The 86,309-nt window shown below is 72.0% G+C and carries 88 protein-coding genes and 1 pseudogene; 52 read left to right on the top strand and 37 right to left on the bottom strand.

The genetic code is table 11. The features are described from left to right. Positions 1–184 precede the first annotated feature (184 nt). Entirely contained in the window at positions 185–979 is a 795-nt protein-coding gene (locus ACIQIB_RS14170) for a DUF2785 domain-containing protein (RefSeq protein WP_400758069.1), read from the bottom strand. 279 nt (positions 980–1,258) lie between these two features. Between ACIQIB_RS14170 and ACIQIB_RS14165 the strand changes: the two genes are divergently transcribed. The 6 genes from ACIQIB_RS14165 to ACIQIB_RS14140 all read left to right on the top strand — a co-directional run bounded on the left by ACIQIB_RS14165 (position 1,259) and on the right by ACIQIB_RS14140 (position 7,954). Then, a complete protein-coding gene (locus ACIQIB_RS14165) occupies positions 1,259–2,701 on the top strand; it encodes a biotin/lipoyl-binding protein (RefSeq protein ID WP_363605174.1) in 1,443 nt (480 codons plus the stop codon). Beyond that, positions 2,701–3,504 (top strand): ABC transporter ATP-binding protein, encoded by an 804-nt coding sequence (locus tag ACIQIB_RS14160; protein ID WP_400758066.1) that lies wholly within the window; start codon positions 2,701–2,703, stop codon positions 3,502–3,504. Before ACIQIB_RS14165 ends, ACIQIB_RS14160 begins: the two co-directional genes overlap by 1 nt. Then, positions 3,501–4,712: an ABC transporter permease gene (locus ACIQIB_RS14155; RefSeq protein ID WP_363605177.1), complete on the top strand. Its 1,212-nt coding sequence runs from the start codon at positions 3,501–3,503 to the stop codon at positions 4,710–4,712. Before ACIQIB_RS14160 ends, ACIQIB_RS14155 begins: the two co-directional genes overlap by 4 nt. Positions 4,713–4,733: 21 nt before the next feature. Continuing rightward, positions 4,734–5,417: a hypothetical protein gene (locus tag ACIQIB_RS14150; RefSeq protein ID WP_400758064.1), complete on the top strand. Its 684-nt coding sequence runs from the start codon at positions 4,734–4,736 to the stop codon at positions 5,415–5,417. A gap of 260 nt (positions 5,418–5,677) precedes the next feature. Next, positions 5,678–6,454 carry a response regulator transcription factor gene (locus tag ACIQIB_RS14145; protein WP_400654285.1) on the top strand — a complete coding sequence of 259 codons (777 nt, stop codon included), beginning with the start codon at positions 5,678–5,680 and terminating at the stop codon, positions 6,452–6,454. Positions 6,455–6,463: 9 nt separating this feature from the next. Then, positions 6,464–7,954: a sensor histidine kinase gene (locus ACIQIB_RS14140; RefSeq protein WP_400758062.1), complete on the top strand. Its 1,491-nt coding sequence runs from the start codon at positions 6,464–6,466 to the stop codon at positions 7,952–7,954. A 60-nt stretch (positions 7,955–8,014) separates the two neighbouring features. On the opposite strand, the gene ACIQIB_RS14135 is transcribed toward ACIQIB_RS14140, so the two are convergent. Next, positions 8,015–8,677, bottom strand: coding sequence for a DNA-binding response regulator (locus ACIQIB_RS14135; RefSeq protein WP_400758060.1), 663 nt, complete (start codon positions 8,675–8,677; stop codon positions 8,015–8,017). A gap of 57 nt (positions 8,678–8,734) precedes the next feature. Here ACIQIB_RS14135 and ACIQIB_RS14130 point away from each other — a divergent pair, with 57 nt between their 5' ends. Both ACIQIB_RS14130 and ACIQIB_RS14125 read left to right on the top strand, forming a co-directional pair. Further along, positions 8,735–9,616, top strand: coding sequence for an oxidoreductase (locus tag ACIQIB_RS14130; RefSeq protein ID WP_363605181.1), 882 nt, complete (start codon positions 8,735–8,737; stop codon positions 9,614–9,616). A gap of 114 nt (positions 9,617–9,730) precedes the next feature. Further along, on the top strand, positions 9,731–11,095 hold the full coding sequence (locus ACIQIB_RS14125; protein ID WP_400758057.1) for an oxygenase MpaB family protein: 1,365 nt from the start codon (positions 9,731–9,733) through the stop codon (positions 11,093–11,095). On the opposite strand, the gene ACIQIB_RS14120 is transcribed toward ACIQIB_RS14125, so the two are convergent. Then, the gene (locus tag ACIQIB_RS14120; RefSeq protein WP_400758055.1) at positions 11,074–11,943 is read right to left on the bottom strand and encodes a nucleotidyltransferase domain-containing protein; all 870 of its coding nucleotides are present in this window, start codon (positions 11,941–11,943) and stop codon (positions 11,074–11,076) included. The two genes, ACIQIB_RS14125 and ACIQIB_RS14120, sit on opposite strands and share 22 nt — an antisense overlap. Before the next feature lie 70 nt (positions 11,944–12,013). Here ACIQIB_RS14120 and ACIQIB_RS14115 point away from each other — a divergent pair, with 70 nt between their 5' ends. After that, a complete protein-coding gene (locus ACIQIB_RS14115) occupies positions 12,014–12,667 on the top strand; it encodes an MOSC domain-containing protein (RefSeq protein WP_363605187.1) in 654 nt (217 codons plus the stop codon). Between the two features lie 85 nt (positions 12,668–12,752). Beyond that, the gene (locus ACIQIB_RS14110) at positions 12,753–13,133 is read left to right on the top strand and encodes a VOC family protein (RefSeq protein ID WP_400654182.1); all 381 of its coding nucleotides are present in this window, start codon (positions 12,753–12,755) and stop codon (positions 13,131–13,133) included. Between the two features lie 86 nt (positions 13,134–13,219). Here ACIQIB_RS14110 and ACIQIB_RS14105 read toward each other — a convergent pair whose 3' ends face one another. The 4 genes from ACIQIB_RS14105 to ACIQIB_RS14090 form a co-directional block, all read right to left on the bottom strand. Then, complete coding sequence (locus ACIQIB_RS14105) at positions 13,220–13,420, bottom strand: DUF397 domain-containing protein (protein WP_400758052.1); 201 nt, start codon at positions 13,418–13,420, stop codon at positions 13,220–13,222. 59 nt (positions 13,421–13,479) lie between these two features. After that, the gene (locus ACIQIB_RS14100; protein ID WP_363605193.1) at positions 13,480–13,701 is read right to left on the bottom strand and encodes a DUF397 domain-containing protein; all 222 of its coding nucleotides are present in this window, start codon (positions 13,699–13,701) and stop codon (positions 13,480–13,482) included. Between the two features lie 164 nt (positions 13,702–13,865). After that, entirely contained in the window at positions 13,866–14,066 is a 201-nt protein-coding gene (locus ACIQIB_RS14095) for a DUF397 domain-containing protein (RefSeq protein WP_363605195.1), read from the bottom strand. After that, a complete protein-coding gene (locus ACIQIB_RS14090) occupies positions 14,029–14,895 on the bottom strand; it encodes a helix-turn-helix transcriptional regulator (protein ID WP_363605197.1) in 867 nt (288 codons plus the stop codon). The genes ACIQIB_RS14095 and ACIQIB_RS14090 overlap by 38 nt, the downstream gene beginning before the upstream one ends. Positions 14,896–15,089: 194 nt before the next feature. On the opposite strand from ACIQIB_RS14090, the gene ACIQIB_RS14085 reads away from it, so the two are divergent. Genes ACIQIB_RS14085 through ACIQIB_RS14075 form a run of 3 tightly spaced genes read left to right on the top strand, consistent with a single transcriptional unit; the run spans position 15,090 to position 16,071 of the window. Beyond that, positions 15,090–15,305, top strand: coding sequence for a hypothetical protein (locus ACIQIB_RS14085; protein ID WP_363605199.1), 216 nt, complete (start codon positions 15,090–15,092; stop codon positions 15,303–15,305). After that, complete coding sequence (locus tag ACIQIB_RS14080) at positions 15,305–15,553, top strand: hypothetical protein (protein WP_363605201.1); 249 nt, start codon at positions 15,305–15,307, stop codon at positions 15,551–15,553. Before ACIQIB_RS14085 ends, ACIQIB_RS14080 begins: the two co-directional genes overlap by 1 nt. A gap of 38 nt (positions 15,554–15,591) precedes the next feature. Beyond that, on the top strand, positions 15,592–16,071 hold the full coding sequence (locus tag ACIQIB_RS14075; protein ID WP_363605203.1) for an NUDIX hydrolase: 480 nt from the start codon (positions 15,592–15,594) through the stop codon (positions 16,069–16,071). Positions 16,072–16,083: 12 nt separating this feature from the next. On the opposite strand, the gene ACIQIB_RS14070 is transcribed toward ACIQIB_RS14075, so the two are convergent. Continuing rightward, positions 16,084–16,317: a GntR family transcriptional regulator gene (locus ACIQIB_RS14070; protein WP_363605205.1), complete on the bottom strand. Its 234-nt coding sequence runs from the start codon at positions 16,315–16,317 to the stop codon at positions 16,084–16,086. Between the two features lie 163 nt (positions 16,318–16,480). On the opposite strand from ACIQIB_RS14070, the gene ACIQIB_RS14065 reads away from it, so the two are divergent. The 6 genes from ACIQIB_RS14065 to ACIQIB_RS14040 all read left to right on the top strand — a co-directional run bounded on the left by ACIQIB_RS14065 (position 16,481) and on the right by ACIQIB_RS14040 (position 20,659). Beyond that, on the top strand, positions 16,481–16,768 hold the full coding sequence (locus tag ACIQIB_RS14065) for a hypothetical protein (protein ID WP_363605207.1): 288 nt from the start codon (positions 16,481–16,483) through the stop codon (positions 16,766–16,768). Next, complete coding sequence (locus tag ACIQIB_RS14060) at positions 16,765–16,941, top strand: hypothetical protein (RefSeq protein WP_363605209.1); 177 nt, start codon at positions 16,765–16,767, stop codon at positions 16,939–16,941. Before ACIQIB_RS14065 ends, ACIQIB_RS14060 begins: the two co-directional genes overlap by 4 nt. Positions 16,942–17,221: 280 nt before the next feature. Continuing rightward, entirely contained in the window at positions 17,222–18,901 is a 1,680-nt protein-coding gene (locus ACIQIB_RS14055) for a recombinase family protein (RefSeq protein ID WP_400758047.1), read from the top strand. Positions 18,902–19,292: 391 nt separating this feature from the next. Continuing rightward, on the top strand, positions 19,293–19,529 hold the full coding sequence (locus ACIQIB_RS14050) for a hypothetical protein (protein ID WP_400758045.1): 237 nt from the start codon (positions 19,293–19,295) through the stop codon (positions 19,527–19,529). A 1-nt stretch (position 19,530) separates the two neighbouring features. After that, on the top strand, positions 19,531–20,031 hold the full coding sequence (locus ACIQIB_RS14045) for a hypothetical protein (protein WP_400758043.1): 501 nt from the start codon (positions 19,531–19,533) through the stop codon (positions 20,029–20,031). Positions 20,032–20,164: 133 nt separating this feature from the next. Beyond that, the gene (locus ACIQIB_RS14040; RefSeq protein WP_400758041.1) at positions 20,165–20,659 is read left to right on the top strand and encodes a phage terminase small subunit P27 family; all 495 of its coding nucleotides are present in this window, start codon (positions 20,165–20,167) and stop codon (positions 20,657–20,659) included. A gap of 143 nt (positions 20,660–20,802) precedes the next feature. On the opposite strand, the gene ACIQIB_RS14035 is transcribed toward ACIQIB_RS14040, so the two are convergent. The 3 genes from ACIQIB_RS14035 to ACIQIB_RS14025 form a co-directional block, all read right to left on the bottom strand. Next, entirely contained in the window at positions 20,803–22,047 is a 1,245-nt protein-coding gene (locus ACIQIB_RS14035; protein WP_400758039.1) for a tetratricopeptide repeat protein, read from the bottom strand. A 35-nt stretch (positions 22,048–22,082) separates the two neighbouring features. Beyond that, entirely contained in the window at positions 22,083–23,009 is a 927-nt protein-coding gene (locus tag ACIQIB_RS14030) for a hypothetical protein (RefSeq protein WP_400758037.1), read from the bottom strand. Between the two features lie 107 nt (positions 23,010–23,116). Continuing rightward, positions 23,117–23,272, bottom strand: coding sequence for a hypothetical protein (locus ACIQIB_RS14025; RefSeq protein WP_400758035.1), 156 nt, complete (start codon positions 23,270–23,272; stop codon positions 23,117–23,119). 238 nt (positions 23,273–23,510) lie between these two features. Here ACIQIB_RS14025 and ACIQIB_RS14020 point away from each other — a divergent pair, with 238 nt between their 5' ends. Next, a complete protein-coding gene (locus ACIQIB_RS14020; protein ID WP_400758033.1) occupies positions 23,511–24,866 on the top strand; it encodes a tetratricopeptide repeat protein in 1,356 nt (451 codons plus the stop codon). Between the two features lie 22 nt (positions 24,867–24,888). On the opposite strand, the gene ACIQIB_RS14015 is transcribed toward ACIQIB_RS14020, so the two are convergent. After that, positions 24,889–25,182, bottom strand: a complete 294-nt coding sequence (locus ACIQIB_RS14015) for a winged helix-turn-helix domain-containing protein (protein ID WP_400758031.1) — start codon at positions 25,180–25,182, stop codon at positions 24,889–24,891. A 355-nt stretch (positions 25,183–25,537) separates the two neighbouring features. Here ACIQIB_RS14015 and ACIQIB_RS14010 point away from each other — a divergent pair, with 355 nt between their 5' ends. Next, on the top strand, positions 25,538–25,720 hold the full coding sequence (locus tag ACIQIB_RS14010) for a hypothetical protein (RefSeq protein WP_400758029.1): 183 nt from the start codon (positions 25,538–25,540) through the stop codon (positions 25,718–25,720). Between the two features lie 303 nt (positions 25,721–26,023). Here the strand turns inward: ACIQIB_RS14010 and ACIQIB_RS14005 are convergent, their stop codons facing one another. Next, the gene (locus ACIQIB_RS14005) at positions 26,024–26,362 is read right to left on the bottom strand and encodes a VOC family protein (RefSeq protein ID WP_400758027.1); all 339 of its coding nucleotides are present in this window, start codon (positions 26,360–26,362) and stop codon (positions 26,024–26,026) included. A gap of 349 nt (positions 26,363–26,711) precedes the next feature. Here ACIQIB_RS14005 and ACIQIB_RS14000 point away from each other — a divergent pair, with 349 nt between their 5' ends. The 16 genes from ACIQIB_RS14000 (at position 26,712) to ACIQIB_RS13925 (ending at position 48,497) form a co-directional block, all read left to right on the top strand. Next, the gene (locus ACIQIB_RS14000; protein ID WP_400758025.1) at positions 26,712–28,256 is read left to right on the top strand and encodes a cytochrome ubiquinol oxidase subunit I; all 1,545 of its coding nucleotides are present in this window, start codon (positions 26,712–26,714) and stop codon (positions 28,254–28,256) included. A 9-nt stretch (positions 28,257–28,265) separates the two neighbouring features. Continuing rightward, the gene (gene cydB / locus ACIQIB_RS13995) at positions 28,266–29,291 is read left to right on the top strand and encodes a cytochrome d ubiquinol oxidase subunit II (protein WP_400758023.1); all 1,026 of its coding nucleotides are present in this window, start codon (positions 28,266–28,268) and stop codon (positions 29,289–29,291) included. A 4-nt stretch (positions 29,292–29,295) separates the two neighbouring features. Beyond that, entirely contained in the window at positions 29,296–32,841 is a 3,546-nt protein-coding gene (cydD, locus tag ACIQIB_RS13990; protein WP_400758021.1) for a thiol reductant ABC exporter subunit CydD, read from the top strand. A gap of 212 nt (positions 32,842–33,053) precedes the next feature. Beyond that, entirely contained in the window at positions 33,054–34,718 is a 1,665-nt protein-coding gene (locus ACIQIB_RS13985; protein ID WP_400758103.1) for a GAF domain-containing protein, read from the top strand. Between the two features lie 344 nt (positions 34,719–35,062). After that, complete coding sequence (locus ACIQIB_RS13980) at positions 35,063–35,383, top strand: hypothetical protein (protein WP_363605216.1); 321 nt, start codon at positions 35,063–35,065, stop codon at positions 35,381–35,383. Beyond that, positions 35,373–35,777: a hypothetical protein gene (locus tag ACIQIB_RS13975; protein WP_400758019.1), complete on the top strand. Its 405-nt coding sequence runs from the start codon at positions 35,373–35,375 to the stop codon at positions 35,775–35,777. Before ACIQIB_RS13980 ends, ACIQIB_RS13975 begins: the two co-directional genes overlap by 11 nt. Before the next feature lie 450 nt (positions 35,778–36,227). Continuing rightward, a complete protein-coding gene (locus ACIQIB_RS13970; RefSeq protein WP_363605218.1) occupies positions 36,228–37,283 on the top strand; it encodes a substrate-binding domain-containing protein in 1,056 nt (351 codons plus the stop codon). 96 nt (positions 37,284–37,379) lie between these two features. Then, positions 37,380–38,438 carry a substrate-binding domain-containing protein gene (locus ACIQIB_RS13965; protein ID WP_400758016.1) on the top strand — a complete coding sequence of 353 codons (1,059 nt, stop codon included), beginning with the start codon at positions 37,380–37,382 and terminating at the stop codon, positions 38,436–38,438. A gap of 25 nt (positions 38,439–38,463) precedes the next feature. After that, positions 38,464–38,616: a hypothetical protein gene (locus ACIQIB_RS13960; protein ID WP_363605221.1), complete on the top strand. Its 153-nt coding sequence runs from the start codon at positions 38,464–38,466 to the stop codon at positions 38,614–38,616. A gap of 166 nt (positions 38,617–38,782) precedes the next feature. Next, positions 38,783–39,376 (top strand): hypothetical protein, encoded by a 594-nt coding sequence (locus tag ACIQIB_RS13955; RefSeq protein WP_400758013.1) that lies wholly within the window; start codon positions 38,783–38,785, stop codon positions 39,374–39,376. Positions 39,377–39,616: 240 nt separating this feature from the next. After that, positions 39,617–42,244 (top strand): hypothetical protein, encoded by a 2,628-nt coding sequence (locus ACIQIB_RS13950; protein ID WP_400758011.1) that lies wholly within the window; start codon positions 39,617–39,619, stop codon positions 42,242–42,244. Between the two features lie 126 nt (positions 42,245–42,370). Beyond that, positions 42,371–43,402 carry a phosphate ABC transporter permease subunit PstC gene (gene pstC, locus ACIQIB_RS13945; protein ID WP_363605224.1) on the top strand — a complete coding sequence of 344 codons (1,032 nt, stop codon included), beginning with the start codon at positions 42,371–42,373 and terminating at the stop codon, positions 43,400–43,402. Positions 43,403–43,463: 61 nt separating this feature from the next. Then, a complete protein-coding gene (gene pstA, locus ACIQIB_RS13940) occupies positions 43,464–44,714 on the top strand; it encodes a phosphate ABC transporter permease PstA (protein WP_363605225.1) in 1,251 nt (416 codons plus the stop codon). A gap of 38 nt (positions 44,715–44,752) precedes the next feature. After that, complete coding sequence (locus tag ACIQIB_RS13935; protein WP_363605226.1) at positions 44,753–46,567, top strand: phosphate ABC transporter substrate-binding protein PstS; 1,815 nt, start codon at positions 44,753–44,755, stop codon at positions 46,565–46,567. Next, a complete protein-coding gene (locus ACIQIB_RS13930) occupies positions 46,564–47,496 on the top strand; it encodes a class E sortase (RefSeq protein ID WP_400758009.1) in 933 nt (310 codons plus the stop codon). The genes ACIQIB_RS13935 and ACIQIB_RS13930 overlap by 4 nt, the downstream gene beginning before the upstream one ends. A gap of 53 nt (positions 47,497–47,549) precedes the next feature. Next, complete coding sequence (locus tag ACIQIB_RS13925; RefSeq protein ID WP_363605228.1) at positions 47,550–48,497, top strand: phosphate ABC transporter ATP-binding protein; 948 nt, start codon at positions 47,550–47,552, stop codon at positions 48,495–48,497. A gap of 37 nt (positions 48,498–48,534) precedes the next feature. Here the strand turns inward: ACIQIB_RS13925 and ACIQIB_RS13920 are convergent, their stop codons facing one another. From ACIQIB_RS13920 to ACIQIB_RS13910, 3 genes are all read right to left on the bottom strand, one after another. Further along, positions 48,535–49,383 carry an HAD family hydrolase gene (locus tag ACIQIB_RS13920; protein ID WP_400654218.1) on the bottom strand — a complete coding sequence of 283 codons (849 nt, stop codon included), beginning with the start codon at positions 49,381–49,383 and terminating at the stop codon, positions 48,535–48,537. Positions 49,384–49,456: 73 nt separating this feature from the next. Next, a complete protein-coding gene (locus ACIQIB_RS13915; protein ID WP_363605229.1) occupies positions 49,457–50,443 on the bottom strand; it encodes a hypothetical protein in 987 nt (328 codons plus the stop codon). Positions 50,444–50,530: 87 nt separating this feature from the next. Continuing rightward, positions 50,531–50,977 carry a hypothetical protein gene (locus ACIQIB_RS13910; RefSeq protein WP_400758006.1) on the bottom strand — a complete coding sequence of 149 codons (447 nt, stop codon included), beginning with the start codon at positions 50,975–50,977 and terminating at the stop codon, positions 50,531–50,533. 167 nt (positions 50,978–51,144) lie between these two features. Between ACIQIB_RS13910 and ACIQIB_RS13905 the strand changes: the two genes are divergently transcribed. Further along, the gene (locus tag ACIQIB_RS13905) at positions 51,145–51,321 is read left to right on the top strand and encodes a hypothetical protein (RefSeq protein WP_363605231.1); all 177 of its coding nucleotides are present in this window, start codon (positions 51,145–51,147) and stop codon (positions 51,319–51,321) included. A 92-nt stretch (positions 51,322–51,413) separates the two neighbouring features. Here the strand turns inward: ACIQIB_RS13905 and ACIQIB_RS13900 are convergent, their stop codons facing one another. Genes ACIQIB_RS13900 through ACIQIB_RS13890 form a run of 3 tightly spaced genes read right to left on the bottom strand, consistent with a single transcriptional unit; the run spans position 51,414 to position 53,648 of the window. Further along, the gene (locus tag ACIQIB_RS13900) at positions 51,414–52,160 is read right to left on the bottom strand and encodes an NAD(P)-dependent oxidoreductase (RefSeq protein WP_400758004.1); all 747 of its coding nucleotides are present in this window, start codon (positions 52,158–52,160) and stop codon (positions 51,414–51,416) included. After that, positions 52,144–52,863 carry a hypothetical protein gene (locus ACIQIB_RS13895; RefSeq protein WP_363605233.1) on the bottom strand — a complete coding sequence of 240 codons (720 nt, stop codon included), beginning with the start codon at positions 52,861–52,863 and terminating at the stop codon, positions 52,144–52,146. The genes ACIQIB_RS13900 and ACIQIB_RS13895 overlap by 17 nt, the downstream gene beginning before the upstream one ends. Next, positions 52,860–53,648, bottom strand: a complete 789-nt coding sequence (locus ACIQIB_RS13890; RefSeq protein WP_400758002.1) for an SDR family NAD(P)-dependent oxidoreductase — start codon at positions 53,646–53,648, stop codon at positions 52,860–52,862. The genes ACIQIB_RS13895 and ACIQIB_RS13890 overlap by 4 nt, the downstream gene beginning before the upstream one ends. A gap of 69 nt (positions 53,649–53,717) precedes the next feature. On the opposite strand from ACIQIB_RS13890, the gene ACIQIB_RS13885 reads away from it, so the two are divergent. Together ACIQIB_RS13885 and ACIQIB_RS13880 are read left to right on the top strand one after the other, a co-directional pair. Further along, the gene (locus ACIQIB_RS13885; RefSeq protein ID WP_363605236.1) at positions 53,718–54,242 is read left to right on the top strand and encodes a MarR family winged helix-turn-helix transcriptional regulator; all 525 of its coding nucleotides are present in this window, start codon (positions 53,718–53,720) and stop codon (positions 54,240–54,242) included. Between the two features lie 288 nt (positions 54,243–54,530). Then, positions 54,531–55,655, top strand: coding sequence for a hypothetical protein (locus tag ACIQIB_RS13880; RefSeq protein ID WP_400758000.1), 1,125 nt, complete (start codon positions 54,531–54,533; stop codon positions 55,653–55,655). A 238-nt stretch (positions 55,656–55,893) separates the two neighbouring features. On the opposite strand, the gene ACIQIB_RS13875 is transcribed toward ACIQIB_RS13880, so the two are convergent. From ACIQIB_RS13875 to ACIQIB_RS13865, 3 genes are all read right to left on the bottom strand, one after another. Beyond that, the gene (locus ACIQIB_RS13875) at positions 55,894–56,085 is read right to left on the bottom strand and encodes a hypothetical protein (protein ID WP_400757998.1); all 192 of its coding nucleotides are present in this window, start codon (positions 56,083–56,085) and stop codon (positions 55,894–55,896) included. 127 nt (positions 56,086–56,212) lie between these two features. Continuing rightward, positions 56,213–57,463 carry a hypothetical protein gene (locus ACIQIB_RS13870; protein ID WP_400757996.1) on the bottom strand — a complete coding sequence of 417 codons (1,251 nt, stop codon included), beginning with the start codon at positions 57,461–57,463 and terminating at the stop codon, positions 56,213–56,215. Positions 57,464–57,516: 53 nt separating this feature from the next. After that, entirely contained in the window at positions 57,517–57,825 is a 309-nt protein-coding gene (locus ACIQIB_RS13865) for a hypothetical protein (RefSeq protein ID WP_400757994.1), read from the bottom strand. Positions 57,826–57,911: 86 nt separating this feature from the next. Here ACIQIB_RS13865 and ACIQIB_RS13860 point away from each other — a divergent pair. From ACIQIB_RS13860 to ACIQIB_RS13825, 8 genes and pseudogenes are all read left to right on the top strand, one after another. Then, positions 57,912–58,148, top strand: a pseudogene (locus ACIQIB_RS13860) (LLM class flavin-dependent oxidoreductase); the annotation flags it as partial. Between the two features lie 536 nt (positions 58,149–58,684). Beyond that, a complete protein-coding gene (locus tag ACIQIB_RS13855; RefSeq protein ID WP_363605244.1) occupies positions 58,685–59,221 on the top strand; it encodes a nucleotidyltransferase domain-containing protein in 537 nt (178 codons plus the stop codon). Continuing rightward, on the top strand, positions 59,218–59,685 hold the full coding sequence (locus tag ACIQIB_RS13850; RefSeq protein ID WP_363605245.1) for a hypothetical protein: 468 nt from the start codon (positions 59,218–59,220) through the stop codon (positions 59,683–59,685). The genes ACIQIB_RS13855 and ACIQIB_RS13850 overlap by 4 nt, the downstream gene beginning before the upstream one ends. Before the next feature lie 64 nt (positions 59,686–59,749). Then, a complete protein-coding gene (locus ACIQIB_RS13845; protein ID WP_400757992.1) occupies positions 59,750–60,637 on the top strand; it encodes an LLM class flavin-dependent oxidoreductase in 888 nt (295 codons plus the stop codon). A 290-nt stretch (positions 60,638–60,927) separates the two neighbouring features. Beyond that, complete coding sequence (locus ACIQIB_RS13840) at positions 60,928–61,893, top strand: hypothetical protein (RefSeq protein ID WP_400757990.1); 966 nt, start codon at positions 60,928–60,930, stop codon at positions 61,891–61,893. Between the two features lie 52 nt (positions 61,894–61,945). Further along, the gene (locus ACIQIB_RS13835) at positions 61,946–62,887 is read left to right on the top strand and encodes a hypothetical protein (protein WP_400757988.1); all 942 of its coding nucleotides are present in this window, start codon (positions 61,946–61,948) and stop codon (positions 62,885–62,887) included. Next, entirely contained in the window at positions 62,884–63,786 is a 903-nt protein-coding gene (locus ACIQIB_RS13830; RefSeq protein ID WP_400654237.1) for a hypothetical protein, read from the top strand. Before ACIQIB_RS13835 ends, ACIQIB_RS13830 begins: the two co-directional genes overlap by 4 nt. Beyond that, positions 63,783–64,919 carry a hypothetical protein gene (locus ACIQIB_RS13825; RefSeq protein ID WP_400757986.1) on the top strand — a complete coding sequence of 379 codons (1,137 nt, stop codon included), beginning with the start codon at positions 63,783–63,785 and terminating at the stop codon, positions 64,917–64,919. Before ACIQIB_RS13830 ends, ACIQIB_RS13825 begins: the two co-directional genes overlap by 4 nt. A 31-nt stretch (positions 64,920–64,950) precedes the next feature. Here the strand turns inward: ACIQIB_RS13825 and ACIQIB_RS13820 are convergent, their stop codons facing one another. The 5 genes from ACIQIB_RS13820 to ACIQIB_RS13800 are packed head-to-tail and all read right to left on the bottom strand — an operon-like array spanning position 64,951 to position 69,665. Continuing rightward, the gene (locus ACIQIB_RS13820; RefSeq protein WP_400757984.1) at positions 64,951–65,616 is read right to left on the bottom strand and encodes a hypothetical protein; all 666 of its coding nucleotides are present in this window, start codon (positions 65,614–65,616) and stop codon (positions 64,951–64,953) included. Beyond that, complete coding sequence (locus ACIQIB_RS13815; protein ID WP_400757983.1) at positions 65,613–66,182, bottom strand: hypothetical protein; 570 nt, start codon at positions 66,180–66,182, stop codon at positions 65,613–65,615. Before ACIQIB_RS13815 ends, ACIQIB_RS13820 begins: the two co-directional genes overlap by 4 nt. Continuing rightward, the gene (locus ACIQIB_RS13810) at positions 66,179–66,934 is read right to left on the bottom strand and encodes a hypothetical protein (RefSeq protein ID WP_400757981.1); all 756 of its coding nucleotides are present in this window, start codon (positions 66,932–66,934) and stop codon (positions 66,179–66,181) included. The genes ACIQIB_RS13815 and ACIQIB_RS13810 overlap by 4 nt, the downstream gene beginning before the upstream one ends. Then, a complete protein-coding gene (locus ACIQIB_RS13805) occupies positions 66,931–69,219 on the bottom strand; it encodes a hypothetical protein (protein WP_400757979.1) in 2,289 nt (762 codons plus the stop codon). The genes ACIQIB_RS13810 and ACIQIB_RS13805 overlap by 4 nt, the downstream gene beginning before the upstream one ends. 14 nt (positions 69,220–69,233) lie before the next feature. Further along, on the bottom strand, positions 69,234–69,665 hold the full coding sequence (locus ACIQIB_RS13800) for a type VII secretion target (RefSeq protein WP_363605256.1): 432 nt from the start codon (positions 69,663–69,665) through the stop codon (positions 69,234–69,236). 194 nt (positions 69,666–69,859) lie between these two features. Here ACIQIB_RS13800 and ACIQIB_RS13795 point away from each other — a divergent pair, with 194 nt between their 5' ends. The 4 genes from ACIQIB_RS13795 to ACIQIB_RS13780 all read left to right on the top strand — a co-directional run bounded on the left by ACIQIB_RS13795 (position 69,860) and on the right by ACIQIB_RS13780 (position 73,533). Next, positions 69,860–70,876 carry an ABC transporter ATP-binding protein gene (locus ACIQIB_RS13795; protein ID WP_363605257.1) on the top strand — a complete coding sequence of 339 codons (1,017 nt, stop codon included), beginning with the start codon at positions 69,860–69,862 and terminating at the stop codon, positions 70,874–70,876. After that, entirely contained in the window at positions 70,860–71,762 is a 903-nt protein-coding gene (locus ACIQIB_RS13790) for an ABC transporter permease (RefSeq protein ID WP_363605259.1), read from the top strand. Before ACIQIB_RS13795 ends, ACIQIB_RS13790 begins: the two co-directional genes overlap by 17 nt. Positions 71,763–71,771: 9 nt before the next feature. Next, positions 71,772–72,734 carry an ABC transporter ATP-binding protein gene (locus ACIQIB_RS13785; RefSeq protein ID WP_363605261.1) on the top strand — a complete coding sequence of 321 codons (963 nt, stop codon included), beginning with the start codon at positions 71,772–71,774 and terminating at the stop codon, positions 72,732–72,734. Positions 72,735–72,816: 82 nt separating this feature from the next. After that, positions 72,817–73,533: an ABC transporter permease gene (locus tag ACIQIB_RS13780; protein ID WP_363605262.1), complete on the top strand. Its 717-nt coding sequence runs from the start codon at positions 72,817–72,819 to the stop codon at positions 73,531–73,533. An 85-nt stretch (positions 73,534–73,618) separates the two neighbouring features. Here the strand turns inward: ACIQIB_RS13780 and ACIQIB_RS13775 are convergent, their stop codons facing one another. The 10 genes from ACIQIB_RS13775 to ACIQIB_RS13730 form a co-directional block, all read right to left on the bottom strand. Further along, a complete protein-coding gene (locus ACIQIB_RS13775) occupies positions 73,619–74,851 on the bottom strand; it encodes a CynX/NimT family MFS transporter (RefSeq protein WP_400757976.1) in 1,233 nt (410 codons plus the stop codon). An 83-nt stretch (positions 74,852–74,934) separates the two neighbouring features. After that, positions 74,935–75,666 (bottom strand): FadR/GntR family transcriptional regulator, encoded by a 732-nt coding sequence (locus tag ACIQIB_RS13770; protein ID WP_363605266.1) that lies wholly within the window; start codon positions 75,664–75,666, stop codon positions 74,935–74,937. Positions 75,667–75,867: 201 nt separating this feature from the next. Further along, the gene (locus tag ACIQIB_RS13765) at positions 75,868–77,643 is read right to left on the bottom strand and encodes an LCP family protein (protein ID WP_400757973.1); all 1,776 of its coding nucleotides are present in this window, start codon (positions 77,641–77,643) and stop codon (positions 75,868–75,870) included. Positions 77,644–77,868: 225 nt separating this feature from the next. Next, entirely contained in the window at positions 77,869–78,720 is an 852-nt protein-coding gene (locus ACIQIB_RS13760) for an HAD family hydrolase (protein ID WP_363605268.1), read from the bottom strand. A gap of 49 nt (positions 78,721–78,769) precedes the next feature. Continuing rightward, on the bottom strand, positions 78,770–80,044 hold the full coding sequence (gene serS, locus ACIQIB_RS13755) for a serine--tRNA ligase (RefSeq protein ID WP_363605270.1): 1,275 nt from the start codon (positions 80,042–80,044) through the stop codon (positions 78,770–78,772). Between the two features lie 516 nt (positions 80,045–80,560). After that, a complete protein-coding gene (gene pheA / locus ACIQIB_RS13750) occupies positions 80,561–81,496 on the bottom strand; it encodes a prephenate dehydratase (RefSeq protein ID WP_363605271.1) in 936 nt (311 codons plus the stop codon). 117 nt (positions 81,497–81,613) lie between these two features. Then, entirely contained in the window at positions 81,614–82,924 is a 1,311-nt protein-coding gene (gene efeB, locus ACIQIB_RS13745) for an iron uptake transporter deferrochelatase/peroxidase subunit (protein ID WP_363605272.1), read from the bottom strand. Positions 82,925–82,929: 5 nt separating this feature from the next. Then, positions 82,930–84,906: a FixH family protein gene (locus ACIQIB_RS13740; RefSeq protein WP_400757970.1), complete on the bottom strand. Its 1,977-nt coding sequence runs from the start codon at positions 84,904–84,906 to the stop codon at positions 82,930–82,932. Positions 84,907–84,920: 14 nt separating this feature from the next. Then, positions 84,921–85,460 (bottom strand): copper chaperone PCu(A)C, encoded by a 540-nt coding sequence (locus ACIQIB_RS13735; RefSeq protein ID WP_363605275.1) that lies wholly within the window; start codon positions 85,458–85,460, stop codon positions 84,921–84,923. Next, positions 85,457–86,137 (bottom strand): SCO family protein, encoded by a 681-nt coding sequence (locus tag ACIQIB_RS13730; protein WP_400757968.1) that lies wholly within the window; start codon positions 86,135–86,137, stop codon positions 85,457–85,459. The genes ACIQIB_RS13735 and ACIQIB_RS13730 overlap by 4 nt, the downstream gene beginning before the upstream one ends. Positions 86,138–86,309: the final 172 nt, after the last annotated feature.

Here is an 86,309-nt window from a genome sequence, read left to right as displayed (position 1 = left end):
GAGGGCGTCGGTATCTCGATCGGCGCGGTCGTGGGCAACTCGATCTCCCTCTGGGGGGCCGCGGCCTCCCGGGGGGGGCGGGGGGGCCCGCCGGGGGGGGGGGGGGGGGGGCGGCGGGCCCCCCCCCCCACTCCGTTTTCGTTGCCGGCCGCGGCCCGCGGCCGGACCCGCCCGAGCTCCGCGCCTATCGTTTGACGATCAGATCGAGGACGGCGGCGATGCGTTCCTTGACCGCCGCACGGTGGCGGAGCGCTTCCGGTGCCGACTCGGTGCCCGGCGCTCGCACGCCCCGGTCCGCGAGGACATAGAGCAGGCGCAGCGTGCGCAGGCAGTTGGTGAGGTGGGCGGGAACCGGGGTACTGAGGCGGTCGGCTCCGAAGCAGGCCCCGATCGGGTCCAGCCATGTGGTCGCGTCGCGCTCGCTCAGGTCGGGCCGGGTGAGAACACGGGCGACCGCCCTCGCCAGCCGGTCGTCCTCCAGCTGGTCGAGTACGTGGTCGGTGGGCGTCGTCAGCCGCGTGGCGGCGAGGTGCAGCATCCGCACCGGATCCACCTCGGGGTGGCGCCCGAACCGGTCCAGCAGGTCCGCGCCGTGCGCGACGGCATGAAGCCAGCCGAGCTTCTCGTCGTAGCCGCGCAGATCCGTCTCCGCCGGGTACCACCGCTCGAACGCGTCCACCCAGCCGGCCCTGAAGTCCCCCTTCTCCACGAGCATGTCGAGCACGAGGGGGGCGAACGTGCGGGCCTGGATCTCCCGGTCCTGGAGGCGGGCGGCCATCTCGTCGCCCAGCGCCAGCCGCCGGGGGGCGTCGATCACCCCGCGGGCTATCCAGGTCGCGAGGACGGAGTAGGGCGCTCCGTCCCGGATCGCCGGATCGGGATCCCCCAGGGCGGCGGAGAGTTCTCGCACCAGTTCTTCCAGGGGGCGGTCGGCGGGTACGGCACAGTCGTCGGATTCGATCATGGTCCAGTCGGTCACGGCAGGCAGGATAGGCCGGCGCTGCCGTACCGCGCCGTGAATTACGCGGGCCCCGGACCTCCGTACGGCGGGGGGGCCTCCGCCCGGGTGGCACCGGGCTCCCGGATGGCTGGGGGTGGCTGGGAGGCTGCTGGGGGTTCGGCCAACGAATGACCGGGCGACGGCCAAGCCGAGGGCTCGGGCCGGGCGACCCGTGCCGGAATGCCCGGATTCGGCCGGTCAGCCTTCTCCCAGGCGGCGTCCAGGGTGCCGCAAGAGCGCGCCGCGAAGCTGTGCGGCATGAAGGTGCTCCCGCGACGGCGTGGTGCCGTCCTCGTCAATTCCGCGCTCGGCGTGGCCCTGCTGGGCGGCGCCGCCCTGGTGTACACCACCCTGGACAGCGGTACCGGCGTGGCGGCCGGCAAGGCCCAGGTCCGGACGGCGACCGTGGCCAAGGGCACGGTCCTGGCCACCGTGTCCGGAACCGGCACCCTGGCCTCGCCCACCGACGCGGCCCAGGACTTCACCACCGGCGGGCGGCTCACCGCCGTCAAGGTGGCGGTGGGGGACACCGTGACCAAGGGGCAGGTGCTCGCCACCGTCGACACCACGGCGGCCCAGCAGCAGGTGGACGCGGCACAGGCGGCGCTCACCACGGCCAGCGCCAACCTCACCAAGGCGCAGGCCGGCGTCACCACCACGACCACCCAGCAGATCCCCGGCACCGCCAACTCGTCCGGCTCGGGCGGTTCCGGTGGCACCGGAGGATCCGGCGGCACGGGCGGCTCCGGCGGCGGTGGGGAACGCGGGGCGGGCGGGAGCAGTACGCCCGCCCCGCAGACCACCACGATCACCACCACCAAGGTCGACGACGCCGCCGTGGCCCAGGCCCAGCAGCAGGTCGCCACCGCGCAGACCAACCTCGCCAACGCCCAGGCGGCGCTGGCCGGGACGACGCTCACCGCCTCGGTGGACGGCACGGTCGCCTCCGTCTCCGGCAAGGTCGGCGACACCGTCGGCGGCGGTGCCCCGGGCGGCACCTCCGGCGGTACCGGCAGCGGCTCCACGACGGCGAAGTCCGGCAGCACAAGCACGGGTTCGGGCACCCCGAGCGGATTCATCGTGCTGACCAACCCGACCGGGATGCAGGTCACCGCCAACTTCTCCGAGCTGGACTCGCTCAAACTGAAGAAGGGCGAGGCGGCCACCGTCACCCTGAACGCGCAGTCCGACACCAAGCTCAACGCAACGGTGCTGTCGGTCAGTTCGCTGCCCAGCGGCGGTGGCGGCACCGGCGGTTCGACGGCCGTCCAGTACGCGGCGACGCTGCAGATCGGCGGGGACACCAGCAAGCTGCGCACCGGTCTCAGTGCGACCGTCTCGGTGATCACCGGTGAGGCGGACAGCGCGCTCTCGCTGCCGACCGCCGCGCTGGCCGGTACCGGCACCAGCCGGACGGCCACCGTCGTCCACCCGGACGGCTCCACCGAGCGGGTCAGTGTCGAGGTGGGCGTCGAGGGCGACACCACGGTGCAGGTGGTCTCCGGGCTCAAGGAGGGCGACAAGGTCGAACTCGCCTCCACCAGCGGGGGCAACGGCTTCCCGAACGGCTCCTTCCCGGGTCTGAACGGCGGCCAGGGCGGCCGCGGCGGGGCGGGCGGGACCGGCGGTGCGGCGGGCGTGGCCGGGGTCGGCGGCGCGGGCGGCAGTGGCGGCGGCGCGGGCCGGGGCGGTAGTCGCTGATGGAGCGTCAGGAATCCTCCGCGCCGCCCCCCGTGATCCAGATCCGCCGGGTCACCAAGGCGTACGGCCACGGCGACGCCACCGTGCACGCGCTGCGCGGCCCGGCCGACCCGGTCACCGGTGAACCGCTGGGCGTCAGCCTCTCCATCGACCAGGGCGACTTCGTCGCGGTGATGGGCAGTTCGGGCTCGGGCAAGTCCACCCTGATGAACATCCTCGGCTGCCTGGACGTCCCCACCGCCGGCCGCTATCTGCTGGACGGCATCGACGTCGGCCACCTGGACGAGGGGCAGCTCTCGCTGGTCCGCAACCGCAAGATCGGCTTCATCTTCCAGTCCTTCAACCTGGTGCCCCGCACCACCGCCCTCGCCCAGGTCGAACTGCCGCTCGCCTACGCGGGCGTACGGGCCGCGGAGCGTCGTCGCCGGGCGCTGGCCGCGCTCTCCCTGGTCGGCCTGGCCGAGCGGTCCGGCCACCGGCCCAACGAGCTCTCCGGCGGCCAGCAGCAGCGGGTCGCGGTGGCCCGCGCCCTGGTCACCGCGCCCGCGATGCTGCTCGCGGACGAGCCCACCGGCAACCTGGACAGCCGCTCCACCGAGGAGGTGCTGGGCATCATCGACGGCCTCAACGCCACCGGCCGTACGGTGGTGCTGATCACCCACGAGGACGAGGTCGCGCGCCACGCCAAGCGGGTGCTCCGGCTGGTGGACGGCACGATCGTCAGCGACGTCCGGCAGGCCCCGGTGGCCGGGCCGCCGCCCGCGCTGCGCGGCGCCGCCGGCCGCCAGGGGGTGCTCGCGTGATCCTCTGGCAGATGATCCGCTTCGCGGTCGGCGGTCTGGCCGCCAACAAGGTGCGTTCCGCCCTGACCATGCTCGGCGTGCTGATCGGCGTCGCCTCGGTGATCCTGCTGCTCGCGGTCGGCAACGGCTCGTCGGTGGCGGTGAAGGAGTCGATCACCTCGCTCGGCACCAACTCCCTGACGGTCAGCTCCGGTTCGTCCTTCGGTGGCTCGCGCGGCGCGACCGCCGCGAAGAAGCTCACGGTCGCCGACGCCCAGGCGCTGGCGAGCGGCGCGGACGCCGCCGCGATCAAGTCCGTCGCGCCGGTGGTGACCACCAGCGGTACCGCGCTGTACGGGGACATCTCGTACAGCCCCGGCTCGATCGTCGGCACCTACCCCGCGTACTTCGAGACCGCCAACCAGAAGATCGGGCACGGCGACTACTTCTCGAACGACGACGTGCTCAACTCGCGCAAGGTCGCGGTGCTCGGCGCCACCACCGCCAAGCAACTGTTCGACACCGCGGACCCGGTGGGCAGGCAGATCACCGTGGGCGGCACACCGCTCACCGTGGTCGGCGTGCTCCAGGCCAAGGGCGGCACCGGCTTCACCGACCCGGACGACGTGGTGATCGCGCCGCTGCCGACCGTGCAGAACGCGTTCACCGGCTTCGGCTCGGTCAACCAGATCCTGGTGCAGGCCACCTCGGCGGAGACCACCGCCGAGGCCCAGGCGGAGATCACCCGGGTGCTGCTCGGCACCCACGCGATCGCCGACCCCGCCAAGGCGGACTTCCGGATCAGCAACCAGGCCTCGCTGCTCACCGCCCGGGAGAGCACCACCAGGACCTTCACCGTGCTGCTCGGCGCGGTCGCGGCGATCTCGCTGCTGGTCGGCGGGATCGGCATCACCAACATCATGCTGGTCACCGTCACCGAGCGGACCAGGGAGATCGGCATCCGCAAGGCGCTCGGCGCTCCGCGCGGGGTGATCCTGGGGCAGTTCCTGACCGAGTCGACCCTGCTGTCGGTGCTCGGCGCGGGGCTCGGGGTGGCGGTCGGCATCGTGGGCTCGCGCTTCAGCATCGTCGGCATCAAGCCGGTGGTGATCCCCGAGTCGGTCCTCGGCGCCTTCGGCATCGCCGTCGCCATCGGGCTGTTCTTCGGCAGCTACCCCGCCAACCGGGCCGCCTCCCTGCGCCCCATCGACGCCCTCCGGCACGAGTAGGACGAGTAGGACGTGACACCCATGAGCAACGAGATCACCCCGGTCAATTCCGCCACCCCGGCCACCCCGGCCGAGCAGGTCGTCCTGCTCTCCACCCCGCCGGACGCCCGTGACATCACCGCCGAGCTGGCCGCGCCCCCGCGCCGCCGGCTGCCCTGGGTGACGCTGGCGCTGGCGGGCGGGGTGATCGCCACGGCCGCGTTCGCGGGCGGCGTCTGGTACCAGCAGAACCACGGTTCGTCCGGCGGGAAGACGGTCGCGGCGGGCGGGCAGCAGCCCCGGGCGGCGGCGTCCGGGGGCTACGGGCAGAACGGTTCGCGCCGCGGCGGCCAGAACGGCCAGGGCCAGGCCGGGCAGAACGGCCAGGGCCAGGGCGGTCAGGGCGGCGGTCAGGGCGGCTTCACCCGCGGCACGGTCAAGGCGGTGGACGGATCCACCGTCTACCTCACCGACGCCAACGGCAACACCGTCAAGGTGACCACCGGCGACACCACCAAGGTGCAGCTCAACAAGGAGGGCAAGGTCGCCGACCTGCAGCCCGGCCAGAGCGTGACGGTGGTCGGCACCCCGGACGCCGACGGCGGCTACCACGCCACCCAGCTCGTCGAGGGCGCGGCCGGCGCCGGGGCGGGCGGCTTCGGTGGCTTCGGCGGCTTCGGCGGTGGCAACCGCACTGCTCCCTCCTCGCCCGCCACCAACGGGTAGGGAGGAGGGGTCCGAAGGCTGACCCCGCAGCCTGCGGACGTCCGCGCGGTCCGGTCGAAATTCCTCCGGCGACCGGACCGCGCCTTCGCACGTCAGGGCCCGTGCGCACACCATCCAGCCGCACCCGGCGGGCTTGGCGGCCCAAATCCGCCCGATAAGGTGTTAATCCAACATTCATCGATGGCGCATAGCCTCCCCGGGCTAGCCTCAAGCTGAACGCCATCGTCCGACCGGGAGGCGGAACCCCCGTGCAAGGCACTGTGTCCACACCAGGCAGCTCGGCGGTGGCCGGCGGCCCTGGCGAGGCGTTCCTCCTCGTCGTCGACGACGAACCCAACATCCGCGAGCTGCTCTCCGCCTCCCTGCGCTTCTCCGGCTTCCGGGTCGCCTCCGCCGCCAGCGGCACCGAGGCGCTCGCCCTGATCGCCGCCGAACGCCCCGACCTCGTCGTCCTCGACGTGATGCTCCCCGACCTCGACGGCTTCACGGTGGTCGAGCGGCTGCGCGAGCAGACCAGCCGGGGCCAGCTCGCCGGCCCCGGCCACGGCCACCCCGGCGACCACCTGCCGGTGCTCTTCCTCACCGCCAAGGACGGCGTCGGCGACAAGGTCCAGGGTCTCGCCGTCGGCGCGGACGACTACGTCACCAAGCCGTTCAGCCTGGAGGAGCTGATCGCCCGGATCCGGGCGATCCTGCGCCGGGCCGGCGGCCCCGCCGAGGACGGCCGGCTGATCGTCGCCGACCTCACCCTCGACCCGGTCGCCCACGAGGTCACCCGCGGCGGCTCCCCGGTCTCGCTCTCGCCGACCGAGTTCAAGCTGCTGCACTACCTGATGGCCAACGTCGGCCGGGTGGTCTCCAAGGCGCAGATCCTCGACCACGTCTGGGCCTACGACTTCGGCGGCGACCTCTCCATCGTCGAGTCGTACATCTCCTACCTGCGCCGCAAGCTCGACTCCGGCCCGGCGCACGGCCCCAAGCTGATCCACACCGTGCGCGGCATCGGCTACGCGCTGCGCCGGCCCCCGCAGAACTGACCGCCGCCCGTGCTCACCCGGCTCTCGCTGCGCGCCCGGCTGCTCGTGCTCGCGCTCGCCCTGGTCACCACCGGGCTCGCGGTCAGCGACACCGTCGTGCTCGGCACCGTCCGGGTGCAGCTGGTGGAACGGCTGGACGAGCAGCTGCAGCGCTTCGGTGAACCGCTCTCGCACCGCTCGCCCAGCCGGCTCACCTGGCCCGACGCCAAGCAGTCGGCGGTCGGCGGCAAGCGGACCACCCAGTACCTGGCCGCGCTGCCCAGCCAGTACCTCGTCCAGTACCTCTCGGTGGACGGCAAGGTGCAGCAGGTCGTCCGCCAGCCCGTCTCCGACACCGACCCGGCGCCGCAACTGGGAGGCCTCGACCCCGCCGACACCGACCCGGACTCCCCCTTCGACCTGCCCGACCAGCGCGGCCACCGCACCTGGCGGGCCGTGGTCCTGCCGCTCCAGCGCCAGCCGGCCCCCGCCAGCGTCTTCGCCGCACCCGCGCCCACCCCCGCGTATCTGATGGTCGCCGTGTCCCGGGAGGACATCGACGCCACCGTCGCCAAGCTGCGCACGTCCTTCCTGGCGATCGGCGGCGCGGTGCTGATGCTGATCGCCGGGCTCGGCTTCTTCGCCGTCCGGGCCGGGCTGCGGCCGCTGGAGCGGATCGAGGAGGGCGCCGAGCGGATCGCCTCCGGCGGGCTCTCGCACCGGATGCCGGAGCTCTCCCCGGGCACCGAGGTCGGCCGGCTCTCCATCGCCCTCAACGGCATGCTCACCCAGATCGAGGCCGCGTTCGCCGCCCGCGCCGAATCCGAGGCCCGGATGCGGCGGTTCGTCGCCGACGCCTCGCACGAACTGCGCACCCCGCTGGCCGGCATCCGCGGCTTCGCCGAGCTGTACCGGATGGGCGCGCTGCCGACCGAGGCCGACGTCAAGCGGACGATGAGCCGGATCGAGAACGAGGCCGTCCGGATGGGCACCCTGGTCGAGGACCTGCTGGTGCTCGCCAGGCTGGACGAGGAGCGCCCGCTCGACCTCGCCCCGATGGACCTGCGCACCCTCGCGGCGGACGCCCTGCACGATCTCACCGCCCTGGACCCGACCCGCCCGGTGGCGCTCACCGGCCTGGCCGGTGTCGGCGCGCCGGGCCCCGCGCCCGTCCTCGGCGACGAGGCCAGGCTCCGGCAGGTGGTCACCAACCTGGTCGGCAACGCCGTGAAGCACACCCCGCCCGGTACCCCGGTGCGGATCGGCGTGGGCACCGACGCGGGCCTCTGTCTGCTGGAGGTCGCCGACTCCGGCCCGGGCCTCACCGAGGAGCAGGCCGTCCGGGTCTTCCACCGCTTCTACCGGGTCGACGCCTCCCGCAGCCGCCAGGACGGCGGCGGCGCCGGCCTCGGCCTGGCCATCGCCACCGCGCTCACCCACGCCCACGGCGGCACCCTCACCCTGCACACCACCCTCGGTGCCGGCGCCACCTTCCGGGTGGAACTGCCGCACCAGCGGTGACCTTTCGCCGTCCACGGCCTGCCGTTTCGTCAATTCGGCGGCCCCGGACGGCCGATGAGGTCAGTGACCGGCGTCCGGGCCGTACTCCCTGGCCCGAAGGCCGGCCTGGAAGCGGGAGGTGGCGCCGAGCGCCGTCATCAGCTCGGCCACCCGGCGGCGGTAGGTGCGCAGCGAGACGCCGAGCAGCCGGGCGCCGGTCTCGTTGGTGTGACCGGCGGCCAGGGTGCGCAGGATCTGCCGGGCCTGCCCGGTGAGGTGCGGCGGGCAGGCGCAGTCGGCGAGGTCGGTGGCGGTCTCCCAGCTGGCGCGGAACAGCGAGCGCACCCCGTCGACCACCTCCGGTGAGTGCACCACGGTGTACGCCCGCACGCCGCGCACCGGGGCGCCGGCCAGGATGGCGGTGCGCCGGTCGATGATGATCGCTTCGCGGGACAGCGGTCCGTCGCTGATCCGGACCTCGATGCCGGAGGCGGCGATCCGCCGCAGGCGCCGCAGCGACTCCGGGTCGGCCAGCGCGCGCCGGGTGTAGAGCTTGCGCATGGTGAGGCCGGGGACGACGTGCGGCCGCTTGCCCTCGGCGAAGGCGGCGTTGACCCCGGCCGACCACGTCACCAGGTCGGTGGCCGCGACCAGGAACTCCTCGCGCGAGCCGACGAAGAGGTGGCCGGCCCGCTGGACGAGTTCCCGCTCGCCGTGCAGGGTGATGATCCGGTCGGTGTTCATGGCAGCAACCTGCCAGATCGGACGGGGGAGTGGCGAGGGCGGCGGAGGGTGATGGGTATGACGACCACACCCCACGCCTCCACCGCCGGCTCCCTTCGACTCGGCGGCGACCTGCCGGTGTCCCGGATGGGCTTCGGCGCGATGAAGCTCCCCGCCCGGGACTGGGACGGCCCGGCCTGCGACCCGGAGCAGAGCCGTGCCGTCCTGCGCCGCGCGGTCGAACTCGGCGTCGACCACATCGACACGGCCTGGTTCTACTTCCACCGGGACGTCTCGGCGAACGCCCTGATCCGCGCCGCCCTGCACCCGTACCGGGACGAGCTGGTGATCGCCACCAAGGTCGGCCCGGGCCGTGAGCCGGACGGCGGCTGGATGGACCCGGCCGGTCCGGCGGAGCTGCGCGCGGCCGTCCACCGCAATCTGCGCGAGCTCGGGGTGGACCGGCTCGACCTGGTCTATCTGCGCCGGATGCCCAGCCAGACCGCGTCGATCGCGGATCGCTTCGCCGTGCTGGCCGAGCTGCGCGAGGAGGGGCTGATCCGCCATCTCGGCCTCAGCAACGTCCGCGCGGACCACCTCGCCGAGGCGCTGGAGATCGCTCCGGTGGTGGCCGTGCAGAACCGTTTCAGCGTGCTGGAGCACAGCGCGGAGGACGCGGCCCTGCTGGCCGCCTGCGCGGAACGGGGCATCGCCTTCGTGCCCTTCTTCCCGCTCGGCGGCTCCGGGGTGCCCGCCGATCCGGGGCTCCGGCGGGTCGCCGAGCGCCACGGGGCCACGCCCGCCCAGGTCATGCTGGCCTGGCTGCTCGCCGTCTCCCCGGCGATCCTGGCCATCCCCGGCACCTCCTCGCCCGCCCACCTGGAGGAGAACGTCGCGGCGGCGTCGCTGCGGTTCGGGGCGGACGACCTGGCGGAGCTGGGGGCGCTCGCCCGGCGGTGACCCGGAACGGGTGTTCGTCTGCAAATACCTTTAATCCCATGGGAGTTTCCTGCCGGGACCGAAGGGAAGACCGCCCGCGACGAGGAAGATCCGCAGCACCCCGGGGGTACCGAGATGGCCAGGCCCGATGCGTCCTTCCGGCGCGACCTCAGCGAGTGGCGGATCATCCTCGTCGCGTGGCGGCTGCTGGTCCTGCAGGCGTCCCACCCCGTGGTCGGCGCCGGCATGGCCGAGCACTCCACCTACCGCGCCCACCCCTGGCGGCGGATCGAGCACACCATGGGCAGCGGCCAACGGCTCTTCTACGCCGACGCGGAGAGCCTGCGCCGCGAGATCGAGCGCCTCGACCGCGCCCACCGGCGGATCCGCGGTACCGCCCCGGACGGCCGCCGGTACGACGCCGAGGACCAGGACACCCGGGCCTGGGTGCTCCTCACCCTCTTCGAAGCCGTCGTCACCATGCGCGAGTTGAGCGGCGACCCGTACCCGGCGGGCGAACTCCAGCGGGCGTACGAGGAGTTCGGGGAGGTCGTCAAGGCCTTCGGCCTCCCGGCCGACGCGCTGCCGGCCACCGCCGCCGAACTGCCCGGCTACGTCGACCGGATGGTGCGCGAGCAACTGGAGTTCGGCGAGTCGGTGCGCTACCTGCTGTACGACATCCTGCGCGAGGCGCCCCGTCCGCGCCGGCTGCGGTTCCTCGGGGCGGCCGGCTGGAAGGTGCTGCGGGCGGTGGTGGCCGCGGTGCTCACCAGCCTGACCGTCGCCGACCTGCCGCCCGCCTACCGCGAGCGCTTCGGTCTGGTCCGCACCCGCCGCGCGGCCGCCCTCTCCTGGCTGCTGCACCGGGGCGGCCGTGCGCTGATGACCCGGCTGCCCGACCGCCGCCGGTACCGTACCCAGGGGCCGCGGATCCCCGCCCAGCGCGGTCGTCCGCCCCGGCGGGACGCCCGCCGGCCCCGGCTGGACCAGTTCTTCCGCGAAGTCCTCGACCAGACCGGCGACGGCTTCGTCACCGCCCGCGACCTCCAGGCCATGGCGCACAACGTCTGCTGGCAGCTGGAGCTCACCGAGGCGGCGGAGGCCGCGGTGTACGCCGCCTTCGACGCCTGGTGGGAGCAGCTCCGCGCGGCCATGGACGCCAACGGCGACGGCCGGGTCAGCAAGGACGAGTTCGTCGCCGCCACCCTCGCCGGCTGCGACCGCGATCCCGGCTACCTCGAAGGCGGGCTGCTCCCCGCGCTGCGCGCCGTCTTCACCGCCGCCGACACCGACGGCAGCGGCTACCTGGACGCCGACGAGTACCGTGCCGTGTTCGGCGGCCACCGCGTCCACCCGGCGGAACTCTCGCACGGATTCCGCCAGTTGGACGTGGACGGGGACGGCCGCATCACCGAGGAGGAGTTCCTCCGCGGCTTCACCGAGTTCTTCACCGCCCGCGCCGCCTCCACCCCCGGCAGTCAGCTCCTCGGCCGGGCCTGAGGCGTCTCCTGGTCCTGAGGCGTCTCCCGGGCCTGAGCCGTCTCCCGGGCCCGCAGGGCGGCGACGGTGTCCGCGACCAGGGTGCGGGCCCCGGCGACGGTGGCGGTCAGCTCCTCGGGGCCGGCGCCCGGAGCCGCGAGCAGCTGGTGGGCACGGGGCCCGAAGCCGGGCGGGGCGCCGGGGAGGGCCGTGGCGACGGCCAGCGCGCCCTTCTCGTTCAGGCACCAGCGGCGGGCGTCGGCGTGCAGCGCCTGGACCAGGATGCCGACGGCCCGGGAGAGGCAGAGCGAGACGTACAGCGTGTCGGCCCGGGCGGCCCCCTTGGCCGCCGAGACGACCAGGAACTCCGCCTCCCAGACGGCCGCCGTCAGCGCCGCCCGCAGTGGCTTCGGGTACTCCGCCATGGTGGCCCTGGCTCTGGCCAACTCGCCGGTCGGATCGGCCAGTACCCGTCCGAGCGCCAGCTCGCCCGGGTAGCAGGGCGACCAGAAGCCGAGCGGGTGCCCCGCCTGTACGCCCACCTCGTAGCGGCCCTCGCGGCAGTCCGACCAGACCCGCTCGACCCGGTCCAGATCGCGCAGGATCCAGTCCACCGCCACGCCGTCCACCTCCAGCCAGGCGCCGCCGTTGACCCACGGCCCCCAGCCGCCCGGCCCGGCCACCTCGACGCCCGGGCCGGCCAGGGCCCGCAGAGCGCCGAGGTCGGGTTCGCCGCGGTAGTAGACGCCGAGGTCCCAGTCCGACTCCGGCCGGTGCTCCCCACGGGCCCGGCTGCCACCCAGCAGGACGCCGACCACACCCGGCACCCCGGCCAGCCGCCCGGCCATCGACTCGATGATCGTCCGCATGGGGTGAAAGTCTGGCACGGACCGGAAACCGCTCGCCGGACGTACGGGTCAGGCCGTACCGTCGAAGGCTATGAAGGTGCTATCGGTCAATGTGGGCAGGCCCCGGCAGAACCCGTGGAAGAGCGGCGTCGGCGCGACGGGGATCGACAAACGGCCGGTGGACGGCCCGGTGGCCGTCTCCGCCCCCGGCCCGAAGGGCACCGGCCGGGTGGGTCTGGCCGGTGACCAGGTCTTCGACGTCAAACACCACGGCGGCGACGACCAGGCCGTCTACGCCTACGCCCGCGAGGATCTCGACGGCTGGGAGGCCGAGTTGGGCCGCCCGCTGGGCAACGGCGTCTTCGGCGAGAACCTCACCACCGCCGGTCTGGACGTCAACGGCGCCCTGATCGGTGAGCGCTGGCGGATCGGACCCGACGTCGTCCTGGAGGTGTCCTGCCCGCGGGTGCCGTGCGGCACCTTCCAGGGCTGGCTGGAGCGCGACGGCTGGATCAAGCGCTTCACCCGGGCCGCGGTGCCCGGCGCCTACCTCCGCGTGGTCACGCCCGGTGACCTCCACGGCGGCGACCGGGTGGAGATCGTCCACCGCCCCGCACACGGGGTGACGATCGCTCTTGCCTTCCGCGCCTTCACCCTCGAACCCGGCCTGCTGCCGGACCTGTTGACCGCCGAAGCGCTTCCCGACGACCTCCGGGAGCTGGCCCGCCGACGGATCGAGGCCTAGGATCGGAGGTACGGCATCGCGTGTCGGTCACCGGCTGGGTGAGGCATGGAGGTAGCCCGTGAGTGCCTTGATGGAGGCATTCCGCATGGCAGTTCAGTTGAATCACACCATCGTTCACGCCCGGGACAAGCGGGAGTCCGCCGAGTTCCTGGCGAAGATCCTCGGCCTTGAGGTCGGCGCCGAGTGGGGGCCGTTCATCCCGGTGGCCACCGAGAACGGCGTCACCCTCGACTTCGCGACCGTCCCGGCCGAGTCGATCGTCGCGCAGCACTACGCGTTCCTCATCTCGGACGAGGAGTTCGACGCCGCCTTCGCCCGGATCAAGGCGGACGGCCTCACCTACTACGCCGACCCGCACCTGAAGCAGCCCGGCGAGATCAACCACCACCACGGCGGCCGGGGTCTGTACTTCCTCGACCCGGTCGGCCACGGCATGGAGATCATCACCCGCCCGTACGGCAACTGATCCCTGCTACTCCCCGTTACGGCGAGGGGAGTTCCCACGGCGCGGGGCGAGCGTCGCGCGCTCGCCCGGCGTTGCGGGAAGGGTGATCAGAGGGTGTCGAACTCGCCGGTGCGGACGGCGGTGACGAAGGTCTGCCAGTCTGCCGGCGAGAAGTGCAGCCGGGGTCCGTCGGGGTCCTTGCTGTCCCGGACCCGGCCCGGGTGGGTGTCGTCCACCTCGATGCAGGCGCCGCCGTCGTTGTTGCTGTAGCTGCTCTTCCGCCACGTCTCCTGCTGGTGTCCTTGCACGGCCGTACTCCTTCGAGATGTGCCTGATCATTGCTTGGGGCAACAGGAACAGGACAGTGTCAGACAGCGCCGAACTCGCCGGCCTGCACGGCGGTGACGAACGACTGCCAGACACCGGTCGGGAACACAAGAACGGGTCCCCCCAGGTCCTTTGAGTCACGGACGGGGACGATATCGGGGAGGTCGGGCGATACTTCCACACACGTCCCGCCGTTGTCGCTGTACGTGGACTTGAACCAGGAAACGTCGGACAGGTCTACGGGGATGGCGGCCTCAGCCATGGGTGGAGTTCCTCTCGTGCCTTGCGGATTGTTGCCAGTGATGCAGCCTGCGACAGCGCCTCAATGTCTCGGTAGTACGAGAGACGTAGCCTCGCTCAGGTGATTCGGGTTTTCAGAAGGCGCTGCCGCCCCGGTGCGAAGGGGCGGCAGCGCCGAAGGGCTGATCAGCTGGCGTCGAACTCGCCGGTGCGGACGGCGGTGACGAAGGCCTGCCAGCCCGTCGGCGAGAAGTGCAGCCGGGGTCCGTCGGGGTCCTTGCTGTCCCGGACCCGGCCCGGGTGGGTGTCGTCCACCTCGATGCAGGCGCCGCCGTCGTTGTTGCTGTAGCTACTCTTCCGCCACTTCTCCTGCTGGTGTGCTCGCACGGCCGTACTCCTTCGAGATGCGTCTGATCATGGCCCGGGAGTCCCGGGGTGACAGGGCCAGAGCCCTCAGCAGATCGTAGGACCTGCGGCGTTTGGCCACACCCTTGACGTCTTCGATGAGCTCGCCGTTTCGGGCGCCTTCTTCCCATGCCATCGACGGGCTGTCGGAGACTGTGTACAGGAAGAGAGAGCCACCCATCTCGGCGTGCTCCCCTGCGGTGAAGGGGAGCACCTGGATCGTGATGTGGGGGCGTCGATCGGCAGCGAGTGCGTCAAGCTGTCTGGCCATCACCACGTGTCCGCCGACAGGGCGATGGAGCGCGGACTCATCGATGATGAACCAGCAGTGGGGTGGTGTTTCCGAATCCAGGCGCTTCTGCCGGTCCAGCCGTGTCGTGAGCGACGTGTCCAGTTCTTGTGGAGTCATGTATGGATGCCCTACCTGGAGTGAGAGGCGGGCAAGTTCGGGCGTTTGGAGAAGTCCTGGGACGGTGGCGCAGGAGTACTCCTCGATGACAGAAGCTCTGGCTTCCAACTCGGACCATCGGCGGTACTTGCCCGGGAACTTTTCCTTCTTGGCGACTCGGTAGATCCGGCCGAAGATGCCGTCCGTTCCGAAGGCGGCATCAAGCTTGGCCGGAAGATCGGGCGGAGGCATCGATTCGGCGCGCTCGATGCGAGCCAGGTGCCCCTTGGAGATGTAACCGACTACCAAGGCCAGTTGGTCCAGAGACATGGATCCGGCGTGCTGGCGATGCGTACGCATCTCCCACCCGAAGAGGTCGCGGGCCGAACGCCCCGGATCCAGCTCGTTGGGCTTGAAGGCCATGGCGCCCCTCCGATGTGTCCATTCCCAGCGCGGCACAGAGCAACGCTGGTCAGCGTACCTGCGGTGAGCAACGATTGGGACACGGACAGTTAAGTTCGCTCTAAGTCTGCTTGTCTGATTGATGCTTGAAGAAGGGGTGGTTCGCCATGGGTGCCATGAGGTCGGTCGGCGAGCCGGAGAGAGCGGGAAGCGAAGTGCCACGGGTCCACGAAACCGAGGCCGCTCCGTCGATCGCCAAGCTCCACGGCTACGGCGTGCGTTGGGACCGTGAGGCCCGGCTCTACCGGGTGCGGAACGAGCTGACGGGGGAGTGGCTGCGTGGCTCCGACGGGGCGTTGTGCGGGTTCTCGTCCTTCAGTGTCGCCGAGAAGGCCTGGCGGGGGTTCGAGTCGCACCGGGTGGTGGCGTGATGGGGACCATGCTCAACCGGGCGACCGCCGAGTACCGGCGGGAGGCCGCCGTTGCCGTTGAGGACCTGGTCGCTGTCCTGGCGCTCGGTGACGCCAAGCTGCCTTCCGTCGAAGTGGACTGGGACTACGGGCGGTTGACCGGTGCCTATCTGATCAACCTCGGGTCGGCCCGAACTGCCCAGATCGTCCGGATCACGGACCTGCTGCGAAAGGGCCTGCGGTATGAGCGGCAAGCCGTCGAAGGCTGAACTCCTCCGTCGGCCGAGGCGGGAAGGTGGCCACCTCGGTGCGTGATCCCCGGTTGTCGGCCAAGCCCCCGGTCTGCCGGCTCGGCTGCCTCGTGCTCCTGCGGAACCGGCGAGGCCACGTCCTGCTCATCGACCCGGACTTCATGGACGGCCTGATCCTCCCCGGCGGCAGTGCCCGCCCCGATGAGCCCCCGCACGAGGCCGCTGCCCGGCACCTCCGGGCGGAGACCGGCCTCCACCGCCGCGTCACCCATCTCGTCGCGGTGGACTTCACCCCCGCCGACCGCTACCTGGAACGTCTCAACCTGGTCTTCGCCGGCGGCACCGTCGCGGACCGGGAAGCCGCTCGCATCGCCGTGCTGCCCCGGAACCGGAGCGGTCTGCTGGGCGCCCGGTTCGTCGACCCGTGTGAGCTGCCCGGCGTGATGAGCCCCGCCCAGGCCGCCCGCGTGCAGGAGGCTCTCGCCACCGTCCCCTACCGCTTCCCGTTTCTCGTCCACGGTCAACGGGCCGCCTGAAGAAGGCGGAGGCTACGCGCTGCGGTCGGTGACGAAGGAGCCCATCCCGGGCGTCGTCGTGATCAGGCCCTCTGTCCGCAGGGCGTCCGTCGCCTTGCGGACAGTCTTCCGGTTCACGCCCAGCTCGCTCTCCAGTTGCACTTCGGAGATCAGGTGGCGCGGCGGGTACTCGCCGCTCGCGATGCGCGCTCGCAGGAGCTCCGCGATCTGCTGCCACTTCGGCTGGGTGGGGTCGAACTCGATCACGGCATGACCGTACACAGGGGATGCCTTCCCCTCATAGGCCCGGGCATCCGGGTATAGGTATGGACAGGCGGGGATAGGGTTAGGTACCGTCGAAGACGTAAGTGGCCTCGGATCGCGGGAACGGTCCGAGGCCGATGCCACCAGCTACAACGGAGCTGACGACATGCGCGAGCTTATCGCGACCCTCTTCGAACCCCTCCGGGCGTTCCTCGCCCCCGGCACCGGCCGACGGGCGAAGCCCTCGGTCCTCCGCTCGGCCTGTGCCTTCCTCGCCCCGAAGCCCCGGCGCGGGCCCGAGGTCGCGAGCTTCATCTGCACCGACCTCGACACCTGGCTCGCCGAGGTGGCCCGCCAACGCAGGCGCCGGGCCGAGGCGTTCGCCGCCGCGCTCGACCTGCCCGACCCCTCCCACTGGCTCGACAGCCTCACCGTCGGGGCGGTGGCCCGGTGACGGACAGCACGCCGGACGAGACCCCCGAAGAGTTCTGCTCGCACTGCCACCGGCGCCGCCCCGGCGTCACCGTCGTCGGCCACATCGAGGCCGTCAGCGGCCCCGGCTGGCTCGTCCTCGCCTGCCCCGACTGCACCCCCGCCGTACGGAAGGAGCTCGGCTACGCCACGTAGCCCGAGCCCGGCGGGCCCTCGCAGCAGCGAGGGACCGCCGAACAGCGTGGGGGTACCTTTCCGGGCGGCCGGCGGCGCGGCTACCTGACGCAGAACTCGTTGCCGGCCGGGTCTCCCAACACACAGAACTGGATGTTCTGGAGTGTGAGAGATGGCAACGGCATCTGTGCTGGTCAGGGGCTCGGGGCGGGGCAGCGGGCAAGCCTTGCTCCCTATACAGCGCGTGGAAGAAACATCGAACGCGCTCCCGAGCGGGCAAGCCCCGGTCCCCACGTGGGACATGGAAGATGCCCGCAATCCACTGTCCGGCACGGTGTTCACCGAGACGCTTCGGGGCGTCCGGTGCATCCGACTGTCCGTCCTGACGGACGAGACCACCAGCCCCGAGCGTCAGCGGGAAGCGTGCGACCACGTAGGCGCGGAACTGCGGGTCACGTTCGGCGAGGGTGACGCGCTGCGCGAAGCGGTGGACCTTGACGTCAGCGCGTCCAAGACCAGCCCTTGGGAGCGCCCGCAGCTCCTGCGCTGGCTCAGCGACCCGCAGGCGTATGACGCGCTGGTGTTCTGGCGGTTCGACCGTGCCATCCGGTCCATGGGGCACATGTACGCCCTCGCCAACTGGGCGCGTAAGCATCGGAAGGTACTGATCTTCGCCGAGGGTCTGGGCGGGGGTCGGCAGGTGTTCGACTTCCGCAACCCCATGGACCCCATGGCGGAACTCCAACTGTTCATGCTGGCTTTCGCCGCACAGTTCGAGTCGCAGTCCATCAGCGACCGCGTCAGCGGGGCGCAGGCCGCCATGCGCAGGATGCCGCTTCGCTGGCGTGGTGGTGGCCGTCCGCCGTATGGCTACATGCCCGCCCCGATGCCCGAGGAGTTCGGCGGCAAGGGCTGGACGCTGGTGCCCGATCCGGACGCCGTGGCGGTCATCGAGCGCATCGTCCGCGAGCTGCTGGTGGGTGCCACGGTGTCCGGCATCGCTGCGGGGCTCAACGCCGATGGGGTGCTCAGCCCGCGTGACTACTGGGCCGACAGGATGGGCCGCGAGCGGGGCGGCAAGACCGGCGGGACCAAGGGTCAGCACGTCGTGCGGGAGACGTTCCAGTGGACCCCTGCGGTCATTACCCGGATGCTCCGCAACGAGGTCCTGTTGGGCTGGAAGATGCACGACGGCGTGCCCGTGCGCGACGACCAGGGCAACCCGGTCATGTGCAGCGAGACACCGATTCTCACCCGCGAGGAGTTCGACCAGATCGGCTCCGTCCTGGACGAGCGCAGCATCAACAACAGCGAGCGGTCCGACACGGAAGCGCTGTTGCTGCGGGTCATCCACTGCGATTCGTGCGGCGGACGCATGTACTTGAACCGGCAGGAGAGCAAGAAGAATCAGGCGCCTGTCTACAAGTGCAACTACCACGCCCGGGGTGACAAGTGCGAAGCGCCCGCGAACATCCGGGGCGACTGGGCGGACGAGTACGTGATAGCCGAGCTCCTGCGCCTGGTCGGCGGAATCCAGACTAGGACAACCGTGGTGGTCCCCGGGTACGACCCCGAGCCGGAGTTGAACGCGACCGTGGCCGAGTTCACCGCGCACCTGAAAATCCAGGGGCAGCAGAAGTCCAAGCACGCCGCGCAGGAGTGGCAGAGGCGACACGATGCGCTGGACAACCGCATAGCCGACTTGGAGTCCCGCGAGAAGACCGAGCCGCAGCGCATCACCACAGCGACCGGGCGCACCTTCGCCGACGACTGGAAGGCTGCCGACACCGCGAAGCGGCGCGGCATGCTCGTTGACGCCGGAGTCCGGCTGAACGTCCGCCGGGGCACCCGTGGCGGATGGCGCACGCTCGACACACGGCGGGTGGACTTCACCATGTCGGGCGAACTCGACCCGGCCGCCGAGGAGCTTTCCGCATGGGACGCCGCCACGGCTCCCGAACTGGTGCCCGCAGCCGCGTAAGGGCCCCGCAGAGCCCCGTACAGCCCTGGTCGGCCCCCGTGGTTGGCCGGGGCTCTCTTGTGCCCGCACACGGGCGCCTGCGGCCTCGGGCTCCGCCAGCCCCTACTGCCCGACAGCGGCAAGAGGGGTGGCGGGTGGTGGTTCTTACCTATTTTTTAGAACGCATAGAAAAAATAAGAGAAAACAGAAAAATGACCGCTCTCGCCACCTCGCCACCGCTGGCCGGAAGCCTCCACCTCCACGGCTTACGCGGGAGAGCGGGCAAGGACCGCTCCCCATACCTACCGGGACAGGCCCCGCCCGCAGGCCCCGCGAGGGCTCCGGCAAGGCCTGCTCCCTACTGCCTATAGAAGGCCGAAACAACTCTCGGCCGGCGAACGGAGAGAACACCATGAGCGAGACCCTGGACCGGTTCGGCTATCTGGACGGCCCCCGGGACAAGGATGCGGCCCGTGCTGCCGAGTGGCAGCGAGGCGAGCGCATGGAGAAGCTGGCCGCAATGCGCGACTCGAATCCCGAGGCGTACGACCGCATGAGCACCACTGTCCGCATTTCCCTCGGCTACTACGAGAACGCGAAGAAGATCGCAGCCCAGTTCGGGCGCGACACCACGAAGGGTGGCAACTGATATGAGTGCCGAGATCGAGAAGGCCGCCGAGCGGGTCGCCAAGCTGCGCGCACAGGTCGATAAGGTGTCCGGCCCGCTGGCCGATGCCGAGGCGCAGTTGCGTGCCGCTGAGGACGCCGAGAAGGCCCGTCGCGCGGAACGAGAGGTCGAGTACAGCCGCGACTTCGCTAGGAACTGGTCGGAGCGGGCCAGCGAGGCAGCGAACTCCGGCGATGAAGCCCGTGAGCGGTTCTATGATGCGCTGTCGGCGGAGCCCTGGTTCGCGGCGTATGTCGAGTACCGGGCCGCGCGATACAAGCGAGGGCACGTCATGGATGAAGCACAGCGCGCACAGCGGACCATCGGTGAGGCCGTCACCGTGCCCGAGCAGCGGTATTACGCGGCGCAGATGCTCGATGAAATCGTTGATCGGCTTGAGAAGGAATCGGCAAAGCTTGCCGAAGAATTCAATCAGACTCTCGTTTCCCAGCGTGAGGATTACGTGGCCGCGGAGGGCGACTGAGCGACCCGCCGCCCAGGGGGGTACTCCCGTCCGTACCCAAGGGTGATCGGCAGGGAGGGAAAAAACTCACGCCGGAGCAGTGGCCATTCTTGGACGCCTCGTGCGCCGTTGCAGCGAGCAAGAAAGGAGACCGATGGCTGATCGGTACCGACCGAAGCCAGCGGCAATACGGGCCCGCGAAGGGAACCCGTCAAAGGCCGAGATCAGAGAGGGGGTGATTGTCCCTCGTGCTGTTCTCGCCGAGCCCGACTGGCGAGACGTGTTCAAGGACTCGCCGGCCGCCGAGATCCAAGCAGCCAATATCCGCTGTCGGGAAGTAGCTTCGGCTGAGTGGCAGCGTGTTGTGCCGATTCTCGAAGTGGCTGCGGGGCTCGGCGAGGTGGACCACTCGACCGTCAAGGATCTGTGCGTCTGCGTGGCTCGCATCGACCAGGCGGAGCGTGACCTTTCCGAACGCGGACTCATGGTCACGGCGGAGCGCGGCACGGTGAAGAATGGTGCCGCCACCATTGCGGCACAGTACCGCTCCCAACTTGCGCGCTATATTCGAGAGTTGGGATTGTCGCCGAGTGCTCGCGTGGCTATCGCGCCGCCCGAGCCGGATGACGACTCCGATATCTGGGATTGATCGCCGATCAAGCATGCCGCTTGATCAAGTATCGGAATCGCAAGGGCCCCGTCCTGTTCTCCCACTGCGGGGAACGGGGCGGGGCCTTTCTGCGTTTGGCGAATCGCTTCGCAGACAACGCGAAGCGCGGGTGCCCGCTGTGCTCAGTGCGGGGCCGCCGGGAGGTGAGCGGCCGAACGCTTGGCCGCATCACGGGCACGGAATCCGAAGCTGATGAGGGTCACGCGTTCTCCGGCGGCGAGGGGCGTCCTTCCGTGCGGGGTGATCGCACCATCGAACACGACGCATTCGCCCGCCGCGAGATCGCATGCGCGGTAGCCGTCGGCGCCGATGAAGACGGTAGCGCTCACGGTGGGAGCCGCAGCGGAACGCTCGTGCTTGAGACAGAGGATCAGGTTGGCTTCGCCGAACCCGAACTCATCAACGTGGAAGTCGAGGAACTGCCCCTCCTCCAGGTAGGCGATGTAGACGCCGTTGTGCGGCTGCTCGACTTCCAGGCCGGTGGATTCCGTGACGACTGCGGCGAGATCGACGTGCCCGGCAAACCGGTTCGCGGCGTCGCCCACGGCCGCGTTCCACTTGCCGTTGTGAAGGTAGCCGCTGGTGGTCAGGGCCTGCTCTGCCTCCTGCGCCATCGCGGTGATCAGCTCAGCCGGGAACGGCTGGTCGCGCAGGTGTCGCGGGTGGACTCGCTGATGCGCGGTCAGCCCGCGTACGGCGCCCCGGATGGCGGGGAAGTCCTCCGCCCAACGGTCCGGGCTGCGGGCGGTGGTGTGGGACTGGAGCCACGTGGTCCACCGGCCGTTCCACTGGCGAGGCACGGTGTCGTCCGATCCCGGTGCGGCGGCGCGGTCGATCAGCAGTTCCACCCGCGAGAGCGCTGCCTGTGTGGAGCCGATCAGCTCGGTGTCGCCCTTGGCGATCCGCAGCCGCAGCGCTTCCCGGAGATGAGCCTCAGCACCCACGAGTTCACCGCGCTCCATCAGATACTTACCGGTGTGCTGGAGCGCGAAGTCCACCAGTTCCGGGTGGTGGCTCCGCGCGGTCCCCAGGGCGCTGCGGTAGAGCGCGTCCGCTGCCCGCATGTCACCGGCGTAGCGGTGGGCGTCGCCGAGGTTGAGGCTGGTGGCGACGACCGCTCGGGTGTTGCCGCTCGCTGCGGCCAAGTCGAGCGACTGCCGCAGGAACGTCAGGGCCTCCGCGTGGTGGCCCAAGCACATCTGCCCGATGCCGATCCACCTGGACAGGGTCCGGGTGCGAGCGGGGTCGGCGCCCTCGGGCAAGGCTCGTAGATCGTCAAGGAGTTGGCCAACCCCCGTGGTCAACTTGTCCCGGTCGGTCGGGACCATCCGCAGGCCGGCGTCTTGTGTGATGAGGTGCTGGAGCACCGGACCCTCCTCGTTCGGTTCTGCTCAGAGTGGCACTACAGGCGGTCGGTCTGCTGGCGCAGGTCGGCCAGCAGCTCCACCCCGTGCGGGGTGAAGTTCTCACTCAGGAGTTCGAGTTCGCGCATGAGGTAGCGGACGGCGGGCAGGCCCTCGTCATAGGCGGCCTGGAAGCACGCACGCTCGTTGGGGGTCAGGTCGTTGCGGTCCAGCTCGGTGCGGCGGAACCTCAACAACTGGTTGTAGACACAGGTCGCGTGGAAGGCCCGGTCCACCTCCCAGTGCTGGTTGCGCGCGACACCCTGCCCCGCTCGCCACCGGATCTCGATCTTCGGCGACTCCTTGGACGAGTACCCGTCCGCGAAGACCTGGTGCTGAAGGACGTGGAAGCTGATCGACTGGTGCGTCCCCTCGTGCAGCAGGTTCTCCGCCAGGAAGCGGGGAGACGGCTCCGGGCTGACCGTGTTCGGGGGGATGTGGTGCCGGGCCTTGTCGGAGAACACGACGACGTACGGGAGCGCCGGGTCACTGGAACTGGTCAGCGAAGAAGCGCGGACGCCGGGCCTGAGCCCGACCCACAGCAGGCCACGGACGAACTCGCGCACGCGGGCGAATCCCTCGGGGTGGACCAGCGACAGCCGGTCCAACGCCTCGGACAGCGCCTCGCGGCGGTCGTTGGTGTGCTCGGCGATCTCGTAGTTGGTCAGGCTGATCTCGTCGGCGATCTCGCCGGGAAGCTGGGCGTCGAACCAGTCGAAGGACACACCGGCCACGGTCACGTTCTCGCTGCGCAGGGAACGGGCGTGCTGTGCGTAGGGGGTGCCGGACTTGATGAGGCGTTCCATCAGGGCGAACGGCAAGGTGCTCTCGGCACCCTCCTCCCGCAGGCGGAGAAGTTCCGGGTCCTTCCGGCTGAGGTCGAAGAAGGAGCCTGCCGGGACGCTGGTGGCGATGCTGGTGCTCACTGCGGATTCTCCTTGCTCGGGGCTGTGAGGCGATGCGGGTCGGCCCGGTGGCTGCCCGAGCCGACCCGCCCTGCCGTCAACTACACGGCATCAACTGTGAGTTGCTGTCAGACCTCGACGGCCACGGGCGCGAAGTCGCCGTCCGGGACCATGTGGTCCAGGTTCCGGGTCAGGGACGCGACGGCCACGGGCGCGAAGTCGCCGTCCGGCACCGAGTGGTCCAGGCCGCGCGTCAGGTTGCTGACCTCGATGTTGGCGGGCATAGTCCTGCTCCTTCCATGGGAACTACTGCGGATTGGTGCTCCCCTCCGAGGTTCGGAGAGGAGTCTGCGAACCGCTGGCGGGTCCACCGCGCGGCTTGCGGCCGGTGTTGCCGTACCGGCCGGGCGGGAGCCCCTGACCTGTCGGTGCAATCAGTGAACAGCCAGTCACGCTCCGGGGGTACGGTGGGAGCACACCGATCCCGTTCAACCCGTTCAAGATCGCAATTAGGGGCGACAGTTGACGGACACTAAGACACCAAACGAGGCACTGGCCCGTGCCATCGCCGAGGCCGGATGCACGTACCAGGCACTGGCGACGACAGTGCGCGCGGTCGCTTCCGAGGCGGGGGAGCACCTGGCAACGGCACCCTCGGCCGTCGCTCACTGGGTGGCCGGCGGAACCCCCACGGGGCGCACTCCGCTGTACCTTGCCGAGGCGCTCACCCGGAGGACGCGTCGCAAGGTGACCGTTGCGGAGATCGGATTAGGGTCGGAAGCGATCGGGGAGGTTATGAGTGCCGACCCGCTGGCCACCGCCGCCGACCTCGGGAGAGCCGTGATGCAGTCCCGCCGTGACTTCCTCGCCAGTGCGTTCGCCACCGCCGCCGTGGCACTGCCGCTGACCTACGATCACCAAGCGGTCGCCGCCACCCTGCGAGCAGGAAGGACCGGCGGCAGGGTGGGTGTCGGCGAGGTGACCACCGTCCGGCACATCACCAGCGTGTTCACTGCCGCTGACGAGCGTCTTGGGGGTGGGCACGGGCTGAGTGCGGTGACCACCTACCTGACCGACACGGTGGTGCCGATGCTCCAGGCCGTGTACCCCTCCGAAGCGATTCGCCGGGACGCCTACGGCGCGGCGGCCGAACTGTCGTACCTCGCCGCCTGGAAGTACCACGACCTGGGCCGGGAGGGCGCCGCACAGCGGTACTACCTCCTCGGCTACCAACTTGCCTGCGAGAGCGATCCGACAGGACACGGAGCCTGGATGATGCGCGCTCTCGCCCATCAGGCTCTCAACCTCAAGCAGCCGGAGTTCTGCGTCGAACTGGCGGAGGAGTCCCTACGGCGGGCGCGTGGGAAGGTGGACCCGCAGACCGAGGCCCTGTTGCTGATCACGAGCGCCAGGGCGTACGGAGCCATGGGAAGCGGGAAGAGGGCTGCGGCGGCGCTTCTCGCAGCCGAGGACGCCATGCTCGACACCGCGACGCCGCCCGCGTCTTTCACGGCGGCTACCGGGCCGGTAGCGGCCACCGTTGCCTCTCACACCGCCAAGACGCTGGCCGAACTGAAAGACCACCAGGCGGCCGAGCGACACCACCGGGCCGCCCTCGCCGGTCGTGACCCCGAGGCGTTCCGGCGCATTCACGCCCTGACGCTCGGGAACCTGGCCCGGTCCGTCGCTGCCCAGCGGCGCCACGACGAAGCCGTGGGGATCTGGGGCCAGTCGCTGGACTTCATGGACGGAGTCGTCTCGGACCGGCACAAGAAGGACCTTCACAAAGTCCGTACCACAATGACGAGTTGGGCCCGTCGCGGAATCCCCGGCGCCGCAGACCTGGGGCAGCGCGCTGCCGAACTCGTCCGAGCCTGACCCGCGCCCACCCGGCTCCGCCCTACTGGTCAAGTCCGGTGGGCGGGGCCTGCTGGTCTCCGGTGGTCTGGCCAGTGCGGTCCGCCACGAACGTGCCGCGCTGCGGAAGGGTCCGGACCCACCCTTCGGAGCGCAGGTGCTCGACCGCATGGCGGGCAGTGTTCCGGGCAACGCCGTATGCCTGGATCAACGTGCTCTCGGACGGCACGCGGGCCCCGACTCGCAGTTCCCCGGACTGAATGGCCCGGATGATGTCCGCCGCAATCTGCTGATACGGGTGCGCCTCGGCGTCCGGGTCGATCGGGGTTACGTCCATGCTCAAAAGCGTAGGGCGACCCAAACGACCTCGCGCGTTTCGCTACGAGCATGAACGTATCTAGACGTACCTATAGGAGTTGAGTACGGTCGAAATCCGCACCGCCAACCAAAGAAGCCCCGGGACTGTGCGACCAGTCACCGGGGCCATTCGTCCGCACAGCTATTAGGGAGCTGCCGACGTGCGTCATCTTATCGTTTTGGCCATACTCCGAGTCCTGGTTCTCGGCCTTCCGGCACGCAGCCGATACCGCTCCGCAACCGGCTCCGCCTCTACTCCGATACCCATATCCGGGGCTGTTCGGCCCCACCTGCGCGGACCGTGGGCCGAGTCACGCGAGCTGTACACGGGCACAGTGTTCCGCCCGTACATAGACCACGGTGCATGGCTCGCCGAGCTGGACGAGATGCAACGCGAGTACGACGAGAGGCAGCGCCAGTGGGAGCGGCGGGAAGCGCTCCGCGCGGTGGTGCTGGGCCTCCCCGACCCCGGATACACCTACCCCGGCGCACACGCTCTCGCTGGGCCGGTGGCGTGATGGCTCGGGTGTTCATCAGGCGGCTTCCGGACGGCACCCGCAGGGGCAACACAAGGGGTCTGCTGCGGTGCGAGCGGGACGGGTGGCAGATCCTCGCCGGAGCCCGCTACGCGGTCCGCTACGAGCCCCGTACGGCGAACGACTGCCGACCGTGGACAGACGGGGTTACCCGGTTCTGGTCGCGTGACTGCTGGGCAGTGCCGCACCACGACGTTCGCCCCTCCGAGTGAGTCCACCCCGATAGCAAGATGCCCCGTTCGGCCAAGCGCCGGGCGGGGCTCTGTCGTTGGTGCTGACCTGCGGCTAAGCTGCACAGAACTGGTAATCGCGTGTGTTGGGGTCCCGCAGAACGGTCCAGGCCAGACCCGGCACGCTGTGCTCGCTCACGACTGTTGCGCCCATGCCCACCAGCCGGTCCACCTCATCGGGGCGGCTCTGCGACGCGAAGTCCACATGGACGCGGTTCTTGCCCTGCCTGTCCTCGGGGACGCGCTGGAATCCCAGAGTCACCGGCTCCGCGCCGACCGCGACGAACTCGCCGAAGTCCTGGACGATCTCCGCGTCCAGCGCGGCCGCCCACCACCGGGCGAGCTCCTGCGGCTCCGCGCAGTCCACTGTGATCATCGCCGCCGAAAGAGTCATGGACGCACTGTAGCCATCCAGGGCGGAGCGGCAGCGGTGCGGCCGGATCCTGCCGATCGGCCTGGGCCTGCCCCGTCTGTCAAGCGACGGATCGGCCAAGATTGCCGCGGTGCGCGCCCGGCCCGCTTGTTGTGGCGGCGCCGGGCGGGTCCGCAGACTGTGCGCACAACATCGCTGGTCAACCCCCACCCCGCCTGCGGGCCGCTCGTAAGCATCGTGGATACTTCCCTTGTGAACGTGTTCACGTTCACAAGCGGACAAGCTTGCGCGGTTGGGCAGCGGTCTACAGCTATAGATGAAGTTTGTCCTGAATGTGCCCTATGACAGGGTCAGTTGGAGAGAGGGCGACGTGGAACTGGCAATCGCTCACGAGACCATCGCGCGATGGCAATTCGGCATCACCACCGTCTACCACTTCCTCTTCGTCCCGCTCACCATCAGCCTGGCCGCCATCGTGGCCGGGCTGGAGACCGCCTGGGTGCGGACGAACAAGGAGAAGTACTTCCACGTCACCAAGTTCTGGGGGAAGCTTTTCCTGATCAACATCGCGATGGGCGTGGTCACCGGCATCGTCCAGGAGTTCCAGTTCGGCATGAACTGGTCGGACTACTCCCGGTTCGTGGGTGATGTCTTCGGTGCCCCGCTCGCGATGGAGGCGCTGATCGCCTTCTTCTTCGAGTCCACCTTCATCGGGCTCTGGATCTTCGGCTGGGACAAGCTGCCGAAGAAGCTGCACTGCGCCTGCATGTGGATGGTCGCACTCGGCACCGTGCTCTCGGCCTACTTCATCCTGGCCGCCAACTCGTGGATGCAGCACCCGGTCGGCTACTCGATCGACCCGGTGACCGGCAAGGCGCAGCTCACCGACATAGCGCGGGTGCTGTTCCAGGACACCACCGTCACCGTCGTGCTGCACACCCTGACCGCGGCCTTCCTCACCGGCGCGGCCTTCATGGTCGGCATCGCCTCCTTCCACCTCTGGAAGGCCAAGCGCAAGCCGGAGACGGCCGACCCCAAGAAGACCGCCGTGATGCGGACCTCGCTGCGGCTCGGCCTGGTCCTCGCGGTGATCTTCGGTCTGGGCACCGCGCTCAGCGGCGACTCGCTGGCCAAGGTCATGTTCCGCCAGCAGCCGATGAAGATGGCGGCCGCCGAGGCCCTCTGGGACACCCAGGCGCCCGCGCCGTTCTCGGTCTTCGCGGTCGGTGACGTCAGCAAGGGCCACAACTCGGTCGAGCTGGAGATCCCGGGGATACTCTCCTTCCTCGCCAACAGCGACTTCAGCTCCTCCGTCCCGGGCATCAACGACACCGCCCAGGCCGAGGCCGCCAAGTACGGCGGTGACCCGAAGGACTACATCCCGAGCATCTTCGTGACGTACTGGGGCTTCCGCCTCATGATCGGCTTCGGGATGACCTCCTTCATGGCCGGCCTGATCGGACTCTGGACCACCCGGAAGAAGCGGTTCCTGGCACCGGAGTTCCGCACCGGCGAGACCGAGGTGCCCCGGCTGATGCTCACCCCGAAGCGCGAGCTCGGGCCGTTCCTCACCAAGTGGAGCTGGCGGATCGGCATCCTCACCATGGGGTTCCCGCTGATCGCCAACAGCTTCGGCTGGATCTTCACCGAGATGGGCCGCCAGCCCTGGGCCGTCTTCGGGCTGATGACCACCGCGAGCGCCGTCTCGCCGAACGTCGGCATCGGCACCCAGATCGGCGCCCTGACCACCTTCACCCTGCTGTACGCGATCCTCGCCGTCGTCGAGGTGCGGCTGCTGGTCAAGTACGCCAAGGCCGGCCCGGTCACCGCCGAGGAGCCGCCCGCCAAGGACCCGACGCTGCGCGGCCCGTCCTCCGAGGACGACGCCGACAAGCCGCTCGCCTTCGCCTACTGAGGATCCGAAATGCAACTCCACGACGTCTGGTTCATCCTCATCGCCGTCCTGTGGATCGGCTACTTCTTCCTTGAGGGCTTCGACTTCGGCATCGGCATCCTGACCAAGCCGCTGGCCCGCGGCCGTGCCGAGCGGCGGGTACTGATCAACACCATCGGCCCGGTCTGGGACGGCAACGAGGTCTGGCTGCTGACCGCCGGCGGGGCCACCTTCGCGGCCTTCCCCGACTGGTACGCGACGCTGTTCAGCGGCTTCTACATCCCGCTGCTGATCATCCTGGTCTGCCTGATCGTCCGCGGCGTCGCCTTCGAGTACCGGGCCAAGCGCCCGGAGGAGCGCTGGCAGCGGAACTGGGAGGAGGCCATCTTCTGGACCTCGCTGATCCCGGCCTTCCTCTGGGGCGTGGCCTTCGCCAACATCGTCCGCGGCGTCGACATCGACCAGCAGAAGAACTACGTTGGCGGCTTCTGGGACCTGCTCAACCCGTACGCCATCCTGGGGGGCCTGGTGACGCTGTCGCTGTTCACGTTCCACGGCGCGGTGTTCGCCGCGCTCAAGACGGTCGGCGACATCCGGGAGCGGGCGCGGGTCATGGCGCTGCGGGCCGGCCTGGTGACGGCCGTGCTGGCGCTGGCCTTCCTGGTCTGGACCCAGGCCGACAACGGCAACGGCTGGAGCCTCGTGGCCATGGTGATCGCCGTACTGGCCCTGGTGGCGGCCCTGGTGGCCAACCAGCTGGGCCGCGAGGGCTGGGCGTTCATCGCCTCCGGGGCGACCGTGGTGGCCGCCGTCGCGATGCTCTTCCTGGCGCTCTTCCCGGACGTGATGCCGTCCACCCTCAACACCGAATGGAGCCTGACCGTCTCCAACGCCTCGTCCTCGCCGTACACGCTGAAGCTGATGACCATCGTCGCCGCGGTCTTCACCCCGCTCGTGCTGCTCTACCAGGGCTGGACGTACTGGGTGTTCCGCAAGCGGATCGGCGTCCAGCACATCCCCGGGCACGACCCGGCCGCCGCGCTCGACAAGGCCTGACCCCGTGAAGCCGGTCGACCCCCGACTCCTCGGGTACGCCCGCACCACCCGTGCCTTCCTCGCCGGATCGGTGGTCCTCGGCGGGGCGGGCGCGGCCCTGGTGGTCGCCCAGGCGAGCCTGATCGCCGAGATCGTCGTCCGGGCGTTCCAGCAGGGCGCGGCCCTCGGCGAGCTGACCACGCCGCTGGTCCTGCTCGCGCTGACCGCGCTCGGGCGCGGGCTGGTCGGCTGGCTCACCGAACTCACCGCGCACCGGTCCGTCGCCCGGGTGAAGTCCACCCTGCGCCGCCGGCTGCTCGACCACGCCACCGCGCTCGGCCCGGCCTACCTGGCGGGCCGGCGCACCGGCGAACTCACCACCCTCGCCACCCGCGGCATCGACGCGCTCGACGACTACTTCGCCCGCTACCTCCCGCAGCTGGCGCTCTCCGTCGTGGTGCCGGTGATCGTGCTGCTGCGGATCGTCGGTGCCGACTTCGCCTCCGCCGCGATCATCGCCGGGACGCTGCCGCTGATCCCGCTGTTCATGGTGCTGATCGGGATGGCCACCCAGTCCCGGATGGACCGGCAGTGGGACACCCTCTCCCGGCTCTCGCACCACTTCCTCGACGTGGTCGCCGGGCTGCCCACCCTCAAGGTGTTCAACCGGGCCCGGGCCCAGGCCGCCACCATCGCCCGGATCACCGCCGACTACCGCCGGGCCACCCTGCGGACCCTGCGGATCGCCTTCATCTCCTCGTTCGCGCTGGAGCTGCTCTCCACGCTGTCCGTCGCGCTGGTCGCGGTCTCCATCGGCTTCCGGCTGGTGGACGGCACGCTGGACCTGGAGACCGGGCTGCTGGTCCTGATCCTCGCGCCCGAGGTGTACTTCCCGATCCGCCAGGTCGGCGCGCTCTACCACTCCAGCGTGGAGGGGCTGACGGCGGCGGACGAGATCTTCCAGGTGCTGGAGACCCCGCTGCCGGCGGCGGGCACGGTGGCGGCACCCGCCCTCGCCGGTGCCGTCGTCACGGCCGAAGACCTCACCGTCACCTTCCCCGGCCGTACCGGGCCCGCCCTCGACGACGCCTCGCTGACCCTCCGCCCGGGCGGCACGGTCGCGCTCACCGGCCCGAGCGGGGCCGGCAAGAGCACCCTGCTCGCCGTCCTGCTCGGCCTCACCACGCCGGACACCGGCACCGTCCGGATCACCGCCGCCGACGGGCGGACGTACGACCTGGCCGAGCTGGCGCCGGAGAGCTGGCGCCGGCAGATCGCCTGGGTGCCGCAGCACCCGCACCTGTTCGCCGGCACCATCACCGACAACCTGCGGCTGTACCGGCCGGACGCGGACGAACCGGAACTGCGGGCCGCGCTGCGCGCCGCGCACGCGCTGGACTTCGTGGACCGGCTGCCGCAGGGGCTCGCCACCGTGCTGGGCGAGGACGGCGCCGGGCTCTCGGCCGGCCAGCGGCAGCGGCTGGCGCTCGCCCGGGTGCTGCTCGCCGACGACCGGCCGCTGGTGCTGCTCGACGAGCCGACCGCCAACCTGGACGGCGAGTCGGAGGCGGCCGTCGTGGCCGCCGTCCGGACACTGGCCGAGGACCCGGCACGGACCGTGCTGCTGGTCGCCCACCGCCCGGCCCTGCTGGCGGTGGCGGACGAGCGGGTACGGCTGGCCGGGCCCGCCCCGATGGCCGCCGCGGCCGCCCGCCCGCCCCGGCTCACGCACGACGGCCGGCCGGTGCCCGCCACCGACCCGGGCGAGGACGACCCCGCCGCCGAGGCCACCACGCCGCGGCTCGCGCTCTCCGTCCTGCTCGGCTCGCTCGCCCTCGGCTGCGCGGTCGCCCTGATGGCCACCTCCGGGTACCTCATCTCCCGCGCCTCCGAGATGCCGCCCGTCCTCTACCTGATGATGGCCGTCACCTCGGTCCGGGCCTTCGGCATCGGGCGGAGCGTCTTCCGCTACGCCGAGCGGCTGGTCTCGCACGACGCCGTCCTGCGGACCCTCGGCACGCTGCGGGCGGCCGTCCACCGGCGGCTCACCGTGCTCGCCCCGGCCGGGCTGCCCGCGTTCCGCCGGGGGGACCTGCTGTCGCGACTGGTCGCGGACGTCGACGCGGTCCAGGACCACTACCTGCGCTGGCGGCTGCCGGCGGCGGTGGCGGCCGTGGTCTCGCTGGCCTCCGCCGTCGCGCTCGGGCTGTTCCTGCCCGCCGCCGGCGTCGTGCTCGGGCTGGGGCTGCTGCTGGCCGGGGCCGTGGTGCCCGCGCTGGCCGCCCGCTGGTCGGCCGGCACCGAGCGGCGGCAGGCGCCGGCCCGGGGGCGGCTGGCCACCGCCGTGGTGGACACCTTCACCGGCACCGCCGAGCTGACCGTCGCCGGGGCGCTCCCCGGCCGGCTGGCCGCCGTCCGCTCCGCCGACTCCGCGCTGACCGGGCTGGCCGCCCGGTCGGCCGCCACCACGGCGCTCGGCACCGGCCTGATCGCGCTGCTCACCGGGCTGACGGTGGCCGCCGCCGCGGCCGTCGGCGTCCAGGGCGTGCGGGCCGGCGCGCTGGCGCCGGTCTGCCTGGCGGTCGTCGTGCTCACCCCGCTGGCCGCCTTCGAGGCCGTCACCGGCATGCCGCTCGCCGTCCAGGCCCGCCAGCGCAGCCGGGCCGCCTCGGCGCGGCTGCGCGAGGTGCTGGACGCGCCGGCCGTGGTCGCCGAGCCCGCCGCCCCGGCGGCGCTGCCCGGGCAGCCGCTGCCGATCGCCGTCCGCGGGCTGACCGTCCGGCACCCCGGACAGGCCGAGTCCGCGCTCACCGGGGTGGACCTCGATCTCGCCGCCGGGCGCCGGATCGCGGTCGTCGGCCCGTCCGGCTCCGGCAAGACCACGCTGGCCCAGGCGCTGCTGCGCTTCCTGGACCAGACGGCGGGCACGGTCACCCTCGCCGCCGGCCGTCCACCGGCCGTGGACAGCCGGGAGCTCGCCGGGGACGACGTCCGGCGGGTGATCGGGCTCTGCGCGCAGGACGCCCACGTCTTCGACAGCTCGCTGCGGGAGAACCTCCGGCTGGCCCGGCCGGCGGCCACCGAGGACGAGCTGCGCGCGGCGCTCGCCGTCGCCCGCCTGCTGGACTGGACCGACACCCTCCCGGCCGGTCTGGACACCATGGTCGGCGAGCACGGCGCCCGCCTCTCCGGCGGCCAGCGGCAGCGGCTCGCGCTCGCCCGCGCGCTGCTCGCCGACTTCCCCGTGCTGGTCCTCGACGAGCCCGCCGAGCACCTGGACCTGCCGACCGCCGACGCCCTCACCGCCGACCTGCTCGCCGCCACCGCGGGCCGCACCACCGTCCTGATCACCCACCGGCTGGCCGGCCTGGACGACACCACGGTCGACGAGGTCCTGGTGCTGGACGCCGGACGGGTCGCCGAACGCGGCACCTGGTCGGCCCTGGTGGCGGACCGGGGCGGCCGGCTGCGGGCGATGTGGGAACGGGAGCAGGAGGCGGACGGGCTGGTGGACGCGCCGGGGAGCGGGCCTGCCGCCCCCGACCGGGCCGGGGCGCCGGTCGGAAACTGATGCCGGGCGGCCGTGCCGTCCTTCGGCAGAAAACCGTACAAACTACGCTCGTCTTCATGGACCCCACGCCAGACCTCTCCGCCGCCGCACCCGGCCCGACGCCGTCCGATCCGGCGCCGCACCGGGTGCCCGAGATCTCCTCGCTCGGGCTGGACACGCTGGTCACCGAGGTGGCGGAGCGCCTGCAGTCGGCGGCGGCCGTCACCGACCGGATGCAGCGGCTGCTGGAGGCGGTGGTCTCGGTCGGGTCCGGGCTGGACCTGCACGCCACCCTGCACCGGATCGCCACCGGCGCGGCGGAACTGGTGGACGCCCGGTACGCGGCGCTCGGGGTGATCGCGCCGGGCGGACACGGACTGGCCGACTTCATCCACGTCGGGGTGGACGACGAGACCGCCACCGAGATCGGCGAACTGCCTGCCGGGCGGGGCATCCTGGGCGCGCTGATCGACCGCCCCGAGCCGCTGCGCCTCACCGACCTCACCGCCGACCCGCGCTCGTCCGGCTTCCCGCCGCACCACCCGTCGATGAGGACCTTCCTCGGGGAGCCGATCCGGATCCGGGAGGAGGTCTTCGGCAACCTCTACCTCACCGAGAAGAAGGGCGGCGGCGCCTTCACCCCCGAGGACGAGCAGGTCGTGCACGCGCTCGCCGCCGCGGCCGGCGTGGCGATCGAGAACTCGCGGCTGTACGAGGAGGGCCGGCGGCGGGAGCGCTGGATCGCCGGCGCGGCCGCCGTCACCACGGCGCTGCTCTCCACCGACGAGGCCGAGGTGGCGCTGACCGTCGCGGCCGAGCAGGTACGGGAGTTGGCGGACGCGGCGCTCGGCATGATCCTGCTGCCCACCAGCGGCGGGCCCGCGGACGGCCAGATGCGGGTGGCCCACGCCTCGGGCGAGGCGGCCGAGTTCGTCCGGGGCGAGCTGCTGCCGCAGGACAGCTTCGCCGCGCGGCTGTTGCAGGGCGAGAGCGTCTACCTGGACGACATGTCCAGCGACCCGACCGTGGTGATCCGCCTGGCGCGCAGCTTCGGTCCGTCGATGGCGGTGCCGATGGTCGCGGCCGGCCGGGTACTGGGCGGGCTCTGCGTGTGGCGCTCGCGCGGCGCGCTGCCGTTCACCGACTCGGAGAAGCAACTCGCCGAGACCTTCGCCTCACAGGCCGCGCTCGCCCTGCGGCTCGCCGAGGGCCAGCGGGACCAGCAGCGCCTGGCCGTCTTCCAGGACCGCGACCGGATCGCCCGGGACCTCCACGACCTGGTGATCCAGCGGCTGTTCGCCACCGGGATGATGCTGGAGAGCGCCGCCCGGCGGGCCCTCGTCCCCGAGGTGAAGGTCGGCATCGGCAAGGCCGTGGACGAGCTGGACGCCACCATCCAGGAGGTCCGCACCACCATCTACGCACTGCAGCACGACAACCACGGCGACGCCCCCGACACCCTGCGGACCAGGGTGCTGCGGGAGGGCAGTCAGGCCGCGGCGGCGCTCGGGTTCAAGCCGTCGGTGACCTTCACCGGGCCGGTGGAGAGCCTGGTCGGCGAGAATACCGGGCGTCAACTCCTGGCGGCGCTACGGGAAATGCTCTCCAACACGGCCCGGCACGCGCGGGCCTCGCGGGTCGGGGTGGAGATCGACGCGACCGTGCACCTGGACGACGAGGGCCACCCGATGGGCGGCGGCCCGGAGTCGCTGGACCGGGCCGGGCGGCCGGGTGTGCTGCTCACCGTGACGGACGACGGCGTCGGCATTCCGCCCGGTGGGCGCCGCAGCGGCCTGCGCAACCTGACCCGGCGGGCGGAGGTGCTCGGCGGCGACGCGTGGCACGAGCCGGGCCCGTACGGCAAGGGCACGAGGGTGTGCTGGACCGCCCGGCTCTGAACGTTCGGCTCTGAGGGGCCCGGCTCTGGGCTTCTGGCTCTGGGCGTCTGGCTCTGCGTGTCCGGCCGGTTTCGAACGCCCTGTGCACGGAAAGGGAGGACGGCGTCCAGTTGGTGTACACCCGGTGAAAGTTTAACGAGAGAGAACTTCCCGGCCAACGGAGCAAGTTGTGCATTTCCCTCCCTTCCGGCGCCCTCGTGTGCACACATAGCTTTACTCCCGTCTCGGAGAGGTACCGGACTGGGGGAGCAGTGGACGCGTCAGGTCGCGGTCACACCGCAGCAGGGGCAGGTCGCGGGGGGTTCCGGACCGAACGGGCGCCGGACGGCCGGTACCGCTGGCAGTTGAAGGCGCCCAACGGCCGGGTGGTGGCGATCACCCCGGCCGCGTACGAGACGGCCGGTGAGGCCGAGCGCGGCTTCGACGGCTTACGGGCCGGCGCGGACGGGCTGGTCGCCCGGATCACCCATGTCCGGGACGGCATCGGCTGGATCTGGGTCGTCCCCGGCTCCCGCACCCTCCCCGAGGTGCGTTCCAGCCGCGCGTACGAGCGGTACGCGACCTGCCAGAACGCCTTCCGGCGGTTCGTGGCGCTGCTGGCCAAGCATCCCGGTCACGAACTCACCGACATCAGAGTCCCGTTGAGACCGTCCGATGCGGGCTGAGCGGCGTGGTCCGAGACTGCTGACCGTCCCCGCGGCCGGCCAGTGCGTCGGCTGGGCGCTGCGCGCCGCCAACGGGCGGCAGCTGGGCGTCGGCGTGCGCACCTACCGCAGCGAGGACGAACTCGCCGACGCGGTCAGAGAACTGATCATCGAACGGGCCGCGCTGCGGTGCACCGTCGGACAGTCCGAGGCCCGGCTCTGGGTGTGGACCGCCTACCTGCCGGTGCGCAGCACCCGGCCGGGCGCGGGCGAGGCCGGCCCGATCGCCCGCAGCGCCCGCGGCTATCTGCGGCGCGACCAGTGCCAGGCCGGGGTGGACGGCTTCCTGGCCGGGCTCCACTGGGTCGGCCAGGAACTGCGGCGGGCCGGCCGTGACACCCGCTGGCCCTGGTGACGCTGCGCGCCCCTGCCGGCCGTTCGTTTCTTCCCCCGTCGGCCCGTTCGCGCCCTCCCGCCCGCCCCGGCTCCGGCGTTCCCGCGCTCCCGGCCCGCCCGGCACTCCCCGCACGTCCGCCCGCCGTGGCTACCGCTGCCCCGTGCGCGCCGTTCCGGTGAAGCCCAGGTTTCCGGCAGCCTCCCGAACCGCCACCTGGAGAAGAACGTCACAGGCCTGCGACCTGCGTGTTTCTGCCCCTCCACGCCCGCGCTGACCAGTCGCTAAACCTGTCTGAACCGACGTATCGACAATCTCCGCCCGTCGTCGACCACCCTTCCGGCGGAACCTCCGAGCCGGACAGGATCAGCTCTGCCGGACGGACCGCCGCGGACGCGGTCACCGGCCCCGGGCCCCCAACCAGGGCCCGGGTACAGCGATGTACGTCTCTCCCACCGGAGGAACAGGAACATGCGCAAGACCGCTGCCAAGCTGCTCGCCGTCGCCGCTCTCGCGACCTCGGTCGCCACGATCGCCAGTGGCACCGCCATTGCCGACCCGACGGTCACCCCGGCCGCCACGGACATCGTGAGCGTGGGCTCCGACACGACCCAGGCCGTGTCGAACCAGTTCTCCACCGACTACAACGCCTACCTGGCGAGCATCGGCGACACCACCTCGCCGCGCTACTACAGCTGGGACGCGACCGGCTCCGCCACCATCAACCTGCGGGCCGGCGTCTCCAACTTCAACCGTCCGAACGGCTCCGGCGCCGGCATCACCGCGCTGAACGCGCTCAACAGCCCGGTCGACGTGGCCCGCTCCTCGCGTGGCCCGAAGGCGAACCCCGGTGGCGACCCGACCACCGACGTGTTCGTGGCCTTCGCCAAGGACGCGGTCTCCTGGTCCGCCCCGGCCACCGGCTACGCCCCGGCCGACCTCACCACCGTCCAGCTCAAGTCCATCTACGAGTGCGGCACCACCGACTGGCACACGATCGTCCCGTCCGTGCCGGCCGGCACCACCATCAAGCCGTACCTGCCCCAGAGCGACTCCGGCACCCGGGCCTTCTTCCTGACCGCGATCGGCAACCCGGCCCTGGGCCCCTGCGTCACCACCGGCCCGCAGGAGAACGAGGGCACCGACGCGGCGTTCACCAACCCCGCCTCGCTGTTCCCCTACTCGGTCGCGCACTACATCGGCCAGGTCTACGGCGGCCACAGCAGCGGCACCGACGCGCCCGGCAGCCTGACCATCCGCACGGTTGACGGTCTCTCGCCGCTCACCGCCGCCAACACGCTCAGCCCGCAGTTCGCCGCCACCCCGTACGGCCGGACGGTCTACAACGTGGTCCGTCAGGGCGACTGGACCGCGAGCAACGCCCGCGGCACCGCGCTCCGCAACATCTTCGGCCCGGCCAGCACCAACGGCTGGATCTGCAAGAACGGCACCAGCATCATCAAGAACTACGGCTTCCTCCCGCTGCCGGGCACCGCGTGCGGCAGCACCATCCAGAACACCGTCTGATCCACCGTCACCAACCAGGCGGCCGGGGGTGCTGAACCCCCGGCCGCCGGGCCGGATCCGGCGCCGAGTACGGATATTCAAGGAGTCCTGGCAACAGTGCGAAAGACCTCTGTCAAGCTGCTCGCCGGTCTGGCCCTGGTCATCACAGTGACGGCCACCGGCACCGTCGGTACGGCCGTTGCCGACCCTGCGGTCACGCCGTCGGCGACCGACATCGTGGGTGTGGGTACCGAGGACACCGAGGGGGTGCTCAACGAGTTGTCCGCCGGGTACAACGCCTATCTGGCCGGCCTGGGGGACACCGCCTCGCCGCGCCTGCGCAGTTGGGACGCGAACGGCAGTGCGCTCATCACGGTGAGGGCGGGCACCGCTCCGATCTCCCGGCCGCACGGTACGCGGCCCGGCATTCTGAAACTCATGGAACCCCGGAGCCCGGTGGACTTCGCCCGCTCCTCCCGTGGGCCGGAGCTCTTGGACCCGGGGACCCAGGACCCCCAGAGCAACGTCTTCGTGGCCTTCGCGAAGGACGCGGTGACCTGGTCGGCCAAGGCCGGCGGCCACGCACCCGGCAGTCTGAGCACGGCGCAGCTCAAGTCCATCTACGAGTGCTACGTCACCAACTGGCAGCAGATCGACCCCGCGCTGCCCAACGCGGCGATCAAGCCCTACCTGCCCCGGTACACCTCCGACACCCGGAGCTTCTTCCTGAAGGCGCTGGGCAACCCGGCTCTGGGCGGCTGCGTCACCACCGGCCCGCAGGAGAACGAGGGCACCGACCCGGCCCTGGACGACCCGGACGTGGTCTTCCCCTACTCGGTCGCGCACTACATCGGCCAGGTCTACGGCGGCCACAGCAGCGGTACCGACGCGCCCGGCAGCCTGGCCGTCCGCAGCATTGACGGCATCTCGCCGTTCACCGCCGCCAACACGCTCAGCCCGCAGTTCGCCTCCATGGTCTTCGGGCGGACGGTCTACAACGTCGTCCGTGAGAGCGAATGGATGGCGGCCGACGCCCACGGTGCCGCGCTCCGCAACATCTTCGGCATGGCCGGCCGCAATGGTTGGATCTGCAAGAACGGCACCGATGTGATCAAGAGCTACGGCTTCCTGCCGTTGCCGGGCACCGCGTGCGGCAGCACCATCCAGAACCCCTAGCGACTGTCATGAGCTGCCCGTCGGGGTGCTGAACTCCCGTCGACCTCCAACGGGGGCCGCGCTGCGTGCCGTCTTCGGGACGCCCGGCCTCGGCCGGGTCTGCGGGCACGGCATCGACACGATCAAGAGCTACGGCTTCCTGCCGCTGCCGGCCTTCTCGTGCGGTTCCACCATCTAGCGACCGGCCCGCGAGTGGTGACTGCGCGAGTGCGGCGCCGGTGACCCCAAAAGAACTTCGGCTTCCCGGATCCCCGGTGCGTGTTCACGGGATCCGGGCAGCCGGTGGCCGGCCTTCCGGGCCGGTGTTCCACCCAGCACAACCTTCACTCTCCAAGGAGCTCAGCATGTCCCGTACCCGCGCCCGCCTGGCCGCCACCGGTGCCGTCGTCGTCCTCGCCGTCACCGGTGCCAGCAGTGTGGCTGCCGCCGCCCCGGCGGCCACGGCCCCGACCGGCAGCGTGGTGGTGCACGAGAACACCACCTTCCTGAAGGACTCCGCTCTCAACGGTGTGGTGGTCATCCCGCTTCCCTCGGCGACTCCGTCCTACGACAACACCTCGGGCTTCTCGACGACCTTCCCGGTGACGGGCGGTCAGGTCAATCTGGCCGGCTACTACGGCAACGTCCAGCTCGGCGGCGGCCTGCTCTTCATCAACGTCTTCACCGGCAAGAGCGCGGTCTTCAAGCAGCTCGCGTTCAGCGCCGACAGCTGGCAGCTCACCGGCGTGCCGGTGGACGGCACCGCCCCGGTGGCGCTGCTGGACCCGGCCGGCGACACCCAGGTCACCAAGGTGGGCGCCACCCAGACCCTGACGGCCGCCGACCTCCAGGTGGACGCGGAGGGTGCGCAGTACGTGGACTCCAAGCTCAACACCACCTTCTTCAAGGGCGGCCAGTCCCTCGGTTCGCTCTCGCTGACCTTCACGGCCGGCAGCTGATCTCTCCCGTGCCTCAAGGCAGTTCGGCGGGCCCGCGCGACGGCGTGGGCCCGCCCCCCGTTGTGGAGTTCCCAACTCCGCTACAGAGTCACCACGTTGGGCCCTCGTACATCAGGCCGACCGAATCCGGCCATCTATGGCTGGCCGAATGGATGCGTACCGGAATCGCCGGCCGCTCGCAGCCTGATCCATCCTCCGCGCCGCGTAACGGTGGTGCGGGATCGCACGGAGGTGCCCAGCATGAGAATCCGCCTGCCCGACCGGAGACATCCCGGGTGGTGGCGCCGGAGGCTACCGGCGCTCGCGCTCGTCTGGGGAGTGGTGGCGGCGCTCGGGGTGGTGCCGATCGGGATCGGGGCGCTGCCGCAGGCGCAGGCCGCGAGCTCGCTCACGGTGAAGGGCCCCAAGGTGTGGCTGCCGGCGACCGAGACGTACGGCCCCGAGGGCAGCGTCACCGTCTCGCAGGCGAGCAACCTCGGCAACCAGGTGCTCCAGGTGTCCTGGAGCGGCTTCACACCGACGGTCGACATCGTCCGCGGAAAGCCCGTGACGGTGGTGCCCCGGGGCAACACCTCGTTCGCCTACGCGGTCCGCGTCTACCAGTGCCGCGGTACGGACCCCAAGATCACCGACTGCTACGGCACCGCGGTCTACAACGCGGATCCGGCCAAGGGGTTCCTGCAGCCGGCGCCGCCCCCGGGCACCACCGCGCCGGACTTCCCGACCAACATGGTCGTCGCGCCGACCGGGCCGGACGGTTCCGGGGCCACCAGCATCGAGGTCTGGACCGGTCAGCAGAGTCCCTCGCTCGGCTGTGACGCGACCCACCCCTGCTCCCTGGTGGTCGAGCCGAACTACGGCGGGGACCCGCTCGACGGCTGGGCCGCTCGCAACGGGCAGCCCGACTGCAATGACCACTCCAGTGATATCGACTACGCCTTCGACACCACGACCGACGGCTTCCTGCAGTACCAGTACGGCTGGAAGCCCGGTATGAACGATGGCTTCATGATCGGCGAGATGTGTGCGTGGGAGCACCGCGCCGTCGTGCCGCTGTCGTTCGCGCCGACTCCGAGCGACTGCAAGGCCGCGGCGGCGGCCTTCAAGGCGGCGGGCCTGGAGATGGCCAACCGGGCCATGCAGCAGTGGCGCACCGGTCTCTGCCTGGACCAGAACCCGATGTCCATCCAGTACACCCCGGCGGGCGGCGAGCCCCAGGCCCGCGGGGACTTCCTCGGCGGCTCCGGACCGGATGTCGCGCTGACGGCCCGACCGGACCGCAGTCCGCCGGCGCGGCCGTACGTCTACGCCCCGCTCGCGACCACCGGGACGTCCGTCGTCTTCGTCGTCGACGACCCGACGACCGGGCGGCAGATCCGGGACCTCCGGCTGAACGCGCGACTGCTGGCCAAGCTGCTCACCCAGTCGTACTCCGCGCAGGGCGCCAAGATCGCCTCGGTGGAGGGGAATCCGACCTGTGTCTTCCAGGACCCGGAGTTCCTGAAGCTGAATCCGCAGACCGCCGAGAACGGGATCCACTGGCCGACGAGCTGCAGTCGGTTCCTGCCGACCGTCGTCGGCAGTATCACCGACCTCACCTACCAGCTGACCTCGTGGATCGCCGCCGACCCGGACGCCGCGCGGTTCCTGAACGGTGAGCCGGACCCGTGGGGCATGCACATTGACAGCTTCTACCTGCGGCCCAAGTACGCCGGCTTCCCGATCGACGCCCTCCAGCGTCAGGACGACACCGGTGTGGACGACCCGGCCCTGCCTGAGTACTTCCGGCACATGAAGCAGTACGAGTGGAACCCGGTCGGTGCCGACGGGCTGCTCGGGGTGGTCCGCAAGCTTCTGCAGAACCAGCCCAACTGCGTGAACCTCGACCCCAACAGCGCCGGTGCTCACGAGGCCTGCCCGGCGATGGACCGCGGGACCCGCACCCTGTTCGCCATCATGGACGCGGGCCAGGCCAAGGCCTTCTCGCTGCCCGAGGCGGCACTGCTGAATCCGGCCGGGGCCCTCGTGCCGCCGTCCACCTCCGGTTTCCAGGCCGCACTGGCGGACATGCCCGTCGATGCCGCCACCGGGACGCAGGAACTGCCGTACGGCCAGGCCGGGACCGAGTTCTCCCGGGACGCACAGGCCTACCCCCTCACCACCGTTCAGTACGCGATGGTGCCCACGGCCGGCGTCGGGCAGGACAAGGCCGCCGCGATCTCGCGGTTCGTCAAGACGGTGAGCGGCGCGGGCCAGGTCTACGGGACCGAGCCCGGCAAGCTCGCACCGGGCTTCCTCGGCCTGACCAACGCCCAGCGGCAGCAGGCGCAGGAAGCCGCCGACCACGTCGAGGCCCAGGACGGCAAGCTGCCCGGCAACCAGGTGGCCCCGCCCGCGCCGCCCAACGGCGGTGACGGCGGTACGACCGGCGGCACCGACGGCGGTACCACCGGCGGTACCGGTGGCGGAATCACCTCGGCGACCGACACCTCGGGCACCGGCGGTGGCACCGGTGCCGGTACGACCTCCGGCGGAGGCGGCACCGGTGGCAGCGGAACCGTCGGCGGCCTCGGCCCGGACGGCACCACGGGCGCCCCGGCGGCCGGCACCCCGGCGGCTCCCGGCGGCAAGCCCGGCGCCACGCCGAGCCCGTCCGGCGGCCCGCTGGCAGCCGCTCCGGTGGCGGCCGGGACCCCGGCGGCCGACCGGGCCGGCACCGCCCGCCTGCTCCTGCCGATCGCGCTGATCGCGGGCCTGGTGCTGCTGGTCGGCGGCCCGGCGGCGCTCTTCTTCGGCGGCACCCCCGCCGGAGCGAAGGCCGCGGCCGGACTGCGCTCCGGCTGGGCGCGGCTGCGCCGCAGGCACTGACGCTCCCGGCAATCGACTCGGCGGGGCCGCCGTCCTGGCCCCGCCGAGTCCCCTTCCCGGGGGCCTCGCCTCCGGGATCTCCCTGTACCCGAGCACTTCCGTACCGAGCGCGCCGGAGAGCAGACCATGACAGCCGCCGCCGAGCCCGCGGCACCCTACGCCGGGGCTCCACGCCAACCAGACCGACAGCCCGACCCCGATGTACCCCGCACCATCACCGCCCCCGCCACGCCCGGCGACCGGGTGTTCCGCGGCCTGCTGCGCGCGGCCGGCCTCTCGGTCTTCGCCATCATGGGGCTGATCGCGTTCTTCCTGCTGCTGCGCGGTTCGGACGCGCTGACCGAGGTCGGCTGGTCCTTCCTCACCGAGCAGAAGTGGCAGACCCAGGCGCACAACTTCGGCATCGCCGCCGTGCTGCCCAACGGTCTGCTGATCGCCCTGATCGCCCTCGTCATCGCGGTGCCGGTGGCGCTCACGGCGGCGGTCTTCATCTCCGAGTACGCGCCGCAGCGGCTGCGGGCCACACTGGTCTCGCTGGTCGACCTGATGGCGGCGATCCCCAGCATCGTCTACGGCCTCTGGGGGCTGTTCTTCCTCCAGCCGAGGATCATCGGCTTCGTCCGCTGGCTGGCCAACCACCTCGGTGACGCCATCCCCTTCCTCAAGGTGCGCACCGGCGACATCGGCACCTCGTACACCTCCTCGACCTTCATCGCGGGCGTGGTCGTCTCCCTGATGATCATCCCGATCGTCACCTCGCTGAGCCGGGAGGTCTTCTCGCAGGCCCCGCAGGGCGAGCGGGAGGGCGCCTACGCGCTGGGCTCCACCCGCTGGGGGATGGTGCGCACGGTGGTGCTGCCGTTCGGCAAGGGCGGTGTGATCGGCGCGGTGATGCTCGGCTTCGGGCGCGCGATGGGCGAGACCATCGCCGTCGCGCTGATCATCTCGCCCAACTTCAAGACGATCACGCACATCCTGGAGAACGGCGCCAACTCGATCTCCGCGCTGATCGCCCTGCGCTTCGGGGAGTCGGACACCCTCTCGCTCTCCGCCCTGATGGCGGCGGGACTGGTGCTCTTCGCGCTCACCCTGCTGGTCAACCTGGCGGCCGGCTTCGTGATCAACCGGTCCCGCTCCGGCTCGGCCACGGCGGACTGACGATGACTCAACTGTCTGACGCCCGCCTCCCGCTGCCGCCCGCCCGTGAAGGGACGACCCGATGACCACGCTCGACCTGCCACCCGTCACGGCGCCCGCGCCGGCCGGCGTCCCGTCGGCGCCGGAGCCGCCCCGCCCGGAGAAGCGGGTGAAGCTCGGCGGGGTCACCCGCGAGGACGTGTTCACGCTGGCCGGCTCCGTCGTCGGTTCGCTGGCGCTCGACTGGATGCTGTACGAGCGGATCCTGCCGTTCAGCGGCGCGCTCGGCTTCCTGGTCTGCTGGTATCTGCTCTTCCTGGTCGGCTACTTCGCCCTCGGCCGGCTCCAGTGGGGGTCGCTGATGGTGCGCGAGCGCCTGGTCTCGGTGGTCGCCTGGAGCTCCGGCCTGCTGGTGGTGGCGCTGATCGCCGACCAGATCGGCTACGTGCTGCTGCGCGGCCTGGAGGCGGCGAAGCACCTCAACTTCTTCACCGAGTCGATGGACCACACCGCCGCGCTCTCCCCGATCACCTCGGGCGGCGCGCTCAACGCGGTGGTCGGCTCGCTCGAACAGCTCGGCCTGGCCACGCTGTTCGCCGTTCCGCTGGGGATCGCGGCGGCCGTCTTCATGTCCGAGGTCGGCGGCCGGATGGCCCGCCCGGTACGGACCCTGGTCGAGGCGATGACCGCGCTGCCGTCGATCGTCGCCGGGCTCTTCATCCTCGGCATCGTGATCCTCACCTTCGGCTTCGAGAAGAGCGGGTTCGCCGCGTCGCTCGCGCTCACCGTGATGATGATGCCGATCGTCACCCGCGCCGCCGAGGTGGTCATCCGACTGGTGCCGGGCACGCTGCGCGAGGCGTCCTACGCGCTCGGGGGCAGCCAGTGGCGCACCGTGTGGAACGTGGTGCTGCCCACCGCCCGGCCCGGCCTGGTCACGGCGGTGGTGCTCGGCATGGCGCGCGGCGTCGGTGAGACCTCGCCGGTGCTGCTGACCTCCGGCTTCACCTCGCAGTTCAACGGCAACCCGTTCAGCGAGCACCAGGTGTCGCTGCCGCTCTACATCTGGAACTACGTCAAGCAGCCCTACCCGGAGATGGTCGCCCGGGCGTTCGCCGCCGCGCTGACCCTGATGGCCGTGGTGCTGATCCTCTTCGTCACCGCGCGGGTGCTCGGCGGCCGGCGCCCCGGGCAGTTGACGCGACGTCAGAAGCGCCGGATCGAGCGCGGCGCCCGCCGCGCCGAGACCGCGGCCCGCGCGGTCCCCGCCGTCACCGTCACGACCGCCGCCACCGCCCGTACCGCCACGACCGTACCCGCCGGGGAGCACTGATGTCCCACCCAACCACCCTCCGCACCAGAGGAGTCCCCATGTCGTGGGAGGCCGCAAGCCGACCCGTGGCCCGCACGCTGGCCGTGCTGCTGTCCCTGCTGCTCGCCTCGGCCTCCCTGCTGCTGGGGCAGAGCACCCCGGCGTACGCGGCGGTCGCGCTCAACGCGGACGGCTCCAGCTGGGCCGGCCCGGCCATCGACCAGTGGCGCCAGGACGTCGCGCCGCAGGGCATCCAGATCAACTTCAACCCGATCGGCTCGGCGGCCGGCCGCACCCAGTGGAGCAACGGCCAGGACGACTTCACCGCCTCGGACGTGCCGTTCCGCAGCAAGCAGGACGACGGCATCGGCCAGACCGGGCACAACAGCGGTGTCGGTACTGCCGAGAACCCGCGCTACGGCTACTCCTACGTGCCGGTCACGGCCGGCGGGACGACGTTCATGTACAACCTCGTGGTGGCCGGGAAGCAGGTCCGCGACCTGCGGCTCTCCCCGCAGACCATCGTGGACATCTTCACCAACAAGATCACCAACTGGAACGACCCGAAGATCACCGCGGACTACGGCAAGGCCCTGCCCAGCACGCCGATCACCCCCGTGGTCCGCTCCGACGGCTCCGGTGCCACCGCCCAGTTCACCCGCTGGATGAGCCACACGCACCAGGCCCAGTGGGACGAGTACTGCCGCAGCATCAACGGCGTCCCCTGCGGTGACTACACCGAGTTCTTCCCGCCGTCCGGCCGCATGGTCGCCCAGAACGGCTCCGACGTCGTCGCCGGCTACATCAAGGCCCCGTCCGGCCTCGGCACCATCGGCTACGACGAGTACGCCTTCGCCAAGCGCAGCAACTGGCCGGTCGTGAAGGTGCTCAACTCGGCCGGCTACTACTCCCTGCCGACCGCCTCCAACGTCGCCGTCGCGCTCACCGCCGCCAAGATCCGCGGCGTGGACGACAACACCGCGCCGGACGACCCGAACTACCTGCAGCAGAACCTCGACGCCGTCTACACCATGAACGACCCGCGCGCGTACCCGATCTCCAGCTACAGCTATCTGATCGTCCCGCGCGAGAACAGCCTGGAGAAGCTGCCGAAGTTCACCAACGAGAAGGGCAGCGCGCTCAGCCGCTTCCTCTCCTACGTGCTCTGCGAGGGCCAGGGCGAGGCGGACGGCCTCGGCTACTCGCCGATCCCGCGCGGCCTGGTCCGCGGCGGGCTGCTGCAGACCCAGCACATCCCCGGCAACGCCAGCCCGGTCGACCCCAACACCCTCTCCAACTGCGCCAACCCGACCTTCAACTCGGCCGGTGAGCTGACCGTCCTCAAGAACGCCCCGCAGCCCAGCCCGTGCGACAAGGCGGGCGCGCCGCTGAACTGCACCGTGGAGAACGGCAAGCCGGTCGGCAACGGGTCCGGCTCGGGCGGTTCGGCCACGGGCGGCAGCGGTTCCGGTTCGGCCGCGGGCGGCACCGGCGGTACCGGTGGTACCGGTAACGGCAAGACCCCCGGCACCACGGGCGCCGGCTCCGGCGCGGGCGGTACCGGCTCCGGAGCCGGTGGCACCGGTGACGCGGCCGGCCAGCCCGGCGCCGGCGGTGACGCGGCCGCCACCGGGGGCGAGGGCGACCCGACGGCCGAGGACGTCGTCGACCCGCAGACCGGCCAGGTGGTCGCCCGCGGCCGGGGCGGCGTCGCCACCGAGGTCCAGGCGAACGTGGTCGCCGTGGACGGGCGGCCCGAGGACTGGCTGCTGACCACCCTCACCGCGCTCGAACTGCTCGCCGTCGTCGCCGTGCCGCCGCTGCTCGGCCGCCGGCTGCTGCGCCGCCGCAACGCCACCGGCGGCCGGTCATGACGGCCGCGGCACTGGAGAAGCCCGCCGCCCCCGACCGACCGGCGGCGGCCCCGGCGCCCGCGGCGGCTCCCGCCCCGGCGCCGAAGCCGGACGTGCCGGAGGCCGCCGCCGTGACGCCCGGGCGGCGGCGGTTCCTCCAGGCGGCCTGGGCGGTCAGCCTGCTCGCCGTGCTGGTGACGGGCTTCGTCGGGTACCTCTTCACGCTCTCGCACGTCCAGGAGCGGCACTTCCAGTCCACCGCCTACAAGACCTTCCGGGACCAGCTGGCCCGGGCGGTCGCCCCCACCGGCGCCGCCGCCGACGGGGACCCGGTGGCGCTGCTCGACATCCCGGCGATCGGCCTGCACCAGGCCGTGGTGGTCGAGGGCACCACCGGCCGGGACCTGATGCGCGGTCCCGGCCACCGCCGGGACACCGCGCTGCCCGGGCAGACCGGCGTGGCCGTGGTGTTCGGCCGCGGGGCGAGCTTCGGGGCGCCGTTCGCCGAGCTGTCCAAGCTGCGGGTCGGCGACAAGATCGAGGCGACCACCGGCCAGGGCAGGTTCACCTACACCGTCAACGTGTACGGCGACGGCGACCACCCGATCAGCGACCCGGTCCGCAACCGGCTGGTGCTGGTCACCGGGGACTCCAACTGGATCCCCGGCTCCACGGTGCTGATCGGCGCCCGGCTGGAGGGCGACCCCGAGGTCAACCCCGGCGGCCGGCCCGCCACCGTCCCGTACGACAAGGCGCTGGCCGCGGACAAGGGCGCGCTGGCCACGCTGCAGCTGTGGATGCTCGGCCTGCTCGGCGCGGTGGTGGCCGCCACCGTACTGGCCCGGCGCTGGCACCGCTCGGCCGCCTATCTGAGCCTCGCGCCGGTCGTCGGCGCGCTGCTCTGGGCCGTGTACGAGAACGCCGCCGCCCTGCTGCCCAACCTCTACTGACGCGCGCCCGGAGGACCGTACCGATGACGGACGTACCGATGACGGAAGTACCGATGACCGACGCACCGATGACCGACGCGCCGAACCCGACCGGCGGACCGCACCAGGGCGCCGTGCCCCACCCGGTGGACCGGGCCGGGTACGCCCGGGCCGGCGACGCCGAGACCACCCTCACCCTGCCGCCCGTCCCGGCGGCCGACCTGTCGGCGGGCCCGGGCCAGGAGGGGCTGGCCGGGCTGGAGACCAGGGACGTCTCCGCCTGGTTCGGCTCGCACAAGGTGCTGGAGCGGGTCTCGCTCGCCATGCCGGCCGGGGAGGTCACCGCGCTGATCGGTCCGTCCGGTTGCGGCAAGTCCACCTACCTGCGGATCCTCAACCGGATGCACGAGATGGTGCGCGGCGCCGCGCTCGCCGGCGAGGTGCTGCTGGACGGCGACGACGTGTACCGGCCCGGGCGGCGGCCCGCCGAGGTGCGGCGCCGGATCGGGATGGTGTTCCAGCGGCCGAACCCGTTCCCGGCGATGTCCATCCAGGACAACGTCGCCAGCGGGCTGAAGCTGGCCGGGATCAAGGTCTCCAAGGACGAGCGCGAGCACCTGGTGGAGTCCAGCCTGCGCCGGGCCGGGCTCTGGGACGAGGTCTCCACCCGGCTGCACACCCCCGGCGGCGCGCTCTCCGGCGGTCAGCAGCAACGTCTGTGCATCGCAAGGTCGTTGGCGGTCTCGCCGGACATCCTGCTGATGGACGAGCCGTGTTCGGCGCTCGACCCGACGTCCACCCGGCGGGTCGAGGAGACCATCGCCGAGCTGCGGGGGCGGCTCACCATCGTGATCGTCACCCACAACATGCAGCAGGCGCAGCGGGTTTCGCAGTCCTGCGCGTTCTTCCTGGCCACCCACGACACTCCGGGCCGGATCGTCGAGGCCGGGCCGACCGGGCAGCTGTTCGGCAGCCCGCGCGACCAGCGGACCTCGGACTACGTCAACGGCCGCTTCGGCTAAGGGGCTTGATGGCTGGAACGGCTGCTGGGCCCTGGGGCTACGCCTCGGGGCCCAGCAGCCGTTCCAGCACCGCCGCGACGCCGTCCTGCTCGTTGCTCACCGTGTGCAGCGGCACCGCCGCCAGCACCTGCGGGTGCGCGTTGGCGACGGCGTACGCGGTGCCGGCCCAGGCCAGCATCTCCAGGTCGTTCGGCATGTCGCCGAAGGCCACCACCTCGCTCCGGTCGATCCCGCGTCCGGCGCACCAGTGGGCCAGCGTGCTGGCCTTGGTGACGCCGGGCGCGCTGATCTCCAGCAGCGGGATCGGGGCGGAGCGGGTGATCTCCGCCAGGTGCCCGGCCGCCTCCCGGGCCTCGCCGAGCAGCTTGTCCGGGTCGAGGTCCGGGTGCTTGGCGAGCAGCTTGAACAGGCCGCGCACCGGGCCGCCGGTGCCCAGCAGCTCCTCCGCCGGGCCGACCGGATGGTTCTCGTCCTGGCCCCACATCCGCACCTCGTAGCCGGGCTCACGGGCGAACCCGGCCGGGTACTCGAAGGCGAACGCGGTGCCGGGCAGCTTGGCCCGCAGCGCCGCCACGACGGCGAGCGCGTCCTCGGCGGAGAGCGGGAAGGACTCCAGCAGCTCGCCGCGCCGGACGTCCACCACCGCGCCGCCGTTCGAACAGATCGCCACCCCGTGGCCGCCGATGTGCGGGCTGACCTGCTGCATCCAGCGCGGCGGGCGGCCGGTGACGAACACCACCTGGATCCCGGCCGCCTCGGCCGCCGCGAGGGCGGCGGCGGTGCGCTCGGTGACGGTGCCGCCGGAGCACAGCAGGGTGCCGTCCAGGTCGGTGGCGATCAGACGGGTGGCGGCAACGGGGCGGGGCGGCATCGGCTGGCTGGTCACCGCTCCATCTTCGCCTACCGCCGTCGGGAGGTCACCGCCGAGGCGGCGGCCTCCCGACGCCCCGAGGCCTGCCTCAGACGACGACCTTGAGGGTCACCGCCGCGGTGTGCAGGGTGCCACCGGTGCGGAACTGCAGGAACAGCCGCCAGTCGCCGGCCGCGGGCAGTTCGGCGTGGAACGCCAGGGTCGGGCCGCCGGTGCCGCCCGGCTCGGCCCCGGCCTCGGGGTGGAGGTGGGCGAAGGCCTGGTCGCCGGTGTGGAAGGCGGTCAGGTGGGCGAAGGTGTCGAGGTACGGCTGGAGGTCGGTGACCGGCTTGCCGTCCCGGCTGACGGTGACCTTCAGCTCGCCGGCCCGCCCGGCCACGGGGGTGCCCTCGACGGCGACGGTGTAGCCGTCCACGGTCGCGGTGCCGGTGGTGGTGCCGGTGGTGGCGGGCGGCTCGGCGGCCGTCGCCGAGCCGTCGCCGGGGACGGTCACGGGGCGGCTGAGCACCAGACCGGTGCCCTTTCCGGCGCCGCTGTCCGGGATGAACGAGGCGTAGACCCGCCAGTCGCCGGGGGCGAGTGCGGTCAGCGGGGCCGTCCAGGTGCCGTCGGCGGCCATCTCGGGGTGCAGGTGCTGGAAGCCGGTCAGGTCGGAGCGGATCGCGTAGGCGTGCATCCGCATGGTCTGGTCGGTCTGGTAGGCGGTGACGGGGCTGCCGTCCGGGCCGGTGACGGTGAACCGGTACTCGGTGGGTGTGCCGGCGGGGAGTGTCCCGGTGGCGGGGTCGAGGCGGTAGCCGTTCTGCTCGGCGGCGAGACCGGGGGCGTTCGCGGAGCCGGGTGTGGCGGTGGTCCCGGCCGCGGTGGCCGAGTCGGCGCCGGGCGGCTGGTGGCCCTGATGGCCGCCGCTGGGGGAGGCGGCCGGCGTGGCGGTGCTCGCGCCGTGGTCCATCCCGCTCATCCCGTTCGCCCCGCCCGTTCCGGCGGAGCCGCAGGCGGTCAGGGCGGCCGCGAGGACGGCGGCGCCGGCGGTGAGAGCGAGGGTGCGGGTGCGGTGACGGGGGGTGGGAGTCATGTCGGTCGGTGTCTTCCGGTGGGTACGGGCAGGACGCGGCGCGCCCGGCCTCCCCGCGTTCGGCGGTGGAGCCCGGCGCGGGCCCGGTCAGGTCCGTGCGACGCACACCCGGAGGAGCAGCCGCCGCCCGGCGGCGGGTGGTGCCCGTGGGCCGCCGGTCCGCCGCCCGCGCGGGTCGGCGGCGACCCGGACGGCGAGCAGCGGGGCGAACGCCCCGGCGGCGAGCGGCGCGGCGGCGGGCAGCCCGGCGCCGTCCCGGTCCCGGGTGGACACGCAGGAGACGGCCTGCGGATCACTGCCGCGCGCCCGGTGGCCGTCCAGGGCGGGGGCGTCGTGGTGCGGGCCGGCCGCCGCCATCGCGACCGCCGCTGCCCCGGGTTCGTGGCAGCCGCCCGCCGAGGTGGGGGAGCCGTGCATCAGGAACAGCCCGGCCAGGAGCGCGCCGAGCACCAGCAGCCGGGCCATCGCCCCGCCGCTCTCCCCGCCGCTCGGCCGTCCGCTCGGCCGTCCGCTCCCGTGCCCGTCCGCCGTCACGGGCCGGAGAGTACCCCCTGCCCGTATCTGTTTCCGGTAAGTGCCGTGCCGTGCGGCGCGTTTCGGCCCCGGATACGACGTTTCCAGCCGATTCGCACCCGATCGGGGTGTCCCGCTTCCCCCGCACGGGCAGAACTGCCATGGCCACCCCGTCGGCAGGAAGAGCCATGCCAACTCGCCAGCTTCGAGACGAGCGCCCACCGACCACCCCGGACGACACCCGCGACGCGCGCGAACCGGTCCTGATCGGCGACGTCATCTTCGCCGCCCTCGCCGACATCGCCCGCCGCACCCCCGAGGCCCCGCCCCGCTTCCCGGCCCAGCGCACCCGCCCGCACCCGTAGCCGGGCCTTCCTGTGCGCCGCGCACCCGCCGGCCCCGGGACCGGTCGGGGCGGCGGTCCGGTCCGCGGTCCGGCAGTTCGGGACCGGAGGCCTCAGTAGGAGACTTCGACGACCGCCCGGTGGGTGCGCCGGTCGCCCACGCCGGTGAGCAGGTAGTGGGCGAGGTCGGCGCGGGAGAGCGAGGTGGCGGCGGTCAGATGGGCGTTCTCCGCCGTCCGGTAGCGGCGGGTGAGCGGTCCGTCGGTGAGCATCGGCGGCCGGACGACCGTCCACGCGGTGTCGTCGGTCCTGACCACGGCCTCCATCCGGGCCATGTCGGCGTAGCCGTGGCGGTAGAGCCGCTGGATCACCAGCCTGGTGACCAGCCGCTGGGCGAGCGGGATGCCGGGGTCGGTCTCCAGACCGGCGGAGGACAGACAGAGCAGGCGGCTCACCCCGGCTTTGTGCATGGCGGCGAGGATGTTCAGGGTGCCCTGCGAGTAGACCGTCGTGGGGCGCCGGCGGTCGGTGCTGCCGAGGCAGGACAGGACGGCATCGTGTCCGGCGAGGGCCGAACGCCAGCCCGCCGCGTCGAGGACGTCACCGCGCAGGACGGTCAGTGGCCCGTCGGCCTTCCGGGAGGCGGGGGCGGGGACGCGGCCGGGGTCACGGACGACCGCGGTGACGGCGTGGCCCGCGGCCAGGGCCTGCGCCAGGAGTTGTACGCCGGTGCCTCCGGTGGCACCGAAGACCAGCAGTTTCCTGGCCCGACCGGCGGCCGTGGCCGTGACCTGGTCCGTGGCCTGGTTTGCGGCCTGGTTTGCGGCCTGGTCCGTGGTCGTCTCATCCCTCGCGGTCATGTCGTCCCTCCGTCCGCACACGCTGCCGGGGCAGCAGGAACCCGGCGGCGATCAGCCAGGCCAGGCCGGTGAAGCGGGCAATCGGCAGCAGCACGGCCGCGCCGTCGACCAGCAGGGTGAGGGCGGCCAGTTCGGCGACGGCGGCCACGACCAGACCGGCCAGTGCCAGCCGGCGCGGCAGCAGGCGGGCGAGGAGACCGGGTACGGCGATCCCGGCGACGAGCAGACCGAGCGGCACCACGTGCCCGGGCCCGCCGGTGGCGAAGGCCAGGTACTGCAGCGCCCGGACGAGCGCGGGCTGGTCGAGCACCTCGGGCCGGGAGAGCGCCCAGGTGACCAGTCCGCAGCAGGCCAGGAAGGCCGATGCGAGCACGCCGCCGGTCAGGGCGATGGTCGCGCCCGGGGCGCGGACGCCGAGTCGGTGCAGTCGCGCGGAGACGGTCGCGGCATAGACGGCGAGCGGGATCGCGGCCGCGAACTGCAGGGCGCCGGAGGCCTGGACGGCGCCGTGGTGGTCGCGGAAGTAGGCCACGATCTCGTCGGTGCGGCCGAACGGCGAGGGGAACGGATGACCGTCGGCCAGCAGGGTGCTGATGATCAGGCCGGCCAGGAACAGCGCGGTGAACACCACGGCGAGCACACCCGGTGGGGGCCCGCCCTGGGCCTGTCGTCGTGCTGGAGGAGAGACGGCGGCGATGGTCATGCGATCACCCGCCCGCCGGACAGGTCGAGCGTGGCTCCGGTGACCCAGGACGCGGCGTCGGAGGCGAGGTAGAGCACCGCCTGTGCGACGTCCTCGGGCCGCCCGAGCCGGCCGAGCGGGAACATGCCGGCCAGGCCGGTCAACTGCTCGTCGGACATGGACTGTCGCATCCGTTCGTTGAGTACCGCCGACGGCGCCAGGCAGTTGACCCGTACGCCGTGGCGGCCGACCTCGTTGGCCAGATGCCGGGCGAACATCAGCACGCCGGCCTTCGCGGCGGCGTAGGCGGCGTTCGATCCGCCGGGGTGGCGGCCGGCGGTGGAGGACATCATGACCACCGTGCCCGACCTCCGTTCGATCATGGCCGGCAGGAAGGCGGACACCGTCAGATACACCGATGTCAGGTCGGACGCGATGGCGGCGTTCCACACGTCGGGTGTCAGCTGCGCGGTCGGTACGGGCCGGCCCTGGCCGCCCGCGAAGGGGGCGAGGATGTCGACCGGGCCCAACTCGCGCTCGATGACGGCGCGGAGCCGCCCGGCCGTGTCCGGCTCGGTCACGTCCCCCGGCGCAGGAACGGCGTGCCCGCCGTCCTCGGTGATGGACCGGACAACGGCCTCGATCGCCGCCTCGTCCCGCCCGTTGACCGCGACCTTCACCCCGTTGGCCGCCAGGGCCCGGCACGTCGTCGCGCCGATGCCGCGCGATCCGCCGGTGACGAGAGCGACCTTGCCGTCGAGATCCGGGTGGCGGGGCCAGCTGTCGCCGGTACGTGGTGATTCCATGGGAAAATCCGTTCTCTCGACTGAACAGTTCACATTGGAGAATCATTTAGCTTTCCGTACCATAGCCCCGTGAGCAGTGCGTGGCAACCAGACCAGGACTCCGGCCCGCCGGCCCCGCGCCCCGGGGGCGGAGCGGCGTTCCTCCTCGCCCAGATCGGGGCGCACGCCGCCGCGCGGTTCGCCGAACGGGTCGCCGAACTCGGCCTGACCCCACCGGACATCGGGCTGCTGCGGATGATCGCGGGCAAGCCGGGCCGCAGCCAGCGATCGCTGGCGACCGACCTCGGGGTGGTGCCCAGCCGTGTCGTCGCCCTGATCGACAACCTGGACCGCAAGGGACTGGTGGAACGGCGGCGCAGCACCGAGGACCGCCGCAACCACGAGCTGTACCTGTCCGACGAAGGCCGCCGCGTGCTCGGCGGCGTGGGGAAGGTCGCCGCCGAGCACGAGGACGCCCTCCTCGCCGCCCTCGACGAGGGCGACCGGGCGCAGCTGGCCCGGCTGCTCGACACCGTCGCCCGCCAGCAGGGCCTCACCTCCGGCGTCCACCCCGGCTACCGCCACCTGCCCCCGGGCCGTCGCGGCCGAGCCTGACAGGGGGCGTCGCTCCGGCACGGCCGCGCCCGGAACGGTGTCACTCCGTGTGAGCGCACTCTTGGCGGACGTCACCGCGCGGCCGCCCGCGGGCCTGCCTAGCGTGACGTCATGAGCAACGCCGGATCAGGGTCGCCCGGGACGAACTCCGGTCGGGCCGTGCCGCGGTAGCGCTTTCACCGCTCGGTGCTCCTGGTGCGCCGATGCGGCCGGGAGGCACGTGCGGCGGCGTCGGCGGAGTCCGTTCCGTCCGCAGACGTCCCCTACTCGATGTCCAGGAGGCTTCACGTGAGAGTTCGAGTCCGCACCCGCCTGACGACGATGGCCGCGGTGGTGGTCGCCATGGCGGCCGGCACGGCCACGGCCACCCCGGCGGGCGCCCGCGAGCCGTTCGTCGGTCCGCTGAACACCGTGTCGCCCATCGCTTCGACAGTCCCGGTCAACGGCGATCTGAACCCCTACGGCACGGCGGTCGTCCAGCACAGCGCCGGTGACCTGCACCGGGGCAATGTGCTGGTCAGCAACTTCAACAACAGCCTCAACCAGCAGGGCACCGGCACCACGCTGGTCCAGGTGAGCCCCGACGGCACCGCGCGGCAATTCGCCGAGATCGATCCCGCCCGCCTGCCCGGCCCCTGCCCGGGTGGTGTCGGGCTCACCACCGCGCTGTCCGTCCTCCCCGGCGGATGGGTGGTGGTCGGCAGCCTGCCCACGGCCGACGGCACCTCGGCCACCGCCCGGGCGGGTTGCCTGCTGGTTCTGGACAGCCACGGCACGGTGCGCGAGACCTTCGCCGGTGAAGGCATCAACGGCCCGTGGGACATGACCTCGGTGAGCCACGGGGACAGGACCGAACTGTTCGTGACCAACGTGCTCAACGGCACGGTGGCCGGCGGCGGCAACGACGTGAATCAGGGCACCGTGCTGCGGATCACCCTGGACACCGGGCGCGCCGGGGAGCCGCCCTGCCGGTTGGCGACCACCAGGATCGGCTCCGGATTCACCGAACGCACCGATCCGGCGGCCCTGGTGATCGGCCCGACCGGCGTCGGACTCGGCCAGGACGGCACCCTCTACGTGGCCGACACCGCCGGCAACCGGATCACCGCGATCCCGGACGCACTGACCCGCGACTCCGACGCGGGTACCGGCCGGGAAGTGACCGCGGGCGGCAGGCTGAACGGCCCGCTCGGCCTGGCGATCGCACCCGGGGGCGACATCCTCACGGTGAACGCCGGCGACGGCAACCTCGTGGAGACCACCCCGCGCGGCGCCCAGGTGGCATTCCGCCGACTCGACGCAAGCGGCAACCCTCCGGGGGCCGGTGCGCTCTTCGGCCTCGCCGTGGACCTGGACAAGGACGCCGTCTACTTCGTCGACGACGCGACCAACCAGCTGGACGTACTGCACTGATCCCACCCTGACCCCCGGCAACGCCGGACGGAGGCGGTGCGTGGCAGTCGTGCGCGAGCGTGGCCCCGGTCCGGCGAGACCGGGCGAGTGCGCACGGCTGCCTCAAGGCGGCTGCTCACGCGGCGCCCGCCGTGTCCGGCGGGCGACCGCCCCGGCACCGTGGCCGGAGACGTTGCCCGAGAGCTTCTTCACGCATTGACCTGGGTCGATCCGCTCCCGAGCAGCGCCCGGAGCGGCGTCAGAAGGGGCTCATCTCATCCAGGACCCGCTCCGCAAGCTCGATGATCGCCTTGACTTTCGGGGCGTCGTCAGCCGCATCCTGGGCTTCGATCTCGGGCGAGTCCAGATCCGCGTACTCCGCCTGGTTCCGACGTCGGCGCATACGGTCAAAGGGCCTGAGAGCTGCCCCGAGGGGCGGCCCTGCTGCCATTTCATCCCCTACTTGCCCTGAAAGGCAGTACGCAGGAGTGGCAGCAGCGCTGGCGGAGGAGCTTGCATAGCTTGAAGAGCAGCTTGCGACTTATGCAAGTACCTACTCTGAGTATCGCAATTCGCTCCTATGGGTGATCGGGTTGACGCGGCACGCGCCGCGCCCTGGTGAGCTTCCGTTGTCGGCCGCCCGCGGCGAGTTCGCCGAGGCGCTCGCCGACCACGGAAACGCCGGGGCGGGGCTCCTGGGCGTAGTACCAGGGCTTCCGCCGACGCAACAGCTCCTCGCCGTCCTCGCCCCAGGTGAATCCGGGCTTCCGCAGCAGCTTCCGGAACACCGCGTCGACCGTCTCCGGGTGGGCGGCGGCCAGTCGGTGGATCGGCAGGGGCGCGATCGACTCCTCGCGCAGGTAGGTGCGCAGCACGTCCTGGTGCTGCCTACGGCCCGCGAGGGCCGGGTCGGCGAAGAGGTCCCGCAGCATCCCGTAGTCGGCGTAGAAGTTGAGTCCGTCGACCTCGTCGTAGATGACGCCGACCGTGTCCGAGTCCGCGAGGGACTGCGGCAGTTCGAAGGCCGGCAGATCGATTCCTGGCAACCGCCTGCCCCGGGCGCGGTCGGGCCGCTCGGCGACGGCGGCCTCCTGCCGGTGCCGGTAGTAGGCGTTGAGCCGCTCCTCGGCCTCGGCAGGGGGAAGAACCAGTTCGTCGCTGCCGCAGAACTCGATGAATGCCGCCCGGTCCTCCCGCATCGACGCCCATCCCTGCTCGATCTTCTCGGGGTTGCGGAAGACCAGTTCAGGGTGGTTCGTCGCCAGTTGGAGTGCGGCCCGGGCGATCTCGGTGGCGCTGGACTTCGGGTAGGACGACATCGCCCCCGAGATCAGCCACGCGGCGTCGGCCGAGTGGACGGGCACCAGGCAGGCAAGGAGGAACCCTCCTTTGGACACTCCGCGGAAGGCCGTCTGCCCGACGTTCGAGTACGTGCGGTACTCCAGGTCGTCGACCAGGTTCAGCAGGACGACGGCTTCCCCGTCCTTGCGCCGGATCTCGAAGACGCCCTCGACCGGGTCACGCCAGCCGAGCAGCATCTCCCGGTCGGCCTCGCTCAAGTCCCGCCGCCCGGCGACGAATCGGTCCACCACGGTCGAACCGTCCGGCAGGCGGTACCGCAGGATGAAGTGGTCGATGATCCGGATGGCCTCACCCTCGTCCAGCAGCCGCTCAGGGCCCGCGGCCTCCAGCAGAAGGGGAGTCAACCACCGGTCGAAGCGCGCGCTCTGCGCGAAGGCGACCAGCTCCCCCTTCAACTCGGCACTGCGCTCGATGAGATCGGTGAGCGAGCGCTCGCCGTGATCCGCGCCCCGAACGGCAATCGCCATGTCCTGTCTCTCCCCGCGAGCCAGTTCTGAAGTGATGTGTGAGCTGCTCGGCATCAGCCGGCCCAGTGTCGGTAGGCGTCGATCCACTCGGCGCCGTCCGGGGCAGGTGTCGGCATCGGCAGCTCCAGGATCCCGATCTTCTGTCGAACGGGGCCGCGAGAGCACAGGGCGACGATCCGGCCGTCCGGCGTGAGGTCGACGCCGCGCACGGTCACGTCGACGCCGAGAACTGTCGCGCTGAACGGCACCGCGAGGTTCTCCTCGATCATGGTGAACAGCCCGGTCAGTTGTTCGTCCTCACCGTAGGCGTCAACGGTGGCTTCATCGATCATGGCCTCAAGCTCGGCTTTGCCCAGTCCCATGGCGCCACGTTAACGGTCGTCCAGGCGTCGTCGCCGCGGGTTGCTCGAAGCCTCACCTGCCGGAGCGAACGCGCAGGGTCGACCGCATGCGCTTGAGCACGGTGATCCTCCCCAACCACCGGTGGAGCGAGGGGCAGAAGATCTGGCGGCGGGCCGAGGAACTCGGGTTCCACGCCGCGTACACCTATGACCGCCTGTCGTGGCGGTCGTTCCGGGACGAGCCCTGGTTCGGGGCGGTGCCGACGCTGACGGCGGCGGCCACGGCGACCGAGCGGCTGCGGCTCGGGACGCTGGTGACCTCGGTCAAGCCTCGTTCACCCATCGCAGCCTGACCTGCGAGAACGCGACGTCGGGGTCGAGGAGAGGTGATGAAGGCGGCAGATCGGCTCGACCTGTCCTGTATCGGCAGCGCGATCAGTGGACGTCGCGGCAGTGTTCGGCGGCCCGGTGGCCGCCCCCGGACACGGTGGCCAGCGGCCTTCGCGGAGAACAGACGACGGTGTACTGCGGAGGCAGGCTATCGCCATCGCCTCGGACAGTGGCGGCGGATCAGGGGTACTGCGCTCGATCGGGTTGATCGGTGCGGGGGCTGTGCCGCAGCCCCGGGCGAGGACCGGGTTGGCGGACCGCAGCAGGTACTCGCGCAGGTGCGGGAGGAGTATCTCGCCGGCGGCCCGTGGGGCAGCCGGGTGGGGTACCGGTCGCTGCGCGAGCTTGCCGGCTCCGCTGCCTTACGCAGCGTGATCACTCTCTGACCGTGAGGCGATATATGCATTACGCGCATGATATTCTGCGCGTAATGAAGCCTTCCGCACCCTCTCTGCTCCCCCTGTTCCGGTCTCAGCTGCAGGGAGACCTGTTGGCGCTCACTCTGCTGAGCCCGGAGCGCAGTTGGACGCTCATCGAACTGGCCAAGGCGCTGGACGTCTCACACACGGCGGTGCTCAGAGAGGTGGACAGGCTGATCGGCGCTGAGATCCTCACAGGGAAGCGGCTCGGCCGTACCCGGATCATCAGTGCTCGAACGGACACCCTGCTGTATCGACCGCTGTGCGACCTGCTGCTCGTGACATACGGGCCAGTGCCTCGACTCACGATGATCCTCTCGACTCTCGACGGAGTCGAGGAGGCATACATCTACGGCTCGTGGGCGGCCCGTTACGAGGGGGAGCCCGGTCCGATCCCAGGAGATGTCGATGTCCTGGTCGTCGGGCAGCCCGACCCGGACGAGCTCTTCGACATCGCCGAGCAGGCCTCGCGAGAGCTGCACCGGGAGGTCAACGTCCACCGCGTCTCCCCGCTGGCCTGGGCCTCGGAGAGCGCCGAACCGTTCCTCACCTCGGTCCGCGAGCGACCGTTGGTCCGCCTGACGCTGCACAAGGAGAATGGCGCGTGAACCGCTGGGAACAGGGCCGTGCGACCGTTGACGACCTGATCCAACGACGTGAGGTCGAGAGGGTGCCGGCGTCTGCGGAGCACGCCCAGGCGGAGTTGGCTCAGTCACGGCAGCACCTGGCCTCTGCGAAGCTGCTCCTCGACGTCGACCCGGTCGGCGCGTACAGCCTCGCGTACGACGCCGCGCGCAAGGCGCTTGCCGCGGTCTTGATGAACCAGGGTCTCCGTGCCACGAGCAGGGGTGGCCATGTCGCCGTGTACGAAACGGTGAAGGCGCAGCTCGACCCGCCGTTGGGCGGAGTCCTGCGACCGTTCAGCCGCATGCGGATCCGCCGCAACGAGAGCGAGTACCGGTCTGCCGAAGCCCCGGCCATCACCCCCGAAGAGGTGAGCGGCGATCTGCCGAAGGCGCAGGCGATCATCGATCTTGCCGAGAAGGCGATGCCCCACATGAGCCGCTACTGACCCCTGGGTGCGGCCTGCCTTGATGACCGGGGCCCACGACGACCGCTCCCGTAGGGTCGACGGCATGCGACTGAGTACCGTGATCCTCCCCATCCACCGGTGGGCCGAAGGACAGAAGACCTGGCGGCGGGCCGAGGAACTCGGGTTCCATGCCGCGTACACCTATGACCACCTGTCGTGGCGGTCGTTCCGGGACGAGCCCTGGTTCGGGGCGGTGCCGACGCTGACGGCGGCGGCCACGGCGACCGAGCGGCTGCGGCTCGGGACGCTGGTGACCTCGCCGAACTTCCGGCATCCGGTGACGCTGGCGAAGGAGGTCGTGTCGTTGGACGATGTGTCGGGCGGACGGCTGACGCTGGGGGTCGGGGCCGGGGGGACGGGGTTCGACGCGACGGCGATGGGGCAGGAGGCGTGGTCGCCGAGGGAGCGGGCGGACCGGTTCGGGGAGTTCCTGCCGTTGCTGGACAAGCTGTTGCGGCAGGATGCGACGACCGAGGCGGGGGCGTACTACTCGGCGGTCGAGGCGCGGAACATCCCCGGGTGCGCGCAGACGCCGCGGGTGCCGTTCTATGTGGCGGCGACCGGGCCACGCGGGCTGAAGCTGGCGGCGGAGTACGGGCAGGGCTGGGTGACGTACGGGGACCCGAAGGGGCCGGCGGACGTGCCGGTGGAGCAGGCACCCGCAGTGATCGCCCAGCAGATCGGGAAGCTGACGGTGGCGTGCGAGGCGGCCGGGCGGGACGTGGGCGAGCTGGAGAAGGTGCTGCTCCAGGGCTCGACGGCGGAGAAACCGCTGGAATCGGTGGGTGCCTTCGTCGACTGGGCGGGCACGTACCAGGAGTTGGGCATCACGGAGTTGGTGATCCACTGGCCGGTGCCGGACTCGATCTTCGCGAATGACCTGGCCGTCTTCGAGCGGATCGCCACCGAGGGCCTGGCGCAGTTGGGCTGACGGGACGCGGTCGGTGTGTTCGGCGCGTTCCGCAGGGCCGTCGGGCCGGTCGGACGCGGCGGCTCCCGAACCGCGGCCCCGATCCGGCGCGGCGGCCCGTTGCGGTTAGATCACGACGTGTCCGTTTGATTGATCATTGGGCGGGAGTGTGGTGATTCATTTTGTTGGCAGAGGTGTGGACCGGCTCTCATAATTGCAGGTGAGACGCGTGACGGTCGGCCTGGAGAGCCACGGGGGGTGGCTCGCGAGGGGCCCGTGCGCGATATTCCACTTTCCCCGGGGGGAGTTCCTTGTCCGCGCCCGAAAACGTGCCGCCCGCCGCAGATCCGGTGAACGGTGCCGTGCCCGCGCCCGTGCCCGATCTCGCCAAGACCGCTGTCGAGCCCGCCACTGAGCCTGCGGCCGTCGAGCCCGCGCCTGCCGTCGAGCCCGCTGCCGTCGAGCCCGCTACCGCCGAGCCCGTGCCTGCCGCCGAACCCGTCGCCGCGCCCGCGCGCAGGCTGCCGCGCGCCGTCGGCGTGGCCCTCGCCACGGCCGGCCTGCTCGCCGTCACGGCGACCAGCGCGGCCGTCACCGTGGCCGTCGGGAAGCCGGAGTCCCGGCCGGCCGTCGTGGCCGGACCGACCGGCACGGCGGCCGCGGGCGTGTCACCGACCGCCTCGCCGAGCCCGAGTGCGTCCGCCACCGCGTCCGCCGTGCCGACCGAGGTACCGGCCGTCCCGCCCGCGCCCAAGCCGACGAGCACCGTCAAGGGCAGCGTCAACGGCGGCAAGCACGAGGGCGATCTGCGCTACTTCCTGCTCCCGATCCCGGACGGTGGCGAGTCGTACGGGCCGGTCGACGGTGCGACCCTGACCGACGACGAGGTCTCGGAGATGTTCGGCAACCAGGACGGCATCATGCGGATCCTGGGCTCGTACGGGTACAAGGACGCCGCCAGCCGGATGTACCGCACGGCCGACGGGAAGGCCGAAGTCACCGTCACCCTGCTGCACTTCGGTTCCACCCGGGAGGCGGGCGACTTCGCCAAGGGCTACACGATGAAGCAGGACTCGATCGACATCGACGGCGATCCCAACGCCCACGGCTATGTGCACAAGCCCAAGCAGCAGGCGTACACCGGCTCGATGACCGGCATCTCCAGCCAGGGCGACGTCCAGTACACGATCGACGTCGAAGTGAAGGGCACTCCGGACAAGGCACTGCTGAGCGAGCTGATGAAGCGCCAGCGCGAGTGGCTGTCCTCCGGCGGCTGAACCCCGCCGCCCGTCGTCGACGTCACCTTTCCTTCCTTTCTGGAGCCACTTCGTGACCACCGAATCCGTGGAGCCGTCGCCCGCCGACGCGCCTCCGGCGGCCGTTCCGCCCGTACCGCCCCCGGCCGCGCCCGGGGTGCCCGAGGCGCCCGCCGTGCCGCCCGCCCCGCCTGTAGTGCCGGCCGTCCCGCCGCTGCCCGAGGCCGTCGCCCCTGAGGCCGTCGCCCCTGACACGGCCCAGGACGCGGCCCCGGACGCCGCCCTGCCCGTCGGCGCCGCCCTGCCCGCCGACGCGGTCCCGCCGGTGCGCGCCCCGCGCCGTCCCCGGCCGGTGCTGCTGCTGGTGTCCGCCCTGCTGCTCGGCACGGTGGTCGGCGGTGCCGTCGGGTACGCGATCCAGGCGAACCGCCCGCCGACCCCGCTGCCGCCGATCCAGGTCGCGCTGCCCTCCTACCCGGCCGAGGCGGCGGACCCGGCGGCCGTCGCCGCGGAGGCGCCGAAGGCGCTGGCCATCGACGGCGACCTGCGGAAGCTGCTGATGACGGCTCCGGACGGCAGCACGGCCTGGGCCGACTACCCGGACCGGCCCAGCTGGATCACCGTCGGCGAACTGGCCGGCCACAGCGGCAGTTCGGCCTCGCTCTTCAAGGCGCTGAACTCCAAGGACTTCCGGCGGGCCGTCGAGGTCGACTGGAAGAAGGACGACCTGAAGGTCCGGGTCACCCTGATCCAGTACGCGGCGGACCGCGCCGCCGAGGCGAAGTCCCGTGCGGCCGGTTACCACCTCACGCCGTTCGCGGAGGGCGCCAACGGCGGCTACCAGGTCGACACCCAGGCCGAGTACTGGGCCGAGACCACCGAGCAGTTCTACTACGGGTCCGCGCTCGCGCAGCGCGGAACCGTGGTGATGGACGTCGAGGTCTTCGGCACGAAGCCGGTGAACCCCGATGTCGTGAAGGACATCGCCAAGCAGCAGTGGGAGCGGCTGGTATGAGCGACAGCACCGTGACCGGGGCCGCGGCCCCCGTGCCGACCGTCGAGCCGACCGCCGCCGTCGAGCCGGCACCGCCCGTCGTGGACGCGCCCGCCGCCGAGGCCGTCACTCCCGAGGCCGTCACTCCCGAGGCCGCCGCCCCCGAGACGGCCGTCCCCTCCCCGGCCCGCCGACGGCTGCTCCGCGCCACCGGCGCGACGGTGGCGGCCGCCCTGGTCGGTGTGGGCATCGGCATCGGCATCATCAAGACCCAGTACGACGACCCGGCTCCCGTCGTCGTCGCCGGGCCGACCACCGCCCCCGCCCCGACCGCCACGCCCACCCCCTTCGGCGCCAAGTCCAACGGCAACCACTTCGGTTCGCTGCGCGACCTGCTGCTGCCCGTCCCGGCCGGCTACGAACTCGGCCCGGACGAGGGCGGCTACGGCAACGACGTCGAGCTGGGCGCGGACGTGCTCTCCGCCGAGCTGGACGACGACCTCCAGCAGATCCCCAAGGAGAAGCGCGACAAGCTGCGCGCGTACTGGGAGAGCCTGCACGTCAAGGCCACCGGCGTGCGCACCTACAAGAACACGGCGGACGACCTCGTCATCGGGATGAAGCTGCGCCAGTTCAACCAGCAGGAGGTGCAGAAGCTGAACGAGTACACCGCCGTCTTCACGGGCGACACCGGTCTCTTCCGCATCGGCCCGCAGATCCCCGGCCACCCCGAGGCGCACTGCTACCTGATGCCCGCTCCGCCGTCCGCGCCGATCGACAACCTGGAGTGCTCGGCCGCCGAGGGCGACCTCCTGGTGGTCATGAGCGCCGAGGGCGTGGCACCGCTGCCCAAGGACAGGATCGTCGCCCTCTTCGTCCAGCAGCTCGACCGCCTCGCCAGCCCGGGAGCGTCCGCATGACCGACAGCGCCACCCCCCACGACAACGCGGCCACTCCCGCCGACGCGCCCCCGGTCGCGCCGGTCGCACCGCCCGCCCCGGTCGCGCCGGTCGTTCCGCCCGCCCCGGTCGCGCCGGTCGCACCGCCCGCCCCGGTCGCGCCGGTCGCGCCCCCGGCTGCCGAGGTGAACGTCTGGAGCGCCCCGGAGGCGCCACTCCTGCCGCCTCCGCCGGCGGAGACGCCCGAGGAGCGCGCGGCCCGTCGTACCCGCCGGCGCAAGGCGGCGCTGCGCTGGAGCGCGGCTGTCCTGGTGCTGGCCCTCGCCGGTACCGGCGCCGCGGCGGCCGTCACCGCGCCGGACCGCACCGACCTCCCGGGGCTGGCGACCGAGAGCGACGGCCGGTACACCTTCCCGGCGCTGGCCCTGCCGCCGCTGCCGTCCGGCAAGGCCGCGCCCAGTGCCAAGGAGAGCAAGGGCCGGCACGCCGCCGACCTGCGCCATCTGCTCCTGCCCGTCCCCAAGGAGGCCGGTGGCTCCCTGGCGCCGGTGGTCTTCCCGACTCCGACCGCGAGCGCGGGTTCGAGCGCGGGCGCGGATGCGACCGCGAGCCCGTCGGCGAGTCCTTCCGGGACGGCGGCCCCGAGCGCGAGCCCGTCGGCCGGGGGCACCGCCACCACGGCGGCACCGTCCGCCGGTCCGGCCGTCGCCGACTGGGTCGCCTGCGACGCCGCCGCCGCGGACCAGCTGGACCCGGCCAGGACGCGGGCCCTGCTGCTGCAGGACGCCTGCCGGGCGGCCACCGTCCGGGAGTGGACCGCCTCCGACGGCACCCGCACCCAGATCCGGCTGCTCCGCTTCGGCTCCTCGCCCGAGGCCTGGGACGTCTTCGCCGACCTGCGTTCCAACGGCGAGTGGAAGGACCTGCCGGGTCTCAAGACCGGCTCCGCCCAGGGCTGGGACGACGTCTCCGGGGTGGACCGCACCATCCGGGAGAGTCCGGTGATCACCACCAAGTCCCGGACCAACGGCTACCTGGCCTACCTGAACGCCGGGGACGTGGTCGGCATCGTCGTGATGACCAACCCCACGGACGGCGTTCCCGAGGCCGCCTTCCGCCAGGTCGTCACCCTCCAGTCCGACCTGCTGGGCTGACGGACCGGCCGCCACCGTGCGACCGGGCCGGTCACTCCACCGTGACCGGCCCGGCCGGCAGCCCGACGGGGGCGGTGCAGCCGAGCGCCCGTTCGGCGGCCCGGCGCGCGAAGTCCACGGCCAGCCCGGCCGTGCGCTGTCGGCCCGGTCCGGCGGCCGTACCGCCGCCGGCCCCGGCCAGCCGTACGGTCGCCAGGTAGTACCAGGTCCGACCGGCGCCCGCGCCGCCCGATCCTGCCACCCCGCCCGACCCCGCCGTGCCGTCCGCCGGACCGGTGGCGCAGGTGAAACGGACCACCGCCCCGTCGGCACCCGCCCGGCCGGCGCCGAACGGGCGGAAGTCCGCGCGCGCCGACTCCGCCTCGTCCCTGTCGCGTTCCGCCTCGGTGGCGGCGCCGCGCGCCGTGACGGTGAGTGTCCGCCCGCCCGGGCCGGTCACCACACAGGCCAGTACGGTGGCGGACTTCGCGTCGCCCGGCCGGTACTGGGTCTCGACCCGGACGCGGTGGGTGGCGCCGAGCAGTCCGGTGAAGCCGGGGCCGTCGAGCGCGCCCCGGCACTCGCCGTGCGAGAGGTCGACGGCCGGCGGCCGGTCCTCGACGGCGTCGAGATGGCGGTGCCAGCCGAACAGGCCACCGCCCAGGACCAGCAGCAGCGCGGCCGGGACCGCCAGGACGGAACGACCGGGCCCGTTCATCCGCAGACGTCCTTCCGCTGCTGCGCCAGCGCGTCCCTGGCGACGGACTCGAGCTCGGCCCGACCGCCGCGGGCCGCCGCACCGGCGGTGACCTCCAGCCGTACATGGCCGACCGGCTGGTCCTTGCCGGGGCAGTAGTCGGCGACCGCGGCCCCCCGGGCCCAGGAGGCGGAGAGGCTGCCCGCGCCGAAGCCGTGCGCGTCCGGCTGCCCCGCGGCGGCGGGGGAGAGCGCCGCCGAACCCTCGTGCCGGGCCGCTGTGACGGTCAGCGCGGTCCGCCCGTCGACCCGGATCGCGCAGGACCGCGGGCCGGGGCCGCCGTAACCGTTCGCCTCCCGCTCCTCCACGTCCTGGGCGCCCGGGGGCAGCAGCCGCCCGAGCGGGGTGCCGTCGCCGGTGGACAGGCCGCAGAGCCGGGCGGCCCGTCCGGGCTCCTCCGCCGGCTGGTGGGCGCGCCAGTCCAGGTAGCCGACCGTCCCGGCGGCCGCGACCGCCAGCCCGAGCGCCACCGGCAGCGCCCGGCCGACCGGCAGCCGCCCGCGCCGCGGCCGCCCACCGGTGCTCACGCGGTCGGGCTCGCCGAACTCCCGTCGCCCGAAGGCGAACTCGTACCACCCGAGGACGAACCCTCGCCGCCCGCAGCCGAGTTCCCGCCGCCCGCCGGAGTGAGCACGGGCTCCCCGGTGGGCCAGTCGACGGGCGCGGTGCAGCCGAGCGGGCCGCGGGCGGCCCGCTGCGCGGTGTCGGCGGCGAGCCGGGCCCAGTGCTCCGGGGTCCACTTGGGGGAGCCGGCCGGATTGGCCTGCTCCGCCGAGGCGTTCGGGCCGACCTGCACGGTGAAGTACAGCCCCTTCTCGCTACCGGAGCGCCGGTAGGTGCCGTCACAGCGGAAGGTGAGCTCGGCCCGCCAGCGGGTGACCTCGCTGCGGTCGCCGAAGCCCAGGGTGAAGACCGGCTCACCGGGGAGCGGGGCGTTGGCCCTGGGGCCGCCGCCCGGGGTCTCGCTCCCGGCCAGCCGGACGAGCAGGCCCGGCCCCCGCTTGGCGTCGACCGCGCAGTCCAGCAGCTGGAGCCCGGCCTGGCGCTGCGCGTCGAGCTGCTTGTCCAGCTTGTACGCCGCCGAGGCGCCGTCGCTCAGTACGGCCTCGGCGTAGCTCTCGCGGACGACGCCCTCGCAGGCCGTCTTCGCCCCGGCGCTGCTGCCGCCCTCGCCGCCCTCGCCGGTACCGCCGTCGCTGCCGCACCCGGCCAGGGCCAGGGCCAGGGCGGCGGCCACGACCACCGCGGCGGCGGCCGGTCGGCGCTGTTCGCTCATCATCCGGAGACCTTCCCGTTGGAACTCTGGCTGCCCGAGGAGCCGTCGGTGTAGCCGTCGAGCACCCGGTCCCCGGCACTGTCGGCCAGTCGCCGGATGTCGTCGGCGCTGAGGGCCGTCCCGAACGCGGCGTCGGTGACGGCCTGTTTGGCGCCGAGCGCCGCGCTGCCGCGGCCGTCGGCGACGTAGTCGCGGCCCTGTTGCCGGGCCTCCCCGGTGGTGTCGCGCTCGTTGGCCTTGACCACGCTGTCGGTGATCTCCTCGACCAGGAAGTTCGCCACCTCGCCGGCGACCGGCACCTTCTCGGTGACCGCGCCGATCGTGCTGCTGAAGACCGTCTTGGCGTAGCCGGCGTTCTTCTCCAGCGCCTCGTTGTACTCCTTGTCGGAGGCGGCGTGTTCGCTGTGGACCTCGTTGATCCGGGCCTCGTTGAGGATGCCGCTGACCACGCCGCCGGCCCGCGAGGTGGAGTCGATGTCGGCCTCCAGCCGGGCGAAGTCGGTCTGCCCGCTGTCGATGTGGCCGCGGATGACGGCGGTGGAGTAGGCCTGGTTGGCGTTGACGACGGCGCCGTAGGCGTCCGGGTCGCGGCCGAGCGCGTCCAGCAGGCCGCGGACCGGCGCCTCCCTGAGGTTGGCGGGGGCGCCGTTGACCGGCAGGTCGTCCTTGTGCGGGGAGAGCGCGCGCTGGGTGTCGCCGATGTAGTCGGCGGTCATGTGCCCGAGGCTGTCCCGCAGCGGGGCGAACTTGGCGTCCTCGCCCTTGAGATCGTCGAGGACACCGCCGTTGCCGTGGGTGCCGAAGGTCTGCACGACCCGGTTCATCACGTCGGCCTGGTCGGCGGTGTGCTTGGCCGGCGGGCCCGACGGATCGTCGTACGGGCGGCCGGTGGTGGCCGCCTCCAGGGCGTGGCCGAGGGCGTCGGGGCCGCTGTGCATGCCCTGTCGGCGCAGCTCGTTCTTCTGCGAGACGGTGTCCGGCGTGTACTCCTTGTCGTGCGTGAAGTACGTCAGGTAGTCCGCCGGGGTGGTCCTGCCGTTCGGGTTGACGGTGCCGTCGGTGTTGTACGCGGTCGGCCGGTCGTGGAAGAACCTGGTGGCCGCCTCGGGGCTGTGGCCCAGCGCCTCCAGGATCGCTGTGGTCGGCTCGAAGCCCGAACCGCCTTCCGGGCCCAGCAGGTTGTAGCCGCGCCGGTCGCTGCGCGGGCCGAAGACCGGGGCCGGCCAGTACTTCTCGTCGGTGTCCAGCTGGGTGATGTGCTCGGCGATCGGGTTGAGGAAGCGCGGGTCGTAGTCGCCGGTGCGCAGGATGCCGGAGAGCACCTGGTAGCCGTACGGCGCGTAGTCCATGCCGCTTTGGCGGTAGGGCTTGTCCCACATCGTCTCGGAGCCGGCCTTGCGCAGGTCGGCGGCCCACTGGTCGGACAGGTGCGGCTCGTTGGTGGTGCGGGTGGCGGTGGCCAGGTTGAGGCCGAGGTTCTTCTGCAGCTCCTGGTACTGCTTCCACCGGGCGTCGCTCGCGCCGTTGAACTGCTGTTCGTCGCCGACCATGCTGTTCCAGGCCTGTAGCGTCCCCTTGGGGCCGAGGTCCTGGTAGAACCTGGTCGAGAACTTCGGGTCGTTGGCGTTGGCGGCCAACAGGGAGTTGAGCTCGGTGAGTTCGGCATCCGAGATCTTTCCGCCCTTGGCGGCCAGCTGGGCGGCGCGGTCGCCGTCCCCCTCCGGGCCGCCGCCGATGGCCCTGGCGTTGAAGGACTTCACGTTGTCGGTGGCGGTGTCGGAGCCGAGCGCCCAGGCGGCGCGTTCGTCGGCGGCGGTGGCCTCCTGGACGGCCGCGTCGATCGCCTTCCGGGCGGCTTCGGCCTTGCCGCGGTACTCCGCCTGGTAGGCCTGGTTGGCGTCCGGGTCGTGCCGGGTCGCGTGGTCGGCCGGGGGCCAGCTGACGGTGCCGGTGTCGCTGACGGTCAGTCCGGCGGCCCTGGCGTCGGCCACCGCCTTGTCGAGTCTGGACCTGGCGGCCTGGAAGTCCTGGCCGGCGTCCTTGAGGATCGAGGCGATCGCGCCCGCCTCGGTCACGGCGGCGGTCAGCTGTTCGTTGACGCGCTGGAGTTTCGGCCTGGCCTGATCGGCCGAAGGGCCGGTCCAGTTCGCGGAGTCGACCTTGGCGATCACCGCGTTGTCCCAGTCCTGGTCCATCGACCGCAGCTTCTTGACGACGTCCTCCCAGGCGGAGGCGGCGGTGCCGAGGACGTCCAGCTTGGCGGTGCTCAACTCGTGGAAGTCGACCATCTCGTCCGGCCCCCTCAGGCGCTCAGGTCGTGCTTGACGGCCGATTCGTTGCGGCGGTAGTTGCCGGCGGTCTGGTGCAGCGCCTGGGTGAGCTCGCCGATGGTGCCGCCGAGTGCGGCGATCTGCTGGTCCCAGGTGGCGGCGGCGGCCTGGGCGGCCTTGCCGGTACGCCAGTTGGCGAGCGAGGTGGCGACGGTGGCGGTCTCGTCGTCGGCGGACCGGCCGTCGCCGTTCAGCCGCCCGTGGATCTGGTCGGAGGAGCCGGCGGCGGCCTCCAGCGCGTCCGGGTCGACGGTGACGGTGCTCCCGCCGCCGCCCGGGGCGCCGGCCGAGTTGATCCTGGTGTGCGCGGTCTCCTGCCGCTGGGCCTGTACCGTGAGATTGCCGTCGGCGTCGTAGGCCCAGGGGTTCATCATCCGGTCGAACTCGGTCGCACGATCCGACACTGTGCTCACATCTCCCTCTCACGCCGGGAGTTGATCCCGACGGCCCCCTGTTAGGAATCTGACAAGAGTACAAGCCGGGTTGGCCGATTCCGACCCCTAGGGGATCAGCGCGGGAGTGTCATACCGAAGCATCATGCCGGGTTCGTCATTCCAGCTCATGGCGGGCACGGCGTGCGCACACTACGTTGAGCCCTGTGTCCACTGTCATCAAGACGGACGGCCTCACCAAGAGGTTCCCCCGGGTCACCGCCCTCGACCAGCTCACCGTAGAGGTGCAGCCCGGGGTGGTCGGTCTGGTGGGGGCCAATGGTGCGGGCAAGTCCACACTCATCAAGATCCTGCTCGGGCTCGCCCCGGCGACGTCCGGGAGCGGCCAGGTCCTCGGTCTGGACATCGCCACCCAGGGCTCGGAGATCCGCGAGCAGGTCGGCTACATGCCGGAGCACGACTGCCTGCCGCCGGACGTCTCGGCCACGGAGTTCGTGGTCCACATGGCGCGGATGGCCGGGCTGCCGGCCGCCGCCGCGCGCGAGCGGACGGCGGACACGCTGCGGCACGTCGGGCTGTACGAGGAGCGGTACCGCCCGATGGGCGGGTACTCGACCGGCATGAAGCAGCGGGTCAAGCTGGCCCAGGCGCTGGTGCACGACCCGAAGCTGGTGCTGCTGGACGAACCGACCAACGGGCTCGACCCGGTCGGCCGGGACGACATGCTGGCGCTGATCCGCCGGATCCACTCCGACTTCGGCATCTCGGTGCTGGTCACCACCCACCTGCTGGGCGAGCTGGAGCGGACCTGCGACCACCTGGTGGTCATCGACGGCGGCAAGCTGCTGCGCTCCTCCTCCACCGCCTCGTTCACCGAGGCGACGGCGGTCCTCGCGGTCGAGGTGACGGACCATCCGGACGACCTCGCCCTGGACGCGGGCGCGGCCGTGTACGAGCGGCTGGCCGCCGCCGGGCTGTCGGTACAGCCGGACGGCACCCGTGTCCTGCTGGTCCGGCTCGCGGGCGACGACACCTACGACACCATCCGCGACGCCGTCGCGGACCTCGGCCTCGGGCTGGTCCGGCTGGAACAGCGCCGCCACCGGGTCTCCGAGCTCTTCACCGAGCAGGCCGGTACCGGGCAGGCCGGCACCGACGACGCCGGCACCGTGCCGGCCGGCACCGCACCCAGGGGAGGTACCGCAGATGTCGCTGCCTCCTGAGACCAGGCCGGCCGACACCGGCGTCATCCACGACATCGGCTACCGCGGCTACACCGGCCCCCGGCTCGGCCGGGCCTACGCCACCCGCTCGCTGTTCACCCAGAGCCTGCGCGCCGCGTACGGCCTCGGGCGCTCCGGCAAGTCCAAGGTGCTGCCGATGCTGGTGCTCGGCGTGGTCACCACCCCCGCCGTGGTCATGGTCGCGCTCACCCTCGCCATGAGCCGCACCGATCTTCCGGTCGACTACCCGCAGTACCTCGGCTCGTTGGGGCTGGTCGTCTCGATCTTCCTGGCCTCGCAGGCCCCCGTCCTGCTCTCCCGGGACCTCCGCCACCACACCGTCCCGCTGTACTTCTCCCGCCCGATCACCCGCGGCGACTACGTCCGGGCCAAGTTCGCCGCGATGGTCTGCGCCCAGCTGCTGCTGATGACGGCTCCGCTGCTGGTCCTCTACATCGGCGCGCTGCTCGGTGGGCTGGACTTCGGACACCACACCGCGCACTTCCTCTACGGCCTGGTCACGGCCGTGCTCTACGCACTGGTCCCCACCTCGGTCGCGCTGGTGATCGCCGCCACCACCCCGCGCCGGGGCTTCGGGGTGGCCGCCATCATGGGCTACCTGGCGATCAGCACCACCGTGGTGGCCATCATCGTCGGGATCTCCAGCGTCGGCTCCGTCGGGATCCCGGACTCCGCGCAGTGGATCGCGCTGCTCTCGCCGAACGGGCTCGTGGAGAGCCTCACCAACCAGCTGTTCGACATCGGCGGCGACTTCGACCGGATGCACGCGCCCGGTGCGCTCGGTGTGGTCGCCTTCGCCGCCACCGCCGGCGCGATGGTGGCCGGCTCGTACGGGCTGCTGCTGCGCCGCTACCGGGACATCTGAGAGGGCACCATGGCCACCATCACCATCGACAAGGTCTCCCGCTGGTTCGGCAACGTGGTCGCCGTCAACGACATCAGCATGACGATCGGCCCCGGCATCACCGGTCTGCTCGGGCCCAACGGCGCGGGCAAGTCCACCCTCATCCACATGATGAGCGGCTTCCTCGCCCCCTCCACCGGGGCGGTCACCCTGGACGGCGCCCCGATCTGGCGCAACCAGGAGGTCTACCGGCAGATCGGGCTCGTCCCCGAGCGCGAGTCGATGTACGACTACCTGACCGGCTGGGAGTTCGTTCTCGCGAACGCCGAACTCCACGGCCTCGCCGACCCGGCCGCCGCCGCCAAGCGGGCGCTGGGCCTGGTCGAGATGGAGTATGCCCAGGACCGGAAGACCGGGACGTACTCCAAGGGCATGAAGCAGCGCGTCAAGATGGCCTCCGCGCTGGTCCACGACCCGTCCGTGCTGCTGCTCGACGAGCCCTTCAACGGGATGGACCCGCGCCAGCGGCTCCAGCTGATGGAGCTGCTGCGGCGCTTCGGCGCGGACGGCCGGACGGTGCTGTTCTCCTCGCACATCCTGGAGGAGGTCGAGCAGCTGGCCCGGCACATCGAGGTCGTGGTCGCCGGGCGGCATGCCGCCTCCGGGGACTTCCGGAAGATCCGCCGGCTGATGACCGACCGCCCGCACCGCTACCTGGTCCACTCCAGCGACGACCGCAGGCTGGCGGCCGCGCTGATCGCCGACCCGTCCACGGCCGGCATCGAGCTGGACTGGCAGCCGGGGGCGGGCGCGCGGCGCCCCGGTGGAAGGGCGGCGGGCGACGGGAGCGGACTGCGGATCCAGGCGGTCAACTTCCAGGGCTTCACCACCCTGCTGCCGAAGGTCGCGCAGCAGGCGGGCATCCGGCTGTACACCGTCGCACCGGCGGACGAGTCGCTGGAGAGCGTCTTCTCCTACCTCGTCTCCGCCTGACCGCCTGACCGCCTGACCGCCCGACCGCCCGTACACCTGATCGCCTGATCGCCTGAACCGGACCCAGGAAGGCCGACCAACCATGAACCCGACCGTCGCCAGGCTGACGCTGCGTGGCCTGCTGGGCCGCCGCCGCGGCATCCTGCTGCTGGTGGTCCCCGCCCTGCTGCTGCTCGTCTCGGCGATCGCCAGCGGCTCCAGCGGGGACGAGCACACTCTGACCGTCAGGATCCTCGGCCAGCTGGGCCTCGGCACCCTGGTGCCGATCCTCGGCCTGGTGGTGGGCACCGGCGCCATCGCCACCGAGATCGACGACGGCTCGATCGTCTACCTGCTCGCCAAGCCGCTGCCCCGCTGGAAGATCATCACCACCAAGCTGGTGGTGGCGATCGGCACCACCTGGGTCTTCGCGGGCATCCCCACCCTGCTGGCCGGCCTGCTGATGTACGGCACCAAGGAGAACCTGGCGCTCGGCTACACCGTGGCCACCCTGGTGGCCGGTGCCGTGTACAGCGCGCTCTTCCTGCTGCTCGGCGTGGTCACCCGGCACGCGGTGGTGGCGGGTCTGGCGTACGCGCTGATCTGGGAGTCGCTGATCGGCAACTTCGTGACGGGCGCCCGGACGCTGAGTGTCCAGCAGTGGGGCCTGTCGGTGGCGAAGGCGGTGGCCGCGGACGGCGCGATCACCGCGGACGTCGCGCTCGGCGTGGCCGTCCCGCTGCTGCTGGTGTTCACCGTGGTGGCGACGGCGCTGGCCTCGGTGAAGCTCGCCGGGCTGACCCTGGCCGCCGAGGAGTGACCGGCCAGGGGCCGCGGCCGGCGGCCTCCCTGGCGGGTGCCCCTGAGTACCTGGGCTGAGTACCTGGGCTGAGTACCTGGGCGACTCAGAGCGTCCGGTTGCGGCCGGCGCCCCAGCCGGCCACGGCCGCGACGGCGGCCAGCGCCAGCATCAGCGCCAGCGGGGTGTTCCAGTCCCCGGTCAACTGGTGCAGCGCCCCGGCGCCGACCGGGCCGGCCGCCGCCACCAGATAGCCGACCGCCTGCGACATCCCGCCCAGCTGGGCGGCGCCGGCCGCGCTGTCGGTCCGCAGCACGATGAAGGCGAGCCCGAGGCCCAGCGAACCGCCCTGGGCGACGCCCAGGATGGTGGCCGACACCCAGGCGCAGGGCACCGGAGAGATCAGCAGGACGGCGATCCCGAGCCCGTTGAGCGCGGCCATCACCACGGCCAGCGCCCGCTGGCTGGTCATCCGGCCGGCCATCAGCGGCACCAGGAAGGCGCCGGCGACCTGCACCAGGTTGGAGAAGGCGAAGACCAGGCCGGCCTCGCCGCGGTCCATCCCGTGGTCGGCCAGGATGGTCGGCATCCACGCCACCAGGGTGTAGACCAGCAGCGACGAGATGCCCATGAAGAGGCTGATCTGCCAGGCCAGCGGCGAGCGCCAGATCCCCTGGATCGGCCGCCCGGCCGGAGCCCCCACCGCCACCGCCGCCTTCTCCTGCCGCGAGCGCAGCACCTGCGGCAGCCAGGCCACCGCCGCGACCAGCGCGAGCAGCGACCAGGCGCCCAGCGAGGCCTGCCAGCCGCCGCCGAGCGCGTGCTCCAGCGGGACGGACATGCCGGCCGCGAGGGTCGCGCCGACCAGCATGGTGGTCGAGTAGACACCCGTCATGGCCGCGGCCCGGCCCGGGAACTCGCGCTTCACCAGACCCGGCATCGAGACGTTCAGGACGGCGATCGCCACGCCGATCACCACGCAGCCCGCGTACAGCGCGGCCACCGACGGCAGCACCCTCAGCAGCACGCCCGCGCCGAGCACCAGCACCGCGCCCAGGACCACCCGCTCGGTGCCGAACCGCCGGGTCAGCCGGGGGGTGAGCGGCGCGCCGACGCCCTGGAACAGCACCGGGACGGTGGTGATCAGACCGCTCGCGGTGGCGGAGAGGCCGAAGGTGTGCTGGATCTCGCCGACCATCGGCGAGACCGCCGCCAGGCAGGCGCGCATGTTGAGCGCGACCAGGAGGATGCCGGTCAGCAGCAGCGCGGGGTGGGCCGGCCGGGAGCGGACGGGAAGCGGATAGGTGACCACCGGCTGCTGGGCACGGGTGACTGCCATGGGTGCTGCTCTTTCGTGAAACGTGAGATCACGCGAAACGTGAGATCAGGGGCGCGGATCGGGGAAGGAGGGCTCGCGCCGTCTCACTTCCGGGCCGCGATGGCCGCGAGGAGTTGCTCGACGGCCGCGGTCGGCTCGGCGAGCAGCGCGCGACAGGCCGCCTCGGCGCGGTCCGGGTCGCCGCTCTCGATCGCGTCCACCAGCGCTTCGTGGGTGGCCACGACCACCTCGGGCATCTCGTGGTCGCCGAAGGCCGTCCGCATCGACTCGCGCACCGAGGCGCCGAAGTAGCGGTACACCTCGGTCAGCGCCGGGTTGTGCGCGGCCTCGACGACGGCGGTGTGGAACTCCAGGTCGTGCTCGACGGTCGCCTCGCGACCGGTCCGCTCGGGCTGCGTCGCGATCACCTCGGCCTCGTGGGCCAGCGCGGTCCGCATCCGGACGATGTCCTCGGGGGTGTGCCGCAGCGCCGCCAGCCGGGCGCCCTCGGCCTCCAGCGCCGCGCGGACCTCCAGCACGTCCCGGATGCCGGAGCGCTGCACGCCCCGCAGGACGGAGGCCGGGTCGCTGGTGCTGCGGACGAACGTTCCCTCGCCCTGCCGGGAGACCAGCATGCCGGCGTGCACCAGCACCCGGATCGCCTCCCGCACGGTGTTCCGCCCGACCTGCAGCCGCTCGGCCAGCTCGTGCTCGGTCGGGATCCGTGCCCCTACCGGCCAGACGCCGGCGGCCAGCTGCTCGCGCAGCTGGTCGATGGCGGTGTCCACCAGGGAGCGCCGCCCGGCCGCCTGCAGGCTGTCGTTGCCGCTGGTCACGGGGGCTCCTCTCGGGCGGGGACGGCTGGTCATCGGTCATCCTACAACCGCTTGCCCGGTCATCCTACAACTGGAGATGAACGCCCCCGGAACCCTCCGGGACGGGTCGGCTGGGACGACGGGTCGGCTGGGATGACGGGTCGGTCGGGTCGGCCGGGGCGACGGCGGGGCGGGAGGCGGGAAGGCCCGCCTCCCCGGCGGTCAGCCGTAGGAGACGTTGTCGCAGATGTCGTCGGCGGCGGAGCGGGCGTCGTTGACGACCTCGGTGGGCAGCGGGGCCGGGGTGCCGGGCGTGCCGGCGGCGGTGCCGCCGCTGGCGGCGGCGTAGTCCTTGCCGACGATCAGGCTGATCCCGGTGGCCGAGGTCGGCGTCAGGGTGGCGCCCGGGAACATCGCCTGGATCTTCTCCGCGTTGGCCTTCTGGCCGGAGCCGTACTCGATCGTGGTGGTGGCGCGGTTGGTGTTCTTGGCGTCGGTGACGCCGGTGACGGTGACCTTGGCGGCCTTGAGCGTGTCGGCGGCCTTGCCGGCCAGCCCGGTGGCGGTGGTGCCGTTGTAGACCGCGACCTTGATCGGCGCGCCGTTCGCGGCGACCGGCGGGGGCGCGGCCGGGGTGGTCTCGGGTGCGGCGGCCGGGGTCTCCGGCGCGTCCTCCTGCTTGCCGGTGGCGTCCTGGCCGTCGATGGTCCGGTCGGCCTGGAGGGTCTTCCAGAGGTTGTCGACCGCCGGGTGGACCAGGTCGATCCGTGGACCGTTGTAACGCCAGGGCGTGGTGAGGAACTTGACGTCGTGCAGGTCGATGTCCTTCATCGACAGCGCGAAGTCCATCAGCTTCTTGGCCGAGTCCAGACCGGGGTCGACGGTCATCGACTTGGTCGCCGCGTCGGCCAGCGGCAGCAGGGTGGTCGGGCTCAGCCCCTGACTCTTGACCTTGGCCATCAGCGAGCCGAGGAAGGCCTGTTGACGCTTCATCCGGCCGACGTCGGATTCGTCGCCGACGCCGTGCCGGAGCCGGACGTAGTCCAGCGCCTTCTGACCGGAGACCTTCTGCTTGCCCTTGGGCAGGATGACCTTGCCCTTCCTGCCCAGTTTGGGGTTGATGTGCCCCTCGTAGATGTCGTTGGGCAGGCAGACGTCCACCCCGCCGACGGCCTCGGTCATCGCCGCGAAGCCCTCGAAGTTCACCTCTATGGTGTGGTCGACCCGGATGCCGGTCAGTTTCTCCACGGTGTTCTGGGTGCAGGCCGGGTTGCCGGTCTCCGCGTTGCCCACGGAGAAGGCCGAGTTGAACATCTGCCCGGGCGCTTCCTTGCTCCACTTGCCGTTCGGCAGCTTGCACGAGGGGATGGTGACCAGGGCGTCGCGCGGGATGGAGATGCCCACCGCGTGCTTGTGGTCGGCGTAGACGTGCAGCAGGATCGTGGTGTCCGAGCGGGCGCCGCCCTCGTTGCCGCCGCCGAGGTCGCTGTTCTTGCCGGCCCGCGAGTCCGAGCCGATCAGCAGGATGTTGACCGGCTTGTTGCCGTTGGCGTCGGCCTGGGCCTCCGGCGGGCGGTCGGTCGAGATGGCGTCCGCGTCGAAGGACTTGATGTTGCCGTTCAGCTTGTAGTAGATGGCGCCGCCGGTGCCGGCCAGCACCACCAGGACGCCCGCCACCGACCAGGCGGCGATCTTCTTCACCTTGCGCTTGGGCTTGCGGCTGTTGCGCGCGGCCGCGCGGCCGCCGCCCTCGGCGGCGCCGCCCGCCTTGGTGCCGTCCGTCTTGCCGCGTCCGCCCTTGCCCTGGGCGGCCCGTCGGGCCTCGGCGCGGCCGCCGGGCCTCGGCGCGGGGACACGGCCGGAGCCGTCGGACGCCCGTTCGGTGTGCACGTCGCCGCGTGAGGCGCCGGTGCCCGGGGTGTCTCCACCGCGCGAGCTGCCACCGCCGCGTCGCCGCCCGTCCGCGCCCGACGTGCTCTCGTCCCACTGGCCTGACATGCGCGTACCTCTCAGCGGCGGAAGCAGCAATGCTGTGCGTGTCCGGCGGGCACGGCCCGGGCCGGCCGGGAGCACCGCACAGGGGCACCGCACCGGGAGACGCGGGGCTTCAGCGGAGCATACAAACACTTCCGGACGGGTCGGCAGCCGGGTGGTGGTGCAGGCCTGTGGGACAACCGCCGGACAACCGCCCGATGTCTGTTCGACGTCGGCCCGGTGGGTCGGTCAGGCGAGCGGGTAGAGCCGCTCCAGGACGGCGGCCACGCCGTCCTCGTCGTTGCTGACGGTGACCTCGTCGGCGACCGCGAGCAGTTCCTCGTGCGCGTTGGCCATCGCGACACCGTGCCGGGCCCAGCCGAACATCGGCACGTCATTGGGCATGTCGCCGAAGGCGATGGTGTCGGCGGCCCGGACGCCGAGGCGGCGGGCGGCGACGGCCAGCCCGGTGGCCTTGGAGAGGCCCAGCGGCAGCAGTTCGACGATGCCGGCGCCCGCCATGGTGACGCCGACCAGCCCCCCGGCCGCCTGCCGGGCCGCCTCGGCGAGGTCGTCGTCGGTCAGTCCGCGGTGCTGGATGTACAGCTTGCTCACCGGGGCGGCGAGCAGTTCGTCCCTGTCGACCCGGACCACCGGCAGGTCGGAGCCGATCACCAGCTCGTAGCCGGGACCGGCCAGCACCTCGCCGTCCAGGCCGTCCTGGTTGGCCGCGACGGCCATCGGACCGGTCTCCGCCTCGATCTTGGCGATGGCCAGCGCGGCCAGCCGGCGGTCCAGGGTGAGCGAGGTGAGCAGCTTGTGCGCGCCCGCGTCGTAGACCTGCGCGCCCTGGCCGCAGACGGCTATGCCGGTGTAGCCGATCTCGTCGAAGACCGGGCGGGCCCAGGCGGCCGAGCGGCCGGTGACGATGATGTGCAGCGCCCCGGCGCCGGTGGCGGCGGCCAGCGCCGCGCGGGTGCGCTCGGAGACGCTCTCCCCGCTGGTCAGCAGGGTGCCGTCGAGGTCGGTGGCGACCAGCCGGAAGGGCAGGCCGCCACCGTCGTCGACGGGGGAGACGGGGCTGGGGCTGATGCTGCTCATGGGCCGTGCGTCTCCCGGGAGTTGCTGGTGCTGCGGGTGCTGCGGGGTGCTACTTGACGGGCGGGAGGACGGAACGGCCGCCGAGGTACGGCCGCAGCGCCTCCGGGACCACCACAGAGCCGTCGGCCTGCTGGTGGTTCTCCAGGATCGCCACGATGGTGCGCGGGACGGCGACCAGGGTGCCGTTCAGCGTGGCCAGCGGGCGGACCTTGCCCTCCTCGCGCATGCGGATGGAGAGCCGGCGGGACTGGTACTCGGTGGTGTTGGAGGTCGAGGTGACCTCGCGGTACTTGCCCTGGGTCGGGATCCACGCCTCGATGTCGTACTTGCGCGCGGCCGAGGCGCCGAGGTCGCCGGAGGCGACGTCGATCACCCGGTACGGCAGCTCCAGCGCGTTGAGGAAGTCCTTCTCCCACTGGAGCAGGCGGCGGTGCTCGGCCTCGGCGTCCTCGGGCGTGGTGAAGACGAACATCTCCACCTTCTCGAACTGGTGGACGCGGATGATGCCGCGGGTGTCCTTGCCGTAGGTGCCGGCCTCGCGGCGGAAGCAGGACGAGTAGCCGGCGTACCGCAGCGGCAGCTTCTCGGCGTCGATGATCTCGTCCATGTGGTACGCCGCGAGCGGGACCTCGCTGGTGCCGACGAGGTAGCGCTCCTCCTCTTCGAGGAAGTAGACGTTCTCGGCGGCCTGGCCGAGGAAGCCGGTGCCGTCCATGGCGGCCGGGCGGACCAGGGCCGGGGTGATCATCGGGGTGAAGCCGGCCGCGGTGGCCTGGGCGATCGCCATGTTGATCAGGGCGAGCTCCAGCAGCGCGCCAACACCGGTCAGGTAGTAGGACCGCGCTCCGGCGACCTTGGCACCGCGCTCGGTGTCGATCGCGCCGAGGATCTGGCCCAGCTCGACGTGGTCGCGGGGCTCGAAGCCCTCGGCGGCGAAGTCGCGCGGGGTGCCGATCTCCTCCAGGGTGACGAAGTCCTCCTCGCCGCCGACCGGGGCGGCCGGGTCGATGAGGTTCGCCAGCGAGCGGAGCAGGCGGTCGGCCTCCTCCTTGGCCGCGCCCTGCTCGGCGTCGGCGGCCTTGACCTCCTCGGCGAGCGCCTTGGTGCGCTGCAGCAGGGCGGTCTTCTCCTCGCCCTGGGCCTTGGCGACCTGCTTGCCGAGCGTCTTCTGTTCGTTGCGCAGCTCGTCGAAGCGACTGCCCGAGGACCGGCGCCGTTCGTCGGCGGAGAGGAGGGCGTCGACCAGGTCGACGTCCTCGCCACGGACGCGCTGCGAGGCGCGCACTCGGTCAGGGTCCTCACGAAGCAGGCGAAGGTCAATCACGGGCCCAAGCCTACCGGGCGGGGGCCCTTCCACCGGTACGGGTTTCCGGCTGGGGATAACTCCACGGATCCTGTGGATAACTTCTGTGGAGAGCCGCCTCGGGCAGGGTTATCCACAGGCTTGGGGTCGGGGTTGTGGATTGTTGGGCGGCGGTGAGGGGCGGCGGGCAGAACTGGGGAATTGAGGTTTCAAACCTCGGCCGCCCTTCCCGAGTGAGGGAATTGAAGCACTCGGGCGGGTGATTTGATGGCACACGGGTGACTCTGGTCCGATTAGTCATCTCTGCGCCACTAACCGGTGGTCCGACCGATGTGGGCGATGGCTATACCGGTTTGTCGATTCATCCCCAGGCCTGTGGATAACTTTCGGCTGTGGACAGTCCACAGCCCTGTGGACAGCCGCTTCCGGTGGCGGCGCGCCTGTGGACGACGGGTGCGGTGACCCCGACCGCCGTCCGGGCGCTGGGAAAAACGGTCGGAAACAGTCGAATACGGTCGGGAAAACGAAAGCCGTCGATCAGATGTCGCCGCGCCCGTCGAGGCAGCGGGAGAGCCAGTCGGCGGCCTCGGTGAAATCGGTGTCCGAGGTCCCCGGCCGCTGGTGCCTGGAGGTCTGCCGGTCGGCACGCGGATAGGAACCGAGGAAGCGCACCTGCGGGCAGATCCGCTTGAGGCCCATCAGCGCCTCGCTCACCCGGCGGTCGGCGAGGTGCCCCTCGCAGTCGATCAGGAAGCAGTAGTTGCCGAGCCCCTCGCCGGTCGGCCGGGACTCGATCCGCATCAGGTTGACCCCGCGCACCGCGAACTCCTGGAGCAGCTCCAGCAGCGCGCCCGGATGGTCGTCCGGCAGCCAGACCACCATCGAGGTCTTGTCCGCGCCGGTCGGCGAGGAGACCCGCCCCGGCCGGCCGACCAGGATGAAGCGGGTGGTCGCGTTCTGCGCGTCGGCGATCTCCTTGACCAGCGGGTCCAGGCCGTAGATCGGTGCCGCGAACTCGCCCGCGAACGCCCCGTCGAAGCGGCCCTCGGCGACCAGCCGGGCACCGTCGGCGTTGGAGGCGGAGGACTCCCAGCGGGCGTCCGGCAGGTTGGCCGCCAGCCAGCGGCGCACCTGCGGCTGTGCCACCGGGTGGCTGGTCACGGTCGCGATGTCGGCGAGCTCGGTGCCCGGCCGCACCAGCAGCGCGAAGGAGATCGGCAGCAGCACCTCGCGGTAGATCATCAGCGGGGAGCCGGCGGCCAGTTCGTCGTTGGTCGCGGTGACGGCCCCCTCGACCGAGTTCTCGATCGGCACGAACGCGCCGGACGCCTCGCCGCCCCGCACCGCGTCCAGCACCAGCGGTACCGAGGACAGCGGCACCAGCTCCCGGGTCGCCGCCTCGGGCAGGGTCCGCAGGGCCGCCTCGGTGAAGGTGCCCGCCGGGCCGAGATAGGTGTAGCGGGTCGCCGACATACCGCCTCCTCGAAAGGGGTTACAGAGCAGTCACCTTAACCACTTCGTCCCCGGCCCATGAACGCGTTTCAGCCCCTGGGCAGGGGACGGAGCGGACGGCGGCGGGGGCGGGAGCGGCTACCCCTCCAGCAGCGGCTGGCCCACGTAGCCGCCCTCCCGGGCGCCCGGCGGGACGGCGTACAGGCCGCTGGCCTCGTGCCGCAGGAAGCGGGAGAGGCCGTCGCCCCGGGCGAGCTTGCGCTGCACCGGGGTGAAGCCCTTGCGCGGGTCGGCCTGGAAGGCCAGGAAGAGCAGCCCGGCGTCCGGGGACCCGTCGGCCAGCAGGCCGTCGTGGTACGAGAAGCCGCGCCGGAGCATCGCCGCCCCGCCGTTGGCGGCCGGTGCGGCGACCCGGATGTGCGCGTCGGCGGGGACGGCCAGCGAGCCGTCCGGGCCCTGCGCGGCCAGGTCCACCGGGCTGGACTCGCCGCCCGGGGCGGGCGCGTTCAGCGGGGCGCCGTCCGACTTGCGACGGCCGATCACCCGTTCCTGACGGTCCAGCGGGAGCGCCTCCCAGTTGTCCAGCAGCATCCTGATCCGCCGGAACACCAGGTACGAGCCGCCGGCCAGCCAGTCGGGCCGGTCCGGCCCGGCGGTGCAGAACACCGTGGTGTCGAAGCCGTCCTGGCCCGGCTTGGGGTTGTTGGTGCCGTCGATCTGGCCCATCAGGTTGCGGCCGGTCATCGGCCGGGCGGTGGCGCCGGGCGTCCGGGCGAAGCCGGACATCTGCCAGCGCAGCGCCGCCGTCCCGGCCGCCTGGCGTTGCAGCACCCGCAGCGCGTGGACGGCGACCAGCGCGTCGTCGGCGCCGATCTGCACGAAGAGGTCGCCGTCGCCGCGGGCCGGGTCGAGGGCGTCCGCCGGGAAGGCCGGCAGCGGTTCGAGCGCCGGCGGGCGGTGGTCGGCCAGCCCGGCCTTGTCGAACAGGGGGGCCCCGAAACCGAAGGTGACGGTGAGCGAGCAGGGCCCGGCGTCCAGCGCGACCTGGTTCTCCTGCTCGTCGGTCGGCTCGCCGACGGCCAGCCGGGCGGCCGTCCGGGACCAGCGCCGCAGCAGTGCGCGCAGCCCGTCCCGGCCGGCGCCGTCGGCCAGGTCGAACGCGGCCAGCTGGACCCGGGCCTGCTGCGGTTCGAGGATGCCGGCCTGGTGCTCGCCGTGGAACGGCACCCGGGCCGCGCCGAGCGCCCCGCCGCCCGCCGCGGGCGCGGCGGGGGAGGTCCGGTCCAGGGCGGTGGCCCCGGCCGCGCCGGCGCCCGCCCCGATCACCAGGCCGGCCCCGGCGGTGCCCAGCAGGGCCCGCCGGGTGAAGCCGGTACCGGTCGGCCTGGCGGCGGAGCTGTCGGCGGAGGTACCGGCGGACGCGGTGTCGGCCGTGGTCTCGGTGTTCATCGCGTTCACCCGATCTTCAGCTGCTTGATCTCGGTGGCCTGGTCGATGTCGGAGGAGCGGACCGCCACCGAGACCACCCAGTTCCCGGCCAGCGGCAGCTGTGCGGTGCCGCTCCAGCGCCCGGTGCCCTCGGGGGTCAGCGCGACCGGCAGCGGGCCGAGGTCGCGGTCCGGCAGGGTGAAGGCGAGCTGCACCTCGGGGACCTCGGCCGGCTGCCCGTCCGTGCCGTCCAGTGCGAGGTGCACCTCGTTGGAGCCGGTCCCGGCCGGGTTGAGGGTGACGGTCGCGGTGCCCTTGGCGTTCGGGGTCCGGCCCTTGGTGTCGTACGGGAGCTTGAGCTCCAGGGTCTTGCCGGGCACGGTCTGCGGGGCCTCCGCCGAGCCGCCGGCCGGGGCGGTGCCGGCGGTCGCCGCCGCCGCGACCTCGCCCGCCACCCGGCCGGGCGGCGAGTTGGTGAGCATCGTGGTGACCACCAGCACGGCCACCGCGACCAGCGCCTCGATCAGCACCGAGCGGCGCAGCCCGGCCCGGGTGGGGGTGAGCCCGCGGTCGCGCCCGGCGTTCTCCCGGGCGGCCTGCTGGCGGGCCAGCTGGGCCTGCCGGACGGGGTCGTCCGAGTGCGCCGTGACGGCGACCGGTTCGCGGGCCTCGACGGGCGCGGCGGTCGGCGCCTCGTCCGGGGCGGTCCGCAGCCGGGCCAGCCAGGAGCGGGTGAACCAGGCGACCACCAGCATGGCGGCCACGCAGCCGGTCTTCACCAGCAGCAGCCGCCCGTACTCGGTGCCGGTCAGCGCGCCCCAGCTGCCGAGGCCGCGCCAGGACTGGTAGACGCCGGTGACGGTGAGCACCGTGACCGAGCCGATGGCGACCTTGGAGAAGCGGCCGACGGCGTCCGCGCCGAGCCCGTGCCGCAGGCCGACCAGCAGCGCGGCCAGGCCGCCCAGCCAGAACGCCATGGCGATCAGGTGCAGCATGCCGAGCGGCAGCGCCAGCCAGACCTGGATGCCCACCGAGGCGTGGTCGGCGCCGGCCCAGGTCGCCGCGAGGGCGACCGCCAGCACCAGCCCGGCCACGCCGAGGCCGAGCCGGGCGTCCCGCTCCGGGCGTTCGGCGGCGCGCTGTTCCAGCCGCCGCAGCTCGGCCTCCTCCGGGTCCTGCGTCCCGGTGACCGCGGGCACCGCGCGCGGCGGCTGGCCGAGCTGGCCGACCAGCAGCGACAGGAACACCCCGCTCGCCGCGAGCAGCAGCAGCCGGGCGGCCAGCGCGGTGCCGATCCGCTCGTCCAGCGTGGCGCGCACCAGCGACAGGTCGAAGGCCTGTCCGAGGCCCGAGCCCCGCTCGTACGGGCCGCGCAGCATCAGCACCGCGACGGTGGAGAGCAGCAGCGCCACCCAGCCGGTCATCAGCAGACGCTGCACCGAGCGCCGGGCCGCCCCGGCCGGCCAGCAGATCAGGACGAACGCGGCCGCGCCGGCGAGCAGGGCGAACGCCCCGTACGCGACGGTCCGGCCGGTGCCGTAGAGGGCGGCGACCACGTCGTCGGCGTCGGCGCTCTGCAGCGAGCCGGCCGAGACGGAGGTGTCCGAGGGCGCGCCGATGGAGAAGGTGAACGCCCCGCCGATCGGGTGCGAGTCCTCGGAGACGGTGCGCCAGGCGACCGTGTACGTGCCGTTGGCCAGCCCGCTGTTCAGCCCGACCCGGACGGTGTTGCCCTTGCCGTCGGCGTGGGCCGGGTTGCCGCTGTCGACCGCCTTGCCGGCCGGGTCGAGCACGCGCACCGAGTCGGCGGAGAGCGAGACGGTCTCGCTGAAGGTCAGCGTGACGGCCTGCGGCGCGGTGGGGACCACCGAGTTCTGGCCCGGGTCGGCGGACTGGAGGGCGGCGTGGGCGGCGGCCGGCCCGGCACCGCCGAGCAGCAGCGCGAGCAGCGCGCCGAGGACGCCCAGCAGTCCGCCGAGCCGGCGGTGACTGACCTTCAGCATGTCGCGGATCCCCTTTACTGCTGACCGGGGCGGTAGGTGAGTTCCTTGACCGGCACCTTGACCGAGATGGTTCCGGCCTTGGCGAAGGTCAGGTCGAGTTCGAGCTCGTCACCGAGGGCGGGGGCCTTCTGCCATCCCATGATCATGAGATGCGTGCCGCCCCGGGCGAGCTGCAACGCGCCGTGCGCGGGGACGTCCAGTCGGTCGACCTGCTCCATGGTGGAGGCGGTGGAGCGGTGCATGGTGACCGACTCGGCGGCCGGGCTGGAGACCTTGACCAGCTGGTCCCCGCCGGTGCCGTCGTTGCGCACGGTCAGGTAGCCGGCCGCCATCCCGCCCGCCGGGGGCAGCGGTATGTAGGAGTCGGCGACGCTCAGCCTGGCGGCTCCGCCGTCGGAGGCGGTGGCGGTGGTGTCCGTGCCGCCCGCACCGCAGGCGACCAGGATGGCGCCGCCGCCCAGTGCCGTCGCCAGTACCGCCCCGGCGAGTGCCGTCCGCCGGAAGCCGAGTGCCTCGCGCCGGCCGGCGGGGCGCCCGGTGCCGGGGCCGTTCATGCCGCGACCCCCTTGGCGAGCAGCGGCAGGTCGTGCTCGTAGGTCTTCTCCTCGGTGCCGCTGAGGTAGAGGACGTGGGCCTTGTCGTCGGAGGGCAGGAAGGCCAGCACCTGCGCGCCGTGGGTGGAGGTGACGGTGCCGTCCGCGTTGACCACCGGGTCCTCGATCATGATGCCGAGCGACCGGGCCGCGGTCTTCACCTTGGCGAGGTCCCCGGTGAGGCCGATGAAGTCGCTGCCCATCGAGTCGAGCCAGGTGCGCAGCACCTGCGGGGTGTCGCGCTGCGGGTCGGTGGAGACGAAGACGACGTTGATCTTCTGCCGTTCCTCGGCGGAGAGCTTCTTCATCGCGACGCCGATGTCGCCCATGGTGGTCGGGCAGACGTCCGGGCAGCTGGTGTAGCCGAAGAAGAGCAGGGTGGTACGGCCGTTGGTCTGCTGGCGCAGGTCGAACGGCTGGCCCGCGGTGTCGGTCAGCTGGAGGTCGGGCTTCTCGAAGTGCTTGCTGAGCACGGTGCCCTGGTAGGGCGAGTCGGCCTTCTGCTGGGTGACCTTGGCGGGGCTGTTGCCGCCACCGCCGTCGGAGCCGCAGGCGGTCAGGGTGAGGGCGGCGGCGAGCGCGACGGCTGCGGCGCCGGCCAGACGGGTGGTGCGGGGGGTGCGGGGGGTGCGGGGCATGGGAGTTCCGATCGTGCGCGGTGGTTCACCGGCGGGGGCGGACCCCGGGGGGGGGGCGGCCCCCCCCCGGGGGGGGGGGGGGGGGGGCGCCCCCGCCCCCCCCCCCCCCCCCCCCGATGCCCAAACCCGCGCCCAGAACCCCCACCCCCAATCCCACCACCCCCCGCACCCC

The organism is Kitasatospora sp. NPDC092286, from assembly GCF_044755565.1.
Lineage (GTDB): Bacteria > Actinomycetota > Actinomycetes > Streptomycetales > Streptomycetaceae > Kitasatospora.
This window is presented reverse-complemented; position numbering and strand designations above follow the sequence as displayed.

What these genes read in the sequence shown, in the direction of transcription:
- ACIQIB_RS14165 (WP_363605174.1), top strand. Translation starts at nt 1,259, where the DNA reads ATGAAGGTGCTCCCGCGACGGCGTGGTGCCGTCCTCGTCAATTCCGCG.
- ACIQIB_RS14160 (WP_400758066.1), top strand. Translation starts at nt 2,701, where the DNA reads ATGGAGCGTCAGGAATCCTCCGCGCCGCCCCCCGTGATCCAGATCCGC.
- ACIQIB_RS14150 (WP_400758064.1), top strand. Translation starts at nt 4,734, where the DNA reads ATGAGCAACGAGATCACCCCGGTCAATTCCGCCACCCCGGCCACCCCG.
- ACIQIB_RS14135 (WP_400758060.1), bottom strand. Translation starts at nt 8,677, where the DNA reads ATGAACACCGACCGGATCATCACCCTGCACGGCGAGCGGGAACTCGTC.
- ACIQIB_RS14130 (WP_363605181.1), top strand. Translation starts at nt 8,735, where the DNA reads ATGACGACCACACCCCACGCCTCCACCGCCGGCTCCCTTCGACTCGGC.
- ACIQIB_RS14125 (WP_400758057.1), top strand. Translation starts at nt 9,731, where the DNA reads ATGGCCAGGCCCGATGCGTCCTTCCGGCGCGACCTCAGCGAGTGGCGG.
- ACIQIB_RS14120 (WP_400758055.1), bottom strand. Translation starts at nt 11,943, where the DNA reads ATGCGGACGATCATCGAGTCGATGGCCGGGCGGCTGGCCGGGGTGCCG.
- ACIQIB_RS14115 (WP_363605187.1), top strand. Translation starts at nt 12,014, where the DNA reads ATGAAGGTGCTATCGGTCAATGTGGGCAGGCCCCGGCAGAACCCGTGG.
- ACIQIB_RS14110 (WP_400654182.1), top strand. Translation starts at nt 12,753, where the DNA reads ATGGCAGTTCAGTTGAATCACACCATCGTTCACGCCCGGGACAAGCGG.
- ACIQIB_RS14100 (WP_363605193.1), bottom strand. Translation starts at nt 13,701, where the DNA reads ATGGCTGAGGCCGCCATCCCCGTAGACCTGTCCGACGTTTCCTGGTTC.
- ACIQIB_RS14090 (WP_363605197.1), bottom strand. Translation starts at nt 14,895, where the DNA reads ATGGCCTTCAAGCCCAACGAGCTGGATCCGGGGCGTTCGGCCCGCGAC.
- ACIQIB_RS14080 (WP_363605201.1), top strand. Translation starts at nt 15,305, where the DNA reads ATGGGGACCATGCTCAACCGGGCGACCGCCGAGTACCGGCGGGAGGCC.
- ACIQIB_RS14065 (WP_363605207.1), top strand. Translation starts at nt 16,481, where the DNA reads ATGCGCGAGCTTATCGCGACCCTCTTCGAACCCCTCCGGGCGTTCCTC.
- ACIQIB_RS14055 (WP_400758047.1), top strand. Translation starts at nt 17,222, where the DNA reads ATGGAAGATGCCCGCAATCCACTGTCCGGCACGGTGTTCACCGAGACG.
- ACIQIB_RS14050 (WP_400758045.1), top strand. Translation starts at nt 19,293, where the DNA reads ATGAGCGAGACCCTGGACCGGTTCGGCTATCTGGACGGCCCCCGGGAC.
- ACIQIB_RS14045 (WP_400758043.1), top strand. Translation starts at nt 19,531, where the DNA reads ATGAGTGCCGAGATCGAGAAGGCCGCCGAGCGGGTCGCCAAGCTGCGC.
- ACIQIB_RS14040 (WP_400758041.1), top strand. Translation starts at nt 20,165, where the DNA reads ATGGCTGATCGGTACCGACCGAAGCCAGCGGCAATACGGGCCCGCGAA.
- ACIQIB_RS14025 (WP_400758035.1), bottom strand. Translation starts at nt 23,272, where the DNA reads ATGCCCGCCAACATCGAGGTCAGCAACCTGACGCGCGGCCTGGACCAC.
- ACIQIB_RS14015 (WP_400758031.1), bottom strand. Translation starts at nt 25,182, where the DNA reads ATGGACGTAACCCCGATCGACCCGGACGCCGAGGCGCACCCGTATCAG.
- ACIQIB_RS14005 (WP_400758027.1), bottom strand. Translation starts at nt 26,362, where the DNA reads ATGACTCTTTCGGCGGCGATGATCACAGTGGACTGCGCGGAGCCGCAG.
- cydB (WP_400758023.1), top strand. Translation starts at nt 28,266, where the DNA reads ATGCAACTCCACGACGTCTGGTTCATCCTCATCGCCGTCCTGTGGATC.
- ACIQIB_RS13985 (WP_400758103.1), top strand. Translation starts at nt 33,054, where the DNA reads ATGCAGCGGCTGCTGGAGGCGGTGGTCTCGGTCGGGTCCGGGCTGGAC.
- ACIQIB_RS13975 (WP_400758019.1), top strand. Translation starts at nt 35,373, where the DNA reads ATGCGGGCTGAGCGGCGTGGTCCGAGACTGCTGACCGTCCCCGCGGCC.
- ACIQIB_RS13970 (WP_363605218.1), top strand. Translation starts at nt 36,228, where the DNA reads ATGCGCAAGACCGCTGCCAAGCTGCTCGCCGTCGCCGCTCTCGCGACC.
- ACIQIB_RS13955 (WP_400758013.1), top strand. Translation starts at nt 38,783, where the DNA reads ATGTCCCGTACCCGCGCCCGCCTGGCCGCCACCGGTGCCGTCGTCGTC.
- ACIQIB_RS13950 (WP_400758011.1), top strand. Translation starts at nt 39,617, where the DNA reads ATGAGAATCCGCCTGCCCGACCGGAGACATCCCGGGTGGTGGCGCCGG.
- pstC (WP_363605224.1), top strand. Translation starts at nt 42,371, where the DNA reads ATGACAGCCGCCGCCGAGCCCGCGGCACCCTACGCCGGGGCTCCACGC.
- pstA (WP_363605225.1), top strand. Translation starts at nt 43,464, where the DNA reads ATGACCACGCTCGACCTGCCACCCGTCACGGCGCCCGCGCCGGCCGGC.
- ACIQIB_RS13935 (WP_363605226.1), top strand. Translation starts at nt 44,753, where the DNA reads ATGTCGTGGGAGGCCGCAAGCCGACCCGTGGCCCGCACGCTGGCCGTG.
- ACIQIB_RS13930 (WP_400758009.1), top strand. Translation starts at nt 46,564, where the DNA reads ATGACGGCCGCGGCACTGGAGAAGCCCGCCGCCCCCGACCGACCGGCG.
- ACIQIB_RS13925 (WP_363605228.1), top strand. Translation starts at nt 47,550, where the DNA reads ATGACCGACGCACCGATGACCGACGCGCCGAACCCGACCGGCGGACCG.
- ACIQIB_RS13915 (WP_363605229.1), bottom strand. Translation starts at nt 50,443, where the DNA reads ATGACTCCCACCCCCCGTCACCGCACCCGCACCCTCGCTCTCACCGCC.
- ACIQIB_RS13905 (WP_363605231.1), top strand. Translation starts at nt 51,145, where the DNA reads ATGCCAACTCGCCAGCTTCGAGACGAGCGCCCACCGACCACCCCGGAC.
- ACIQIB_RS13900 (WP_400758004.1), bottom strand. Translation starts at nt 52,160, where the DNA reads ATGACCGCGAGGGATGAGACGACCACGGACCAGGCCGCAAACCAGGCC.
- ACIQIB_RS13895 (WP_363605233.1), bottom strand. Translation starts at nt 52,863, where the DNA reads ATGACCATCGCCGCCGTCTCTCCTCCAGCACGACGACAGGCCCAGGGC.
- ACIQIB_RS13890 (WP_400758002.1), bottom strand. Translation starts at nt 53,648, where the DNA reads ATGGAATCACCACGTACCGGCGACAGCTGGCCCCGCCACCCGGATCTC.
- ACIQIB_RS13875 (WP_400757998.1), bottom strand. Translation starts at nt 56,085, where the DNA reads ATGGCAGCAGGGCCGCCCCTCGGGGCAGCTCTCAGGCCCTTTGACCGT.
- ACIQIB_RS13870 (WP_400757996.1), bottom strand. Translation starts at nt 57,463, where the DNA reads ATGGCGATTGCCGTTCGGGGCGCGGATCACGGCGAGCGCTCGCTCACC.
- ACIQIB_RS13865 (WP_400757994.1), bottom strand. Translation starts at nt 57,825, where the DNA reads ATGGGACTGGGCAAAGCCGAGCTTGAGGCCATGATCGATGAAGCCACC.
- ACIQIB_RS13845 (WP_400757992.1), top strand. Translation starts at nt 59,750, where the DNA reads ATGCGACTGAGTACCGTGATCCTCCCCATCCACCGGTGGGCCGAAGGA.
- ACIQIB_RS13830 (WP_400654237.1), top strand. Translation starts at nt 62,884, where the DNA reads ATGAGCGACAGCACCGTGACCGGGGCCGCGGCCCCCGTGCCGACCGTC.
- ACIQIB_RS13825 (WP_400757986.1), top strand. Translation starts at nt 63,783, where the DNA reads ATGACCGACAGCGCCACCCCCCACGACAACGCGGCCACTCCCGCCGAC.
- ACIQIB_RS13820 (WP_400757984.1), bottom strand. Translation starts at nt 65,616, where the DNA reads ATGAACGGGCCCGGTCGTTCCGTCCTGGCGGTCCCGGCCGCGCTGCTG.
- ACIQIB_RS13810 (WP_400757981.1), bottom strand. Translation starts at nt 66,934, where the DNA reads ATGATGAGCGAACAGCGCCGACCGGCCGCCGCCGCGGTGGTCGTGGCC.
- ACIQIB_RS13805 (WP_400757979.1), bottom strand. Translation starts at nt 69,219, where the DNA reads ATGGTCGACTTCCACGAGTTGAGCACCGCCAAGCTGGACGTCCTCGGC.
- ACIQIB_RS13790 (WP_363605259.1), top strand. Translation starts at nt 70,860, where the DNA reads ATGTCGCTGCCTCCTGAGACCAGGCCGGCCGACACCGGCGTCATCCAC.
- ACIQIB_RS13785 (WP_363605261.1), top strand. Translation starts at nt 71,772, where the DNA reads ATGGCCACCATCACCATCGACAAGGTCTCCCGCTGGTTCGGCAACGTG.
- ACIQIB_RS13780 (WP_363605262.1), top strand. Translation starts at nt 72,817, where the DNA reads ATGAACCCGACCGTCGCCAGGCTGACGCTGCGTGGCCTGCTGGGCCGC.
- ACIQIB_RS13775 (WP_400757976.1), bottom strand. Translation starts at nt 74,851, where the DNA reads ATGGCAGTCACCCGTGCCCAGCAGCCGGTGGTCACCTATCCGCTTCCC.
- ACIQIB_RS13765 (WP_400757973.1), bottom strand. Translation starts at nt 77,643, where the DNA reads ATGTCAGGCCAGTGGGACGAGAGCACGTCGGGCGCGGACGGGCGGCGA.
- ACIQIB_RS13760 (WP_363605268.1), bottom strand. Translation starts at nt 78,720, where the DNA reads ATGAGCAGCATCAGCCCCAGCCCCGTCTCCCCCGTCGACGACGGTGGC.
- pheA (WP_363605271.1), bottom strand. Translation starts at nt 81,496, where the DNA reads ATGTCGGCGACCCGCTACACCTATCTCGGCCCGGCGGGCACCTTCACC.
- efeB (WP_363605272.1), bottom strand. Translation starts at nt 82,924, where the DNA reads ATGAACACCGAGACCACGGCCGACACCGCGTCCGCCGGTACCTCCGCC.
- ACIQIB_RS13740 (WP_400757970.1), bottom strand. Translation starts at nt 84,906, where the DNA reads ATGCTGAAGGTCAGTCACCGCCGGCTCGGCGGACTGCTGGGCGTCCTC.
- ACIQIB_RS13735 (WP_363605275.1), bottom strand. Translation starts at nt 85,460, where the DNA reads ATGAACGGCCCCGGCACCGGGCGCCCCGCCGGCCGGCGCGAGGCACTC.
- ACIQIB_RS13730 (WP_400757968.1), bottom strand. Translation starts at nt 86,137, where the DNA reads ATGCCCCGCACCCCCCGCACCCCCCGCACCACCCGTCTGGCCGGCGCC.